Genomic DNA, 99,360 nt, shown 5'->3' on the forward strand with positions numbered 1-99,360 from the left:
ACCTGCACCACATCCACCACGATGCCGGTCTTCTCCAGAAAATGCGGTTCCCGCCACCAATCGAGCACATGCCGGGCGGACCGACGCATCAGCGATCGCGCATCGCCGGCATCGCCAGTGTTCCTCATCATCGCCGCATCCTTCCTTCACCATCGCATCCCATGAATGGACTGTGTTCCGCTAGCAAATCGCGAACGTTATCACTGAGGCATCGCGTCGGATCTCGGCTGTACCGCGGCATCCACGGACCGGGCGGGCACGGCGTTCGGCTGCGATTCGGCCGTTTGCCGCCCGCCATTCCATCGATCGCCGCGCTCATGACGCCGCCCGTCCGGACGGTCGAACCGCACGCCGCGGGGATCGCTGGGCCCGATCATCAGCACGACCGACGCCAGCCCGGACAACAGGTACATGCCGAAGAACGCCAGCATGCCCGCGACCAGGCCCTGCCCGATGGCCGTATCGGAGCCACCGCCGGCCACTCCCGCGGCGATGATCACGACGAACAGCACGAACACCGCGACGACCTGCAGCATCGTGGGCAGCAGCAGCCACCATCCACGGCGGTTCTCGTCGTGCAGGCGGCGGATGGACAGCGAGATGGTCGGCACGAGCATCGCCAGTTGCGCGATTATCGTCGCGTTGCTGATGAAGCCGTCCAACGGCGAGCTGAGCATGAACGAATCTTCGGCACCGCTCAGCCCGATGGCGAGCCCTATGCCGTAGGCCGCAACGCCCAGAACGGCGGACAGCACCAAGGTGAACAGCCAAACCCACCAATATTCGCCGCGTGAGGCGCGGCCATGGTAGATGAACGTCTTGCGGAAGCATCGCGTGACGGCCCGCCAGAAGCCAATGCCGTACCACGGAGCCCACAACGGCGGTTCGTCTCGCAACCGCCATTGTTTGCCGTGCTGTGATGGCTGCGGCGGCAGTTGCGGCGACGACTGCAACGGCTGCGGATTCGCCGTCGTGTACGAATTCGGCACCTCATACGGATTCGGTGAGGCACCCGGAGCTTCATATGCCTGACGCCACGCCTGAGCGGCTTGTGAATTCGGTTCGGGATTGCCCATCATGCTTCCTTCCCTGTGATGACTCCACTCAACCGCATCAGGACCGGTTCGTCCAGCCGGCAGCCGTGCCCGTCAACATCTGTGTACCGCTCCCCGCAGAGCATAATCGCGTCGGATACAGTGGGAGTTACGGATTGACAGCAGCAGCCCAGGGGAGCCAAGAATAAAGGCTGTCGGCCTTGGAATACCGGAGCATTGGCGAAGACTCTGTTAAACCAAGATTGACATGAGCCCATGTCTGACTACCCCTCAGTCGGCTCCGCCGACAGCTCGTCCTGCAATTGAGGACGAACTTCGTTCGCAGTCTGTTGGCTCGACTGTCGTCTCGCACATCGCCTACAAACAGCTCCGCTGTTTGCTTCACGGCGATGTCCTGACAAGGGGAGCCAAGAATAAAGGACCCATGTCAATCTTGGTCGGACAGAGCATTGGCGAAAGGGGACAGCGATGGGCACACAACAGGAATCCGGCTGGCGGCCGTTACCGCCGCGCGTACGCACGGTGTGGCTCATCAACGAGGCGATCCAATGTGTCATCTGGTTGGCGGTCTGTGCCGTGGTCGCAATCGTATGCATGACGAATGGCTGGTGGGGATTCTGGCAGCGGCTCATCGTGGCGCTGGCCGTGGCCTATGCGGTGCTGGACCTCGCCACCCAACCGCTGCAGACCAAGTATCTGTATGCCTTTACGCGGTTCCGCATCGGCGAGCGAGACCTCGCCACCCGCAAAGGCTGGCTGTTCCGCCGCTCCACCACCACGCCATACACGCGCGTGCAGCACGTGGACACCAAGCAGAACCCGGTGCAGCGGCATTTCGGCCTGACCACGGTGGTGGTGCACACGGCCGCCGACGAGCATGAGATCGCCGCACTGGACACCGACGAGGCGGAGCGCATGGTGGCGCTCATCACCGAGCGTGTGGCCGAAGCGAAGGATGACCTGTGATGGCGGACGGCGGATACGGCGCTCCTTCGCACGCGGGAGATCCCGTCATTGCGGGCGATACCATCGAGACTAATGACGATGCACACGGCACCGTGGATCATACCGTAGATACCACGGATAACGCCACGGGTAGTGCCGGCGCCAGCACAATCGATACCAACACCAACACCAACACCAACACCAACACCAACACCAGTCTCCCCCGCAATCGGTCCCACGGCAACAATCGGCCCAGCAACGACCGCTCTGGCGACGACTGGCGCATGCTGCACCCGGCCGGACTCATCGTGGCGACGGTCTCCTCGGTGCGCGGCATCATCGGTCTGTTCATCACGTTCCTGGTGATCTTGCGACGTCATCTGAGCGTCCCGATGATCGCGCTGGCCCTGGCGTCAGCCATCGTGGTCGCGCTCATCCCGCCCGTCATCGAATGGCTGACCACCCGCTACCGTCTGGGTGACGACGGGCTGTCCTTCAAGTCGGGCCTGTTCTTCCGCAAGCACCGGACCATCAGTTACGGCTCGATTCATGCCATCAACAGTTCGTCGCCGGTGTATCTGCAGCCGTTCGGCGTGGTACGGCTCACCGTTTCGGCGGCCGGCGCGGCGGATACGGATATCCGATTGGACGCGGTGCCGGCGACGCTGCAACTGGAGTTGGAGAGCCGACGCGCGCAGGCCCGCACAGGACGGGCGGCGAACGTTGACCGTCTTCAAATTCCGCACGACGCTCACCAAGCCGTCAATATCGCCACCGCCGACACCACCGTCAACGGCACCACCGACGGTTCCTCGAACCTGCCTATACCCGGCACTCCCGGAGACAACGTTCGCACGGAGGCGCTCCCACCAAACCACGGCACCGGATACGACCCGACCTACACGGCCAGCCCCATCGCGTGCATGGGCAAGCCCGCGGCACCTGCGGACCTACGCAGCCAAGCTCCGGTATTCCGCGCCTCGGTGAAGGACATCCTGCTGTTCGCCGTCACCGACATCGGATTCCTGGCCGCCGCGTTCGTGGTGTACGGCTTCGTGCAACAGGTGCAGGAAATCGTGCCGCAAAGCTGGGTGCGCGATGCCGAACGGTCGGTGAGCGCTATGGCGGCCAGCGGTCTGCTTTCGATTGCGCTGGCGGTGCTGGCCTGCATGATGCTGCTCATGCTGGTGAGCATCGTGACTTCGTTGCTGCGATTCTATGGTTTCGAGGTGTGGCGTCGCGGCGACGATCTGGTGGTGGTGCGCGGCCTGTTCACGCGCCGCACGTCCACGATTCCGGTGAGCCGTATCCAGACGGTGATGGTCCGGCAGTCGCTGTTGCGTCGGCCATTCGGCCTGTGTTCGGTGGGGTTGGGGCTGAGTTCCTCGGCCACCGGCGGGAATGAGGAAGGCGCCATTTCGGCGTCGCGTATCCTGCCGGTGATCGGCACGCGCCGGGTCTATGACGCGCTGCACGCGATGCTGCCGGAGTGGGACATGCGCGAACCGGTCATGCGGGCCGGAACATACGGTTCGGTTGTACAGACCGCCGGCGCATCCGTCGGCCCGGACGGCGGTGTTCACACATCGCGGGCCGCGCGGCGGCCGAAGCCGGAGTCTGCGACAGGTCCGGTCATCCGGTACACCGGCCGCGGGTTGCTCCGGTATTACCTCACGATGCCGGTGATGATTACGTTGGCGGCGACGGCGCTGGTCTGGCTTGGCTCGGATGCCGACGCGGCGATGGCTTTCCGCGCGGCGGCCGCGATTCCGGGATTGGGATGGCCGTGGTGGCTCATAATCGCGCCTATTGCCATCGGCTTGTGGTGGGCCGGCGGACGATGGCTGAAGTCACGCGAGGAAGGGTATGTACTGCTACCGGATGCGGCGTACGGCAATAACGATGGCATCCATGCCAGCGACGGTGGTGGTGCCTCAAACAGCGCTGATGACCGCGCTGTACAAGGGCCCGCGCCCCATGACCATGGCCCGTATGTTCCCTCATGTGGTTGCGGAACGGACGGCCAGATGGTCACGCCGAAAAACCGGATCGTGGTGACCGGCGCGACCCGGCTCGCACGGTATACGGCTATAACCACGAGGTCGCGCGTGCAGTCGATTACGCGCTCAACCACGTTGTGGCGGGAACCGCGCGGCATCGAGCGGGTCCAGATGTCCCTGTTCGTGATGAACGGCATCGATTCGCTGCGGTTCATGTTCCTGCGGCGTGCCGATGCCGAAGCGCTGGAGCGGTGGATGGAGGGATAGGCCCTGTCCGCAGCGCAAGACCGACAGGTTTCGGGCGCAGATTGCCCTCTCAGCGGCCGTTTCCTGCTAGGAGTGCCGCTCTCCTAGCACATTCCGGACGCAAATCGTCTGTTCAGCGTCAGTTTCCTGTTAGAAGCGACGGGGTTCTAGCAGGAAACGGACTCGAATCGGACTTCTGGCGTCCGGAATGTGTTAGAGGTTGCGCCGTTCTGGCGGGTTTCGGACGCTGCGGGAGGTATTTGGGGAGAGTGAGTGCGAAAAGGCTCCATTCATCACGATTGCATGCTTTTTCTTGGCGTCCCTAGGCAAAGGGGCTGCCGGCGAAACCGGCTGAGGGGCGGTCAGCAGGATGCCGTGTCAATCACGATGAGAAAGAGGATACGAAAAGGCTCTGTTACACCAAGATTGACATGAATTCCCCCGGACCACCCCAGTCGTCTGCGACGACAGCTCGTCCTGCAATTAAGGACGGACTTCGTTCGCAGTCTGTTGGCTCGACTGTCGTCTCGCATATCGCCCACAAACAGCTCCGCTGTTTGCTTCACGGCAATGTCCTGACAAGGGAGACAAGATGACGGGGCATGTCAATCTTGGTTTAACAGAGCCTACGAAAAAGCCTTCACCGACCGGGAAAACCCGGAGGGTGAAGGCCCCTATGCGTATTGGCCAACGGCCCCGGTCCTGCAATTATGGACTCGCTCTTCGAGCGAGGCTCAGTGTTGGCCTCGCCGGCTGTCGCGGCTCGGCGCAGGGCCTGTGGGAAGTCCACCGGACTTCCCACAGGCTGATCGAGGCTAAATAATGCCTCGATCAGCCAACGGCCCCGCCCAATTACCCTCCTCCGGCTCACGGGCGGACTGGATGGGCTCTTCGGCCCAGTGCTTGGCAGGGATGGTCTTGGGCTTGAAGGGGAACTTCTCGGCGCGCATCTTCTCGTAGGCGGCGATATCGTCCTCGTGCTGAAGCGTCAAGTCAATGTCGTCGTAGCCGTTCATGAGGCGCCAGCGGGTGTAGTCGTTCACTTCGAACGGCAGGGTCACGTCGCCGCAGGTGACGGTGCGGGTCTCCAGCGAGACGGTCATCTCGCGGCCCGGCTCCTCCTCCAGCAGCTTCCACAGCAGTTCGACGGATTCCTGCGGCATGATGGCGGCCAGCACGCCGTTCTTGGCGGTGTTGCCGTAGAAGATGTCGGCGAAGCTCGGCGCGATGACCACGCGGAAACCGTAGTCATGCAGCGCCCACACGGCATGCTCGCGGGAGGAACCGATGCCGAATTCGGGACCGGCCACCAGAATCTGGCCCTTGCCTGCATATTCCGGCTGGTTGAGCACGAAGTTCGGATCGCGGCGCCAAGCGTAAAACAGGGCGTCATCGAAGCCGGTCTTGGTCACGCGCTTCAGGAACACGGCCGGGATGATCTGGTCGGTGTCCACGTTGGAGCGACGCAGCGGCACGCCCACGCCGGTCAGGGTAGTGAGTTTTTCCATAATCAAAGTCCTTACATATCTGGAATATCCGGCTCCCCTTCCAAGGGGAGCTGTCGTCGCGGACGACTGAGAGGGAGCGACCTCGCGGAACCGACCGAGACTCCCCCAGTCCGCCCCGCGGCCGGCTCCCCTCAAAAGAAGGGAGCCACAAGAAGCAGTTACAGATCGGCGGGAGAGGAGATCGTGCCGCGGATGGCGGTGGCGGCAGCCACGGCCGGAGAGGCCAGATGCGTGCGCGAACCCTTGCCCTGACGGCCCTCGAAGTTGCGGTTCGAGGTCGAGATGGAGCGCTCGTTCGGCACGAGCTTGTCCGGGTTCATGCCCAGGCACATCGAGCAGCCGGCGTTGCGCCACTCGGCACCGAAGTCCTTGAACACCTTGTCAAGACCTTCCTTCTCCGCCTCCAGACGCACGCGGGAGGAGGCCGGCACCACGAGCACGCGGTGGATGGAATCGGCCTTGTGATGGCCCTTCATGATCGCCGCTGCCTGACGCAGGTCGTCGATGCGGCCGTTGGTGCAGGAGCCGATGAACACGGTGTCCACGGCGATGTCCTTGATGGGCATGCCGGGCTTGAGGCCCATGTACTTGATGGCGCGCTCGGCGGCGGAACGCTCGGTCGCGTCGGCGATCGTGGCGGGATCCGGCACGTCAGCGGTGATCGGCAGACCCTGGCCGGGGTTGGTGCCCCAGGTCACGTAGGGCCCAAGCTTGGTGGCGTCGATGTCCACCACCTTGTCGAACACGGCGTCGTCATCGGTCTTGAGCGTCTTCCAGTACGCCACGGCCTTGTCCCACATCTCGCCCTCCGGCGCGTGCGGACGGCCCTTGAGGTACTCGAACGTGGTCTCGTCCGGCGCGATCATGCCGGCGCGGGCGCCCGCCTCGATGGACATGTTGCACACGGTCATGCGCTCGTCCATGGTGAGGTTGCGGATGGCCTCGCCGCGGTACTCGATGACGTAGCCCTGGCCGCCGCCGGTGCCGATCTTGGCGATGATGGCCAGGATGATGTCCTTGGCCGTGGCGTCCGCCGGCAGCTTGCCGTTGACGTTGATGGCCATGGTCTTGAACGGCTTCAAGGACAGGGTCTGCGTGGCCATCACGTGTTCGACCTCGGAGGTGCCGATGCCGAACGCCAGCGCGCCGAACGCGCCGTGCGTGGAGGTGTGCGAGTCGCCGCACACGATGGTCATGCCCGGCTGGGTGAGGCCCAGGATCGGGGCGAAGGCATGCACGATGCCCTGATCGGCGTCGCCCAGCGGATGCAGGCGCACGCCGAATTCCTTGCAGTTCTTCTCCAGCGTGCTCAGCTGCAGCGCGCTGGTCTTGTCCGGATTCGGACGATCGATGTCAACGGTCGGGGTGTTGTGGTCCTCGGTGGCGATGAGCTGATCGACGTGGCGCGGCTTGCGGCCAGCCAGGCGCAGGCCCTCGAATGCCTGCGGGCTGGTGACCTCGTGCATGAGCATCAGGTCGATGTACAGCAGATCGGGCGCGCCGTCGCTGCCCTTGCGCACCAGATGATCGGCCCAGACCTTCTCGGCCAGTGTCGTTCCCATAGCGTTTCCTCCAAAAAATTCCGCGCGAGGTATTGTGTTCGCGCCTTGTTCGTGGTAATAGCCTAAGGGGAGATTTTTGGGGCAGCCACAAGCAGGCCGGATATTGAGATACGGCCCATAACGGCTTTCGGGGCGCATACGATTCGTCTCGTTTCCGGTGGTCACTTTGTGAGACTCTTCCCCGATTTGCTATTTCACTATGTGAGATGGCATAATCGCCATTATTATGACTGATTCCCTAGAAGAACCGCTCGACCACAGCCTGACCGAATCTGAGCCGATTGAAGAGGCCACCCCGAAGGATGACGGGGAGATTCATTCCGGTGTTGGCGTACTTGATAAAACCGTAAAGATTCTCGATGCCCTTGAGTCCGGCCCCTCCACGCTGGGCCAGCTCGTGGCGGCCACCGGCCTGGCCCGCCCGACCGCACATCGTCTGGCGATCGCGCTGGAGCGCCACCGTTTCGTACTGCGCGACCAGCACGGCCGCTTCGTACTGGGCTCCCGTTTCGCCGAGCTGGCCGCGGCCGCCGGCGAGGACCGACTGCTCACCGCCGCCGGCCCGATTCTGCGCACCCTGCTCGACCGCACCGGCGAGTCCGCGCAGATCTACCGCCGTCAGGGCGACCAGCGCGTGTGCATCGCGGCCGTGGAACGCGCCTCCGGCCTGCGTGATTCCATCCCGGTGGGTGCCATGCTCTCCATGGAGGCCGGTTCCGCCGCCCAGATTCTGCTGGCCTGGGAGGATTCCGACCGTCTGCACCAGGGTCTGCGCCACGCCAAGTTCACCGCCACCAAGCTGGCCGCCGTGCGCAAGCGCGGTTGGGCCGAGTCCGTGAACGAGCGCGAGGACGGCGTGTGCTCCATCTCCGCGCCGATTCGTAATGCCTCCGGCCAGGTCATCGCCGCGATCTCCATCTCCGGCCCGACCGGCCGTATGGGCGCCGCCCCCGGCCGCCGCTACGCGCCGCTGGTCATGGCCGCCGGCAAGTACTTGACCGAGGCCCTCGTCAAGGCCGTGCGCTGAGGCGATGTACATATAGATACATAAGGAATCGACCTTCGGCCGATGCTGGATTCCCGCAGCTGACGCTGCTCCTCTTCTCTCCCTCACCCGCTTCGCGACAGCTCCCTCGTCAGAGGGAGCCGAGACCTATATATGTAGACTTGGCTCCCTCTGATGAGGGAGCTGTCGAACGAAGTGAGACTGAGGGAGAGAAGGCGAGCAGGCGCAAAGCCTGCGGGAAATACCGCATCGGCCGAAGGCCGATTCCTTTTACTTAAATAATCCCGTCAGCTGGCTCCACAGTGACGGCTTGCGCAGCAGATCGTCGCCCTCGCCCTCGCCGGGGGTCTGCTGGTTCACCGCATAGGTGTACGCCCGCTTGGAACTGGGCTTGCCGACCAGCTCGCCGAATTCCAGCAGCTGCGTGCGCGGCTCGTACGGGTGACGGATGTCGAATTCGATGAGTCGCGTGGCACGCTTGGCCGGCGCCGGACCATACGTGTTGAAACCGCAGGTGGGCGTGGCGATGAGCAGCAGGCCCTCGGTTTCGCCCACGAATCCGTTGCGATGATCATGCCCGGCCACGACGCCGATGTATCCTTCGCTGTCACGCAACACCGCAAACTCCCCCGAATGATCCGGGCAGGAGATGCCCTCTCCCAGATAGCCGCCGAGCTGGGTCTTGTCCTCATCCAGCACGTAATAGGTGTTGGCGTGCTCGCGGTAGCCCTGCATGGCGAAGGCCGCGGTGGCAGATACCGGGCGCAGCACCTGGTAGTACTCCGGCAGCGGCATGTGCTGGAACACCATCGACTTGGCCCCGATATGTTCCGGCAGCGCGCGCAGGAAAGCCATCGCCGCATCGGACGGCGTGCCGAAGCCGCCGCCGTGCGCGTAGTCGCCGGAGTTGACCAGCACCAGACCCAGCACGTCGCGCGTACGATCCACGTCCATCACCGGCAGCGCGAACGTGCCCGGCTCGCAAGGCACGGCATTCGGCACCACGCCGTCAGCGGCCGGGGCCGGAGCCCCATCATCGACAGTCCCCGGCCCACCGATGACGCCGACGGTGCCATCGGGACCACAGGTATATATGGTCTGCTTCGGCAGCAGCACGTTCGCCGGCGCGGCCGGAATCGCCGCATCACCGGACTCCCGCATCGTCATGTCACCGTCGCCGTCGTACTCATCGGACGTCCCCGCGGACGCCCCCGGATTCACGCATCCGGGGAACTCGCGGTAGATGGCGTCCAGTTCGGCATCGCTCAGGCCGCATTGGAAATCATGATTGCCGTACGTCACCGCCCATGGAATACCGCGCTTGACCAGCGGCTCAACGCTATGCCAGACGGCCTTGCGCACCAGCTGGCGCGTATCCTCCAGGGCAGTAGCACGGGCGGGCTCGCTGTCGTCGGCCGCCGAGCCTTCGCCTTCCACACGCCACCGGCGCTTGCGGAACGTGGCCGCGAATGCCGGATCATAGCCGGCGATCTGATTGCCGGAGAAAATCACCAGATCCGGGCGCGTGGCGTCAAGACTGGCCTCGATGAGCGCCATCGTGTCCTTGGCGATCTTCGGCCCGTCCTGGATATCCGCGATCTGCAGCACGCGGAACTTGCCGGAATGGTGGAATTGCAGGCGCCCGAGGCGCGCGGAGATAGAAACCGGACGGTCGTCTTCGGCGTCGGCCGGCTTGATGCGGGGCTTCGTCATGCCCTCAGGCGCACGCTGTGTTTCCGTCATGCCCTCCACTGTACAGTTTCCGCAGGCAACAAACGAAAAGGCCCGCCGGAGCGGGCCTTTTCTTCTCAAGAGCAACTACTGGAGCAGAATCTCTGCACAACACCATCGTTGTAACGGTAAGTCTTTCCAATGCCCGTCCAACGTAACAGTCCTCGTGACCATACACTACTTGTGGGCTCTGCTCTGTTCAGTTGTTCTTGTACCTCATAATCTATTCACCCCTCCCGTCTCTCGCAACCTGCATACGCCGGTTGTGCGGTTTTTATCGCAAATGTGCAATCGGACACGACTTCCCACGGCAATCGAGCTGAACCGTTCATATCGAACCCGACCGATGTTCGTTTCTGTGCGTTTCACCGCTCCCAACGGCGTGTCGCACACCGCACGCACCGGACCCCTCGTGGACCCCGCACGGACCCCGACACCAATATGAACGGCCGTTGAATTCTGGCGCGTTAGCCCGTTCACCGACCACGCCAAAGCATACGATATAAGCTATGGCACAGATATTTGACGCACCATCGAAGGCAATTCTGCGAAGCCAAATCGCAGAGCACATTGCCGAAACAGACAAGAACGACCGCCGCGTCGATCAGGAGGGCGAGGCCCCGCTGCCGCAGGACCGCTTCTTCGACCGCGAGCTGAGCTGGCTCAAGTTCAACCAGCGCGTGCTGGAGTGCGCGGAGAACGAGGATACGCCGCTGCTGGAGCGCGCCAACTTCGCCGCGATCTTCGCCTCGAACCTTGACGAGTTCTTCATGGTCCGCGTCGCCGGCCTGAAGCGCCGCATCGATTCCGGCATCGCCGTGCCGTCCGCCGCCGGCCTGAGCCCGCGCCAGCAGCTGCGCGCCATCAGCGAGACCGCGCACCGCCTGCAGGACGAGCACGCCCACTACGTGATCAACACGATCCTGCCGGAGCTGGAGAAGGAGCACATCGTCCTGCTGCCGTGGGACAAGCTCACCTCCGCCGAGCAGGAGCGACTCTCCCGCTACTACCGCCAGCAGGTCTTCCCGGTCCTGACCCCGCTCGCCGTGGATCCGGCCCACCCGTTCCCCTACATCTCCGGCGGCTCCATCAACCTGGCCGTCATCGTGGAGAACCCGTCCTCCGGCAAGTCCCACTTCGCCCGCGTCAAGATCCCGGGCAACCTGCCGCGACTGGTGCCCGTGGACGACATGACCGACGAGGAGTCCAAGGACGAGCGTTACGGCTTCATCACCATGGAGAAGCTCATCGCCGCGCACCTCGAATCCCTGTTCCCGGGCATGATCATCAAGGAGGCCCGCTCCTTCCGCGTGACCCGTAACGAGGACATCGACGTGGAAGAGGATGACGCCGAGAACCTGCTCAACGCCATGGAGAAGGAGCTCCTGCGCCGTCGCTTCGGACCGCCGATCCGCTTGGAGATCACCGATTCCACCAGCCCGTTCCTCTCCCAGCTGCTCGCCGACCAGCTCGGCGTGAGCCAGGACGAGGTCTACCGTCTGCCGAGCCCGCTGGACATGACCGTGCTCTTCGAGCTGGGCGGCGTGGATCGCCCGGACCTGAAGTTCCGCCCGTTCGTGCCCACCACGAACCGCCAGATCGCCGAGGTCGAGTCCTCCCGCGCACAGGACATCTTCGCCGCCATCCGCGAGCGCGACATCCTGCTGCACCACCCCTACGACTCGTTCTCCACGTCCGTGCAGGCCTTTCTGGCGCAGGCTGCTGCGGATCCTAAGGTCCTGGCTATCAAGCAGACGCTCTACCGAACCAGCTCCAACTCCCCGATCATCGACGCGCTGATCGACGCCGCGCATGCAGGCAAGCAGGTGCTGGCCCTGGTGGAGATCAAGGCCCGCTTCGATGAGGACGCCAACATCGCCTGGGCCCGCAAGCTCGAACGCGCCGGCGTGCACGTGGTGTACGGCATCGTGGGCCTCAAGACCCACTGCAAGCTCATCGAGGTGGTGCGTCAGGAGGCCGACGGCCTGCGTCGCTACTGCCACGTGGGCACCGGTAACTACAACCCGAAGACCGCTCGTCTGTACACCGATCTGGGCCTGCTGACCTGCGATCCGGTGGTGGGCCAGGATCTCACCCGTCTGTTCAACCAGCTCTCCGGCTACGCGCCGAAGTCCAGCTTCCACCGCCTGCTGGTGGCCCCGCGTACCGTGCGTTCCGGCATCATCCAGCGCATCCGTCGTGAGGAGGACGCCGCCCGCGCCGGCAAGGAGGCCTGGATCAAGATCAAGGTCAACTCCATCGTGGACGAGAAGACCATCGACGCCCTGTACCGCGCCTCGCAGGCCGGCGTGAAGATCGACATCGTCGAGCGCGGCATCTGCGCCCTGAAGCCGGGCGTTCCGGGCCTCTCGGAGAACATCCGCGTGCGTTCCATCCTCGGCCGCTTCCTGGAGCACTCCCGCATCTACGCCTTCTGCAACGCGGACGGCCCGCAGATCGGCGAGGGCCCGGCCTCCGGCCCCGAGGTGTACATCGGTTCCGCCGACCTGATGCACCGCAACCTCGACCGTCGTGTGGAGGCCCTGGTGCGCGTGACCGCGCCGGAGCAGGTGGATGAGCTCATCAAGTACGTGGACCTGCAGATGGCCGACTCCACCGTGAGCTGGCACATGCAGCCCGACGGCACCTATGTGCTGCACACCAAGGACGACGAGGGCCGTCCGCTGGTGGACAGCCAGGAGTACCTGATCCGCAAGCACACCCGTCGCCGCGCCGCGCACAACTGAGCGGTGCCGATCGATTCTGATTGGTCCGCCCGCGTGAGCGTTCACGAAAAACGCTGCTAGAGTGGTTCGTGGACAGAACGTAACGTTGCCCGGTTTCCCGCACTTCCGCGGGGACCGGGCTTCGTCGTTTTATAACGGAAAACTACGTAGCGGCAGTGGGTTTTGCCCTACAATGACCAGTGATGGGTACCAGCAAAATGAGACATATCGTGGAAGCCGCCGGCGGCATTCTGTACCGGTGGAAGGCCGGTTGCGGCCCGGCTTCGGAAACCATCGACTTCATCGACCATCAGCCCCCGGCCGACTCCGGCTCGCCCCTTGACCCGAGCGCGCCGACGACCCACGCGAACCATACGGACGGCACCGAAGCCGCCTCTTCGCCGGCCGACGCGACATCCCCGAACGACGCGATTTCGGGGGGCAAGGACGGTCTCTCCCCCGATGGCAACGTACTGGACCGCATCGAGCTGTGCATCGTGCACCGGCCGAAGTACGACGACTGGAGCTGGCCGAAAGGCAAGCTCGACCCGAACGAATCGCCGCGCCACGCCGCCGTGCGCGAGATCGGCGAGGAAACCGGACTGCCGGTGGCGCTCGGCCCGTATCTGGGCGACGTCTCCTACCCGATGTCCGAGGAGGGCAGCAAGCACCGTCACACCAAGGACCTGTCCTCGGACACCAAGCATGTGCAGTTCTGGATGGTCTCGGCCATCAGCCCCATCGACAATCTCAAGCGCACCAAGTCGTTTGGGCCGGTGCACCGCGCGGATGTGGGCGAAATCGACGAAATGGTCTGGCTCACGCCCATGGAGGCACGCAAGAAGCTCACCCATTCCACGGACAAGGACATGCTGGCCCTGTTCGTCGACCGCGTGCAGGAGGGGGCGCTGGAGGCGTTGCCGTTCCTCATCGTGCGGCACGGCAAGGCCGAGGCGCGCAAGCTGTGGAAGGGCACGGACGCCAACCGTCCCATCACGCCGCGCGGCGCTGCGGCCGCCTACGCGCTCAACTACGAACTCGCCTGCTTCAATCCCGTGCGACTGGCCACCTCACCGTGGATCCGCTGCATGGAGACGCTGCAGACGTTCTCATGGCAGACCGGCCGGCCCATGGTCACGCTCGACGCGCTCACCGAGGACGCCTACGCGCAGGATCCGGGCGCCGCGTGGGACTGCCTGCTCAGCGAAATCGAATACATGCTCGCCCGCCGCGAACCCACCGCCATCTGCATGCATCGGCCGGTGATCGGTGGTATGTTCGAGCATCTGCGCGGACTGTGCGCCTCGCCCTCGCTGGGCAAGCGCCTGATCGCCAAAACCCCGTACATGCCGACCGGCACGGCGATGGCCCTGTTCGTCATTCCCGGCCCGGACGGCCCGAAGATCATCGACATCCAGAAGGTTCACCCACTTGTCTACTAGACCCGCGTTCCCCGACTCCTCCAACTCCTCGGCCGCCGCTGCCGCCGCCCATGCCGCGCACGGCAGCGGGCTCGGACCAGGCTTCGGCTCCCTGCGTTCGGCGGGCGCGGCGTTCAGCCCCGCGCGCATGGGTTCGATGCGTCCCTCGCGTCCGGCCCAGCTCGACCCGAACGTGGCCGACGGGTTGGCCGGCGGCATGGACCCGCAGGCCATCAGCGAGATGAGTCACCTTTCCGCGGCGGCGCTGCTCGACCGTGTGCGACACAGCGAGGATCCGGAAGTGGTGCGTCGCGTACTCACCTTGGTGGAGACCGTGGGCGTGGATGAGATCGCGGAACTGTGGAGCGAGGCCGAGCCGGATTCGTTGCCCGGCGTGCTGTGGCGACTGTACATGCTGCGTACGTGGATGCGCACGCACCGCGACTCCATCGCCCGGCTGTGGCGCGTGGGCGAGCCGGTGGCCACCACGGCCTCCGCCATCGCCGGCGTGGACCAGGCACCCACCGAGGACGACATCGCGCGTCTGGCCGATTCGATCCTCTCCGGCGCGTTCGTGGGCGATTTCGCCGTGGCGCTGGAGCGTGCGGCGGCGTTCACCGACGTGGTGGCGTTGGGATTGCGCGTGGAGGCCAAGCGGATGGTGGAGCGCGCCACCGCCAATGGCGGCATGTCCTCCGCTGACGAGGAGAAGGCCGTGCGTGCGAAGGCGGCCAAACTGCTGCATACCGGGGCCAATCTCATGGCGACCGCGCGCGATTTCGCGCATGGCGCGAATCTGTGGCGCCGCGGACGGTTGGAGTAGCTCGCAAGCGGCCATTTCTTCTCTTGGACCGGCTACCGGTACCGGAAAGCCGCTATGCCGCCGGCGAGCCTCCCACCGACGGCACGCTATACTGGTGAGTCGCGTCGGACCGTGCTTAAGCCCCGGGCTCCATTTATTGCCGCTGCGAGCGGCCCTTGCGCCGACAGGCGCTTTCGCGGTTCGGCGCTTTCCCATACTTTCAGGCAACATGCCAACCGTTTGCCGAGCAATCCGCTGCGAGCCCCTTCGGTCCTGCAATTATCGACTTCACTGCGCGAAGACCAGCATCACCTTCGCTTGCCTATCGGCTCGCTCAGGCCAAACCTACGGGAAGTCCACCGGACTTCCCGCTTTACGGTTTGGCCCACACCGACAGGTGCTTTCGCGGTTCGGCGCTTTCCCATGTATTTTGATTCGGGCGGCAGGATTCAGCTCAATCCTGCCGCAGAAGACTGTATGTTCGCGGCTCAACGAGGTAGTCGCGAACATACAGTCCTTACAGACATCCAAAGAGACTGTATGTTCGCGTGACGCACGTTGGGACGCGAACATACAGTCTCTTTTTTTCAATCCGATACGGCCGGCACCCTCATCCGCCCGGAGTCGTCCGGTGGTATTAGTCCCGCTCGATACGCAGACCCTGCGCGAGCGGCGAATCGGCCGGAGTGGTGGTACCGGCCGGGGCCCCCGGCTCAAGGCCGAGCAACAGAGACAGGACGGAGACGGACGAGGCGGCGGACCAGGCCTGCGGATGGCAGGCGGCCGGGTAGGGTGCCGGGCCGTTCTCACCCGCGTCTCCGGAATACAACTCGGGAATCTGGAAGTCGAACGCGGCAGCGGCGCGCACCAATCCCTCGGCCACCTGCAGCGCCTCGGCGGTGTACCCCTCCGCGCGCAGGCCGTTCATCACGATGGCGCTGTCGTGCGCCCAGACCGAGCCGCAGTGATAGCTTTCAGGCCAGTAACCGCCGGCGAGCGTGCTCATCGTGCGCACGCCGTATCCGGAGAGCATGTCATCGCCGACCAGTCGCTTGACCACCGCGGCCACGCCGTCCTCGTCCAGGATGCCGGTACCGAGCAGGTGGCCGATGTTGCTGGTGAGCGAGTCAACTGGTCGCTTGTCCTTATCCAGCGCGATGGCCGGGTATCGGCCGCGACCGTCGTCCACCCAGAACTGTTCGTTGAAGCGGGTCTTGAGCTGCGCTGCCCACGCACGCCATTCGTCGGCGCCGGGCCGGCCGAAGCGCTCCAGCACGTCCGCGCCCAGCATGGCGGCCTGGTAGGCGTATCCCTGCACCTCGCACAGGGCGATGGGACCGTCCGCGATGCGGCCGTCGTTCCAGCGCACGGAGTCGCCGGAATCCTTCCAGCCCTGGTTGCTCAGGCCGTGGCCGGTGCGGTCGATGTACTCCAGGAAGCCGTCGCCGTCGCAATCACCCCAGTCGCGCAGCCAGGCGAGTGCGGCTTCGAGGTTGGGCAGCAGCGCACGCACCTCGTCCTCGGGCGCACCCCAGCGCAACGCCTCGCCGAGCAGGATGATCCACAGCGGGGTGGCGTCGATGGTGCCGTAGTAGAGCGGGGGCAGGCGCATGCCGTCGTCGAACGCACCGGTCTGCACCAGCGTTTCCGCGCGCAGTTCGTGCATGATCTTGCCGGGGTCGGCGTTGGTCTCCGCATTCGATTCGGTGGCCTGGAAGTGTGCGAGCGTTCGCAGGGTGCCCATGGCGGTGCGGGTGGTCAGCGGCAGCATGAATCGGGCGGCCCACAAGGAGTCGCGGCCGAAGAGCGTGAAGAACCAGGGCGCTCCGGCGGCCAGGAACTCGTCGTCCGGCAGGGCTGGGATGGCCATGCGCAGGCCAGCGAGGTCGCGCAGGGAGGTGTTGGCCCAGTCGGCCACGCGGCTGTCCGCGGCATGGACGGTGATGTCGGCCCACGGGCTTGCGGAGGCGGCGACCGTCACGGCGTTGGCCTTGGCATCCACGGCGATGGTGAGTCCCACGCTTACGCTGCCGCGTGCGGGTACGGTCAGGTGCCAGGCGAACGTGCAGTTGAGCCCGTCCACGGTGATGGTCGGGACCGGGGTGTCGGTTTCGCTGGCAACGTTCGCAGCGTCCGGCGTCACGTCGACGGCGATGCTGCCGTACGTCACGTGGGCCGCGGGTTCCTTGCCGTCGTGCGGCACGGCGATGACGACCTGCCCGCTTGCGGCCGCGGCGGATGGCGTGCCGCCCTTGATCTCCTGCATCGTGGCCATGTCGAAGCGCAGGGTCACGGCGAGGTCCAGTTCGACCGGTTCGGTGAGCACGCCGGCGACTTCGAACCGTTCGGCGAGTGTGGCGGGCGTGAGTTCGCGGGTTTCGGTGACGCGCACGGACGGGTCCACGGTCGGACCGTCGATGTTGCGGGCCACGAGCGAGGTGACGCTACGTCCGGTGGCGGCGGAACGCCAAGAGATCGGGGTAGGGGCCTCGCCGTTGACGTGGGCGACGATGCGCGAGAGGATGCGGGTGTCACCTACGTAATAGCCGGCGAGATTGGCTGCGCCCGCGTGCGGAGCGGAGGCATCGACCGTGCCGTCCGATTCGGCCCACAGCTGGGCGGGGGCCGTGAGGATCGGACGCATGTCGTGCATCCACGGCTGTCGGATCTGCTGGGATGTGGTCATAGTTGGTTCTCCAGGGATTGAAAAGTGTTACGAATATTGGCGGCCCTCTCTCTGAGGGTGTTGCTGAAAACGACTGAAGGAGATCGGCGAGGGATCTAGTACATGGCTCCCCTCAGTCAGCTTCGCTGACAGCTCGCCGCAATCAGGGACGAGCTTCGCCCGCGTTTATCAGGCTCGCCCGTCGGCTCGCACATCGCCTGCAACCAGTCCACTGGACTGGTTGCTTTACGGCGATGTCCTCAAAGAGGGGAGCCATAAGCCCATGCCGGCCCGCCGCTACTCCTTGACGGAGCCTTCGGAGCTGTTCATGATCTGCTTCTGGAAGACGAAGAACAGCACGGCCACGGGGATGGTCATGACCACGGCCGCCGCGAGCTTGACCGGGTACTGGTTGCCCTGCGAAAGCTGGCCGCTGGCGAGCGAGGCCACGCCCTTGGTCAGGGTGGTCAGCGACGAGGACTGCGTGGAGACGATGAAGTGCGAGAGCTCGTTCCACGATCCCTGGAAGGACAGGATCGAGATGGTCACGAGCGCCGGTCGGGCCATCGGCAGCACGATCGACCAGAAGATGCGGAAGGTGCCCGCGCGGTCGATCATCGCCTGCTCCTCCACGGAACGCGGGATGGATTCGAAGAAGTTCTTCATGATGAACACACCGGCGGCGTCGATGAGCAGCGGCAGGATCATGCCCGCGTAGCTGTCGTAGATGCCCAGGGACTTGATGATGAGGAACTTGGGGATGAGCAGCACCACCATCGGCACGCTCATCACCGCCAGCAGCAGGTTGAAGATGAGGTTGCGTCCGCGGAAATCGATGCGGGCGAGCGCGTAGCCGGCCAGCGAGTCAAAGAAGACGCGGCCGAGGGTCACCACGATCGTCACGATGAACGAGTTCTTGAACCAGACCGGGAAGTCGGAGTTGAGGAACAGCTTCTGGTAGGCGGCGGTCGTCCAGATCTCGGGGACCAGCGCCACCGGGTTGGCGGTGGCGTCCGCGTCGGTCTTGAAGGAGGTGGCGACCTGCGTGATGAACGGCATGATGTAGATCAGCGCCAGCACGATCAGGATGAGGTACAGGATGACGCCGCTGTCGCGGAATCGTTTGAACCAGGAGACGTTGGTGGTCTTGTTCATTGCCGTCACTCCTTTCCTGCGACTGTTGCGGTGGCGGTCGCGGTCGCCGCGTGCTTGCCCGCACGGCCCGCACCCAGCGACATGACCTCGGCCTTGGTCATGGACCGGGCCTCGGCCTTCATGGCCTCGTAGTCGGCGCGCTTGCGGCGGGACATCTTCTTGTCCTTCATGACCCAACGCTGGATCCAGGTCATCACGATGATGATGACGAACAGGATGAAGGAGATCGCGGCACCTCGACCCCACTCCTGGCTGTTGAACGCGGCGCTGTAGGAGAGGTACGCGGTGGTGAGGGTGGTCTTGGCCGGACCGCCCTGCGTGCCGGTGTAGATCTGGTCGAACACCTGCCAGGTGCCGATGATGCCGAGCGTCACGACGGTGAAGATCGTGGGCTTGAGCTGCGGGACGGTGACCTTCCACATGCGCTGCCACGGGGTGGCGCCGTCCATGATGGCGGCCTCCTCGGTGGCCTCGCCGATGCTCTGCAGCGCGGCGATGAACATGAGCATGTACGTGCCGGAGGTGGTGAAGATCACCATGAGGATGATGGCGAACATGGCCACGGACGGACCGGCCAGCCAATCCCAGGCGCTCACGCCGAGGAAGCTGTGCTCGGTGAGCGCGGCCGGACCTTTCTTGACGCCGAGCGCGCCGAGGAGGATGTGGATGATGCCCTGCGGGTCGTTGAACCAATTCGGGCCGTTGACGCCGAACCACTTGAGCATGGCGTTGATCGGGCCGGCCGCGTTGAACAGGAACAGCCACAGCACGGTGATGGCCACGGAGCTGGTAACCGAGGGGAAGTAGAAGGCGGTGCGGAAGAAGCCGCGGGCCTTCAGGATCTTGCGGTTGAGCATCACCGCGAGCGCCAGGGAGAGGAGCGTCTGCAGCGGAACCACGATGAGCGTGTACCAGGCGTTGTTGCGCAGGGCCGTGCCGAAGTCGCTCTGGGCGAGTCCCGGCTTGGCGAGGACGTCGGTGTAGTTCTCGGCGCCCACGAAGCTCACGTTGCCGCCGAACGGGGTGCCGCGTCCGGTCCAGTCGGACACGCTCACCCACAGGGCCATGAGGATGGGGACGAACATGAACACGCCGAGGATCACGATCATCGGCAGGCAGAACAGCCAGCCGGAGATCTCCTGGCCCGTGCGGTCGATGTGCTGGCGTGGGACCTTCCGAGCCCGCCCCTTGCGCGGGGTTGCCGCCTGTGATGCAGACATGCTTCAACTCCTTTGTTGATGGGGTTTCCGTATTTTGGCTCCACTCTCTGAGGGGAGCTGTCAGCGAAGCTGACTGAGGGGAGTTCGCGGGTGACGGCAGTCACTCCCCTCAGTCTCGCTTCGCGAGCCAGCTCCCCTCTCTCCGAGGGGAGCCAATACTAGGCGGAAACTACTGCAGGATGGCTTCGAGGTTGGTCTGGGTCTTGTCCAGGATCGTCTTGGGGTCGCCGGTCTTCAGGCCCTCGAGCTGGGCGTTGAAATCGGTGACCACGTCGGCGGCGCCCTTGGCGGTCGGCACGGTCACGGAGTACTCGAGGCCGTCCATGAAGGCGGAGAGATCCGGGAACTCGCCCTTCCAGGTGTCGGCGAGGGTCTTGGTGGCGGGCATGATGCCGAACGCCTTGGCGAAGCCCATCACCACGTCGTCGCTGGTGAGGTACTCGACGAGGTCGATGGCGCCCTGCTGGTTCTTGCTGTCGGCCACGATGCCCCAGCCGTTGGTGAAGTGCATGGTGCCCTTGCCGGCCGGGCCCTCGGGCAGGGCCACCACCTTGTACTTGACGTCCGGGTAGTCGGCGGACAGGCCACCGGTGATCCAGTTGCCCTCGATGGTCATGGCGGCCTTCTTGGAGCCGAAGGCCTCGCCGCCCCAGCCGGTGCCGAGGTCGGAGGCGTACTTCACGGTGCCGGTGTCGAGCAGGTCCTTGACTTCCGTCAGGCCCTTGAGGGATTCGTCCGTGTTGGCGATGGCCTTGGAGCCGTCGTCGCTGACCAGGCCGCCGCCGGCCTGCTTGAGGAACACGCCGATGCGGGCGTACTCGCCGTTGAAGGCCAGGCCCACGTGGTCGTCATTGGTGAGCTTCTTGGCCACGTCGGCCAGCTCGTCCCAGGTGGTCGGGTAATCGGCGTCGGTCAGACCGGCCTCGGACCACATGTCGGTGTTGATGACCAGCTGCAGGGTGGAGACGTCCTTCGGGGCCGCGTAGAGCTTGCCGTCATAGGTGAAGGTCTGCAGGAGGTTGTCGTAGAAGTCGCCCTTGTTCTTGAGCTGGTCGCCGTAGGCCAGGAGGGAGCCGTTGGAGGCGTAACCGGCGAGCTGCTCGGGGGCCAGGTAGAACACGTCGGCCGGGTCGCCGCCGGCGAAGCCCTGGGAGAGCTGCTGGGCCAAGTCGTTGGCCACCTGCACGGTGGCCTTGGTGCCGGACTTCTTGGACCAGGCGGCCACGGCGTCCTTGACGGCCTTGGTCTCGGTGTCGCCGGAGGAGCCGATCAGAACGGTGAGCTCCTGCGAGCTGTCGCTGGTGGGCTTGTCCGAGCTCGCTTTGTCATCGAAGCCGCTGCCGCCGCAGCCGGCCAGCAGGGTCAGCACGGCAACCGAGGCCGCGGTGATCATCGTGAGCTTGTTCCTGTTCCTCATCTTGGGGTCCTTTCCTTCCGAGCGTCGCGCCCGTCCATGTCTTCATCGCCATTGTTCGGTTGTAGCGCCCATTAGAACGTTCAAAATCTATTCCATAGCTTCACCGCGGACCTTTCGGCCCATACGCGGCTACACTCGGGAGCTCCGACGATTGACATCAACGTTGCACGTCACTCGCTGGAATTTTTACGTTCTAATAAGTGGTTATATAATAAACACCAACACCGAAATCTGTCAAATCCGGTACGCTTGTTGGAACGAACCAACGGCGAAACCGCACGGCAGGCACCGACGCCCCCGGCTTGCAACCGAGCCGATCTCATGAAGGGACACACCATGGTCAGCATCAAGGACGTTGCCAAGGACGCCGGCGTTTCGCCGCAGACCGTATCCAACTGCATCAACAACCCCTCCATCGTCAAACCGGCCACGCGCAAACTGGTCGAAGCCTCCATCGAACGGCTCAACTACACGCCCAACGCCTCGGCCCGGCGCCTGCGCACCCAACGCAGCAACACCATCGGCATCGGCATCGCGCCGGTCAGCTACTCGCAGGTCTACGACCGGTTCCTGCACGCGCTCGTCACCGAGGCCGACGCCAACGACATCCGCGTGATCCTGTACAAGACCGATTCCCAGCAGGACGAGATCCGCCAGTTCGACGCCCTGCGCGCCCGCGGCGACGTGGACTCCTTCGTGCTCACGGATACCACGCACGACGATCCACGACTCGCCTGGCTGCACGAGCATCATCAACCCTTCGTGCTGTTCGGCCGGCCGTGGGGCGCCGACGATATGAACGACCCGGCCACGCCGTGGGTGGATGTGGACGGCCATTACGGCATCGCGGAGATGACCCAGCACCTCATTCTGCACGGGCGCAAGCACATCGGATTCATCGGCTGGCCGGGCGTGTCCGGCACCGGCATGGACCGATACGCCGGCTGGAGGGACGCCATGCTGGGCGCGCGCATGGCCGGACCGGACGAGCTCGGGCAACTTTACGAGGAGGCCAAAAACGACATCCTCTCCGGACAGACCGCCTGCATCGCGCTGCTGGACCGGCGGCCGGACCTGGATGCCATCGTCTGCGTGAGCGATACGCTTGCCATCGGCGCGGCCACCGTGCTGCCGAGCGACACGGACATCATCATCACCGGTTTCGACGACACGGTTTCCGCGCGTTCGATGGGACTGTCCAGCATCGCGCAGCCGCTCATCGAAAGCGCGCGGCACATCGTGCGCATCACGCAGGAGCAGTTCGTCGCGCCGGCGGCCGGGCATTCGGGCCACGACGCCGCCGACGGTCGGGATCGGCGAATCGACGCCGTGGCCTCCGCGTCGCCGACCGACGACCGGCACGTGTTGCTCAGGCCCACCCTGGTCATCCGCTGATCGTTCGGCGGTTCGGGATTCATGGACTACGCTTAGGAGCTATGGAACTTCACGTTTTGAACCACCCGCTGGTCGAGCACAAGCTCACCGTGCTGCGCGACAAGAACACCCACTCCTCCACCTTCCGCGAGCTCATTTCCGAGCTGGTGATGCTGGAGGCCTACGAGGCCACCCGCGACCTGTCGGTCGTGTCCACGCCCATCGAAACCCCGGTCGCCCCGATGACCGGCAAGAAGCTGGCCGAGCCGCGCCCGATCATCGTGCCGGTGCTGCGTGCCGGACTGGGCATGCTCGACGGCATGACCCGCCTGCTGCCGACCGCCGAGGTCGGCTTCCTCGGCATGAAGCGCGACGAGGAGCACCCCACCCAGCAGATCACGTACGCGAACCGTCTGCCCGATGACCTCACCGGCCGTCAGTGCTTCCTCATCGACCCGATGCTCGCCACCGGCGGCACGCTGGTCGCCGCCACGCATTACCTGGCCGAGCGCGGCGCCAAGGACGTGACCGCCATCAACATCATCGCCGCCCCCGAAGGCATCAAGTACGTCGAGGAGCACATCGACCCGTCCATCGACTTCAAGGTCGTGGTCTGCGCGGTCGATGAGAAGCTCAACGAGAAGTGCTACATCGTGCCGGGACTTGGCGACGCCGGCGACCGCCTCTACGGCGTCATTGATTAACGGAGCGTCCTCGGCGTTGCTCCTCAGTCGCGGTACCTTGGTACCGCTTCCTTCGGTGCGCCTTGAGGCCGCACACGTTAATCAATGCCGCACGATTATCGGCTGACACCTTTTGGCCCCCCCTCGCTGAGGGGAGCTGTCCGTGAAACGGACTGAGGAAAGGCCGCACGAGACGCGCTCCCCTCAGTCACCTACGGTGACAGCTCCCCTCAGAGAGGGGAGCCAATATGACGGAAACACCATATGCAGATTGACATCATTGCGCCGGGGCGCGTGAAGGAGCGTTACCTGCGCGACGCCATCGACGAGTATTCCAAGCGGCTTTCGCGCTACTGCAAGCTCAACATCATCGAGGTGGCGGACGAGAAGACGCCCGAGCACGCCTCCGAGGGCGTTGAGCGCCAAATCAAGGCCAAGGAAGGCGAGCGCATCGCCAAGCACCTGCGCGACAACGCCTTCGTCATCGCACTGGCCATCGACGGCAAGCAGCTGTCCAGCGAGGAGCTGGCGGCGAAGATTAACGATCTGGGCTTGCGCGGCGTCAGCCACATCCAGCTGGTGATTGGCGGATCCATCGGTCTGGACGACGCGATACTGCGCCGGGCCGACTTCAAGCTGAGCTTCTCGAAGATGACGTTCCCGCACCAGCTCATGCGCGTGATTCTGCTCGAACAGGTCTACCGCGCCTACAAGATCAACGCCGGCGAGCCGTACCACAAGTAGCGGATACACATCAGTGGGTCAGCCATCACATGGCTGGCACTGTTAATTAAATCAAGGGCGGTATGAGTTCGGCTGGACTACCCCTCAGTCAGCTTCGCTGACAGCTCCCCTGACAAGGGGAGCCGAAAATGAGGGCGGCCCATGGTGTAGGAAAAGTCCTCTACACCATGGGAATGCGCATCACTGCGCGTCGGGCACGAACGCCTCGAAGATGTGGCGGTCGAAGTACCGGTCGCACTTGGCGAGCTCGTCGGAGCTGCGCACGGTCCACGAGACCGCGGTGGCACCCATCGAACGGGCCAGACGGACCTGCGGCGAGGCGCCGCCCGTCCAGTCGTAGGCCACGAAATCGGGGCGGGACAGCCAATCGAACGCCAGCAGACCGGCGGCCCATTCGGCGGGACCGTTCTCCTGCAGCTTGGCCGGCCAGCTCAGCTGACCGCGGCACACCTCGGGGTGATGTTCCTTGTACCAGTTCACCGCGCCCGGGTGGAAGGATTCGATGACGTACGGGCCGTCATAATCGGCGAGCAGCGCATGGCCCTTCTCCATCAGTTCCTCGGTGCGCGCGTTCCATGCGGCGTTGTCGCTGAACTTGTACTCCACGATGAGCGGCGCGCGGCCGGCCACCACGGCCAGCACGTCGGAGAACAGCGGCACGTGCTGGTAGTAGCCTTCGGGCGCGGCGGACGGCGTGACCACCAGCGGCGGGTTCTGTTCGGCACCCGGCAGCGGCGCGGCCTTGAGGTCGCCGGGCCTGCCGTTCGGAAAGAGCGGGATGCGGGTCAGCTCGTCGTAGGTCAGGTCCTCGATGCGGCGCGGATCGCCGGCCACGCGCATCAGGTCGGCGTCATGGACCACGACCACCTGGCCATCGAGCGTGAGCTGCAAATCGAGTTCAATGCCGTAGCCGGCCTCGCAGGCGGCGGCGAAGGCGGCCAGCGAGTTCTCGGGGGCGAGCGGGCCGGTCACGTCGGCCGAACCGTAGCCGGCCTTGAGCGCCATCTCGCGGGCGAGCGCCACGTATTCCTTGTTCTCGGCCATGGAGAGGGCGGTGGAGTCGGCCTGCGCGCTGACCGGGTTGTCGCCGCCATACGACTCCAGATCATCGGCGCTGACCAGACCGGAACCGGCGTCGTGCAGGCCACGGTGCGCGTACCAGACGTCCGGGATGGAGGGCACGAAGTTGCGACGCTTGTCATTGAACGTGCGCGGGGCGAGGGCCCACACGGCGGCACCTGCGGCGGCGACGCCGGCCAGAGCCGCATTCCTCAAGAATTTCGACATTACGATCCTTCCGTTGCGGTGGTATCAGATTACCGCCGCTCCCCTATTCACCGGCATGCGACGTCCATGAACGTTCGATGAATTCGGACGCCGATCAGGGAGACGATGACCGCAATTCCGTTGGCCTTCATCGGCATCGCATATCCGGTGCGCCGGACGCGACCCAACTGCGTCACAACGCGGATGCCAGCCAGTCCGGAGTGGTGGGAGCTGCCGGGTCGAGCGCGCGGTCGGGGTGGTCGGCGCGTAGCGGCGCCCAGCTGAACCCGCCCAGCAGTTCGTCGGCCCGGCATGGTTCGGGCGTGGTTTGCGCACGCAACAGCCAGGCGCAGTAGCCGATGATCTGTTCGGGGGTGACGCCGCGGGCGCGCAGGGCGCCCAGGTCCAGCGAACGTTCGCGTTTGGCGAGGCGACGGCCGGCCGCGTTGTCGATGAGCGGCAGATGCGCGTAGGTGGGGTTGACTAGGGACTGTTGGCGGGATGGCGCGTCACCGCATTCCGGCTCGAAGCCGCCGGCAAGCAGACACCGGCGAATCCACATCTGCAGGGCGGTGGATCGCAGCAGGTCACGTCCGCGAACGATGTCATCGACGCCCATGTCCAGATCGTCCACCACCACGACCAACTGGTAGCCGAACAGCCCGTCGGCCCGGCGAATCACCGAATCGCCCACCTCGCGCGGCAGGTCGTAGCGTTGCGGGCCGCAGACGCAATCATCGAATCGGGCGACGGATTCCGCATCCGCCTGCTCCCCCGCCTCGGGCATGGCGATGCGCAGGGAGTGCTGGTCGCCGCGGGACAGTCGCTCGCGGACCTCGTCGGGGTGGTCACGCAGCAAGCGGCGGCAGGTGCCGGGATAGACCATGAAACCGTCGCCCTCGTTGGGGGCGGATGCGGCGCGGATGTCCGCGCGCGAGCAGAAACACGGGTAAACCACGCCGGCCGAACGCAGGCATTCGAGCGCGTACTCGTAGCGCTCGGTACGGCGGGATTGGAACATGGGCTCGGCGTTGTCCCAGTCGAGGCCGAGCCAGTGCAGGTCGTCCATCATGAGCTGGTCGGCACCGGCGATGACGCGGGGCTTGTCCACGTCCTCGATGCGCAACAGCATACGTTCGCCGCGCGCACGGGCGGACAGCCAGGCGCCCAGCATGGCGTACACGTTGCCGATGTGCATGCGCCCCGACGGCGTGGGCGCGAATCGTCCGGTCATGGCTTTCCCTTTCGTGTGTAACGTTCGCAGCTTCCTGACACAGTATTCACCGACATGTACCGCGCGGAAAGCCTAGGCCCTGTCCAATCAAGATTGACATGGCCCTTGTGTTCTTGGCCAATAAAAAATGGTGGCTGCGGGAATCCGCAACCACCATTTTCGGGGTTCATACCGGCATCGACGTCAATCGAGCCGGCGCAATCACCGTCACTTGTCGGCGGTGACGTCGTCCACGTTCACGTCCGGGTCGTCGCCGACGATCTGGTCGCTCGCCCAGGCGGAGAGCTCCAGATGCTCGCCGCCGGTCTGGTCGACCAGCACGGTGTCGCCGTCGTGGACCTTGCCGGCCAGCAGCATGCGGGCCAGCTGGTCGCCCACCTCGGTCTGCACCAGGCGACGCAGCGGACGGGCGCCGTAGGCCGGATCGTAGCCGGTGTTGGCCAGCCACTCGCGGGCGGAGTCGGTCACGTCGAGCGTGATGCGGCGGTCGGTCAGGCGCTGGGCCACGGCCTTGACCTGGATGTCCACGATGCCGCCAAGCTCCTCGCGGGTGAGCGGGTGGAACATGACGATGTCATCCAGACGGTTCAGGAACTCCGGCTTGAAGTTCATGTGGACCGCGTCCATCACGGCCTTCTTCTTGGCGTCCGGATCCATGTCCTCGTTCACCAGGAACTGCGAGCCGAGGTTGGAGGTCATAATCAGAATCGTGTTCTTGAAGTCCACGGTCCTGCCCTGGCCATCGGTCAGACGGCCGTCATCGAGCACCTGCAGCAGCACGTCGAAGATCTCGGGGTTGGCCTTCTCGACCTCGTCGAACAGCACCACGGAATACGGACGACGACGCACGGCCTCGGTCAGCTGGCCGCCCTGCTCGTAGCCCACGTAGCCGGGGGCCGCGCCGATCAGGCGGGACACGGACGCCTTCTCCATGTACTCGGACATGTCGATGCGCACCATGGCCTTCTCGTCGTCGAACAGGAAGTCCGCGAGCGCCTTGGCGAGCTCGGTCTTGCCCACGCCGGTGGGGCCGAGGAACAGGAACGAGCCGGTCGGGCGGTTCGGGTCGGAGATGCCGGCACGCGAGCGGCGCACGGCGTCGGACACGGCCTGGATGGCCTCCGTCTGACCGATCACGCGCTTGCCGAGGTAGTCCTCCATGTGCAGGAGCTTCTCGTTCTCGCCCTGCATCAGGCGGCCGACGGGGATGCCGGTCCAGTCGGAGACGATCTCGGCCACGGAGTCGGCGTCCACGCGGTCCGGGACCATCGGCTCGTTGGCCGGGTCGCTGGAGCCGGTGTCCTTGGACTCGGCATCCGCGTTCTCGGCGGCGGAGAGTTCCTTCTGAATCGACGGAATCTCGCCGTAGAGGATCTTCGAAGCTTCGGCCAGGTTGCCCTCGCGGGTGAACTTGTCCGCCTGCACTCGCAGGTCATCGAGCTTGGCGCGCAGCTCGCCCACCTTGTTATGGCCGGCCTGCTCCGTATCCCAACGCGCCTTGAGGCCGCTGAGCTTCTCACGGGTGTCCGCGAGTTCAGCCTGCAGCTTGCCCAAGCGCTCCTTGGATGCCGGATCCTCGGCCTTCTTGAGCTGCATCTCCTCCATCTCGAGACGAGTCACCTTACGCTGCAGCTCATCGATCTCCTCCGGGGAGGAATCGAGCTCCATACGCAGGTGCGCGGCGGCCTCGTCGACCAGGTCGATGGCCTTGTCAGGCAGCTGACGGCCGGAGATGTACCGGTTGGACAGGGTGGCGGCGGCCACCAGCGCGTCGTCGCCGATCGTGACCTTGTGGTGCGCCTCGTAACGCTGCTTCAGGCCACGCAGGATGGCGATGGTGTCCTCCACGGACGGCTCGCCCACGTACACCTGCTGGAAACGACGCTCCAGTGCCGGATCCTTCTCGATGTTCTCGCGGTACTCGTCCAGGGTGGTGGCGCCGATCAGGCGCAGCTCGCCACGGGCCAGCATGGGCTTGAGCATGTTGCCGGCGTCCATGGAGCCTTCGGCTGCACCCGCGCCCACGATGGTGTGGATCTCATCGATGAACGTGATGATCTGGCCGTTGGCGTTCTTGATCTCGTTCAAGACGGCCTTCAGGCGCTCCTCGAACTCGCCACGGTACTTCGAGCCGGCCACCATGGAGCCCAAGTCAAGGCTGATGAGCTTCTTGCCCTGCAGGGTGGTGGGCACGTCGCCCGCCACGATACGCTGGGCCAGGCCCTCCACGACAGCGGTCTTGCCCACGCCGGGCTCGCCGATCAGCACCGGGTTGTTCTTGGTACGACGGGACAGGATCTGGATCACACGGCGAATCTCCTGGTCACGGCCGATCACCGGGTCAAGCTTGCCTTCCTTGGCGGCGGCCGTCAGGTCGGTGGAGTACTTCTCCAGGGCCTTGTACGAGCCTTCCGCGTCCGGGCTGGTCACCTTGGCACCGCCGCGCACACTCGGCACGGCCTTGCGCAGGGCCGCCGCGGTGACGCCGTTCTTCTCCAGAATCTCGGCCGACTGGTTCGGCTTGCTGGCCGCGATGCCGATGAGCAGGTGCTCGGTGGAGACGTATTCGTCGCCCATGGCCTGCATTTCCTTCTCGGCCTGCGCGATGGCGGCGGTCAGCTGACGGCTGGCCTGCGGCTGCGAGGTGGTGGAGCCGGAGGCGCTGGGCAGCGCGACCAAGGCGTTGCGCACGGCGGCGCCGATGGCCTGCGCGTTGCCGCCCGCGGCCTCGATGAGCGAGCGCACCACGCCGTTCTCCTGGCGCAGCAGCGCATCCATCACATGCAGGGTCTCGACCTGCGCGTTTCCTGCGGCGGACGCACTCTGAATGGCGTCGCCGACGGCCTCTTGGGCCATGGTGGTGAACTTCTGTTCCATGATGTGTTCCTCCAAAGTCTTCTTGTATGCCCGTTCGCGGGGCCGTGCGGCCGGATTGCCGAACCTTGCGGCCCGGCCGAACCCGACCGCACGTCCTTCATGGGCATTCGTGTCATGTTCTGACACTCTCAACCCGTCCGCCGCCCATTCTATTCCCAAAAGTTGAGCGAAGGTGACTCAAGTTTTACATCGCGGCTGTAGCGGCGGCCCCGAGTCCCATCGTCGCCGCCATTCCGAGCAGCCACCACGTGAGCGTGACGGGCGCATCATGCACACCCGCTCCTAGACTGTGCAACCAGCGGCCTTCGCCGACGGGCGAGACAGAGAGAAGCACATCATGATTTTCCAATCCGGCGCGCTGCTGCTCGCCATCATCGTCCCCTACCTACTCAAGCACCTGCATATCTTCGGCGAGCGCGACTACAAGGTGGCGCAGGGACTGGTGTTCAACCTCACGCTGCCGTGCGCGATCATCCTCTCGTTCGCCACCAACAAGCACGACATGCGCATGCTGTGGATCGTGCTGTTCGGCTTCTTCGCGTGCGCGATCCCGCTGTTCATCGTCTATCTCGGCTCGCGCGGCGACGAGAAGAACTACCGCGCCTTCCAGATGCTCAACGCCTCAGGCCTGAACCTGGGCGCATTCTGCCTGCCGGTGGTGCAGACGTTCATGGGCGCCTCGGCCGGCCTGCCCATCATCATGCTGGATATCGGCAACGCCACCGTGGCCACGGCCGGTTCCCTGACCATCACCCGCACGCTGCTGAAGATGGACGAGAACTTCAAGTCGCTGCCGTTGAGCCTGCGCCTGCGCAACATCGCGCGTGATTTCCTGGGCTCGATTTCGTTCGACATCTACATGCTGATGCTGGTGTTCATGTTCCTGCACATCACGATCCCGCAGCCCATCGTGACGCTCATCACCCCGTTCGCCAACGCGAATGCCTTCTGTGCGATGGCCATGATCGGACTCATGATGGAGATTCCGGATAATCGCAAGGACCGCATGGAACTGCTCAAGGTAATCGGCTGGCGCGCGGTGTTCGGCGTGATCATCGCGGTGGCCGCGTGGTTCCTGCTGCCGTTCAGCATGCGCATCAGGGAGATCATCGTGCTGGGTGCCTTCGCCCCGATCACGATATTCTCCACCAAGTTCACCGACTCGCTCACCGGCAACGCCAAGCTCGCCGGTTTCTCCCTGACCGTGACGGCAATTATCAGCCTCGTGGTGATGACCGCGCTGCACGCCGTGCTGCCGAGCTGATTCTGGCTCCCCTCTTTGAGGGGAGCTGTCGAACGAAGTGAGACTGAGGGGAGTCGCAGGCGTTACTCACGCGGCACGCGGTCGGCGTGCGGCGGCAGCGCCGGCGGGGTCGGGATGCCCTCGTGCACGAGGTTCCACGGCGAGGGGAAGTTCGCCACCGGCACCTCAATCAACGTGGGCGTGCGGCTGGCGAGCGCCTTCTCCAATTCACGGCCCAGCTCCTCCGGGTCGAAGGCGCGCGCGTGGGCGATGCCGAACGCCTCGGCGAGCTTCATGTAGTCCGGGTCGGTGAGGTCGGAGGAGAACACGCGGCCACCGTAGTTGCCGTTCTGGATGCGGCGCACGTTGCCGTAGTAGCCGTCGTTGAACACCACGGTCGCCACGGCCAGGCCGAAGCGGCGCATGGTGGACAGTTCCTGCATGGTCCAGGAGAAGCCGCCGTCGCCGTTCACGGAGACCACGCGGCGGTCCGGGGCCGCGGCCTGCACGCCGAGCGAGGTGGCGAATCCGAAGCCGAGCGTGCCTTCGTAGCCGGGGCCGATGTAGGTCTCGGGACTGTGACGCGGCATGCAGATGGCGGCCGCATAGCCGATTTGCGTGTATTCGCTGACGAACACGCCGTCCTTGCCGAGCACGCGGCCGATGACGTCGAGGTATTCGCGCTGCGGGTCGAGCTGGGCGAGGGTCTTGTCGCTCCAGTCGCGCGCGGCGGCGATTTCCGCGGTCCGGTCGCCCGGCTGGTAGTCGAGGCCGTCCGAGCCAAGCAGGGCGACGAGCCCCGCCAGCGCCGGCTTGGCATCCGCGTACACGGCGATTTCGGGATGACGCGGCCCGCTCAGGTCCGCCTCATCCGCGTTGATGCAGATGTACGGCACGCCGTTCACGTTGAGTTCGCCGCCGAAGCTGCCCACGAAGCGCGAACCGACCGCGATGATAAGGTCAGCGGTCTCGCGCAGCTTGCGGAAGACCACCTGGTCGAAGGCCAGCGGGTCGTCGGCGTCGATGTCGCCGCGGCCGTTTTCGGTGACCACCACAGGGGCTCCCAGCAGGTGGGCCAGCGCGGTCAGCTCCTCGGAGGCACCGGCCGCGCGCACGCCGCCGCCCGCGTAGATCAGCGGACGCTCGGCCTTGGCGATACGCTCCGCGGCCTGCTTGAGCACGTCCGCATCCGGCTGCACCGGCGTGGGCTCGACGTACGCGGGAATCGCGAGGTCGGCCGGAATCGGCGCGGCGAGCACGTCCGGCGGAATCTCGAGCACCACCGGGCGCGGACGGCCGCTACGCAACTGGCGGAACGCCTCGGCGACCAGTCCGGGAATGTCCTCGGCGTTCTCGGCCAGCGCATGCCACTTGCACAGGCGGGCGATGATGCCGGTCTGGTCGGGCAGCTCGTGGAGCACGCCGTCGCCCTTGCCGATCTGGCACTTGTCCACCTGGCCGCAGATGAGCAGCACGCGCGAGTTGGTGGAGTATGCGGTGGCCAGGCCGGCAAGCGCGTTGAGCACGCCCGGTCCGGGCACCACCATGCCCACGCCCTCGCGGCCGGAGCTGCGGGCGTAGCCGTCCGCCATGTAGGTCACGGCCTGCTCGTTGCGGGCGCAGATGTAGTGGATCTGGCTCTTGCGGTAGTAGAGCGCGTCGCACGCGGCGTCCAGCTGCACGCCGGGGATGCCGAAGATGGTGTCCACGCCTTGGGCGATCAGGGATTCGGCGAGGGCGTCGCCGCCGGTGGTGAATCTGGTCATCGATCCTCCTCAATCAAGTGTTTTTCGGACGATGCGATCGTCCGGTAACATACACCGAGTAACTATAATAATGATTATTACGAATAAGGTTACGGGCCGGTCGGGCCATCCAGCATGTGACGCGCACGCGCGGAAGACGGTACGCTGGGAAGGCCGTCATGTCATCGACGCCCGGTCAAGGAGGGGAACAATGACCGTCACGCAATCGGTATCCGGCACCGTGGCCGACGCCATCGAGGAGGACATCCGCGCGCGGCACCTGCCGGCGGGCCGCCGCATCGGCACCAAGACCGAGCTGCTGCAGCAGTTCAACGTGGCCCCCGCCACCCTGAACGAAGCGCTGCGCATCCTGCGCGAACGGCGGATCGTCATCGTCAAGCCCGGCCCCAAGGGCGGCATCTTCGTGGCCGACCAGCCGCCGCTGTCCCGTCTCGCCATGGAGATCGTGGACCTGAAATCGCAGCGCAAGATCGACGTGAACAATGCGGTGGAGGTGCTGGACGGACTGGATACGCAGGTCATGCACGACGCGGTCCGCTGCCGCACCGAACAGGACGTGGCCGACTTGAACGCCATGCGCGAACCGCTTATCGCCCAATGGCATACGCCGGCCAGCGAGGAGCTGAACTGGCAGCTGCACCGGCGCATCGCGGACATCACGCCGAACCTCATGCTGCGCAGCTTCTATCAGAACCTCGTGGATTACATTTTGGCCGAAGGCGCGGATCCCACGCTGGGCGTCACCGGCTTCGTGCCGGACAGCGATGACCGTCTGAAGATCCATCTGGCGCTCATCGACGTCATCGCCGACCGTGCGGATGACCGTGTGGACGCCGTCCTGCACGATCACCGCATGGTCAAGGCGTGACGGTCCGTTAGCCCGCTAGAACCGCCCGTCGCGGTAGAAGGCGGTCAGGTCGGCGTCCATCGCGGCGAGCGCGGCGGCGTCCACGTAGGCCATGTGGCCGGTGGCGTATAGGCCATAGGAGATGTTCGCCTTGAGCCTCGGGGCCAGGAACAGGTGCGCGATGTCGTTGCGGGCGGACAGGTACGGGCAGGCGAGGTCATACTTGCCGCCCATCACCGCCACCTTGAGCAACGGGTTACGCCGCATGGCCGCGGAGAGGTCCAGGGCCGTGTTCGGGCAATTCATCGGCTCGTCCACCGCGGGAGCCCGATGCACCCAGTTCCAGTTCGGCTCCACCTGCATGTTGTTGAGCACCAGATACGGGCGGTTCCACTCGTATCCGATCTCGCGCACGGCGGCGCGGAAGGCGCAGGTCTCCGCGGAGTTCACGCCGGCGGTGGCAGCGTCGTTGGTGGCCGGGTCGGCGCCGCCGGAGCCCACCACGTAGTCGTTGTCCGCCACGAACCGGGCGTCGAAACGGCCGATCATCTTGCCTTCGTCCGCACGCAGCGCGGCGCGGAAGTCCTCCATGTCAAGCCGCAGGTGACGGCGCAGCAGTACGCCGGCGTCCACGCCGATCAGAGCGGACAGACGTTCGGCCACCTCGCGTTCGCGGTCGGCCGGTAGACGGTCGCCCTGAACCAGCGCGGCGGCGTAGTCGCCCAGCGCGAAGTCCTCGGCACGCTGCATCAGGTCGTCGGTCACGGCGGCGTTGGCCTCCGCCGCGTCCGCACCGCCCGCGAGCGCCTTGTGGTAGGCCGCGGCGGCCGCGTACGAGGGGATGAGGTTGATGTATCCGGCGTCCGAACCGGCCTGGTCGCCCGCCCAGTCGAGCAGGTTGGAGAGCATGACCACGCCGTTCAGGTCGATGCAGCGGTTCTGGATCATGTTGGCCATGACCGCCACGCGGGTGGTGGCATAGGATTCGCCGAACAGGTACTTCGGCGCGTTCCACCGGCCGTTCGCAGCGATCCAGTCCACCACGGCGCGGCAGAACACGTCCGCGTCCTGGTCCACGCCCCACGCGCGGGAGGTGGGCACGCCGGGAGCCATGGCCGACCAGCCGGTCTCCGGGGCGTCGATGAACACCAGGTCGGAGCGACGCAGCAGCGTGTACGGGTTGTCCTCGATGGGGTACGGCGCGGCGCCGGAGGGCAGCGGGGCCATCGACGGGGCCTTCTTCGGGCCGAAGCCGCCGGTGTTGAGCCACACGCTGGAGGAGCCGGGGCCGCCGTTGAACAGGAACGTCACCGGGCGGTCCGGTCCGGCCGGGGCCGCGTCGCCGGAGACGGCGTCGGCCACGTACGAGATGACGAACAGCGAGGCGATCGGGCTGCCATCGTTCTCACGGATGTCGAGGTGGCCGGCGGTGGCGGTGTAGTCGATGGTCGACCGGCCGTCCGTCCAGGTGAGGGCGCGCGAGGCCGGGGCCGGGTGGGCGACGAAGCCTTCTGGGGCGGCGTTGGCCGCGACGTTGGCAGTAACGCTCGGCGTCGAACCGGCGCAGGCGGGCGCTTGCGTCACGGGAGCGACGGCTGCAGTCGACTCACTCGTACAGCCCTTATCACAGGCGCACCCGCAGGTTCCGCGGGATTCCTCCCCCGCCCCGCTCACTGGGCACCCCACTGTTCCGCGGCGGCCGGCAGCTCCTTGATAACGTTCGCGCAGGTCTCGATGACCAGATCGTTGGCCTCGTGCGTGCCGATGGAGATGCGGATGCCGCAGCCGGAGAACACGCGGGCGATGACGCCGGCCTCGGTGAGCTTTTCGGCCACGGCGTCGGTGAGGTCGCCCAGTTGCAGCCAGAAGTAGTTCGCGCCCGAGGGCGGCACGTGCCAGCCCTGCGCCTCAAGCGCCTCGATGATGCGGGAACGCTCGGCGATGAGGTCCTTGACGCGCACGTCAAGCTCGTCCTGGGCGTCCAGGGAAGCAATCGCGGCGGTCTGGGCCACGTCGGAGACGGCGAACGGCAGGGCCACCTTGCTCATCTCGTTGATGACCGGCACCGGGCCGATGCCGAAGCCGATGCGCAAGCCCGCCAGACCGTACGCCTTGGAGAAGGTGTGGGCCACCACCACGTTCGGGTACTTGCGGAAGAGGTCCATGGCCACTTCGGTATCCGGGTCGGTGTTGAACTGGTAGTAGGCCTCGTCGAAGAGCACCACCACGTCCTTCGGCACGGCCTCCATGAGCTGTTCGGCCTCCTCGCGCGAGACCGTGGTGCTGGTGGGGTTGTTCGGGTTGTTCACGATGATCAGGCGCGTACGGTCGGTCACGGCGGCGATCATCGCGGGGATGTCGTGGCGCAGGTCGGCGGTCAGCGGCACCTCGACCGGAGTGGCGCCGGCGCCGCGCACGATGATCGGATACGCCTCGAAGCTGCGCCACGGGTAGATGACCTCGGTGCCGGGGCCGGTCAGGGCGTCCACGAGCTCGGTGATGATCTCGGAGGAGCCGGCGCCCAGGATGATGGAGGCCGGGTCGACGTCGTAGCGCTTGGCGAGGCGCTCGACCACCTTCCAGCCGTGCATGTCCGGGTAGCGGTTCATCGAGGTCAGGGCGGACTTATCGATCGCCTCGATCACGGACGGCAGCGGACCGTACGGGTTCTCGTTGCTGGAGAGCTTGAACGCGCGACGGTCGGTCGGCGCGGGCTTGCCCTGACGGTAGACCGGGATGGACGCGAGGTCCTCCCTGTGGCGGAAAGCGGCGATGCCTTCGGTGTTGGTCATGATGATTCCTTTCTATTCAGCGAGGGGAGCCAGAAGAGGCGACGAACGCGGCGAGATCGTGGTTCAGCGCCACGCCGGATTCGCGGTCGGTGTACGTCATGTGGCCGGCCGGGTAGATGCGCTGCGTCACGCTGCCTTCCGGAGCGTCCATCGAGGCGATGAGCGCGTCCGAGGCACCGACCGTGGTGATGGTGTCGTAGCAGCCGTTGGCCACCATGAGACGGAACCCGGCGACCTGCTGCAGGCAGTATTCCAGCGCGCCCGCATAGTCGAACTCGTCGAACGGCGACTTCTTGGCACCTTCCGGCACCGAGTCGGAGGGGCCGCCCACGCTCCAGTCCCAGGAGGACCAGACGTCGCCGGGGGCCTCCACGCGCGTGAGCGCACGGTCCACGCCGAGCAGGTCGTTGTAGAAGCGGTGCGCGCAGACGGCCAGCACCGGGCCCACGCGGCTGTCGGACGGGTCGACCTGGTAGATCGGCGAGGCGGGCGCGGCGTACCGGGCGTCGTACACGCCCACGACCTTGCCCTCGTCCTCCAGCAACATCGAGCGGAAGCGGTCCTTGGAGATGTTGAGACGGTTCTTGAGCCATGCGGCGGCCTTGACGCCGGTGAAGCGTTCGAGTTCGGCGGCCACGGCCTCGCGCCGGGCCTGCGGCAGTCGGGAGCCGGCGTACAGGGCGCTCAGGTACGGCCCGTAGGCGTATTCGCGCGCCTTGTCCACCGCCTCGCGCCAGTCCTTGGCGTCCAGCGAGCCGCGCTTGTGATACCAGGCGACCGCGGCCATCAGCGGCAGCGAGCTGGCCGGGGCCACCACCGAACGCAGGCGGTCGTGAACCTCCTGGATGTTCGTGGTGGTGCCCATGAGCACCACGCCGGCGGGCGCGATCTGCGTGTCCGCGAGCTCCAGCATGGCCTTGGCCATGAGCGGGGCGCGCACGGTGCCGTAGCTTTCGCCGAGGATGTACAGCGGCGAGGCCTCACGGCCCTCCAGCACCATCCAGCGGGCGGCCGCCTCGGCGAACTGGCGCGCGTCCTCGCGGGCCGTGTACTTGGATTCCACGTCCACGTCCGCCTCGTAGCGGCCGTAGCCGCAGCCGATGGCGTCCATGACAATGAGGTCGCAGTCCGTCAGCAGCGAGGACGGGCTGTCCACGAGGTGATAGGAGTCGCGCAGCGGCGCGTCGAGGTCGTCGCTGAACGCGGCGCGCTTCGGGCCGATGCCGGACAGCAGCAGCGCGGTGCTGGCCACGATCGGGCCGCCGTTGAACAGCGCCATCACCGGGCGCGCGGGGTCGGGCGAGCCGTCGAACAGTCGCACGAACGACGTGACGGACATGCGGCCCACCGGCCTGCGGTCCTCGTCCGAACGCGGCACGTCGATCAGGCGCACGCGGGCCTCGTAGTCCACCTGTTCGCCGGCTTCGTTGGTGAATGCCAACGTTTTCGCTTGGTCCACGTCGGGCATGGCCGGGCCCGGCTGGTGGCGGGAATCGTCGCTCATCGTTACCTCATTTCCGTTGATTCCGTTGTTCGTTTCGTTTGCTGCCGCGCGTCGTGCGTATTACGCTTCATCGCGCCTCGCTGCATGGCGACGGGTTTGTCCGACGACGTTCACTTCCGCAATCGTACGCGGCTTCCCGTTCGTCGGACGGCCGCCGCGCCTACTCCAGCATGCCGTCCAGTCGCGTGAGGGCAAGCAGGTAGAGCTTGGCGGCGGTGAGCAGGTTGGCGATGTTCACGCATTCGTCCGCGCTGTGGGCGCCGCCTTCATCCTCGCCCATGCCGGCCGGTTTGGCGGGATGTCCGGCCTTGCGGGCGATGTCCTCCATGTACCAGAAGTCGGCGCCGAAAGTGACCGACCTCGGCAGCAGGCGCGAGTGCGTGCCGCCGCCCATCGTGAAGGGTTGCTTGTCCGCGTCGAAGAAGTCGTTGAACGCGCGGGTCAGGGTCCGGCATTCCACGCCGTCCGGGTCGATGCGGTAGGCCGGTTCGTCGTGGACCGATTCCACCCGCACGCCCCAGTCGGCGGGCATGGCCGCGACGGTCGCGCGCAGTGTGCGTTCGATGTCCGGCCCATTGCCGGAGACCGGGTATCGGCTGTCGCACTGGAGGTGCAAACGTTCGCCTGACGCTTCGGCATTGGCGGCATCACCGGACACCTCGGATGCCTCCGCTTCGACGGTGGTACCTGGCGCACCGAATTCCGCCGAGTTCGGCGAATCCGTGTTCCCGCCGGTTTCCGATGCGCCCTCCGTATCCGGCATGACTCGGCCGAGGTTGAAGCTCAGCGGCCCGGATTCGTCCGCGCAGGCGATGCCGAGGCCCTTGCCGTCCTTCGACTGGGCGATGGCGAACAGCGCACGGGCCGTGGCCAGTTCGTCGACATGGTCGGGGCCGGCGAGCAGTCCGGATTCGCTGAGGAACCCGGTCAGCAGCATGATGGCGCTCACCGTGCCGTCCTGGAAGGCCGCGTGGCCGGCGATGCCTTGGGCGTACAGCGTCCGCGTGGCGGCGTCCCATCGAATCACGCCGCGATACCGCTCGGGCGCGCCGGCGATGGCGGCTTCCACGTCGGCGCTGGTGATGCCGATGCTGCCAGACAGTTCGATTGCGGCCTCGCCGGGCACGGCGTTCGCAGCCGAGCCGGCGGCGAAATGCCGCCAAATGCCGGGCGCGGGCACGCTCATCGTGATCTGCAGGATACCCTTTTGCCCGTAGTTCACGGGGAACGGGCCGTCCGTGACCAAGCTGAAGCCTGCCGCCTGTTCGCGGGCCAGATAGCCGCGCAGGTCATTCATCCGGGTCTCCTCGCCGCCGCCCATGAGCGCGCGCACGCGGTGGCGCATCGGCACGCCGAGGTCACGGATCATGCACAGCACGAACAGGTTGACCAGCGAGGGGCCCTTGCAGTCGTGCACGCCGCGGCCGAACGCGAACTCGCCTTCGCGGGTCAGCGCGAACGGCGGGCGCGTCCAGCCGTCGCCGGCCGGCACCACATCCAAGTGACCGACCAGGGCAATCTCGTCCGCGCCGCCGACCTCCAGATCGGACCGGGAATCACCGGCCTCCACCGCGGCGGACAGCGCGTAACCGCCGTGATTACAGGGCGCAAGACCCATCGCTCGCATGTCTTCGGACGCCACGTCGAACATGTCCGCCACGGCCGGGCCGAGCGGGGTCGGACGGCCATCGTTCGCAGCCTCTCCCCCGGCATATTCGTCGTCGCAGATCGACGGCACCGCGACCCATCGTGCCAACGTTCGCTCGAATTCGTCGGCGTGTGCGGCCAGCCAGCGGTCGGCGCGGGCCATCAACGCGCGTTCGGCATCGGTCAGTCGGCTCACATCCATAGCGGCCGGACCGATGGCTTCAACAGGCCCGGCAACTCCATCAACTCCGGCACCGCCACGGCCAACGCCGTCAGACGGACAATCCTCCACGGCAGTCTCCGCCAACGTATCCTTGGCGACGGCCTCCATCACCCCGGCATCGCTCATCGGGCGGCCCCGGCGAGGCTTGAATCGAGGCTCGGATCCAGCAGCACATCACGGCCGGCGTCCTCCAGCGAGGGAATCGCGCCGACCAGCGAGCGCGTGTACAGGTCGGTCGGCGCCTTGACGATCTGCTCGGCGGGCCCGCATTCCACGATGCGTCCGTGATGCATCACGGCGATGTCGTCGCAGATGTATCGCACGGCGGCCAGGTTGTGGCTGATGAACAGCATTGACAGGCCCAGCTGCTCGTGCAGCGAGCGGATGAGGTTCAACACCACGGCCTGCACGGACACGTCGAGGGCGCTGGTGATCTCGTCGGCCACGATGAGCTTCGGGCGCACGGCCAGGCACTTGGCCACGGCGACGCGCTGGCGCATGCCGCCGGAGAGCTGGTCGGGCATCTTGGGTGCCACATCGGCCGGCAGGTGTACGAGTCGCAGCAGTTCGGCCACGGATTCCTCGCGTTCGGCGGCGCCCAGATGCTCGTAGGTGTCGAGCACCTCGCCGATCGCCTCGCCCACGCTCATGCGCGGGTTGAGCGAGGAGTACGGGTCCTGGAAGACCATCTGCACGATTTCGGCCTTGGCGTGGCCCTTGAGCTTGGCGCGGTCGTGCTGGCTCAGACCGTCGATAAGGATCTGGCCGGAGTCGAGCGGCTGCATGCCCACGATGGCCTTGGCGAGCGTGGACTTGCCGGAGCCGGATTCGCCCACGAGACCCAGCATGGCGCCGCGCTTCATGGTCAGCGAGATGTGGTCCACGGCGTGCACCACGGAATCGCGCTTTTCGAAGGTCACGCAAGCGTCGCGGACCTCAAGAATTGTATCGTCGCTCATCGTTCCTCCTTCGTGCCCTGCAGCTCCGCCGCATCCTCCGCAGCTTCGGCCTTGACGACATCGTCCGCGGCGATATCGGCCGTCTCGGAAGCATCCCCGTCGATCACAGTGTCTGCCTCCGCGCGTTCGGCGGCCTCACGACCGGCGAGGTCGGCGGACTGGTGCGAGACCAGCTCGTCGTCGATGGTAACCAGCGGGCGGCTCTTGTCCGTGGCGAGGGTCGGGATGGAGCTGACCAGCGCGCGGGTGTACGGGTGCTTGAGTTTCTCGGGAGTGCGCAGCAGCGCGGTGTCGAAGATCTCCACGATCGCGCCGTGGTACATGACCATGATCCGGCTGCAGATCTCGCCGAGCACGGCGATGTCGTGGGAGACGATGACGGCGGCCTGCTTGTTGCGGGCGCATTCGTTGCGCAGCAGCGCGAGCACCTGCTTCTGGACCGTGACGTCCAGTGCGGTGGTCGGTTCGTCCGCGATGATGAGCTTGGGATGGTTGATCTCGGCCATGGCGATCATCGCGCGCTGGCGCATGCCGCCGGACAGCTCGTGCGGGAACTTGCGTTCCGCGTGCTGGGCCGGGTCGATGCCCACGTGTTCCAGCATCTCGACGGCCTGCTTCATGGCCTCCTCGTGCGGGGTGCCGTTCTGGCATTCGAGCACTTCGGCCAGCTGCTTGCCCACGCGCATGGCGGGGTTCAGGGCGGTCAGCGAGTCCTGGAAGACCACGCCGATGCCGGAGAGCAGCTTGCGCTTGTCCTTGGGCAGCATGCCCACGATGTCGGTGCCGTCGAAGCGGATGGAGTCGGCGGCCACGTACGAGCCGGGCGCGGCCAGGTCGGCCACGGACATCATCGTGAGGGACTTGCCAGAGCCGGATTCGCCCACGAGGCCCACGATCTCGCCGGCCTCGACGTCGAAGCTGATGCCCTTGACCGGCGTGTTCCAGCGCTTGCCTTCGGGGAAGGAGACGGTCAGGCCGCGCACGGAAAGCACGGGCGCAGGGCGCGGCACGGAGACCACGGCGGCCTCCGGATCCTTGGCGCGCAGGGCCTCGACCTTCTCGCGGTGCTGCGCGGTCTGCTCGGCGGCGGTCTCCACCACGAGCTCCATATTGGTCTTGTCCAGCATCTTCGGAGGGTTGTCGAGCTCGCGCTTGGACAGGGCGGAGGGCAGCGGCTTGTAGGCGCGACGGATCTGGTTGGAGATGCCCTCGCCGAACAGGTTGAACGCCAGGCCGGCGAACACGATGGCGATGCCGGGGCCCACGGCGGCCATCGGCGAGACGTACACCTGGGCGAAGCCCTCGTTGATCAGGCGGCCCCAATCGTAGACGGGCGGCTGCACGCCCAGGCCCAGGAAGCTCAGCGAGCTCATGGCCAGAATCGCGCCGCCGATGGACTGCGTGACGTTCGCCACGAACGGCTCGGCCACTTCGGGCAGGATGTAGTAGAAGACCTGACGGCTGCCGGAGACGCCGAACATGCGGGCGGCGGCCATGTAGTCCGCGCCGGCCACCGTGGCGGACAGCGTCTGCGCGAGGCGGGCGAAGGTCGGGGTCATGGTGATGGTCAGGGCGATGGTGGTGGCCGTGGCGCCGGTGCCGAGCGCGATGACGGTCAGCATGGCGAGCAGGATCACCGGGAAGGCGAGCCAGACGTTGATGATGGACGAGGTCCAGCGCTGGGCGCGCTTGCCGAACACCACCGGCACCGCGCCGACGATGATGCCGAGCACCGCGGAGATGGCGGTGCAGATCAGGGCGGTGACCAGCGACAGGCGGGTGGCGACCATCGTGCGCGCGAAGATGTCGCGGCCGAGCTGGTCGGTGCCGAACCAGTGCTCGCCGGACGGCTTGTGCAGCAGAATCGCCGGGTTTTCGGTGTTGGCGGCCGCGCCCCAGACGGCCGGCGCGATGACGGCCAGCACGACGAGCACGACGATCATCACGCCGGAGACCACCACCAGCGGTGAGGACAGGAACTGCTTGGTACGTTTCATTTCTCGCTCCCTATTCCTTGCTCCGTTAACCCCAAACCAGTCGACCGCGCCCTTATCTCGGCTCCCCTTGAGGGGTAGTTCCGGGAAATCAGGTCAATCCGGATTAACAGAGCCATTCCTTTCCTTAGCTCAGGCCGTCTCCAGCATGGTCGAGCGACGTTCGAGCAGCGCCACCACCACATCCACCAGGAAGGTGATGAGCAGCACCAGGAAGCCATAGACGAGGGCCAGGCCCTGCACGATGCCGTAGTCGCGGGAGGTGATGGCGGTGGTGAACGCGGTGCCCATGCCCGGCCAGTTGAACACCTGCTCGATAAGCACCGTGCCGGTCATGATCTGGGCCAGCGTGTTGCCGGCGAGCACCATGATGGTGGAGACCATGTTCGGCATGACGTGACGCCAGTAGATGCGCATGGGGCTCAGTCGCTTGCCGCGGGCCGTACGCACGTAATCGTCGTTCAAGGTATGGAAGGTCTGGATGCGGGCGATGCGCGAGAGCATGCAGATCGAGGAAATCGACAGTGCGGTGACCGGCAGCACGAACGACGCCGCGCTGTTCGCCCCGGCCACGGGGAAGAGCTTCAGGTTGACGGCAAGCACGCTCACCAGAATCACGGCCACCAGGTAGTCCGGGATATTGCCGAAGAAACCGGTGATGCCGGTGAACACCAGTTCGCTGCCGCGGTGACGGTCGCCCTGGGTGTGCACGGCCATGGCCATGCCGATCGGGATGGAGAAGACCAGGATCACCACGAAGGCGGCCAGGGCGAGCGCCACGGTCCACGGCAGTCGCGTGGCCACGATCTCGGAGACCGAGCGGCCGGAGATGATGGAGATGCCGAGGTCGCCGTGGAATAGGCCGGCGATGTACTGCGCGTACTGCACCGGCAGCGGCTTGTTGAGGCCGAGCGTGGCGCGGCGTTGCGCCACCAGTTCGGGGGACGCGGTGGCGCCGAGCGCGTTACGCACCGGATCGCCGCCGGAGAAGCGCAGCACCACGAACGCCACAGTGACGATGACCCACAGGGCCACGACCGTGCGCACCAGTCGCCTTCCGATGAAACTCACCCACGGATTCATGCGACGGTGCGTGCGCTGCTGCGGTGCGGCCGCGGTCGCGGTGGTTGCCGTCGCGTCCACACTCGCACCCGCGTTCGCCGCGTTCGCGTTGCTGCTCTCGCTCACGATGTGCTCCTTATTTATTATGCGTGTTATCGGAATTAGGTTCGGCTTCTTCGCCATCTCGGCTTCGGTGAGGGGAGGAGGTTCTCCTCAGCTCCCCTTGAAGGACGATGCCGTGAAGCGGCCCCCTTTCTTGGCTCCCCTTGTCAGGGGAGCTGGCGGCGAAGCCGACTGAGGGGTAGTCCAACGGTGAAGGCCAAAGACCGCATTCACATCAACGGGCATACCTCCCAACCGGCTTCCCCCACAGAAAGCCAGTCAGGAGGTTCCCGCTACTTGTTATCGTCAGTCCCTACTCAGGCCGCCTTGAAGGTGGTCGGCAGGAAGTTGCCGGTCGGATCGGTGCCCACGGTGAAGCCCTTGGAGTAGTACATGTCCCAGGACTGGGCGAGCGGCAGGACGGTCACGTTCTTCATGAGCTGGTCCTCGGCCTTCTGCCAGGCGGGGCAGGAATCCTCGCCGGCCTGGGAAGCGGCCTCATCCGCGAGACGGAAGTAGGTCTTGTCCGCGTTGTAGGTCCAGTTGCCGCCGTCCGGCACCACGTCGCCGGAGAAGATGCCGTACCATTCGGCCGGGGTGGTGGCGGAGATGCCGCTGATGAGCAGATCCCAGTCGCCGCCGGAGAAGATCACGTTGGTGTACTGGTCGGACGGGGTGATCTGCGCGTCGAAGCCGACGGCCTTGAGTTCCTTCTGCACCAGTTCCACGCCCGCGGCCACGGCCGAACCGGCGGTGGAGTTGTACAGGATCTTGACGGTGAGCTTCTGGCCGTCCTTGCTGCGCACGCCGTCGGAACCGGCCTTCCAACCGGCCGCGTCGAGCAGCTTCTTGGCGTCCTTGACGTTGGTCTTGGCCATGGAGGCGGAGGAATCGGAGTCGGAGCAGATCGAGGAGCCGGCGGGCATGATGGACTTCATCAGCTCACCCTTGCCGGACGTGATGGCCGGGCCGACCTTGCTGCGGTCGATGGTCTCGGCGATGGCCTGGCGCACCTCAAGCGTGCCGGTCGGACGCGCGACGTTCTGGTTGAAGAACAGGGACATCGGCATCGAACCGCCCTTGGTGCCCTTGTAGGAGGTAGTGTCGATGCGGTCCTGGTCGGAGCCGCTCAGCTTGACCAGGTTGAGGTCGCCGGAGCCCAGCATGTTGGTCTGGGTGGACTGGTCGGTCACCACGGTGGCCACGATGGTCTTGGGCAGGTCCGTGATCTTGGTGCCGTCGGGCAGGCCGGACTTGTAGGAATCGTTGCGCACGTACGTGTACTTCTGGCCGGCGGAGGCGCTTTCGAGCTTGTACGGGCCGGTGCCGAAGGTCTTGGAATCCATGGCCGACGGGTCCTTCAGGCCTGCCGGGCAGACGATGGGCAGCTGGCCGACCTCCTCGGCGAGGAAGCTCTGCGGGGTGGAGGTCTTGAAGGTCACGGTGTTGGCGGAGTCGTCCGCGGTGATCTCCACGCCTTCCGGCACGTAGACGCCGTTGTACTGGGAGTCGGAGGCATCCTTGATCACGTAGTCGAACGTGGCCTTGACGTCGCTGGCCTTGAGGGCGGTGCCGTCGGAGCAGACCACGTTGTCCTTCAGGGTGAACGTGGCCTCGGTGGTGGTGGCCTTCCATTCCTTGGCGATGTTGCCGGTCGGCTCGGAGCCGGCGGGCATGCTCAGCAGCGATTCGTAAGCAAGCGTGGACAGCTGCACGCCGTCGCCGGTGGCGTTGGTGATCGGGTTCAGCTTGCCCGGATCGGACTGGATCGCGTAGTTCACGGTTTCGGGGACGCCGGTTGCCGTGGCGTCGCCTCCCTGACCGCCGCCGCAGCCCGCCAGGGCCATCGCCATTGCACAGATACCGGCCGTCGCCGCGGTCGCAGTAACCATCTTGCGTTGCATGTCGTACCTTCCTCTCGGTCCGTTTCCATTGACCGTCCGCTCGGACTGCCGCCGACGTATTCAATAGAATGAATATAATGTTATGAATCAATGTGGCGGCTATGTTTCTGCCGTGCAACAAAGACGAAACAGAGGCTCGGGCGCGAGGATGCGACGGGTGCCGATCGGCGGAATGACGCCGTTTTTGGCAGGTTTTCACTTATCAATAAGAACTGTCCCACTATGTGAGACCGGCGGCAGGTGCGCGATATGGACGACCCCCTTCATTCCCATATCCACGCCATATCCGTCCCATACCCGCATCATCGCGGGTTGCGATTGTGACGGAAAACGGCCACATCTGCGCATGCCAACGGGGAAGGCACGCAGTTACCGCCGGTTTTTTTGCGCTGCAGACAGGCCGAGACTACGCGCCACCTTCGTTCGGACGCGCGGATATACCGTCACTCCGCGGCCATAGCAGACAAAACCGTCACTATGTATGCGGATGAACGAAGGACCCGCATACATAGTGACGGTTCGGGGTGCAAAATCCTCACTATGTATGCGCCATGCTGGTTCGGCCGCATACTTAGTGAGGGTTGAAAGAGCAGAAAAGGCGCCATGCCATGCAACCCTTTCGTTGAGCTGCATACACAACGCCTTTGAAAGTCTCTACGCAGAACCGCAGTGCAGTTCGCGGGCTCACGCGCGCACGATCACGTTGCGCAGTGAGCCGATGCCCTCCACATGCACGATGGCCTCGTCGCCGGGGTCGAGATGACCGGAGGCGTTCGGCGTGCCGGTCATGATCACGTCGCCGGGCAGCAGTGTGGAGAAGCTGGAGATGGCGGCAATCTGCTCCGGGATGCCGTGGATGAGGTTGGCGGTGGTGCCGGATGCCATCGGCACGTCCTCGCCGTTGAGCGTGAAGGAGATCTTGGCGTCGCGCCAGTTGAGGTCGTCGCGCATCACGATCCACGGGCCGAGCGGGCAGGAGGTGTCGAAGCCCTTGGCACGGGTCCACGTGGGGTCGAGGCCCTGCAGGTCGCGCAGGGTCACGTCGTTGACGCAGGTGAAGCCAAGCACGTAGTCCATCGCGTTCTCGACGGACACGTTCTTGGCGATGCGGCCCATCACCACGGCCACCTCCGGCTCGAAGTTCATGTCCTTGGAGCAGGCGGGGTACACGATCGGGTCATCCGGGCCGATCACCGAGGTGGACGGCTTGGTGAAGATGACCATGTTCTCCGGCGCGTGGGCGATCTCGGAGTGGCCGGCCTCGTGCATGAACTGGGCGTGGGCCTCGTAGTTCTTGGCCAGGCCGTAGACCTTGGAGGGGATGACCGGGGAGAGCAGGCGGATACCGTCGGCGTCCAGCGGGTATCGGTTGCCGGTGGGCGTGACCTGGCCACCGGACAGCGGGTGGCCGTCGAGTTCGACGAGGTAGTCCTTGCCATCGGCCTCGTCGGTCTGGACGAAGGCGTAGCGCGGCGAATCATTGAGCGAAAAACGTGCAAGTCTCATGGTGCCTAGCGTACACCGTCAGGCATGGCTTGTTCGTCCCTTTCGCTCACGCCTGGAAGTCAGAGAATCGGCTCCCCTCTCTGAGGACGATGATGTTAAACGGACAGTCCAGTGGACTGTCCGTAGCCATCGTGCGAGACGCAGTCGAGCCGATAGACGCGGGCATCGCCCGCCCGCAATTGCTGCGAGCTGTCGTCGGAGACGACTGGGGGCGAGCCGCTGGGACAGCCCGTGAGCTACTGCTCCGTCCATGTCTGGTCGAAGAGCGACTGGCCGCTGGCGGTGTGCATGTACACGCGCAGCGACGCCTTGCCGCTCTGCGTCTTGCACATGGTGCCCAGGATGTTCGCGGTGGACTGGTACGTGTCGCCCATTGCGGAGACGGAGGACGCGATGGCGTCGCCCGCCGCGGCGTAGTCGTCGCTCACCGTGTACTCGTAGACGAGCGTGTCGCCCTCGACGTGGTAGCTGAAGTCGATGCCGGAGCCGGACAGCGAGTCGGCCTCGGACTGGATGGACTGCTGGAATTCGGAGGAGTCCACGAACGCCTGCACGGAGTCGTAGACGCCGGCGTCGCCCTTCGAGAGGTCGTCGAAGGTGTCGTTGAGCGTATCGTCCAAGGTGTCGTCGAGGTTGTCGAGATTCTCGCCATTGGCGGAATCGCTGGAGTCGCCGGGGTCGCTGTACGAGTAGTCCGACTTCGCATCGTTCAGCTCGTCCTGCAGTTCGTTCTTCGCGTACGACCAGCCGCCAGCGATGACGGCGATGACCAGGATGACCCCCAATACCATGCTCGCGGCGCTGATGACGATACCGGCGATGGCGAAGCCCTTGCCCTTGCCGCCCTGCTTCTTGATCTGGTTCAGACCGATGATGCTCAGAATCAGGCCGACAAGCGAGACGAAGAACGAGCAGACGAAGCCCGCAATGGCCATGCCGTTGTAACGCTGACTCGCGGCCGGCGGGATTGGGGCGCCGTAGTTGTACTGACCGTAAGGGCCGGGCTGGCCGTATGGATTCGGCTGGTCATACGGGTTCGATTGGCCTTGGCCGGGCTGGGTGTATGGGTTATTGGATTGGCCGGGCTGCCCCGGTTGGACAGGCTGGGAGTATTGCGGGGCTCCCTGCGGCGGGACCGTTCCATACGGTGGGACTCCCTGCGGAGGCACTTCACCATATGCCGCACTTTGCGGAGCACCATTCTGCAACGTACCTGCCTGTGCGGGAACATCACCGTACGGAAGCTCCCCTTGCGGCAACCCGCCACCGTACGACGGAATGTTTTGCGGAGGCACGCTCTGTGACGGGCCTTGCAGTGGTACGTCGTTGTACTGCGGAACGCCATTCTGAACCGGATTCTGCGACATTCCACCCGCACTTTCCGGCACGGCATTATTCACAAAAGGCGTATCCGACGGCGCACCGGACTGAAGCGGCGCCCCGTTCTGCAACGGTTGGGCAGTCGGAGGCAGCGCCTCCGTGGGTTGGCTGGAGCCGTACGAACCGATTTCCGGCAAGGTCTGCGTGGCTTGCAATGGCTGATTCATTGACAGCAACGCCTCGGTCGACTGTCCTGCCCCGCCCAGAGTCGGCAACGCCTCGGTCGACTGGCTGGAGCCATACGAACCGGTTTCCGGCAATACCTGCGTAGGCTGTTGCGGGGTCGGACCCGTTTCATTCAGCGCGGCAGAAGGCAACGTCTGCGTCTGCTGCAACGGCTGTTCGAACGACGGCAACGCCTGCGTGGGCTGTTCCGTCGCCCCTGCAGCCGGCAAGGTCTGCGTAGGCTGTTCCGCATTCGATGCGACCGGCATCGCTCCAGTCGCGGCCTCCCCCGGCTTCGAACCTACTCCCGCGGCCGGATCCGAAGCCGGCTCGCCCCAAGGCACCCGCCCATTCTGTTCATCGTTCAGATCACTCATCACGACCCCTTCTCATCGCATGCCCTCAGGTAGGGCATCCCCCAACGCGCGCAACGCTGTGCGTCAATTCCAAGCGTACTCGCGTCAATCATCGCTTGCCAAGCAGTTATGAATACAACTACTCAACAGTCTTTCTCAGAAAAGCATCGAGGCCATTCGACATGAGAAAACTATCTTCCGCATGCGCACCAATCTGTTCCACCACGAAATGCCATGTTGCATCCATACACGCTCACATATCATCACAATGACCGACAAGGAAGACCAGCGAACCCATCACCCGAAAGTTCAGCATACGGACGGGTGCCTGAACATTTTTCTGGAGTCGCGAAAGGTCCTCTACCAACAGGGCTGGCCCGAACCCCATACGACTAATAGCATTCCCCCGTTCACCTATTCGTAACATAACAGGGCTGTAGCGAGAGGAACATCGTCAATACATTTCATTCGATAAGGAGAGTCGATCATGTCTACCACACAAACCCAATCGACAGGTATCGGCACCAATGACGCCACATCCACCGCCTCTGCAGCGTCGGTGGAACAGTCCGTGCAGGACAATGACTACACGCTTTCTCGTGTTCCGGCCAACGCCAAACAACCGTTCTGGAAGATTCTGGTGATTCGCATCGGCAGCATCTGCTGTGTCTCCCAGCTGGTACTCGGCGCATCCCTTGGCTATGGCATGAGCTTCTGGGGCGCATTCTGGGCGACCATGCTCGGCTCCGTCCTGCTTCAGGTCATCAGCTGGGCCCTCGGCACGGCGGCCGCGCGTGAAGGACTTTCCACCAGTTTGCTTTCTCGCTGGACCGGTTTCGGCAAGATGGGATCCGCCATCTTCGGCGGCGTGATGGCCATCTCCATGGTCGGTTGGTTCGGCGTGCAGAACTCCGTGTTCGGCGAAGGTATGGCCAATATCCTGTCTTTCACGGATTTCCTCGGTAAGCTCGAGACCCCTGTCTGGTCTATCATCACCGGCATCGCTATCACCGTACTCGTGGTGTTCGGCGTCAAGGCCATCGCCAACTTCGCCACTGTGTTCGTCCCGCTGTTCATCCTCGTGGTGCTCTATGCATCCTTCGTGATGTTCCAGTCCAATCCGCTCTCCTCACTGTTCAATACGCCAGCACCCGGCCCTGCCATGTCTTTGGGAGCTGCGACCACCATGGTGGCCGGAGGCTTCATCGCCGGTGCCATCTGCACTCCTGATTACGGACGTTTCCTGCGCAATGGCACCGAAGTGTTCTGGATGACCCTCATCGGCACGTTCGTCGGCGAGCTCGGCATGAACCTGCTGGCCGTTCTTCTGGCTCATGCCACCGGCACGAACAACGTGGTCGACATGATGATGGCCACCTCCGGCGTAATCGGCGTACTCATCGTGGTCGCGTCCACCGTCAAACTCAACGACATCAATCTGTATTCCTCCTCGCTCGGCCTGTCGACGATGGTCAATGCGCTGTTCAATCGCAAGCTCAACCGCAACGCATTGGTGTGGGGACTCGGCATCGTCGGCACGTTCCTGTCCGTTATCGGCATCATCAACTATTTCACCGGTTTCCTGACGCTGCTTGGCGTGGCCATTCCCCCGGTAGCAGGCGTGATGGTCATCGACTACTACATCCTTCGCCGCAGCCGCAAGGATCTCGAAGCCACCCGAGATGCTGGAACCCTGCCGGAAAGCGTTGAGAAGTGGAACCCCGTGGCTCTGATTGTGTGGGTCATCGGCTTTGCCGTGGGCGAGGTGACCAGCATCTACTCCATCGGCATCCCCGGCTTGAATTCGCTGATCATCGCCGGTCTGCTGTACTGGGCGATCATGGTCGCCTACGCCAAGGCCAAGGGCGTGGAAACCGTTGAATTCGCCCGTACCGAGCAGGTGTTGTAAAGGACACCCGCATGACGAAGCAGACGGCGCGTATCGTACTGGCGCAGTTCGACAGCGAATTATGCGATCCTCAAGCCAACATCGCCAAGGCCCTGCCGATGATTCGGCAGGCCGGCGATGCCGGGGCCGACATGATCGTTTTCCCGGAGTTGTTCACCACCGGCTATGAGCTGAGTATCGTAGGACCGCACATCACCGAGCTCGCGGAGTCGATTGACGGTCCTACAATCACGGCCTTACGCGCCGCTGCAAGGGATTCGAACCTCTACGTGGTTGCGCCCATCGCCTTGTACCACGAAGATTTGCCTGGAGTGCCGTTCAACAGCGCCGTGCTCATCGACCGCACAGGCGAAATCGCCGGTGTCTACGACAAGCAGCATCTGTGGGCATTGGAGCGCTTCTACTTCCGCGGAGGCAACGGGTCTCCTGTATTCAAGACGGATTTCGGTACCGTCGGCATCATGATTTGCTACGACATGGGATATCCGGAGGTCGCACGCATGCTGACGCTCAAGGGAGCCCAAATCATACTGTGCCCGTCGGCATGGTGCGAGCCCGATCATGACGTGTGGGATATCAACGTACCCGCACGCGCCCTTGAGAACACGGTTTTCCTCTGCGCAGTCAACCGGTACGGCCTGGAGAAAGACCTGTATATGGGCGGGCATACCAAGGTCTGTAATCCTCGAGGCCGGGTCATCGCCGAGTTGCCTGATGAGGCCGAGGGAACACTCACCATTGATTTGAACCTCGATGAGATTATCGCCCACCGCCAGACCAGCCCGTATCTGCGGGACCGACGGCCGGAACTGTATTCGGACATGCTCCTGCCCTGAGCAGCGTCACGCGCGATAATTGACCGGCGGAGTCGGCAACGACAAGCCCAAAAGCACAAGCATGTAAGTGCACAAAGAGAGAAAGACAAGGAGTGTCATCCCCTATGCCACAAACGGAAGCGGCAGTTACGTCTCAGGAGCCGAGCTTCGAATCGGACAGCCTCTATATCCCCGAATCCGACCGCCGTGGATGGTGGTCCATCGCCTGCATCTGGATCGGCAACTCCATCAACGTCTCCACGCTGATGACCGGAGCCATCCTTGGTGCCGGGTTGACCCTTTGGGATGCGTTCTGGGCCGCGTTCATCGGCTTCGGCATCATCCTGGCCTACATGTGCTTCGTGGCCATGGAAGCCACCGACACCGGCCTGCCCACATCGGCCATGTCCACCGCCGCATTGGGCCGTAAAGGCGGCCGCTACATCATCTCCATCATCTTGGGCATCTCGCTCATCGGATGGTTCGGAGTCCAGGCGGCCGTCTGCGGAGCATCGTTCTCCCTCATGGTCGGCAAACTCGGACTGAGCGTCTCCCCGCAAATCGCCTCGATCGTTCTGGGCGCTCTCATGTTGGTCACCGCCATCCTCGGCTTCGACGGAGTCAAGTGGGTGAACTACATCGCGGCACCACTACTGTTCATTATCTGCGCATATGGCCTGTTCTCCTCCCTGTCGGGCACCGGCTTGGGAACCCTGACCGCCTATGTACCCAAGGAGAGCATGGGACTGGTCGCAGGCATCAACATCGCCGTCGGTTTCTTCGCCGTCGGCGGCGCCACGGTGGGCGACTTCACCCGTTACGCGCGCGATCGCAAGGGCGCCGTGCTTTCCAGCATCATCGGCATCTGGCCCCCGATGGTCATCCTGCTCATGATGGGCGCGATGCTGTCCATCGTCAAGCCCGAGTCCAGCGGCGACATCTCCCAGATCATGGCTTCCATGGGTCTTGCAGGCGTGGCGCTGATCGCCCTGGTGCTTTCCACCTGGTCCGTGAACGTCGGCAACGCCTACTCCGCAGGTCTGGCTTTCGCCGTCATCGCCGATAAGGGCGACAAGGGCTACCGCGTGTCCACCGCCATTGCCGGTGTTCTTGGCATCGCACTGGCCGCGGCGGGCATCATGGATTACTTCCAGATGTTCCTCACCGTACTTTCCGCGATGATTCCTGCCCTTGCCGGATCGATGATCGCCGACTACTGGCTGGTGCGTAAAGCCCGCCCCGAGAACTTCCGTCCGCTTGACGGTTTCTCCGTGCCAGGCCTGGTCTCGTTCATCGTCGGTTCGGTTATCGCTCTCATCACCGGCGGCACCTTCTCCTCCGTACCTGCCCTCGCCTTCCTCGACCATCCGTTCTTCCTGGGGCCGGTCAATGGCATCGTCGTGTCCATCGTGCTTTACGTGATTACTTACCGCCTGATGAAGCTGCCCAGTTTCGATGGTTCCATCCTGCTGACCCGAAAGGAGCGCTGACATGCGTCATCTGGTTTCTTCGGACATCCCCGATATCGCGCTCGGCTCCTCACTGCTCGGCGCGGGCGGTGGTGGTGACCCCTATGTGGGCAGTCTCATCGCCCGCCAGGCATTGGACAAGGCCGGAAGCATCGAACTGTACGACGCTGACGAGGTCCCGGACGAATGGCTGGTCGCCACCATCGGAGGCGTAGGTGCGCCGAGCGTGCTCGCCGAAAAGGGCATCAACGGCTGCGAGATCACCAACCTGCTCGCAGCGCAGGAGGAACAGCTTGGACGCAAACTGGACGCATTCGTGCTCTCGGAAATCGGCGGCATGAACTCGGTCATTCCGGTCGCGGCTTCAGCCATCGCGGGCATTCCCCTGGTCAACGTCGACGGCATGGGTCGCGCCTTCCCCGGACTACAGCAGGACTCCTACAACATCGCCGGCGTGCATACGTGGCCGATGGCCTTCGCCGATGAAAAAGGCAACGTGGCCATGTTGACCACTGTCGACAACGATTGGATGGAGAATCTCGGCCGCGCTACCGTGGATGCAATGGGAGGCCAGGGCATCGCGCTCGGCCAGTTCATGTCCGGCAAGACCATGAAGCACGCCGCCGTTCGCGATTCGCTGACCAAGGCCAAATTCATCGGAGAAACGATTCGCCATATCAAGGACATCGCCGCCACCGAAGGCTATCCAACTCCCCGCGCCGCCCTGTTCGACAAGATCGGGGCGATCGGTCTGATCGAAGCGAAAATCACCGACGTGACACGTGAGACCCGTGGCGGTTTCAACTTCGGCCGCGCCGAACTGGAAGGTATCCGCGGTTCCAAGACGCATACCGGTACCATCGAATTCCAGAACGAGAACCTCATCGCATATCTCGACGGCAAGCCCGTGGCCACCACCCCTGATCTCATTTGCCTGGTGGATTGCGACACCTTCATCCCCGTGACCACGGAAACCCTCAAATATGGCAAGCGCGTCATCATGTTGGTCCTGCCCTGCGCCCCGGTATGGCGCACGCCAGCAGGCATCGATTTGGCGGGGCCACGCTGGTTTGGCTACGACCTCGATTACATCCCGTTCGAGAACATCGAAACCGTGCTGTGACATGACTTGGCAGGAGCAGCCCGCCAAGGGAACCATCAATGAAAGGACACGCGATGAGATCCATCGGCGTTGACGAAATCAACGACATCGCTTTAGGTGCCGCATTATTGGGCGCAGGCGGTGGCGGCGACCCCTATATCGGCCGGCTCATAGCCATACAAGCCGTCAGGGAATGCGGCCCGGTTACGCTTATCGAGCCCGACGAGCTTCCCGATGACGCATTCATCGCTCCCTGCGCGATGATGGGCGCTCCGACCGTGATGACAGAGAAAGGCAGCGGCCGCAACGATTTCGACCGTCTGTTCGACTTGGTCGAACAGTATTCTGACAAAAAAATCTATGCCACCATGCCGATGGAGGCGGGCGGTGTCAATTCGATGCTGCCTATCGCCGCTGCTGCCCGTCGAGGCATTCCACTAGTCGATGTGGATGGTATGGGCCGCGCCTTCCCTGAACTGCAAATGGTCACCTTCACTATCGGCGGCGCCTCCGCCACGCCTCTTGCCTATAGCGACGAGAAAGGCAACGCCGGCGTCATGAGCAACGTCTCGAACAAGTGGACCGAGGACATCGCCCGTTCGATCACCAACGTGGTCGGAGGACAGCTCATGATCTGCCTGTACACGATGAGTGCTCAGATGTGCCGCGAATGGGGCGTCAAGGGCATCGTATCCAAGTGCGAGCAATACGGTAAGGCCATCCGTTCCATCAAGGAGGGACTGGCCGATACGACTACCGAACAGCGATTCCTTGAATTGACCGATGGCTACCGCCTGTTCAGCGGCAAGGTCGTGGATGTGCTGCGTGAGACGCGCGGCGCATTCAACTTCGGCAAGGTCATCCTCGAAGGCATCGGCGGCGACAAAGGACACAAGGCCTCAGTCGAATACCAGAACGAGAACCTTCGCTGCGAAGTAGATGGGGAAACGCTTGCCACCGCCCCTGATCTTATCTGCCTCGTCGATCAAGACACATACACACCGGTACCGAACGAGGCCGTGAAATATGGCAAGCGCGTGCTCATCGTCGGTCTGCCCTGTGCCCCGCAATGGCGCACCGAAGAAGGCATCAAACTTGTCGGCCCACGGTACTTCGGCATCGACACCGACTACATTCCCGTTGAAGAACGTTCGAAGCGCAAAGGAGAGTGACCATGTATAAACTGGGAATCGACGTGGGCGGCACCAATACCGATGCCGTCATCATCGATGAGGATATGAATGTGGTGGCCGCCGTCAAGCGGCACACCAGCCAGGATGTGTACGGCGGCATCATGGATGCCGTGGACGCCGTTCTGGAAGAGTCGGGCGTGGATGCCGCACTCATCAACCAGGCCATGCTGGGCACCACGCAGTGCACGAACGCCATTGTGGAGCGCAGGGGATTGTCTCCCATCGCCATCCTGCGTATCGGTGCACCGGCCAGTGAAGGCATCCCGCCGATGGTGGACTGGGATGATTCCATCCGCGCCGTGTGCGTCGATTGGACGATCATCGGAGGAGGATTCGAGTTCAACGGCAAGCGACTCAATGAATTCGACGAAGAAGCTTGCCGCGCTTTCCTGAACAAGGTCAAGGGCAAAATCAAGGCATTGGCCATTTCCTGCGTATTCTCTACCATGCGCAATGATGACGAGATCCACGCCGCACAGATTGCCCATGAGATTCTGGGCGACGATTTCCCCGTGTCCATTTCCAGCGAAATCGGCTCAATGGGCCTGATTGAGCGCGAAAATGCCACCATCCTCAATGCCGCCCTGACCGAAGTGGCGGAACGCTTCACCGATGGTTTTGCACAGAGCCTCAAGGACAAGGGCATCGTCAACGCGGAGGTTTACCTTTCCCAGAACGACGGCACCCTCATGACCATTGAAAATGCCCGTCGTTACCCGATTCTGACCATTGCCTGCGGTCCAACCAACTCCATTCGCGGCGCAAGCTATCTGACCAGGCTCAACGACGCCATCGTCATCGATGTCGGCGGCACCACGTCCGACTTCGGCGTGCTCTCCCACGGATTCCCGCGCGAAAGCGGCGTCGCGGTTGATATCGGCGGCGTGCGCACGAACTTCCGCATGCCCGACGTCATCTCCATCGGCCTGGGCGGAGGCTCCATCGTGCGCACGCACGATGACGGGACCGTGACAGTCGGCCCCGATTCGGTCGGCTACCAGATCACCGAGAAGGCGCTGTGCTTCGGCGGCGACGTCATCACCGCCACCGATATCGCGGATCGCCTGGGCAAGGCCACGATTGGCGACCCGACGCTTACCGAAAGCATCGATCTGGAAGTTGCCAAGAAGGCGTACACGGTCATGCGCGAAATGGTTGAGGACGCCATCGACTCCATGAAGATCTCCAGCGAACCCATCGATGCCATCCTGGTCGGCGGCGGCTCCGTGCTGCTCCCCCACGATCTGGCCGGCACCAAGTCCGTGGCCTGCCCGGAGTTCGCAGGATGCGCCAACGCCATCGGTTCCGCTATCTCCAAGGTCTCCGGCATGTTCGAAAAGCTTGTCGACTACGAGGAGATCGGCCGTGAGGAAGCCCTCGAACACGCTCGTCAGGAAGCAATCGCAGCCGCCGTCCGCGCCGGCGCCGATGAGGCGACCGTCGAGATCATCGACTCCGAGGACGTACCGCTGGCCTATTACCCTGGCAAGACCAGCCGAATCCGTATCAAGGCCGCCGGCGACCTTCGCCTGGTGACCAAGTAGGAGGAGGATTCATGCTGTTGCGTCAGATGCTGGAGATATACGACCTGTTGGATACGCCGCAGGCCAACGGCGACGCCGTGGCCTCGCTGCTGCGTGAACGCGGTGCTGATGATGTGACCTTGCACACCATCAGCACGGATCGCGGTTCCACTGATTGCATCAAAATCATCATTCCCGGTCGCACGGGCAAGACCGTTGGCGGGGGCTCCCCCACGCTCGGTATCGTCGGCAGGCTGGGCGGCATCGGCGCACGGCCTGGTCTCATCGGACAGGTTTCCGACGGAGACGGAGCGCTTGCTGCGCTGACCGTCGCGCTCAAACTCGCCGAGATGCACCGTAACGGCGACGTGCTCGACGGCGACGTCATCATCGGCACGCACGTGTGCCCCGACGCGCCTACGATTCCCCATGAGCCGGTGCCGTTCATGGACTCCCCCATCGACATGGCCACCATGAACGAGCAGGAAGTCGACGAACGCATGGATGCCGTGCTCTCCATCGACACCACCAAAGGCAACCGCATCATCAATGTCAACGGATTCGCCATTTCACCGACCGTGCTCAAAGGCGCTATCCTGCCGGTCAGCAATGACGTGCTGGACATCATGACCCGCACCACTGGACACATGCCACAGGTATTCGCATTGAGTCAGCAGGACATCACCCCATACGGCAATGACCTGTACCATCTCAACAGCATCCTGCAGCCGGCAACCGCGACTCCTGCCCCGGTAATCGGCGTCGCCATCACCGTCGAGCAGGTAGTGGCTGGCTGCGCCACCGGTGCCACACATGGCATGGATGTGGAGGAAACCGCCCGATTTGCCGTCGAGGTGGCGAAATCCTTCACCGCTGGCCACTGCTCGTTCTACGACGAGGATGAATACCAGCGTCTGATTTCGCTGTATGGCGGATTCGAGCGATTCCAGACGCCCGGGAATGCTGATTAAATTCAAGAATCGGTCTCAGTACTAGTTAAGGCTGTGGGTTCCTTCTCAACGAGAAGGAACCCACAGCCTTAACTATCGGAAGAGGGAGGAGGAAACACGAATTAGAGCAGGCCAATCAGGCCGTGGTCACGACCGTCACGGGCGAATGCCGGTACCGTATCCAGTGCCGCGGCGGCTGAAATGGTCTGGCCGCCCGAGTATACGGAACCATCGCGCAGATCGGTCCATGTGGTCGATGCATCGCCGGGCAGGTAGACATCGCGTGAATCCGCACCGGCCTCCACCACGGGGGCCACGAGGATATCCGGGCCGAACAGGTATTCGTCGGCGATATCCGCCACGTGCTCATCATGCGGGAACTCGTAGAACAGGCCACGCACCAGGGGCTGACCCTGCTCATGTGCCGCGGCGAACAGTTCACGGGTGTACGGGCGCATGGCCTCGCGCACGGCGATGTACTTGCGGAACACTGCTTCGATTTCCGGTCCGTAGCTCCACGGCTCGTTGTCCGCGCCGGAGGGGGAACGATGTTCGCCGGCGGCGTTGGTCACCGTTTCCTTGCCGGTCGGGGTACCCAGGCTACGGTCGCCGTGATTACGCATCACCGGCAGGAAGGTGGAGAATGCGCACCAGCGAGCCAACAGTTCCTTGAAATCGTCGGAATCGATCACACCATCATGGAAACCGCCCATGTCCGTGGTGAACCACGGGATACCGGCCATGCCCATATGGATGGCGCAGGTGATCTGCGAACGCAGGTCCGCGAATGTCGATCCGACGTCGCCGGACCAGACCAACGAACCATAGCGCTGGGAGCCGGCCCACGCGCAACGGGTCAGGTTGACGATCTCGCCTTCCATGCCGGCTTCGATCTGGCCCTCATAGAAGCCGCGGTTATAGGCCTGCGGGTAGATGTTGCCCACATTGAGATCACTGCCCATGTGGTAGCGGTAGTTGCGGAAATCGTAGACACCGTATTCGGGTTCGGCCTCGTCGAGCCAGAACGCGCGCACGCCCTTGTCCCAGTAGTTGGCCTTGCACTTGTTCCACACGAACTTGCGAGCGCCGGGATTGGTGGGATCGTAGTTGACGCACGGTTCCTCGAACATCATGTCGAGGTTGAGGCCGGCCTCCGCGCTCACCAGATAGTTGTTGCGCTTCATTTCCACGAAGTTCTCCGAAGCCACCGAAACCTGAGGCCAGACGGATACCATGAGCTTGACTCCCATGGAATTGAGCTCGGCCACCATGCCTTCGGGGTCCGGCCAGAATTCGTTCTCGAACTTGTAATCACCCAAGTGGGGCCAGTGGAAGAAGTCGATGACGATCAGATCGAGCGGGATGTTGCGGCTCTTGAAGCCACGGGCCACATCAAGCAACTGCTCCTGGTTCCAGTAGCGCAGCTTGCACTGCCAGAAGCCCATGCCCCATTCGGGCATCTGCGGCGCATGACCGGTGGCATCGGCATACTGTGATTCGATCTGCGCGTAGGAATCGCCGGCCGTGACCCAGTAGTCGATCTGATCGGTGGATTGTGCCGCCCATTCGGTGCGGTTGCGGCCGAACGTGGCACGGCCGATGGCCGGATTGTGCCACAGGAAGCCATACCCCTTGGAGGACACGACGAACGGCACCGACGCCTGGGAATTGCGGTGTGCGAGCTCAAAGGTGGAACCCTTGAGATCAAGCACGTCCTGCTGGTACTCGCCCATGCCGTACAGGCGTTCCTTGGGGTCGGCGCTGAACGCGGCGGTCGCCTTGAAGCTTTCTCCGGAGACGGGCGCATAGTCGCGCGCCTTGAGCAGGAGGGAACCTCCTTGCGGATATTCACGAAACAGGAGCTCGCCCTTGTTGTTCCAGAAGCTCAAGTCGCAGCGGAAGGTCTCGTATCCGGCGGAGAGCAACGGGGCGTGCGTGGCGTCGGCCTTGACGATGATATCGCCGTTGGTCAACGTGGCATGCTCACCGTCCTCGCTGACGACGATACTGGCAGATCCGTCGTTCTGCGGCTCAAGCAGTGCCCAATCGACCGGGTCGAAGCTTCGGTTGCGGGTGGCGCGCACGCGCACGCTGTTCTTGCCCCAGGCTTCGACACGAAGGGTCTCGCCGTCGCCGGTCCAGATCAAGGCGTTGGGTTCAATGATGAATGATGTGGTCATGATGATGTCCTTGTGGGATTCGTGGCTTGTGTTTCGTCTCAGATCGCAGGTTTCGGCGGATCAGTCCTTGACCGCACCTGCGGTCACGCCTGCGGCGACGTACTTCTGGGCGAACACGAGCAGAATGGTGGCGGGGATGGATGCAAGCACTGCCGTGGCCATCATCGGACCCCATTCCTGGGTCTGTGCACCGATGTAATTGTACAGGCCCATGGTAATCGGCCTCATCTTGCCGCCGCCGGAGTCAAGCGTGGAGGCGAACAGGAAGTCGCTCCAGGACCACAGGAACGCAAACAGGGAGACCGTCACGATCGAGTTGCGCGAGAGCGGGATGACGATGGAGAAGAAGCGACGGGTGCGGGTGGCACCGTCCACTTCAGCCGCCTCAAGCAGCGACTTCGGGATGCCGGCCATGAAGGAGGTCAGCAGCATGACGGCGAAGGGAACGGCGATGGTCGAGTCCGCGAGAACCAATCCGGGCAGGGTGTCCAGCAATCCGAGGTTGTTGTAGATTTCGTAGAAGCCCAGAGACATGACGACCGCGGGGATCATCTGCGCCACGATGAGCAGGAAGCTCAGCACGCCGCTGCCGGGGCAGCGCAGCAGCGCCAATGCGTATGCGGCGGGCAGGGCGATGGCCAGGGTCAGGATCACGCAGCAGAAAGCCACGAGGATTGATGTGCCTAGGTAGGGCAGCTGGTCGCCCAGCACACGAACGTAGTTGTCGATGGTGAAGTCCTTGGGCCACAGGTCGCCGGAACGGATGGAGGCCTTTCCCGTGAACGAGATGTTGATCATCCAGTAGACGGGGAACATCATGATAAGCGTCAGTACGATGCCGAGTACGGTTTTCCACCAAGTGCTGCGATGCGTCATTGCGGTCACTCCCCTCAGTAGGTTTCCTGGGTCTTCTGGACCCGGAGGTAGATCAGGCCGAAGATCAGCGCCACGATGATGAGGATCGTGCCGAGGACCGAGGCCTCCGAATATTTGATGGTCATGGACGTGCCCTTGCCGAAGGCCATGGCGTATGCCCAGGTGGCAAGGGTTCGCGAGGTGCCGGTGCCTTGGGACATCATCCAGATCACGTCGACGACCTTCAGCGTGTAGACGAAGCCGAGCAGCAGGGTGATTGAGGTGACGGGCTTGAGCAGCGGGAAGGTGATCTTCCAGAAGCGCTGCCATGCGTTGCAACCGTCGAGGGATGCGGCCTCATAGAGGTCGCCGCTGATGTTCTGCAGACCGGAGTACAGAATCACCAGATTGAACGGGATGCCAAGCCAGATGTTGGCGATGATGACGGCCCACAGGGAGTTATCCGCCTGCAGCCACCAGATGGGTTCGATGCCGAACAGGCCGAGGAACATGTTGAGGATGCCGGAATCCGGATCCATCATCCACTGCCAGACCGTTCCGGAAACGATCAATGGCAACAGCCAGGGAATGAGCATGACGCCGCGCAGCACGCCGGAAAGTTTGAAGTTGTCGTTGAAGAACACGGCGAGCGCGAGGCCGATCACATACTGGAAGATCAGCGAGACCACAACGAACACGAAGGTCTGTCCGACGACCGGCCAAAATTCCGCCGACGTGACGACTTCCTTATAGATATCGAAGCCGACGAAGGGTGCGTCACCGGTGACGAAGGTGCGGCGCGTGTAACGGTGAAGGCTCATGGAGATGTTCTGAATGAGCGGGAAGGCGTAGAAAATCACCAGATAGACAACCAGCGGGGCGATGAATCCGGCGATGGCCAGCTTTGCCCGAACCGGGCTGCCGACCTGTCCGGCCCGCTTGCGACGCGGACGATTGACTGTTGCAGCTGTCATGTTTCCTCCTGTATGAGACGGGCGGACCGAAGCCCGCCCGTTAAACGCATTCTTTATTTGCCGAATGCCGTATTACGGATGTCAGGCCGCGTTCAGTGCCGCCAGCAGGGACTCGGACAGGTTGGCGGAAGCCTCCTCGTACTTGAGACCGAGGTCGGAGGTACGGCCCTTGGCGTTCTCAATGGATTCCTTCCACTGGGCGAGGCCCTCGTTGGCGGCGAGCTGCTCGTCACGCACGGCCTTCTTGGCTGCGAGGTTGCTCAGCGCGTTGCTCACCTTGAGCAGGGTCTCGTTTTCGGAGAGGCATTCGATGACCTGGTTGGCGAGCTTGTAGTGGGATTCGGCGTTCTTCTTGTGATAGGCCACCATGGCGAACTCACCGCCCGTGGGCACCTTGGCGACGCCGCCGTCCTTGGCCGGAATCGGGATGAGCTTGGCACCGGCCTTATCGGCCTCGGCCTGCATCCAGGTGCCGATTTCGGCGAAGCCGTAATCGCCGGCCAGGAAGAGGTCCCAGGACGCGGACTGGGTGTTGGTGGTTGCGGACTTGGGAGCCCAGCCCTTCTTAATCCAGCCGGAGAGCAGAGCTTCCGCGTCCTTCTGGGCGGTGGAGTCCAGCTTGGACAGGTCGCCGCCGGCACCCCAGAACCACGGCAGGAACTGGAACACGCCTTCCTCGCCGGAGATGCCGGAGAAGGTGATGCCCTTGTAACCGGCGTTGACCACCTTTTCGATGGCGGCGTTCAGCGAATCCCAGTCGGTGATGGTGCTCACGTCCACGCCGGCGGCCTCGATGACCTTGGGGTTGTACATGAGACCCAGCGTGTTGGAGCCGCCCAGCGGAACGCCGTAAGCCTGGCCGTCCACCACGCCCGGCGCCTCAAGGTTCTCGTCCCAGGCGGAGACGTCGAGGCCGGTCTCATCGGAACCGGCGACCAGTCCGGCATCGACCGCGGAAGGAATCATCGGGTTGTCGATCACGGCCACGTCCGGGCCGTTGTCTTCCTTGATGGCGGTGGTGAGGTTGTTCAGCAGGTCGGAGGTGGCGATGGCCTGACGCTCGATGGTGTACCCTTCGGGGGCGCATGCCTTGACCAGCTTGTCGAATTCGGAGCCGTCCTCATGGCGGGTCCAGTCGTCCCACCATTCGATGACCTTGTCATCGGCGGCATCGTTGCTGCTTCCGCAGGCGCTTACTCCAAAAAGCATGGCGCAGGAGCACAAAGCGGCGGTTGCCTTCAGCACGGTATTGGACTTCATATCTCCTCCTTGAGAGACCGTTCCCTTGGCCTTCTTCTGGCCTTGTGGCTAACCCTCCTTCGGGTCTCCACACCGGTATGCAAACCGGTTTACATCAAGTAGTGTAAATCAAATCATCGAAATATGCAAACCGGTTTGCATTGCGACACGCCGATGCTCTCAAAGAAGGAAGATTCGCATGAAATCAGCGCCCAAACCGGTTAGCTTCAGCGGCATGAAACCGCTAGTATACGGAAACAGACAAGTTGTAATCGAACGGCACCCACAACGCAGCGGGCGGCGAACGAGGACGGGACGGACAGGGCTCAAAGGAGGCACACCATGGTGACCATCAAAGATGTGGCGCGAGAGGCCGGCGTCTCCAAAACCACGGTCTCGTTCGTACTTTCCGGCTCCCGCCCGGTCGCCGCCGCCACGGAGCAACGCATCCGGGAAGCCATGGACCGGCTCGGATACACGGTCAATCATGCCGCGCGAAGCCTGTCCACAGCCCGGACCACCACTATTGCGGTGGTGACCAGCAACCGGCAAGGAGCCTATTTCGACATCGCCCGTGGCACCTATATCAATGGACTTTCGCGCGCAGCCGCTGAAACCGGCTACGACATGCTCATCACCAATGATCCGGACGGTTCAGCCACGGAGAACGTCTGCCGTTCCCGTAAAGCCGATGGCATCATCTTCCTGGACGTTCGGCAAAACGACCCACGTATCCCAATCGTCGTGCAATCCGGGCTGCCCGCGGTTTCCCTGGGAGTGCCGCTCGACCCGCAGACCCTTGATGTGGTGGATACCGATTTCACCGATATGGCGGCCTCGACCATGCAGACCCTGCACAACGCCGGTCACCGGGAGGTGAGCGTCATCACACTCAGCAGTCGCGTGATTGCCGAACAGCTCAACGACACCGCACGTTTCCTGCAGGAAATCCAGCAATCAGGTGAACACCTCGGCATGCACGCCACCATCCGGCATTGTTCGACCCGACCAGGGCTTATCGACGAGGACATCAACCGAATCATTGACGAACGCGGAGCGGACACGGCCTTCGTCATCCATAACGAATCCGCTGTGTTGGTATTCAGACGGGCCGTGGAACGCCGCGGTCTGCATATTCCCGATGATCTTTCCGTCATCGCCATCAACGAAAAGCAGATGTCGGACGCGCTGTACCTGCCGTACTCCGCCTATGAGAACGACGTGGAACTGGTCACCCGCACGGCGGTCACTAAGTTGGTGGATCGAATCGAGCATCCGGGGAATCAGCCGACGAAGACCCTGATCAAGGCTTCCTACATCGACCGTGGGTCCGTCGCCGCGGTACAGTTTGACATCCTTAAGTAGAAGTTATCATCATTTTTTGCCGAAAACACATCTAGAATATTACAGCATCTCATCAATATATGTACCGTAAAAGTATATCTCCCTCATGAACGAGAGCAACAATAATTTACAAAAGAATTTATCCAGCTATTTATTTTTAGAAAAATAATCTTAAAAAATTCTAAAGCCTGTTCCAGTAGCAAAACACCTATTAACACATCAGAAAGAATCATTTTCCACACTTTTTCAGCATCACTTTCTGATATCGATTTAGAAACTATCGGCAGCCGAACTTCAACCGGTTCAATCGCTCGATCAACAATTGACATCAGAATAGGTAAAAGCATCCATACTACCGAATAAAATGCCATACCCTTGACCCAGGCAGCTTTACCATCGGTGATAATAAGTGTTATAACGGAACAGAAGGCCAGTAAGCATTGCACACCCCCTGCAATTCTCCCCAATACCGCATTATTTTCATATATATACGGATAATATTTTAATAAATACATTCCAATATTAAATTGAACAAGAAATAAAAATGGAATTACGAAATCATAATCATATATTTTATACATTAACTCCAACACTATAATTAATATTATAAGAAGTAAATCGACTATTTTAAAGACAGCAACACTGGTCGAGGCAATAAAATTTGAATACTTGATATATAGCAAATAGACTACAATAAAGTAAGATAATATAATTATTAAATATATTCGATAAAGTCGTAGATTTCTCTTCTCCGTATCGATAGTCATTACACCTCATTTGACATTTTTAAACATGGCCACAGCATTTACGATAACTACAACAATTAATTATTCGTCCACTTGAAAATAATGATGGTTTTAAAACTTCCGCAATGCACCTACCATATTGCAACGTCTCTATTCAAATAATGGCGCATATATATTCACTGTTTCCCCTGCAACCTGCGCGCCACGACCTTCATTAGCTCGCGCTGCTTGGAACCGCTCGGTGCCACCACATCCACATACTTGCGGATCGGACTGTCCTCTGCAATCGCGCGCTCATGATGCCTCACCGGCTCCGGACGCTTCACACCGGCCAACAACGCCATCATCTGCAGCGCGAACGGCGTCTCCTGCGCGTAATCCCAGTACAACGGCCCGAAATCGCACCACGGGTTCTTCCATGGCTTATCGAAACCGGCGTAATGCACAATCTTCGGCACCTTTCGCGAAGCCATATACCCGTGGAATACCTCGACGGGCGCATAGGCAAACACGCCCTGCACTCGGCCGGCGCAGTCGTGCATCACGTTCCATTCATACGGCAGGTACGTCACCTTGCCTTCGCATTCCATGTTAAGGATGTCCTGGTCGTTGTAGATGAAGCCTGGTTGCGAGGCGATTTCCAACCATTCATCCACCGTATGAAGAGCGCGCATGCGATCCAGGTTCATCACCAGTACACCAGCCTGGAAATACCCGTACGGGTTGGTCATGCCAAGCTGCCTGTTCGTATACTCCCGGCGCTTACCGTCCTTCATGTTGAGATTGCCCAGATAGTCCAAATCACGCACCGCGCCGATGGCAGCATCGCCCAACGACGTGTCGAACAGCTCGGCCACATCGTCATTGATCACCAGATCCGAATCGAGATACAGGATCTTGGAGTAGAACGGCAGCGCATCCTGGATGATGAACCGGTAATACGTTTCGACGCTGATATGCGCATTGTTCGTCGTGAGTGCGTATCCGGCCATCGCACGGCTCACATCGTAGAACCGCACGGTGGCGTGCGGGAATTGACTGAGGAACGTCGCGATGTTCTGCTTGTTGGCAGCGGAAATATCCCGCTCCAGCACAATCACATCGTAGATGCAGTCGGGATTGGCGTTCTTCAGCATCGAGTACATCGCCGTGGTCAGCATCGGAACATAGGCATCGTCGGCGGCGAAAACCACCGGCACCACGTTCTGCGGGTTCTCATCCAGCGGATCGAGCGTGGCCACAGGTTCGGGATTGGTGAAATGCACGCACTGCAGCTGCTTGGTCTTCCATCCGGCACCCGTACGCTGATGATGTGCGATGTAGATGTTGAGCAGTCGCTCAGCCAGATGACCGGGCGTACGCAACGTTTGTTCGTCGGCGATGCTGTGGTCCCACTCACCCACGAACTCCTCCAGCAGAGGGAACAGCCAAGCGCAGTAGTCGAAGAAGATCTCCTTGCGCATGATGAACATGTTGCAGAAGCAGGCCTTACGCCCGTCCAGCACGGCGTCGGCATCCTCGCGGTATTCAGGGTGCTTGCGACACAGGATGTCATACATATGATGCAGGTCCGTGATGCGCAGGTGGCTGTCTGCGTTCCAATGATCCTTCAGCGATGTGAATCCGCCGAACGAGCGGACGTCGTTGATTGGTGAGGTGACGACGTCGTAACCGGACACTGCAGCCGCGATGGAATTGTCGTCCAGACCATACTTGCCGATTGATTCGGCATCGATGAACGTGTCGATGATCTCGCCGTAATCATTCTGCGCGTAGGTCGACGGCGAGAAGTTAAAGTACCGGCGATAATGGCAGAACCCGTAGTAATCGGCATCCGCGTTTTTCCAAGCCCAGTACTGGGCGGTCAGCTCGCAATACATGGGGTTCAGCTCGGAAATGGAGTCGCCGTCATTATCGTGCAGTGTATTCTCGAACGGCATCTTGGCGTTCGCTGTGCCTACCTGAATCGGCAGCACGCTTGCGCAATTAGGGAATTCGGCGGGTTTATGTGCGGAAACGAAAATCCTGATACGGTCGTGCTGATGGTGCTGGTCATGCGCCGTGAGAGCCATGCGTGTTCTTCCATTCTAGCTAGCTGTCAAATCGTCCTATTCACACCAGAATACTAGAAAATGATATCAATCATCACTGGTGGTGACTAAAATCCGTAAACACATATAGAAAGACAATTATTCAGGCAACTGTCTTTGCATCAGCACTGCGGAAAATATTTTTCAACTGCTCAATTGAAAAAATATTCAAAACAAACAGTAACAATATATATATAATATATATAAACACATATATTACTACTATCGTCAATAGATTAATATAATCTATATGCCCAAAACAACAATGAACAACTAGCCACAAACCGATATTAACGCTAAAAACAATGCAAATTCTTACTGATATAATATTACCAATTCTATGTATCACATAAACAAACGAAGCCAACATCGTAAATCCCGTACAACTTACGCTTGCCACAGCGATACCCGTAATACCATATCGCATTGCCGAAATAATAAATAAGGGTATAGTGACTATCAGAGAAATAATAGAAAGGATGTCCGAAAATTTAGTAGATTCACTTGAATTGATTACCATATTAAGAATCACGGTAATCCCCACAAAAAAACTCGAGAACGATAAGCACGAAAGTGCCGGAGAAGCCACAGCAAATGATTGTCCATAAAAAACCGACAGTAATGTACTGCTACTCGCAGATATAATTACAGATATGGGAAGAATAAAAGAAAAAGCTATCAACAATAATTCGCTCGTACTTCCAATAGCTTTATCTATTCTATTCTGCCCTATTTGCTTTGCTACAACAGGAAGTATAACCGCAGAAAAAGCCTGCAAAAGATAATAGGATATTTTACCAAAGTTCATAGCACCCGTGTAATATCCAGCCATAGAAGCAGGGGTCACCACTGCCTTAACAATAAGCGTATCCATGCTTAACACAAGCGACACTACAATAAAGAAGAAAGAAAAACTTAAAACATGATGCGCTACATAGATTAGAGATATTTTCTCCCCATTACTCCGCGGTAACGTAGAACGGCGATGAAAAAGAATTACACAACCGAGCATAATTGTGATAAACACCGCTAAAATAAAACCAATTTCAACACCAATTACGGGATTATCACGGAAGAAGAAAATAATAAGAGGTATTACACCCAACTTGGCTATAGGATAAAATGTATTCAGCAATGCACTGGTTCCAAAATGCTGTAAACCATCATTTATCCCCAATAAAACCGACTGAACCCCTACAACGACTACTAGAAAAGCAGCGATTTTAAAATATACACCCATTGAATCATCGTTGAATATAATTCCAAACAGCGAGGATCCAAAATAATTTACGCAGAAAAATAAAACAATAACACCTAATTGAAATATGGATGTTTTATATACGATATCCCAAAAATCATAATTCTTTTGCGATATTTCTTTTGCAACCGATTGCCTGGCCCCATTATTCACGAACATGTATTCAAAATCCAATACCGTAATTATGGTACCAACAACACCATAGCTAGCCGGAGGCATTGTATTACCAAGAAAGTAATGCATGACATAGCCAGAGACAAAGAATACAATATTGCTAATAATATTTAGGAGCAACCCACGCTTCATACTTATATCCTGACTGCATTTAGCTTCGCTAGCTATGCTTAAAAACAAGATAAAATTAATCACAACGGAACAAATCCCGCGTGAAAACCTTACCGCTTATATCACCGAGATCATCGTTCCATCGATTGGCTACGACAATATCTGATTCGCGTTTAAACTGTGTCAAATCACGAATCACTTTAGAACCGAAGAAGTCCGGCGTATTCAATGTTGGCTCGTAGACAATAACGGTCAACCCCTTTGCCTTGATACGCTTCATGACGCCTTGAATGGCAGATTGACGGAAATTGTCGGATCCAGACTTCATCGTGAGTCGGTAAATACCAATCACTGGATTCTTGATATCGGCCACTCGATCGATGATTTCGTCCGCGATGAAGTCTTTGCGTGTACGATTCGCCTCAACAATGGCTCCGATAAGGTTCTGCGGTACCTTATCGTAATTGGCAAGCAGTTGCTTGGTGTCCTTAGGCAGGCAGTAGCCACCGTAGCCGAAGCTCGGGTTGTTGTAGTCGCTGCGGATGCGTGGATCGAGACATACACCATTGATGATCGACTGGGTATCCAGACAGCGGGATTCCGCATACGTGTCTAGTTCGTTGAAGTAGGCCACTCGTAGCGCAAGATATGTATTGGCGAATAACTTGATGGCCTCAGCTTCCGTCAGCCCTACCACGAGTTCCGGAATTCCGGTGGTTCCATCAGGATTGACGCGCCGCATTTCTTGAGGATCTGCGCCTTGGACAAGCAGTTCGGCAAAGGTATGTGCTGCGGCAACGGCCTGCTCATCATCTTGAGGAGCGCCAACCACAATGCGGCTGGGGTGAAGATTGTCGAATAAGGCATGCCCTTCACGCAGAAATTCAGGAGAAAAGAGAATGCGACTATCACGCAACCGTTCTTGTAGTTGCTGCGTATAACCCACCGGAATGGTGGATTTAATCACGATCCAGGCTTCGGGCGCATAACGGCGCACAGCCTCGATGGCGGCTTCCACACTGGAGGTATCAAAGTAGTTTTTCTTCGGGTCATAGTTCGTCGGAGTGGCGATTATTGCATATTCGGCACCGGTGTAGGCCTGAGCAGGATCCAATGTGGGCTGGAAGTTCAATGGGCGATCGCCAGAAACATTCGCTTGCAAAAAATCGGAGATTTCCTTATCCACGATTGGACTGATGGCTTTGCCCAACATGGACACCTTCTCCGGAACAATATCTAGTGCGTGCACTTCGTTGTGTTGCGCCAGCAGCAAGGCCACAGACAAGCCTACATATCCGGTGCCCGCAACTGCAATCTTCATATTTGACCCTGCCTCCCTATGGCTTGTCATCTTTGTCGCCTGTTTGTCTTGACAACTCTTCATATAGTAGTGGCTTATTGATTCAGGGACTACTTGATGAAGCAGCTGTGACGCTCTCATAGTCGGAATCGATTAATGTCGCCCGACATTGGTTAACGTCTAGTGAATTCGTCCTGAACTTGTTATTACAATGAAGCGCAACGTTGCCGTATATGGATGGATGTAATGACAAAGCAGGAAACCGAGACTCAGGTCACTCATGTCTCCGAACAGGAAACACGCGATAACAAACGCAGCGTGTCAGCCAATGAAGATATGCGACTCCCATCGGAAGAAGCTACGGCTCCCACGCGCGAGTCATGGATAAAAGGTAAAACTCACCGTTTTCACGAGCGCCTGGCGGATTTGTGGGAACCTGTAGCGAACACCGCAATCGGGCAATGGGTAATTCAGATTTGCAAAGTCATCTCCGCACTTTGGCAAAAGCGCCTGCGATTCTCCTATGCGTTCTATTTCATCGTGTTCGCCATCACCAATGCATCTGCCGTGACGTTCCTTCAGTGGAGCATGTACTACGAGCCGACCTATGCCGATCCTGATGCCGTGGACCAGACCACCAAGCTACTCAACAGCGTCAAAGGCCAGCTCACCAAATTCGTCAGTCAGATGTGGATGGAGCAGAAGTTCAACTGGCTGCTGAACTTCCTGGTAATGGGCCTTATCTATCTGGTTCTGGTGTTCCTGATTAACCGGTTCTGGATAGCCACTGCCGTATTTTCCGCCGTCATGATCACCTTCACTGTGGCGAACCGCATCAAATCAGGGCTCCGTGGCGAACCGATTCTGCCGTCCGATCTGAACTTCATCACCGGCGGCAACGGCGGAGAGATCAGTTCCTTCATTCCGAAGGACAGCATGCCATTCGTCCAGCATGCCATTCAATTACTCATTGCGATAGCGGTAGCATGCGTCGTCCTTCAGATTCTCGATCGTCGTAACTGCTTTATTCCCTTCCACTGGAAGCACCCGTTCCGTAACGCCAAGACCATCATCGGCAATTGCTCTCGCGTGCTTGCGTTGCTGCTGAGCGTTGTCACTCTCGTATCCTTCACTTGGAATCTCAGCGTTCCGGGATCGTGGTCGTACATGTGGGCGGCGCGTCTCGGCGATTCGCCACAGCTATGGAACGCCATGGGCGACGCTGCCAACAACGGCCCGATGATGAACTTCCTTCGTCTGGCGCACGTCAAAACCATGACCAAGCCAGACGATTACAGCCAGCAGACCATGGAGGATTTGGTCGCTAAATACACCAAGAACGCGAAGTCGACCAATCAGACCCGTGCCGCCAACCTCACCGATAGCACGGTCATCATGATCCTTTCGGAATCGTTCTCCGACCCCACTCGCGTTCCCGGCGTGAGCTTCTCCGAAGACCCGATGCCGAACCTTCGCAACCTCAAGCAGACAACGACTGCCGGCCTCATGCTCTCCACTGGTTATGGCGGCGGCACCGCCAATATCGAATACCAGTCGCTTACCGGCCTGAGCATGGCCATGTTCGATGACTCGATGCAGTCCATGTATCAGGAGCTCGTGCCGCATGAAAAGCAGGCATACACGTTCAATCAAATCTGGAATGAGCAGTATGGCGAAAACGGTTCGATTGCATTCCACCCGTATTACAAGGGCATGTATCTGAGGGACAGCAACTATAAGAAATTCGGATTCAGCAAGTTCCTCACGCTTGACAGCGATCCGGAAATCACCCATCAGGACCGTATTGACAATTCAGTCTACGTCAGCGATGCGGCCGCATACCAGAACGTGCTTGATGCTCTGGCGGATGGCACGAACCACTCGCGGTTCATGCAGCTGGTCACCATCCAGAATCACATGCCATACAGCAATTGGTATAACGACAATCAGTTCGTGGAAGGAGACACGTCGACGCTCAGCGGCGATGAACGTCAGAGTGTGGAAACGTATGCCAAGGGCGTGAACATTACCGATCAGGCGACCACTGATTTCCTGAACCAGCTGGACACCATCGATAAGCCCATTACCGTCATTTTCTATGGCGACCATCTGCCGGGCATCTACAACACTGCCGTGAACGGGACCTCCATGACCGACACGAAGGGGCGGGCCAATCTTTACGAGACCGATTATTTCATTTGGTCGAATCAGGCGTCCTCATCGGCGGGAGCAAAACTGAGCGAACAGTCTTCAAGCTATACGTCGTCCAACTTCTTCATGTCGCTTGCCGCGGAACACATGAACGCCAAGGTATCGGCGTATCTTGAGTTGCTCAGTGAGCTGCATCAGCAGATTCCGGCAATGAGCCGCCCGGTTGCCACGAGCGATTCCAAAGACGATGACAACAATACGTATCTTTCGGATGACGGCAATGTGGTGCCGTACGATTCGTTGTCCGCAAAGGCCAAGAAGCTGCTGCAGGATTATGAGCTAGTGCAGTATGACTTGACCGCCGGCAAGGGGTATCTGAACGATACTGACTTCTTTAAAGTGAAGTGACAGTGTTCTGGCTCCCCTCTCTGAGGGGAGCTGGCGCCGCAGGCGACTGAGGGGAGTATTGCAGCTAGTCCGTCACTCCCCTCAGTCAGCTTCGCTGACAGCTCCCCTCAGAGAGGGGAGCCAGAAACACGTAGTGCTTACTTAACCAGCAACGGCGCGACCTGCTCCTCGTAGGCGGTGAGGGCGGTGTCGATCACGTTGTGCATGTCGTAGTACTTGTACGTGCCGAGACGGCCGCCGAACACGACCTTCGGCTCGGCTGCGGCCTTGGCCTCGTACTGGGCGTACAGGGCCTTGTCGGCGTCGGTGTTGACCGGGTAGTACGGCTCGTCGCCGCGCTCGGCGAAGCGGGAGTACTCCTCCCAGACCACGGTCTTGTCCGGGTTCTGTTGGTCGGCGCGCTCCGGGTTGAAGTTCTTGAACTCGATGGCGCGGGTGTACGGCACGTCGGCGTCGGAGAAGTTCATCACCGGGCAGCCGAAGTGGTCGCCCTCGTCGTAACGGACCTCTTTGAAGTCCACCGTGCGCCACTTAAGGTCGCCGAGCTCGTAGTCGAAGTAGCGGTCGACCGGACCGGTGTACACCACGGGCACGCCGGCGGCGAGCAGGGCCTTCTTGTTGTACGGCTGGGACTCGTCGAAGAAGTCGGTCTTGAGGGAGACGGTGATGCGCGGGTCGTCGATCATGCGCTCCATCCACTTGGTGTAGCCGTCCGTGGGCAGACCTTCCCAAGTGTCCTTGAAGTAGCGGTTGTCGTAGTTGAAGCGCACGGGCAGACGCTTGATGATGGCGGCCGGCAGCTCGGAGGGGTCGGTCTGCCACTGCTTGCCGGTGTAGTTCTTGATGAACGCCTCGTACAGCGGGCGGCCGATGAGCTGGATGCCCTTGTCGTTGAGGTTCTGCGGGTCGGTGCCGGCCAGTTCGCCGGCCTGCTCCTCGATAAGAGCCTTGGCCTGGGCGGGCGTGTAGTGCGCGTGGAAGAACTGGTTGATGGTGCCGAGGTTGATCGGCAGCGGGTAGACCTCGCCGTCGTGCGTGGCGTAGACGCGATGCACGTAGTTGGTGAAGGTGGTGAAACGGTTGACGTAGTCCCACACGCGCTTGTTGGAGGTGTGGAACAGGTGGGCGCCATACTTGTGGATCTCGGCGCCGGTCTCCTCGTCGATGTAGGAGTAGGCGTTGCCGCCAATGTGGTCGCGCACGTCGATGATGTGCACGCGGGCGCCGGCGTGCTCCACCGCCTGCTGGGCGATGGTCAGGCCGAACAGGCCCGCACCGACGATTACCAGGTCCGGATATTCAACAGCATCTGCCATGTGCAGTAAACCTTTCAATCCCTGTGTTCGATTCGGGTCTATTCTAGCGGTACGGCGGTTCAGGGGCGTAATTCCGCTGTTTTCAGTACCATAGGAACCATGGCTGAAGAAGTTTTCACTCCTCATAACATCATCGTGACTGGTGGTTGTGGTTTCATCGGTTCGAATTTCGTGCACTATGTGTATAACAATCATCCGGATGTGCATGTCACGGTGTTGGATGCGTTGACGTACGCGGGCAACCTGGAGAACATCCGTTCGATTCTGGGTGATCGTGTGGAGTTCGTGCATGGCAACATCTGCGATGCAGAGCTGCTCGACAGGATCGTTCCCGGCCACGATGCAATCGTGCATTACGCGGCCGAGTCGCACAACGACAACAGCATCGCGAATCCGGAGCCGTTCCTCAAGACGAACGTGGAGGGCACGTTCCGCCTGCTGGAGGCGTGCCGCAGGTACGACGTCAGGTACCATCACGTTTCCACGGACGAGGTGTACGGGGATCTGGCGTTGGATGATCCGGCGAAGTTCACGGAGGAGACCCCGTATCATCCCTCCAGCCCGTACTCGTCGACGAAGGCTTCGTCGGATCTGTTGGTGCGTGCGTGGCATCGCACGTTCGGGATCCGCGCGACGATCAGCAACTGCAGCAACAATTACGGCCCGTATCAGCATGTGGAGAAGTTCATCCCGCGTCAGATCACGAACATCCTGGATGGTTTGCGTCCGAAGCTGTATGGTGACGGCCGTAACGTGCGTGACTGGATCCATACGGACGACCATTCCACGGGCGTGTGGACGATCCTGACGAAGGGCCGTATCGGCGAGACGTACCTGATCGGCGCGAACGGGGAGCGTGATAATCTGACCGTGCTGCGTGACATCCTCACCGTCATGGGCAAGTCCCCGGATGATTTCGATTGGGTGAGGGACCGTCCGGGCCATGACCGCCGGTACGCGATCGACTCGACCAAGCTGCAGACCGAGCTCGGCTGGAGGCCGGTGCACACTGATTTCCAGAAGGGCTTGGAGCAGACGATCCGGTGGTATACGGATAACCGCGCGTGGTGGGAGCCGGCCAAGGCCGCCACCGAGGCCAAGTACAAGCAGCAGGGCCAGTGAGGGCCTGAGAGATTCTCGGCTCCCCTTGTCAGGGGAGCTGTCGGCGTGGCCGACTGAGGGGTAGTCCTATACGAAAACAGTTCCTCCCCTCAGTCCACCTTCGGCGGACAGCTCCCCTCACAGAGGGGAGCCAGCGCAATGGGGAGAAATAGATATGACATTCGAATTCGAGAAGGAACTCAAGGTCACGGAGACGAACATTCCGGGTTTGTTGGTGTTTGATCTGCCGGTGCATGGGGATAATCGTGGCTGGTTCAAGGAGAACTGGCAGCGTGCGAAGATGCTCAGGCTGGGTTTGCCGGATTTCGGTCCGGTGCAGAACAACATCAGCTTCAATGCGACCAAGGGCGTGACCAGGGGCATTCACGCTGAGCCGTGGGACAAGTACATCTCGATCGCGGCGGGTGAGATCTTCGGCGCGTGGGTGGACCTGCGTCCGGGCGAGAGTTTCGGTCAGGTTTATACGACCCGTTTGGACCCGTCGAAGGCGATTTACGTGCCGCGTGGCGTGGGCAACAGCTTCCAGGCTTTGCGGGATGGGACGGTGTACACGTATCTGGTGAACGCGCACTGGTCGTTGGAGCAGAAGAAGACGTACACGTTCGTGAACCTCGCGGACCCGGAGCTGGACATCCACTGGCCGATCCCGCTGGAGGAGTCCGAGAGGAGCGAGGCGGACCTGCATCACCCGATGCTCAGGGATGCGAAACCGATGGCGCCGAAGCGCACGTTGGTGACGGGTTGCAACGGCCAGTTGGGCCATGCGATCCGTGCCTACGCGGAGGCGCATGGTTTGGAGGGCTTCGAGTATACGGATATCGACGAGTTCGACTTCTCCGACCCGGCCGCGTATGACCGGTATGACTGGAGCCTGTATGGGACGATCATCAACGCGGGCGCCTACACGGCCGTGGACAGGGCCGAGACCGCGGAGGGCCGTCCCATCGCGTGGAAGGCGAACGCCCAGGGACCGGCGCTGCTCGCCAGGGTCGCCAGGGAGCATCACATCACACTGGTGCATGTGAGTTCGGATTACGTGTTCGACGGCACGTGCGAGGAGCATACGGAGGCTGAGGCGTTCGCCCCGCTGGGCGTGTACGGGCAGTCGAAGGCCGCCGGTGATATCGCGGTGTCGAACGCGCCGGAGCATTACATCCTGCGCTCGAGTTGGGTGATCGGTGAGGGACATAACTTCGTCAAGACCATGATGGCCCTGAGCAACCGTGTCGCGGACCCGGAGGATGGTCTCGACCAGGTGACGGTGGTGGACGACCAGTACGGTCGCCTCACGTTCACGAAGGATATGGCGGAGGCGATCTTCCACCTGCTCGACAGCCACGCCTCGTACGGCACGTACAACCTGACCGGCTCCGGCACCGTCAAGAGCTGGGCGGATATCGCCCGTGAAGTGTTCGACCTGACCAACCACAACGGCGACAAGGTCAAGCCCATCTCGACGGCCGAGTATTTCGCGAACGCGAAGAACCCCGTCAGCCCACGTCCCACGCATTCCGCGCTCGACCTGACCAAGATCAGCCAAACCGGATACACACCCGCCAACTGGGAAGAAACACTCACAACATACGTATACCTAAATCGGTAATAATTAACATGATCATCAGCAAATAGTAGGTCACCTAATTGCATGCAAGCAAACAGTACATATTAGTCAAATAAGGACAACCAAAAGTGAAAAAATTACTAGTAACCGCCTCAACATTCCCACGTTGGGCAAACGATACAGAACCAAGATTTATTTATGATTTATGCATACAGCTTAAAAAATATTATGAAGTCACCGTTTTAGTCCCAGCAGCCCCCCATGCAAAGACCATAGAAAAAATGGAAGGCATAACCGTTAAGCGCTTCCAATATTTTCCAATAGCCTCATTGCAAACACTGGTCTACCCAGGCGCTATCGTTCCAAGAATTAAAGAAAAGAAGATACGAGCATTATTGGTTCCTTTTCTTTTTATTTCACAGTACTTCGCAACGAGGCATGAAATAAAGCAATGCGATGCGGTATTAGTTAACTGGTTTATACCGCAGGGAATCACGCAGTCGTTTCTCCGAAAGAAAAAACCTTATATAATCGTCGGTCATGGCGGAGATGTAACCTCACTGAACATCTTCCCTTTTAAGCAACTCAAACAGCGCGCAATAAATTCAGCCAAAGCAATAATTACTGTCTCGGATGATTTAAGAACAACCCTTCGTTCAAAGTATAAGCATACCGAAAATATACATGTAATTCCAATGGGAGTCAATACAGATTTCTTTAATCCAATTTATCGAGATGAGGCTATAAGACAAAAAACCAAAAAACCAATTATTTTATTCGTCGCACGTTTAGTTGAAAAAAAAGGATGCCGATACCTACTCGCTGCCATGCAGGGATTAGAGGCAAAAGTTCTAATTGCAGGAGACGGACCAGAAAGAGATTATCTCCAAAAACAGGCCCGAAGCATGAATCTTGATTGTGAATTTCTTGGGCCACAAAATAAGTATCAACTTAGAAAGCTGTATGCATCCTGCGACATATTTGTGGCTCCATCGGTGATTGCCTCAGACGGGGATAAAGATGGATTACCAGTTTCAATACTTGAAGCTATGGCATCCGGGGCTCCCATAGTTGCTTCTAACATAGCAGGCATCGCTCAAGCCGTTGTCGATGGGACCAATGGCTACCTCACGCAGCCAAAGGATATCGAAGCAATTCATAACGCTATTAACGACCTCATAAATAATGTCGAAAAAAGAACGTTATACGCAAAAAACTCAATCAAACTTGTTGCCAAATTCGACTTCAAAAAAATCGGAAAAGAATACAGCGATTTAATTAATACACAAATTCAATAATCAAATAATCGACTAGGCGGGCACCGATATTTATCGGTGCCCGCCTAGTCGATTATCCAAGCGCCGCTAATCCAACCGGCTGCAACAGGAACGGTTGCAGCAGTCCATCCCATACAAGTAGCATGGAAAATCCAACACAGAAGAGGGTTCCAAAATACGACATAGTATACTGTTTATTATCTTTAGAAATAATGAACCATCGTTGTAGAACCCAGCAAAGAGAATATATAATAATTAATACTGCGCATAAATAGTATCTGCTTTGCAGACCACCGGTATACCCATTAACATAAAAAGCATTCAACGCCATATTGAATTGATACACCATAGTAATCACTATGGCCACCATTCCCTTAAATAACACGCCAGCAAAAGCATCTCGGCTGGATCGTCTCGTAAACAGAATCGCAAATGGAATAAGCCACAACAACGTAAGCGCTATCGTGCCAACGGTAAAGGACGTCACACCCGTACGAGGAACCTCATCTTGCCAAGGCATACTCCACCAAGTACGAAGAAATTGTGTAATATAATAGTCAAGATATTGCAGAATATTCCAATCATATCGTTCCTCTATTGAGGAATAGAATGTGGAACTAATATATCCCGTTGGATTTAACTTTTGATAACTAGGTTGCACGCTATGGTAGCGAAGAATGATTGTCATATAATAGGCAATCGGCAAAATCAGAATGGATGAGGAAAACCATAATGAGCGTTTACGTAAAACCGCTCTCGCCTGTCGATCCATCACAATAGAAATCAACGTAAATAGACATACCAACGAAACAATCATACCGGCCGTCAATTTAGTGAGTAATGTGCTTGAGATCCCAAACATAATCAACAAGAAAGTACGCCAATCATATTTACGCTCGATAAGGCGCAGGATTCCCCAGATTGTAACCGTCACAGTCAGCAAGCATAATGAATCGTTATTTACACCTGCTGAAACTTGAACCATATTAGGACATGCAACTAATCCCAGAGCAGCAACGAGATGCAAAATCGGAATATGCGGCATACGAGAATACAGCAGATATGCACATAGCATAAGCCCCAAAAGCAGTATGGCCAAACTAGTTAAACGCAACCAGCCTAAATGATAGGTAACCGAGGAGTCTGATACCTGCATACCAGGCACGAGACACATGATCAGGTAGTATAGCGGCGGATGACCAAGTTGATTGAACCCAACCGGAGCATTCAAATCGGCATACCCTTTAAAAACCGTTCCGTATAAACCCATATGTGCAAAATCTGGGACCAATTGTAAATGGATTTTTTCCCATGCCACATATGATAAATGAGCAATTTCATCGGGTGAACTCGACCATTTGAAAATATATAACAAACCTTGGCCCAAGGCGGTAACTAAGGCAGCAACATAATTAAAGACAATGAGAATTGTCCTATGTGAAGATGCACCATCTATTACTACATTTAGACTCGTTAATATTAAGAACGCGAACAGAATTGTTATAATAGATACACGGCTACGCAACGGGGCATTCATTTCCCACACACGCCACGCACCCATACATGTGAGCGCAACGACTATAACTCCACTCAGGAACCATCGTTGTGGAATCGTTGAGAAGACTGACTTTCGTAATACAACGATAGCCACTATCGTCAATTCAAGCATCAGCAAAACCAGACGGAAGGGATTCAGCATCTTCCATCCTCTTACCATGTTTTGCATTTCATGTTGATTCAATACAAAAGAAACAGCATTAGCTTCAACATTGATTTTAATATCATTCGCTAAAATGCGATGAACGGTCCACCAATGTCGTCCCTGAGAATTAACCTCACCATCGACACGGATAATACTTGCGCTGCCGATATCCGAAAAACGGAAACGAATTGTTTCGGCCTTATAGGTAAGAGGATCTGGATGATACGACGCATATCGGGTTGTTATCGTCAATCTTTGCGTTTTAGATTCGATAACACCATCCCTCATCCCAGCAACAACCACACCTGATGCTTCAGAGGATAGATTCCGATCAAAGACAACTGTAATTGTCTGATTCATGGGAGGCAAAGGTATAGCTATGATTGCCAATAATACTGCGATCGCGATAATGATTGTACTAACTATCGGTTTTTTTCTTAAGCTTCTAGATACCTTGACTGTCATCCTCAAACCATCATTTAACGGCAAATTATTCTCTTTAGACATAGAATTCTCTATTCACCTTCATATATGCATGGGAATATTTATAGTCAATATAGAATATGAGCGAAATAGATAGAATAAAACCAAATGCAGGCTTACCTCTATTTATTAAATGAAATCGAGTATCACAAAAAAAATTAATTGCCGTGTCACTTCAATCAAGTTTGACGCGACACGGCAACAGAATAACCTAACGAAAACTATCAGGCAACATGGGCATATGCACGGAAGGCAATACCTTCATCACGCCAGCCATGAGTCATCATGGTTTTCTTTTCTTCGGAATTGGTAACCAGCATATGCTGACCTGCATTCGGATTATAGAGACGGTACACGGATACACTTCCCTTATAAGGCGCTTGGAAGGTGCCCTCTGAAGACCAACCTAAACTCACCAAATACGAAGTTTCAGCTGCGTCGGAAGTGTATAGATAATCATCATTTTTATTATTATGCAAGCGTGTAATAGTCTGCCCATCCGGTATACCTTTAGGTTCAACGGAGAAGGTAGACCCCTCACTTTTCCAACCGGCCCAACTTTGATTCAATACGGAAGCTTCGTTTTTGTTGGTGGTGAAAAGATGTCCGCCATCCTGCGCATTGTACAGACGATATACAGGCATAGATTTGCTTGCTTCTTCTGCATCGACAGAGAACGCCTGGTCAAGAAAATCAAGATACTTTATCTGTGCAATAATATTTTGACAGAAAACATTAAATGAGCTATGCGGTCCATCATCCGGATACCACGAATAGACACTCTTCGCACCAACTTCACGAAGTTTCTGTTCCATGAAAATGGTTTGCTGATATGCTACAATGCGATCATTTTTCCCATGCAACAACAATATGGGAGCGGCATCCGCATTCGCATAAGTAAGGGGACTCGCCTCTTCTGCCTGCTTATATGTATATCCTTTTCCAAGGAGTAGGTTCTTGGCGTATGAGGCATCAGCTGTATCAGCGGCGTATTCGCCCCATTTGCTGACATCCGATATACCGAAATCACTAATCACGGCTTGCACGTTACTGGACACGGAACCATTGCCATCGGACGAATTGACAAATTTATCATCTGTCGTCACATCCATCATCATTGCAAGATGAGCACCGGCAGATTCTCCGAAAACAGCGATTCTCTCTCTGTCAATACCGTACGTATCGGCATTTGCACGTAAGAAGCGAATCGCCGATTTGCAGTCATTTATCTGGGCCGGCCACGCAGCTTCAGTGGTCAGCCTGTAATCTATGGAAGCGACCATATATCCCTGCTGCAGAAAAATGTTCACTAGAGGCATTCTCTCGGCAAGGGATTTGTCCCCATGCACCCACGACCCGCCATGAATGAATACAACTACAGGATGAGTCTCGTTGGTATCCTTGGAGCCCCACCCCCTCAAACTGTATAAGTCTAATTTCTGCGTTTGAGAGGAGGACCAAGGAGCCATATATGGGATATCGGTCTGCACCTGCATTTGCTCTTGAACTTGAATGTCATCGGCATTAGCCACACCAATCGGGCCAAACACCAATGTAATACTCATCGCCATTATCAACACGATAATCAGACTTAACAAACGACGTAATCTCGCTGAGAGAATACCACTCATAGTTCCACCTCTACCTTAAGTCAAAGTCATACAACACTATACGACCCACCGAATACTGTTCAGAACCCAGTGGTCAAGTGCGCCCGTCAAAGGACAACATCCTGTTTCATAAACGGAAAACAATTACGTGGTCTCTCCTCGGTCACCGCCGGCCACGTACGAGACGTCCGACTATTTTCAACATTTCTCGTCGCCGAGAACCGATTGGCATAATGGGATCCACAATCCTACGAATCGGATTACTCGCCCCAACAGCACGTTCGTGAGTCGGTACCTTCTTGCCGTGCTTGGAAGAAGGAGCCACGTTGCCATTCAACTTCGCCAACAACCGCTCATAGAACGGCGTCTTACGCGCGTAACGCCAATAGATGCTGCCGAACTCGCATTCCGGGTCGGTCCACGGCTTGATGAAACCGGCGTAGTGAATGATCTTCGGATGTTCGCGCGACTTGAGATAGGCGTCATACATGGCACTGGGAGCCTGGCTGAAGATGCGCCCCACGCGGTTCTCCAGGTTATGCACCACATTCCATTCCCACGGCAGGTACAACACCTTGCCCTCGCAGCGCATGTTGAGCACGTCCTGGTCGTTGTAGATGAGGTTCGGGTCAGAGGCGTACTGCAGCCACTGCTTGATGGTGTACCGCGCACGCATGGCCTTGGTGTTGAGCACCAGCACGCCGGCTTGGAAGTAGGCGTACGGGTCCTTCATATGCAGCGTGTCCTTCGAGTACTTCATGCGCACACCGTCGGCCATGTTGAGATTGCCCAGGTAATCGATGTCATGCACGGCCGCAAGCAGGTTGTCACCCAAATTGGTGTCGTACAGCTCGGCGATATCGCCGTTAATCACGATGTCCGAATCCAGATACAGTACCTTGTCATAGAAAGGCAGCAGTTCCTGGATAAGGAACCGGTAGTAGGTCTCCACGCTGATGTGCGCGTTGCTGGTGGTCAGGTTGTAACCAGCCACCTCGCGGTCCACGTTCTTGAATCGAAGCGACATGTTCGGGAACCGGCTGGTGAAGAACTGGCGCAGACGTTCCTGACGATCCCATTCGATGTTGCGTTGCAGGACCACCACATCGTAATAGCGTTCCTTGGAAGCATTGGACATCGCCGAATACATGGTGGTCGCCAGCTGGGAAACATAGTTATTGTCTGCGGCGAACACCACCGGCACGGGCTTGGGCAGCACGCCGGTCGGGTTCCACAGCGGCTTGAGCGTGTCCTCCGGCTCCGGGTTGGTGAAGTGCACGCACTGCAGCTCACGGGTCTTCCAGTTGGCACCGATGCGCTTGTGGTGCATCAGATAGATGTTGAGCAGCCGCTCGGACAGATGCCCCGGCGTGCGCACGGCTTCCTTGCTGTAATGCGTCATATCGGTCTGGCGCTCAAACTCTTCCAGAATCGGGAACAGCCAAGCACAGTAATCGAAGAACACCTGCTTCTTCATGATGAACATGTTGCAGAAGCAGGAACGATTGCCGTTAAGGAACGTATCCGCGTCTTCCTTATAGTCGGGATGCATACGGCACAGGATCTGATAGCAACGTTTCAGGTCATCGTCGATGAGCGACGGAGCGGCATGCCACAGAGCTTTTGGCGTACCGAGGCCATCAATCACCTTGCGTAGGTCCTGCCAACGGGTGGTGATGACGTCGTATCCCTTGACGGTGCGAGCGATGGTCCTGTCATCCAGCCCGTATTCCTTCACGGCTTGGGCGTCGATGTAATCGTCCATGACTTCGCCGTACGGATTCTCCTTATGCTCGGTTGCGGAGAAATCGAAGTACCGGCGGTAATGACAGAAGCCATAGTACTCCGCATCCACGTTCTTCCACGCCCAGTACTGCGTGGTCAGTTCGCAATACATGGGGTTCTTGGCGGAGATATTCTCGCCCTCGTCATCCTGGAAAGCCCACGGGAAACGGTAGGAGCCCGGCTTGAGACCGACCTGTACCGGTTGCAGGATGGTGCTCTTGGGCTTGTCCACATCCTTATGCGTGGTCACGAAAATGCGGATGGGCTGGTCCTCGTATTGCTGCTTCTCCTTGGCCCTGTCCAGGTCGGAGAGCAGTTCCTCGGCTCGGGTGCGCACCAAGGCGTAACGGTAGATGTCGGAATGATTGCCGTCCTCCGGCGTCAACGATTCGGCGATGGTCTTCCAGTGAGTAAGATGCTCCGCATTCTGCTTGCTGTCGCCCTTCTTGGAAGTGCTGAGCGTCCACGTCAGATCGCGCACATGACGCCAGATCTCACGAGCCGCGACGGCATTGCCGAACACCCGAGCCATGGCCTGGGCCGCATCGGCCTTATCGTCCTCCGAGACGCGCACACGCCAATCGTTGGACAGCAGTTCCGCGGCCTTGAATTCGAAACCTTGCAGGCAGTCGGTGAGTTTCAGTTCCGGATGCACGGCCACGAACTCTTCGGTAGCGGTAAAGCATGCCTTGAATTGCTCACAGAATCGCGCGAACTTTTCGACAGTAATGGCGTTGGTTCCGGTCACGCCACGGCCATAGTGGTAACGGTATCCCCGGCATTGCTTGGCGCTGCGATACGAGGAGGCCAGAGCTGAAATCACGAAGCATTCATAACCATCCTCCGCCCGCTCCAACCGGGTGCTGGTCATCTGGTCGAATGCGCGCTTGAGCAAAGCGGTTCGGTATACACGCTGGGTAACGCGCCAGTCGACCTGGTATCCGCGGGTTTCGCTGTAAATATTCTGGATAATGTTGCCATATTGGCTATCCGTGGTTGGGGCATTGTTGAACCGCTCGAAGGCTTGGCACTCGTCATCAAGAATACCATTTTCTCCGATAACAGTCAGCCCGAAATGAAGAATGTCGGTGGAATCAGCGGCGAGATTAGCGTACAGCTCCTCGCACATAGTGGGTTCCAGATCGTCATCACCGTCCAGGAAGAACGCATAATCACCCTGCGCCGCGGCGACCCCGGTTTTACGGGCCAAGTGCAGTCCGCTATTTTCCTGATGCGTGATAATGCGGATTCGGCTATCCTTCTTGGCGGCTTGGGCTAGGATTGCCGGCGTCCCATCGGTGCTGGCATCATCCACCACCACGATGTCGATGTCCTGAAGGGTCTGGGCCCGCACACTGTCAAGACAGGACTGGATATACGGTTCCACGTTATAAGCCGCGATGATGACTGAGATCTTAGGCATGATTCCTCAATTCCTGGGTAGTTGCGGACAGTGTATCGAAAGCGCCGGAAAGCCTTGTGTTTCCGGAACGGTGCGTATCGGTGTGGCGATATTTATTGCACGAGGGCATGTAACCGAGACAGAATGCGCCGACCAAGAGAACGTTTGACGGTATCTTCCGGATGCGTGATTAGGCCTGAATCCAGGAGATGCTGCCATGCTATCGATTTCAAGCCGAGATAATGGGCGTTATCGGCAGAGCCTTTATCCTGCTGCTCGATAGATTCTGCCCATGCAAGGTATCGTAGGGCTTGTTGCTCGTCCCACTGCGCCTTAGCGCCAGTTCTGTCCTCTGAAACCAGAAATGCATATGCGTAATCTCGCACGTACCGATACAGCTCGCCGCATATCGTATCCGCCGACCAGTATTGCAGAGCTTTCCTCAGACCCTCATCTTTAGCGAGCTCAGGAAGGTTATCCTGCCATTCGTTCATCGTATGCTCAATAAGACGGTCCCTTACGTCGCTGATTCGTGCACTCCAGTCATCACGGGAAATCGTTGCACGATGAGCGTCTACGAAATCCTTGATAAGACCAAGCGCTTTGGCATCACGTTCGGCGAGTACGGAAAACGCATCAAGCGTAAGCTGTGTTCCTAGAGTCTCGCCACGCCCCAGATGGTAGATATACCAAGGCGAATCAGGGATTGCCTCGTATGTCTGGGCCAGCGAATCGAGAATGAAGCACATGTACAGATCGTCAGAAAGCAGCAGTCGGGTATCCGCTGCCATAGCGTAGGCACGTCGCGCCAGTTCGCCTCGGAACATCTTATGGTGCACATGCCAATCGAAGCCATGCTCTTGGACGAATTGCGTAGCGAGAATCGAATCACCATGCAACGCACGAGGCGTGGGTGTCAGAAAGCCGGTCATGCCGCGAGCCGCTTCCCGAGCGGCATCGGTGGCGGCAGCCACGCGAACGCCGTAATGATAGATGTCAGCCGGATGGCCCGTTGCGTAATCGTATAGACGCCGGAGGGTATCGGGGGCCAGTTCGTCATCCTGATCGACCAAGAGTACATAGTCGCCACGTGAAGCTTCCACGCCGGTACGGCGAGCAGCCAGTGTGCCGGAGTTGCGGTCGTGCCGCAGCGCAATGACGCGAGGATCCTCTTCGGCCAATTTCTGCATGGTGGCATACGTATCGTCGGTGCTGGCGTCATCGACGATGATGACTTCCAAATCCGTGAATGACTGTGCGGTGATGCTGCGCACGCACTCAGGCAGATACCTGCTGTTGTTGTATGCGGGGATTATGGCGGAAAAGACGGGCATGCATCCTCTTTGCTTGGCGCGGCTTGTACTATTGCCTATTAGTTTAGACATTGGCATGCTCTCAGGCAGGAAGGAACGCATGAAAGGCATTATCCTAGCCGGTGGGTCGGGAACGAGATTGTATCCGCTGACTTCCGTGACGTCCAAGCAGCTGCTTCCCGTGTACGACAAACCGATGATTTATTACCCGCTGTCCACACTGATGTTGGCCGGTATCCGTGACATTCTTATCATCTCCACGCCCCATGATCTGCCGAACTTCGAGCGCCTTCTTGGCGATGGGTCGCGGTTCGGTCTGAATCTGAGCTATAAGGTGCAACCTTCCCCGGATGGCTTGGCCCAGGCATTCCTATTGGGTGAGGAATTCATCGTTGGCGACTCCTGCGCGCTGGTTTTGGGCGACAACATCTTTTATGGCAATGGCTTATCCAAACAGCTCAAGGAAGCCGTACGGTTCGCAGAACAAGGTGAATCCAGCGTGTTTGGCTACTATGTAGATGATCCTGAACGATTCGGCGTCATCGAATTCGATGAACAGGGCAGGGCGGTCTCCATCGAGGAGAAACCCGCGCAGCCCAAGACGAATTATGCGGTCACCGGCCTGTATTTCTACGACAATCGCGTGGTCGACTTCGCTAAGCAGGTTCGCCCGTCCGCGCGAGGCGAACTGGAAATCACCGATTTGAACCGCATGTATCTCGAAGATGGCACACTGCGGGTCACCACGCTGGGCCGTGGATACGCCTGGCTGGATACAGGGACCATGGAGTCGTTGTATGAAGCGGCCGAGTTCGTCCGTTCAGTCGAGCGCTCGCAGAGTCTGCCGATTTCAGTTCCTGAGGAAATCGCCTACGAACATGGATGGATTGACAAGGTTGCTTTGCTCGAAGCGGCGAAGGCCTATGGAAAGTCCAATTATGGCAGGCATCTGCAACAAGTCGCAGATGAGAAGATTCTGCTGAATAGGAGAAGTCGTTGATCACGGTACACCCCATTCGATTTTGTCGCGGCGATGGCAGCGGCTATCTAGAACTGGCAGTCAGTGGCGTTCCTTTCGGCGAGGAAGGACTGTACCAAGCATTCGCCAGTATTCCTGCAAACGACGGAATAATCCCGTGCTCATTGTATTGGCCGGATGCGGTGGAAGGCATGTGGAGCGAAGCCCCAGAACGGCGGGCCGTGTTAGTGTTCCCGCTGTTGGATAAGACACATCTCACATTGCATATTGCCACGTCCCAACAGCCAGAGCATGCTCTGTACTCCTATACAATGAGTGCTCTGTCATCTAAAGTTCGGTCGCGTTTGGCCTATCACATGCATGCAAACGATGCATACCGCATTCGCGATATCGATAAGCGACTGCGTTCCGCCAACGGCCGTGCCGAAGTAACAGGTATCTATGCTGATGGCAAAGGTGGACGCATTGTGCGACTGGGCATTTCGCTGCCTTATCGCCCGAATGTACGATATCAGGTTGTCGCCATCGATGATGCAGGAAACCGATTGGACTGCAATCCGCTGGTGCTTGAGGATGCTGCCATCCCATCTTCTAAGGATCGACAAGTCACAGTACGTCGCCTGACTTTTTCCGTGCCAATCGGAGCCTATCGGGGAACCGTCTGTCTGTATGCGCAGGCATCCGACAATAAGTATGATGGCGCTTTTGTCTGTCTGCTGCCCCCGATGTCTGATCGGATTTTCAATGATTGTGGCACCGAACTTTGCCATGCATCCCTGGATTCAGGCTATGACGCATGGTTCCGTCAGCAACGGGCTACTTCGCTCGATGTGTGCGATCAACGCACTGTCATCAATCAATGGGAGGACACCCCTCTCATCAGTATCGTGTGCGTGGTGTTCCGCACGCCGGCGCAATATCTGCAGGAGCTACTTCACTCAATTTTGTCGCAATCTTATGAGCACTTCGAACTTATTCTGGTGAACGTAAGTGGAACATATCCAGAAGTTGATTCCATCCTTGACGGCATCGCTGACCCCCGCATTACCGTCATCGCGGCGCCTAACAAGAGCATTCCGGAAAATACCAATCTCGGCATCGCACACAGTCACGGAGACTATATCGCTTTTGTGGATCACGATGATGTCATCGAGCCGGACACGTTATACCGATACGTTTCCGAAATCCGCAATCATCCAGATGCGGACATGCTGTATTGCGACGAGGACAAGATCAACGAAAACGGCCGTTATGAATGGCCTGTCTTCAAGCCGGCGTTCAATCGCGATCTGCTGTATTCGTACAATTACATCACCCATATGCTAATGATCAGTCGCACCGTACTCGACCAGGTCGAATTGTCTCCCTCAGATGTATCCGGCGCACAGGATTACGACCTGACTTTAAAATGCTCCGAGCATGCGCGCGCCATTCATAATGTGCCGCATATGCTATATCACTGGCGTGAGCATGAAGGATCTACCAGTAAAAATGCCGGTAGTAAACCTTATGCCGTCGAAGCTGGGCGTATTGCATTGCAACAGCATTTTAATCGAATGGCGATTCCGGCCAAGGTTGAGATTCTGGAGTATATGTTCCGCTATCGTCCACAATATGCATTTGAGAAAACCCCCAAGGTCAGTATCATTATTCCCACTAAGGATCATATTGACCTGTTGTCCGTCTGTCTGCAATCGGTGTTCGAAAAAACCGAATACGGTAATTACGAGATAATCATTGCAGAGAACAACAGTACGGAACCTGAAACTTTCGCGTACTACGATAATTTGGAACAGTCCCACGACAATCTCCATGTGGTACGTTGGCCAGGAGTAGGTTTCAACTATTCGGCGATATGCAATTACGGTGCTCAGCATGCATCGGGAGATATTCTGTTGTTCCTGAATAACGATACCGAAGTCATCGCACCTCACTGGCTGAATTCGATGGTGGGGTTTTTCGTGCGTCCTGAGGTGGGAATCGTAGGCGCAAAGCTGCTCTATAAAGATGGCTTGGTGCAGCATGGCGGTGTCTGGGTATCTCCAGGCGGTTGCGATTACATCAATCAACGTTGTGCCGCTGATGAGCTCGGTTATATGGAGACGCTGCAGCATCCGTTTGATTGCGCGGCCATTACCGGCGCTTGCCAAATGATTCGTCGGTCTGTGTTCGATCTTATTCATGGCTTTGATGAAAGCCTTGACGTAGTGCTTAACGACGTTGATCTCTGCCTGAAGAATAACGAAGCGGGATATCTCACAGTATTTAATCCTGATGCACTGCTGTATCACAATGAATACAGTAGCCGCGGCCATGATGAGCAAAATCCTGATAAAGCCGCGCGAGCCATCGATGAGCAGATGAGATTTTATGCCCGATGGAGCAAAAAGCTATTGCTTGACCGAGGACGATATCTTAATAGGAATCTTGATCAATACAATGGCCACTTCAAAATTGCTCATGTATAAGTGCTGAGATGCCGAGGGGGATAAGAATTTAAATTCTTATCCCCCTCGGCATCTCAGCACTTACTGGTCATTTATTCAATGACATTCCAAGCGGTTCCTTCGTCACGCCATCCGGCCTTGACATCATTATCCGCCTCTTGCTTATCAGTGGTGTAGAAGTGCTCACCGCTGTGCGGATTGTACAAACGGTACAGCAGAACCTTGGCATCATTGGAAGCGTAGAAGCCAATACCTTCGTCATGCCAGCCATCATTCACGGCATTATTGAATTCATCCTTGTCCAGGGTGTAGAAATGAGAGCCATCGTGCGGGTTATAGGCACGATAAACAGGTTCGCCCTTCGAAGTAGTCACAAAGGCCTTGCCTTCATCGCGCCAACCTGCAGCTATGAGGTTCTGACGCTCTTGCTCACTGGCCGTGTAATGGTGGGATCCGGCACGTCGTTCATACGGATTGAACAAGCGATACACAGTCACGTACTTCACCAGCTTCTCGTGCGCGTTGTGCAGTTCGTTGTACAGGTCGTTGAGGTTCTCCTGCTTGGCGAGCAACGCGACGCCCGCGGCCTTGTCCGTGGAGTTCAGGGCGTCCTTCTGCACACCACTGACCTTCTTGGCGAACGCGGCGAACGCGGTCTTGTATGCCTTGAGGGAGTCCTCGGTGTAGCTCTTCGGGTCGGTCAGTTCGCCGCGGCCTGCTTGCAGGGTCGTGTCCACGATCGGATCACCCCATTCGTCGTACAGCTTCTCGGCGGTCTGCTCGGCCGGGCTGGCCTCGCCCACGGTCACGGGTGTCCACCCCTGCAGCTTGCCCTCACTATCGGTCAGTGCGATCTTGTGATCGCCGTTGGCCACGGTCTTGGGGATGTAGACGTCGACGTAGTACTGCTTGGCCGAATCAGTGGCCTTCTCATCCTTCAGGACCTCAAGGTATGGAGCGCCGGACGGATCAATCAATGCGGTGGGCGTGGAATAGATGTAGCCATACCAGATGCACGGATCAGATGCGTTCGCGTCAAGCTGCGCCTTGCAGACCTCGGACAAGTTCTTGACGTACAGGCGGTATACGGAATCCTGCTTCGCGTTACCGGACTGTGGGGTCACGTCGTTCTTTGAGGAACCAAGCACGTCCACCTCGCCCGGAGCCTTCGGCTCAGCCGTGGTCGTGAAGCCGGGAATCTCCACAGCGATTGAGCCCGGACCCACATTGCCGTAGTCCCGCATGGAATCGACGTTATTCGTGCCGTCCGTATACTCCACATAGGCGCCGACGGTCAATCCGTGCATATCAACGGCGGTCGTCTTCCCGGATTGACCTGGATTGTCATAAGCCCAATCAACAAGGTTATCCACTGCTTCACTGGTGGGATGCTGGATATTGCGATTACCATAGAAATGATTGGGTTCGAGTCCCAGCAGCGTCATGCTGAACGTTCCGCTGGTAGGACGCTTCTCAGTGTCCCAGGCATCAGGATAGAAACGGGTCCAGCTATGACCGGTGACATCGAAACTGACCCCATCGACTCCATTATCGAGCGGAATGTTGGTGGTATGTTCGCCGAACAGACGCTCATAGTCGGCCTGTGTAACATCCGGGTCGCTGATGCCTTCGCACTTGCCGGACCATCCGAATCCCGAGGAGGCACCATTGAAAGGCACGTTCTTGGGGTTGTTCCATGTGATGGAGCTATAGTCCCATAGATATGCAATGGGGCAGATTGACTTGATCTGATCCTTGTATGACGGATCAACGGTGTAACCGACTTTCAGACCCGCCGAATGCGCGCCTACGTCTTCGATCTTCACATCGGTGATTTTCACCGCAGTGAACCGCTTGATATCAGCTTCGGCAGCAACGCTAGGCGAAGCCTGCGTCGCGTCCTGCGGCATGCTTATGTCGCCTTCATCTGCGTTGGCAACAGCTCCGCCGGTAAACAGCATGCCGACCGCCGCCAGCAGTGTAGCGATTTTGCCTAATCTTCTCATCCAAGAACTCCCTTCGTTCTCGATTTGGACGGTATCCGGCAGCCATCCAGTAATTACTAAGATTACCTTCAGATGGTGATTAATCATTAATGACATCCACGTTGAGATGTCTCGTAAACATGAATTTTTGGTTTCTCGACTATGAGCAATCTCTAACTTGAGCCCTGTGACGGTGTCAGTCGCCTACAACTGGGAACTGCCGGTATGCCGATGACGTCTTCGGACGTCATCGGCATATGCATTTCGAGAGGCCATGCGAAAGTCTGTGGTAGATGTCCGACACACGGCTTCCCAGGAACCTTTCCATAGGGGAACGGGAGGAAACATGAAGAATACGATGAAGTCCAAGCTGTTCATGGGAACAGCCGCGAGCATCGCCACTCTGGCAATGCTCGCCACCGGCGGCATGACCGCGAACGCCGCCGAAACCTATCCGTCGGACGCCACCCAGCCCGATTTGGTCAATCTGCTTGCCGACTATGACAACTACTACCAGCCGTCCAACTCGTTCGACAAGAACGACCCCAGCACGTTCGGCAAGGGCGTGGTGAAGAACGCCAGCGTTCTGAAGAACGATGACGCGATGACCCAGAACATCAACAACACGGCCGCCAAGGCCGACGATCAGGGTGATGGCACCACCACGCCGGCCAAGCAACAGCAGCGCGCGCTCATCGATTCCGATTACCGGATGGACGAAACCCTGCCGGACTCCCTTGGCCCGGTGCTCGGCCAATACTTCACCGAGGGCCTGAACGACGGTTCCCTGCCGCTGACCAAGTCGCTGCTCGTCGTCGATCACGTCAACCCTGCAAGCGGCTACAACGTGTCCCTGATGTCCGACTACCTCGACACCAGCGTCGCCAAGGTCACGTTCAACCATCCGCGTCCGTTCGTGGATCGCACGAACGCCGGCTACGTGGCCGCTGGCCTTGACAAGTCCGTGAACATCGTGCGCGTCCCCGTCTGGACCAGCGCCGACGGCACCAAACACGATGCCGGTTACGATGGCTTCCTGACCTCCGGTTCCTTCCCGTCCGGCCACACCACCTACGCCTACTCCGGCGGCATCGCGCTGGCCACCCTCGTTCCCCAACTCGGACCTGAAATCGTGACCCGCGCCTCCGAGGCCGGCAACAACCGCATCGTGCTGGGCGTGCATTACCCGCTCGACATCATGGGCGGCCGTATCGACGGCGAAGCCAGCAACACCGCCCGTTGGTCCGACGCCCAGTTCCGCTCCTCGAAGCTGATTCCGGCCTACAACGAGCTGCAGAACTACCTCGCCGCCAAGTGCGTTGCCGACAAGCACGCCAGCGAGCACGCCAACAACTACGACACCGTGCAGGAGTGCGTGGACAACCTCGGCGCCAATGCCGACAAGGGCTACACCAACAACTTCGTCGACGCGGTCTCCAAGAAGCCGGTCAGCGACCGTCAGTCCGCCATCGACGTGTACACCAACCGCCTGACCTACAACTTCACCCAGACCGGCAAGGCCGGACAGGACCCGGTCGTGCCGGAAGGCGCCGAGAACCTGCTGTACACCACCTTCCCGACCCTGACCGCCGACCAGCGTCGTCAGGTGCTCGCCGCTTCCGAAATCGACTCCGGCTACCCGCTGGATGCCTCCTCCGAAGGCTACCAGCGTCTGAACCTCGCCAAGGCCTACAGCGCCAAGGTGACCGTGGCCGCCGATGGCAAGCTCACCAACATCGAGTTCGGCCAGCCCGAGGCTTCCGTCGTGTCCGATCCGAACAGCAAGACCGTGCCGGTTTACCGTGCGTACAACCCGAACTCCGGCCTGCACCACTACACCACCAGCGCCGATGAGATCGCCTCTCTGGTGCGTCAGGGTTGGAACTATGAAGGCGTTGCCTTCCAGTCCGCCAAGGCCGATGCCAAGAACCCGGACATCAAGCCCGTCTACCGTGAGTACAACCCGAACAACGGCACCCACAACTGGACCGTGAGCAAGAAGGAACACAATGACCTGGTCAAGGCCGGCTGGAAGGACGAATCCGCCAAGGATCCGGCCTGGTACGCCGACTCCAAGGGCACCGTGGACGTCTACCGTCTGTACAACCCGAACTCCGGCGAGCACGTGTACACCACCAGCAAGGACGAGTACAACAACGTCGGCAAGGCCGGCTGGCATCAGGAGAACATCGCTTGGCAGGGTTCCGCCGCCGAGTGATTCATCAAATGATTTAAGTTAGAGTTTTTAATTAGCTCTGTTAAACCAAAATTGACATGAATCCCACCAGACTACCCCTCAGTCGGCTTCGCCGACAGCTCCCCTGACAAGGGGAGCCAAGAATAAGGGGCATGCCAATCCTGGTTTAACAGAGTTTTTAATTTCTCTTTCATATGGATGGAGGGTCTATGCCGCAATGGCATAGACCCTCCATCCATATGAAACATGCTCGGCCGGTACGCCAATCGACTCAACCGATACAAGTGTCCTTAAACAACTTGTTGCCTGTACGAGACCCCACTTACCAGTACACATATAGGTCAATCACGATGTATAAGGTTTTCGGGATAAATAATCACGAATAAACCAGTTTATAATGTCCATCCAATGGGTCGAGATTTCGGTTTATGTATTTTCCGGATTTGATGTTGTGGTTCCATTTCAGGAAGAAACGGGAATACTCCTCAATTGAACGCCGCGCCTTCACCGGATCCAACTCATCACGGCCACGGCTTGCGTGTTCATTGTGATGGAGCATCGCCTGCGGGTTGAAAACAGTCAAATATCCAGCCTGTCCTGCCTTCAAGCACAAATCGACATCGTTGAGCGTCACCTCGAGGGATTCGTCGAATCCGCCGATTTGGTCGAATACCGATCTACGAATCATCTGGCAGGCTCCCGTGACTGCGGCACAATCCATCGGGTAACGCAAGGTTTCCAGATAGCCGCCGTCATTCATGGACAGCATATTGCCTACATATCCGACGTGATCGCGGGCGACCCACACACCGCCATGCTGTACCAGCCCGTCACTGTATACCATCTTCGCTCCAACGATACCGACCTCGGGACGTGCGAAGAAACCGCTCATGGAACGCAGCCAATCGTCGTTCATCACTTGGGTGTCGTTGTTGAGGAACAATATCAAATCGCCGTCGCTGTGCGATGCCCCATAGTTGCAGATGGCGGAGTAATTGAACCCCTGTCCCGGCCACGTGACGACGTGGACTTGCTCATGCTCACGTTGAATCCGTTCGTAAAAGTCGAAGGTTCGACGCTCGGTGCTGTTGTTCTCAACCAGCGTCACATCGTAGGTCAATGACGTATCATCGTTTGCGTCCAAGGATGCGAACACGGACTCCAGGCAACGGCCCAGCAAGTCGGTGTGGTCCTTGGTCGGAATGACGATGCTTACCTTGACTGGTTTGTCATGGACGTACTCGGTGCGGTACCGGAACGGCAATTCCGACTCGTGGACCTTAGCGGTGATTCCCGTACGACGGAAATGCCGGTCCAGTGCCCGCAGTCCAGCCCCCTCCGCATAGGGTTTGCTGCCCGGATTGACGCTGGTCGAGTTCTGATGGACCCTCCAGTGATACAGCACATATGGAATCGCGTGGATGGACCGTGCGACTTCAGCCACTTTCAAAGTCAGATCGTAATCCTGGGCGCCGGAAACATCCGCAGGCGAAAGTTCCACTTGTCGAAGCGCATGACGACTCACCATCAGCATATGGCAGATGTAGTTCGAGGACAGCAGCATATCGGCGTTGTACTGCGGCTTGAACACGGGATTACGGTATTCGCCATCGATAAGCTGATCCTCATCGCAGTACATCAGATCGGTCTGCGGATCGGCGTTAATCTGCGCAACATATCGGTATAATGCATCAGGCTCGATGACGTCGTCATGATCCACGAACGCGACGTAATCGCCTGACGCGACATCCAGACCGGCATTGGTGTTTTCAGCGATGCTCCTGTTGACCACCGCGATGCTTTTGATACGTGCATCATCATACTTGCTCAGCACGGACTTGATGGAGCCCGTGGAATCCCCGGCGTTGACCAGAATGAGCTCGAAATGCGGATATGACTGTGCAAGGACAGAATCCAACAGTGCATGCAGATACTCCTCAGGAGTCTCGTACAACACCACAAGGATGCTGATCAAAGGGCGTAATTCCCAACCGGAGCACAATGCACGCTGTCGTTTGACGTCCGCATCGGTCGATCGGTGATAATCCAGCCAGGATCCGTATCCTTGGTCATGCATGACGTTCTTCGTTTCGTCCAGAGCATGATTCACCAACTGATGGTATCTGAACGGCAGCACCTCATCGAAGTTACCTTCACGATAGTCGGCAGCATCGCCTTCACAGACAGACTGTTCAGCCCATATGCAGAGCATATCGATGGCGGCATCCATGATGACCGCGTAGGTAATATCGTGCAGAAGGCTGTTGCTATCCCTGCGATCAGGGATCACGCAGTCCTCAAGGACCATTGGCTCCAGCGGAATGTGGTTTCCCGAGGCATCGCATGCCTTGAGCGAATACGGTCGTTCGTCCTCTTCATAGGGGAACGAGACATGGATACGCCATGACACCTTTTCAGGCGTGACTGGATAGATACCGGTCACGTTTACGGTAGGTCGTCCGGAGGAATGACGGTGCTCGATGTCCCTGATTCTGTAAGCATCCTGGTCATGGAAACGGTATGTCAGCCGGGAACGTATCTTCGTCTCTAATGGTTTGAACGTGAAGGAGAATGCCGCCTTCCCGGTGCCGATGTCGTATACATTGACGAACAAATCGGCGCCGTCAAGCAGCGGAAGCACGACTACGAAAACGTACGGTAATTCATCGGCTGCAGGATCCCCTCCGTTGGCACGTACGGCCGCCGCATAATCCTCGCCCGGCATTGACAGCGGGTACAGCTGGCAGGGCACTGTAACCCGTCCCTCAGCCTCTGCCGAAGCGCGAAGCGATACAGCCGGGACAGCACTCCGAATCAGTACATATCCCTTGCCGTCGCCGCGGCACAGCGTTTTAATCACGAAATCAGCATTCATAACGTATCCGCCCATTTCGGCTTATGCCTGTGAATCGTCCTTGTGGAATCGGGAGACGGCTTTAGCGCCTTCGATGGGCATGAAGGCCATGGAGTAGTTGTTGATGAGCGCGAAGTTATCGGCACCCTTCGGGTCGTTGACCACGAAATCACAGGAATTGTCGTCGTTGCTGAACCCAATCATCTCCACCCGCTCAGGATGTGCTTTTTCATAGGTATGCAACGAAGCGATGATGCGGAACTGCCCATTATCGAACAGATGCATGGGCACAGCAAAGCGCACCTTATGACGTCCGTACTCAAACAGGTCGAAGTTCTCGGCAAAGGAGACACCGCCGCGTCTGGTGTCATGCATGGAGACCGCCATGTAGAACGGCGTGCCGGGCTCGTCGAACTCGTATTCGACATCGAAGAGGAAGTCATCGTCGATTTTGCTGGTGGGATCGCCCACGGGACGCACGTTCAGCACGGGGACACGTGCGCTCAATCCGGTAGGATACTCGGACACCGGCTCGTCCTTCTTGACCTCCACCACCTTCTTGGCCTTGAGGTTCTCCAGCGTGTATCGGTCCGCCACATCGTTCTTGTTGCCGCTGACGATGATTTCGCCGTCCTTGACGAGAATCGCCTTGTTGCAGTACTTCTTCACCGCGTCCATCGAGTGCGTCACCAGGATGACCGTTTTGGTCGGGTCCTTCTTGATGTCGGCGAAGAAGTTGTCGCATTTGCGCTGGAACGCCTCGTCGCCGACGGCGAGCACCTCATCGAGCACCAGAATATCGCCCTGCGCCTTGATTGCGACCGAGAACGCGAGACGCACCTGCATACCGGACGAGTAGTTCTTGAGCTTCTGATCCATGAAGTCGCCGAGCTCCGCGAAGTCGACAATGTCGTCGTACATCGCGTCGATTTCCTCACGACTGAAACCGAGCAGCGCGCCGTTCAGGTACACGTTCTCACGACCGGTCAACTCCGGGTTGAATCCCACACCGAGCTCGATGAACGGCACCAGCTTGCCTTTGACGGTCACGCGGCCCTTCTCGGGCACGTAGATCTGCGAGATGATCTTGAGCAACGTGGATTTGCCGGATCCGTTGCGTCCGACGATGCCGAAGAAGTCGCCCTGACGAACCTCGAAATTGATGTCGCGCAGCACCTTTTGCTCGGTGTAGCCCTTGATGCCGCGTGTCCAGTTGAGGAACGCCATTTTGAGTCCCGTGGCCTGTTCGGTGGGCAGACGGAACGACTTGGCGACGTGCTCGACCTTGAGCACGACCGGACGGGCGTCATTCGTCTTGTCGACTTCGGTCATATTGGTGTCGGTCACGTTCGCCTCACTTTTCGCACTCATCATGGAACCACCCATATCACAGCACCTCCGCGAACTTCGCGCTGTACTTGCGGAACACGTGGATACCAAGCCACAGCACGATCACAGACAGCACATACGGCAGCAGGCACAGCAGCGGATTATCGACCATCGACCAGACCGTTGGCACGTACTCGGGCGAGAGCAGGTTGTGACGGATGTCCATGATGGTCTGTGTGGTCGGGACCAGCATGAGGATGTTGGCCGCCCAACCATAGCCCTTGTCGGCGACCATCGAGATCGGATAGATGATAGGCGTCGCATAGAACATCGCCTGCAGCAGCACTTCCCAGATATGCCCGATGTCGCGGAAGTACACGTAGAGCGACCCGAGCAGCAGCGCCACGCCGAGCGAGATCGCGTACAGCTGGACGATGCTCGGGATGACCAGCAGCACGCGCCAGGTGTAGTGGGCGTGCGCGAACGTGCCGAACAGAATCACCACGCACAGGTTGATTGCCAGCGAAATCATCGAGCCCATCGTGGTGGACGCAACGATGATGTAGTTCGGGAAGTGAATCTTGCGCAGCAAATCACCGCGATCGACGATAGCCCGCATGCCCATGCTCGTCGACTCGGAGAAGAACTGCCACAGGCAGGTACCGCACAACAGGGAAATCGGGAACGTCGGCGTGCCATCGGAGAACTTCAGGAACTTCACGAACACCACGTACATGACGGCGAACAACATCAGCGGCTGCAGCACCGACCACAGCACGCCAAGGAAGGAGCCTTGGTAGCGCAGCTGGAAGTTGGTCTTCACCAGCTCCCGGAACACGATCAGTGCGTAGCGGTACCTCTCCTGGAGGCTCTTGACTAGGTTCTTCACAAACGTTCCATTCTATCCTATGCGAAGCATGTAGGGGCGACCCCGCTGCCATTCCTTCAGCATTCTCATATTCTAAAACCTCTAATGTATTTGTCGAGTCAGTACGACGTGCCTCACGTTTTTTGAGCGCGAAATGGGTAGTGGTGCCTCACCTGGAGTGAGCGCGAAACCGGGTTGGTCTGTTTGGCTTGTCGTATGGAAGACAGGATCAGCATGGCGACGAAGCGGCAG

Annotated in this window: 66 protein-coding genes (1 of these 66 cut by a window edge); 26 read left to right on the plus strand and 40 right to left on the minus strand. The window is 59.8% G+C overall.

Features of this window, described 5'->3' with window-relative positions; translation table 11 throughout:
- Positions 1-131, minus strand: the 5' end (the start) of a protein-coding gene (locus tag JS536_RS05165) for a histidine kinase (protein ID WP_214356048.1). Its footprint begins 1,291 nt before the window's first position; only the first 131 of its 1,422 coding nucleotides appear in the window; the start codon lies at positions 129-131; its stop codon lies beyond the left edge, outside the window.
- 69 nt (positions 132-200) lie between these two features.
- Positions 201-1,079 carry a DUF805 domain-containing protein gene (locus JS536_RS05170; RefSeq protein ID WP_214356049.1) on the minus strand — a complete coding sequence of 293 codons (879 nt, stop codon included), beginning with the start codon at positions 1,077-1,079 and terminating at the stop codon, positions 201-203.
- Positions 1,080-1,523: 444 nt separating this feature from the next.
- Here JS536_RS05170 and JS536_RS05175 point away from each other — a divergent pair, with 444 nt between their 5' ends.
- Together JS536_RS05175 and JS536_RS05180 are read left to right on the plus strand one after the other, a co-directional pair.
- On the plus strand, positions 1,524-2,021 hold the full coding sequence (locus JS536_RS05175) for a PH domain-containing protein (protein WP_214356050.1): 498 nt from the start codon (positions 1,524-1,526) through the stop codon (positions 2,019-2,021).
- The gene (locus JS536_RS05180; RefSeq protein ID WP_214356051.1) at positions 2,021-4,267 is read left to right on the plus strand and encodes a PH domain-containing protein; all 2,247 of its coding nucleotides are present in this window, start codon (positions 2,021-2,023) and stop codon (positions 4,265-4,267) included. Before JS536_RS05175 ends, JS536_RS05180 begins: the two co-directional genes overlap by 1 nt.
- A gap of 794 nt (positions 4,268-5,061) precedes the next feature.
- Here JS536_RS05180 and leuD read toward each other — a convergent pair.
- Both leuD and leuC read right to left on the minus strand, forming a co-directional pair.
- Positions 5,062-5,754 (minus strand): 3-isopropylmalate dehydratase small subunit, encoded by a 693-nt coding sequence (leuD, locus tag JS536_RS05185; RefSeq protein ID WP_214304782.1) that lies wholly within the window; start codon positions 5,752-5,754, stop codon positions 5,062-5,064.
- A gap of 158 nt (positions 5,755-5,912) precedes the next feature.
- Positions 5,913-7,316, minus strand: coding sequence for a 3-isopropylmalate dehydratase large subunit (gene leuC / locus JS536_RS05190; protein WP_109056771.1), 1,404 nt, complete (start codon positions 7,314-7,316; stop codon positions 5,913-5,915).
- A 226-nt stretch (positions 7,317-7,542) separates the two neighbouring features.
- On the opposite strand from leuC, the gene JS536_RS05195 reads away from it, so the two are divergent.
- Complete coding sequence (locus tag JS536_RS05195; RefSeq protein ID WP_214304780.1) at positions 7,543-8,343, plus strand: IclR family transcriptional regulator; 801 nt, start codon at positions 7,543-7,545, stop codon at positions 8,341-8,343.
- 249 nt (positions 8,344-8,592) lie between these two features.
- Here JS536_RS05195 and JS536_RS05200 read toward each other — a convergent pair whose 3' ends face one another.
- Positions 8,593-10,065 (minus strand): metallophosphoesterase, encoded by a 1,473-nt coding sequence (locus JS536_RS05200; protein ID WP_214356052.1) that lies wholly within the window; start codon positions 10,063-10,065, stop codon positions 8,593-8,595.
- A 497-nt stretch (positions 10,066-10,562) separates the two neighbouring features.
- Here JS536_RS05200 and JS536_RS05205 point away from each other — a divergent pair, with 497 nt between their 5' ends.
- The 3 genes from JS536_RS05205 (at position 10,563) to JS536_RS05215 (ending at position 15,023) form a co-directional block, all read left to right on the plus strand.
- The gene (locus tag JS536_RS05205) at positions 10,563-12,800 is read left to right on the plus strand and encodes an RNA degradosome polyphosphate kinase (RefSeq protein ID WP_214304778.1); all 2,238 of its coding nucleotides are present in this window, start codon (positions 10,563-10,565) and stop codon (positions 12,798-12,800) included.
- A gap of 197 nt (positions 12,801-12,997) precedes the next feature.
- A complete protein-coding gene (locus JS536_RS05210; protein ID WP_214356106.1) occupies positions 12,998-14,221 on the plus strand; it encodes an NUDIX hydrolase in 1,224 nt (407 codons plus the stop codon).
- Positions 14,211-15,023: a hypothetical protein gene (locus tag JS536_RS05215; RefSeq protein ID WP_214356053.1), complete on the plus strand. Its 813-nt coding sequence runs from the start codon at positions 14,211-14,213 to the stop codon at positions 15,021-15,023. The genes JS536_RS05210 and JS536_RS05215 overlap by 11 nt, the downstream gene beginning before the upstream one ends.
- Before the next feature lie 616 nt (positions 15,024-15,639).
- Here JS536_RS05215 and JS536_RS05220 read toward each other — a convergent pair.
- The 4 genes from JS536_RS05220 to JS536_RS05235 form a co-directional block, all read right to left on the minus strand.
- A complete protein-coding gene (locus JS536_RS05220; RefSeq protein WP_214356054.1) occupies positions 15,640-17,688 on the minus strand; it encodes a glycogen debranching N-terminal domain-containing protein in 2,049 nt (682 codons plus the stop codon).
- A 276-nt stretch (positions 17,689-17,964) separates the two neighbouring features.
- The gene (locus JS536_RS05225) at positions 17,965-18,822 is read right to left on the minus strand and encodes a carbohydrate ABC transporter permease (RefSeq protein ID WP_214356055.1); all 858 of its coding nucleotides are present in this window, start codon (positions 18,820-18,822) and stop codon (positions 17,965-17,967) included.
- A 5-nt stretch (positions 18,823-18,827) separates the two neighbouring features.
- On the minus strand, positions 18,828-20,042 hold the full coding sequence (locus JS536_RS05230) for a sugar ABC transporter permease (protein WP_214356056.1): 1,215 nt from the start codon (positions 20,040-20,042) through the stop codon (positions 18,828-18,830).
- 169 nt (positions 20,043-20,211) lie between these two features.
- Positions 20,212-21,459 (minus strand): ABC transporter substrate-binding protein, encoded by a 1,248-nt coding sequence (locus JS536_RS05235; RefSeq protein ID WP_214356057.1) that lies wholly within the window; start codon positions 21,457-21,459, stop codon positions 20,212-20,214.
- A 336-nt stretch (positions 21,460-21,795) separates the two neighbouring features.
- Between JS536_RS05235 and JS536_RS05240 the strand changes: the two genes are divergently transcribed.
- The 3 genes from JS536_RS05240 to rlmH all read left to right on the plus strand — a co-directional run bounded on the left by JS536_RS05240 (position 21,796) and on the right by rlmH (position 24,260).
- Complete coding sequence (locus JS536_RS05240; RefSeq protein WP_214356058.1) at positions 21,796-22,854, plus strand: LacI family DNA-binding transcriptional regulator; 1,059 nt, start codon at positions 21,796-21,798, stop codon at positions 22,852-22,854.
- A 41-nt stretch (positions 22,855-22,895) separates the two neighbouring features.
- Positions 22,896-23,537, plus strand: a complete 642-nt coding sequence (gene upp / locus JS536_RS05245) for a uracil phosphoribosyltransferase (RefSeq protein WP_214356059.1) — start codon at positions 22,896-22,898, stop codon at positions 23,535-23,537.
- A 243-nt stretch (positions 23,538-23,780) separates the two neighbouring features.
- Complete coding sequence (gene rlmH, locus JS536_RS05250) at positions 23,781-24,260, plus strand: 23S rRNA (pseudouridine(1915)-N(3))-methyltransferase RlmH (RefSeq protein ID WP_214356060.1); 480 nt, start codon at positions 23,781-23,783, stop codon at positions 24,258-24,260.
- A 180-nt stretch (positions 24,261-24,440) separates the two neighbouring features.
- On the opposite strand, the gene JS536_RS05255 is transcribed toward rlmH, so the two are convergent.
- The 3 genes from JS536_RS05255 to clpB form a co-directional block, all read right to left on the minus strand.
- Positions 24,441-25,547, minus strand: coding sequence for a glycerophosphodiester phosphodiesterase family protein (locus JS536_RS05255; protein WP_214356061.1), 1,107 nt, complete (start codon positions 25,545-25,547; stop codon positions 24,441-24,443).
- A 172-nt stretch (positions 25,548-25,719) separates the two neighbouring features.
- Positions 25,720-26,760, minus strand: a complete 1,041-nt coding sequence (gene gluQRS, locus JS536_RS05260; protein WP_214356062.1) for a tRNA glutamyl-Q(34) synthetase GluQRS — start codon at positions 26,758-26,760, stop codon at positions 25,720-25,722.
- A 207-nt stretch (positions 26,761-26,967) separates the two neighbouring features.
- Entirely contained in the window at positions 26,968-29,637 is a 2,670-nt protein-coding gene (gene clpB, locus JS536_RS05265; RefSeq protein ID WP_214356063.1) for an ATP-dependent chaperone ClpB, read from the minus strand.
- Positions 29,638-29,974: 337 nt separating this feature from the next.
- On the opposite strand from clpB, the gene JS536_RS05270 reads away from it, so the two are divergent.
- Complete coding sequence (locus tag JS536_RS05270) at positions 29,975-30,901, plus strand: AEC family transporter (protein WP_214304768.1); 927 nt, start codon at positions 29,975-29,977, stop codon at positions 30,899-30,901.
- 62 nt (positions 30,902-30,963) lie between these two features.
- On the opposite strand, the gene JS536_RS05275 is transcribed toward JS536_RS05270, so the two are convergent.
- The gene (locus JS536_RS05275) at positions 30,964-32,646 is read right to left on the minus strand and encodes a thiamine pyrophosphate-dependent enzyme (RefSeq protein WP_214356064.1); all 1,683 of its coding nucleotides are present in this window, start codon (positions 32,644-32,646) and stop codon (positions 30,964-30,966) included.
- Positions 32,647-32,836: 190 nt separating this feature from the next.
- Between JS536_RS05275 and JS536_RS05280 the strand changes: the two genes are divergently transcribed.
- A complete protein-coding gene (locus JS536_RS05280; protein WP_214356065.1) occupies positions 32,837-33,514 on the plus strand; it encodes a GntR family transcriptional regulator in 678 nt (225 codons plus the stop codon).
- Between the two features lie 15 nt (positions 33,515-33,529).
- Here JS536_RS05280 and JS536_RS05285 read toward each other — a convergent pair whose 3' ends face one another.
- From JS536_RS05285 to JS536_RS05330, 10 genes are all read right to left on the minus strand, one after another.
- On the minus strand, positions 33,530-35,077 hold the full coding sequence (locus JS536_RS05285; protein WP_214356066.1) for a hypothetical protein: 1,548 nt from the start codon (positions 35,075-35,077) through the stop codon (positions 33,530-33,532).
- Between the two features lie 86 nt (positions 35,078-35,163).
- Positions 35,164-36,285, minus strand: a complete 1,122-nt coding sequence (gene hisC / locus JS536_RS05290; RefSeq protein ID WP_214356067.1) for a histidinol-phosphate transaminase — start codon at positions 36,283-36,285, stop codon at positions 35,164-35,166.
- Between the two features lie 16 nt (positions 36,286-36,301).
- Positions 36,302-37,789, minus strand: coding sequence for a hypothetical protein (locus JS536_RS05295; protein ID WP_214356068.1), 1,488 nt, complete (start codon positions 37,787-37,789; stop codon positions 36,302-36,304).
- A gap of 160 nt (positions 37,790-37,949) precedes the next feature.
- Positions 37,950-39,785 (minus strand): M20/M25/M40 family metallo-hydrolase, encoded by a 1,836-nt coding sequence (locus tag JS536_RS05300; RefSeq protein ID WP_214356069.1) that lies wholly within the window; start codon positions 39,783-39,785, stop codon positions 37,950-37,952.
- A complete protein-coding gene (locus tag JS536_RS05305; RefSeq protein ID WP_214356070.1) occupies positions 39,782-40,618 on the minus strand; it encodes an ABC transporter ATP-binding protein in 837 nt (278 codons plus the stop codon). Before JS536_RS05305 ends, JS536_RS05300 begins: the two co-directional genes overlap by 4 nt.
- The gene (locus JS536_RS05310) at positions 40,615-42,615 is read right to left on the minus strand and encodes a dipeptide/oligopeptide/nickel ABC transporter permease/ATP-binding protein (RefSeq protein ID WP_214356071.1); all 2,001 of its coding nucleotides are present in this window, start codon (positions 42,613-42,615) and stop codon (positions 40,615-40,617) included. The genes JS536_RS05305 and JS536_RS05310 overlap by 4 nt, the downstream gene beginning before the upstream one ends.
- 129 nt (positions 42,616-42,744) lie before the next feature.
- Positions 42,745-43,800, minus strand: a complete 1,056-nt coding sequence (locus JS536_RS05315) for an ABC transporter permease (RefSeq protein WP_214356072.1) — start codon at positions 43,798-43,800, stop codon at positions 42,745-42,747.
- A 293-nt stretch (positions 43,801-44,093) separates the two neighbouring features.
- On the minus strand, positions 44,094-45,680 hold the full coding sequence (locus JS536_RS05320) for an ABC transporter substrate-binding protein (RefSeq protein ID WP_214356073.1): 1,587 nt from the start codon (positions 45,678-45,680) through the stop codon (positions 44,094-44,096).
- Positions 45,681-46,364: 684 nt separating this feature from the next.
- Positions 46,365-47,186, minus strand: coding sequence for a fumarylacetoacetate hydrolase family protein (locus tag JS536_RS05325; protein ID WP_109056744.1), 822 nt, complete (start codon positions 47,184-47,186; stop codon positions 46,365-46,367).
- Positions 47,187-47,422: 236 nt separating this feature from the next.
- Entirely contained in the window at positions 47,423-48,121 is a 699-nt protein-coding gene (locus tag JS536_RS05330; protein WP_214356074.1) for a DUF4854 domain-containing protein, read from the minus strand.
- 1,453 nt (positions 48,122-49,574) lie between these two features.
- Here JS536_RS05330 and JS536_RS05335 point away from each other — a divergent pair.
- From JS536_RS05335 to JS536_RS05365, 7 genes are all read left to right on the plus strand, one after another.
- Positions 49,575-50,996 (plus strand): cytosine permease, encoded by a 1,422-nt coding sequence (locus JS536_RS05335; RefSeq protein WP_214356075.1) that lies wholly within the window; start codon positions 49,575-49,577, stop codon positions 50,994-50,996.
- 11 nt (positions 50,997-51,007) lie between these two features.
- A complete protein-coding gene (locus JS536_RS05340) occupies positions 51,008-51,832 on the plus strand; it encodes a nitrilase-related carbon-nitrogen hydrolase (protein ID WP_214356076.1) in 825 nt (274 codons plus the stop codon).
- A 104-nt stretch (positions 51,833-51,936) separates the two neighbouring features.
- Positions 51,937-53,301 (plus strand): cytosine permease, encoded by a 1,365-nt coding sequence (locus tag JS536_RS05345; protein WP_214356077.1) that lies wholly within the window; start codon positions 51,937-51,939, stop codon positions 53,299-53,301.
- Position 53,302: 1 nt separating this feature from the next.
- Positions 53,303-54,403, plus strand: a complete 1,101-nt coding sequence (locus tag JS536_RS05350) for a DUF917 domain-containing protein (protein ID WP_214356078.1) — start codon at positions 53,303-53,305, stop codon at positions 54,401-54,403.
- 38 nt (positions 54,404-54,441) lie between these two features.
- Positions 54,442-55,554 (plus strand): DUF917 domain-containing protein, encoded by a 1,113-nt coding sequence (locus tag JS536_RS05355; protein WP_240544265.1) that lies wholly within the window; start codon positions 54,442-54,444, stop codon positions 55,552-55,554.
- A 2-nt stretch (positions 55,555-55,556) separates the two neighbouring features.
- The gene (locus tag JS536_RS05360; protein ID WP_214356079.1) at positions 55,557-57,119 is read left to right on the plus strand and encodes a hydantoinase/oxoprolinase family protein; all 1,563 of its coding nucleotides are present in this window, start codon (positions 55,557-55,559) and stop codon (positions 57,117-57,119) included.
- An 11-nt stretch (positions 57,120-57,130) separates the two neighbouring features.
- Positions 57,131-58,069: a DUF1177 domain-containing protein gene (locus tag JS536_RS05365; RefSeq protein ID WP_214356080.1), complete on the plus strand. Its 939-nt coding sequence runs from the start codon at positions 57,131-57,133 to the stop codon at positions 58,067-58,069.
- 101 nt (positions 58,070-58,170) lie between these two features.
- Here the strand turns inward: JS536_RS05365 and JS536_RS05370 are convergent, their stop codons facing one another.
- From JS536_RS05370 to JS536_RS05385, 4 genes are all read right to left on the minus strand, one after another.
- Positions 58,171-60,228: a TIM-barrel domain-containing protein gene (locus tag JS536_RS05370; RefSeq protein WP_214356081.1), complete on the minus strand. Its 2,058-nt coding sequence runs from the start codon at positions 60,226-60,228 to the stop codon at positions 58,171-58,173.
- Positions 60,229-60,288: 60 nt separating this feature from the next.
- A complete protein-coding gene (locus tag JS536_RS05375) occupies positions 60,289-61,104 on the minus strand; it encodes a carbohydrate ABC transporter permease (RefSeq protein ID WP_214356082.1) in 816 nt (271 codons plus the stop codon).
- Between the two features lie 14 nt (positions 61,105-61,118).
- Positions 61,119-62,057: a sugar ABC transporter permease gene (locus JS536_RS05380; protein WP_214356083.1), complete on the minus strand. Its 939-nt coding sequence runs from the start codon at positions 62,055-62,057 to the stop codon at positions 61,119-61,121.
- A gap of 81 nt (positions 62,058-62,138) precedes the next feature.
- Positions 62,139-63,317, minus strand: coding sequence for an extracellular solute-binding protein (locus JS536_RS05385; protein ID WP_214356084.1), 1,179 nt, complete (start codon positions 63,315-63,317; stop codon positions 62,139-62,141).
- Positions 63,318-63,638: 321 nt separating this feature from the next.
- On the opposite strand from JS536_RS05385, the gene JS536_RS05390 reads away from it, so the two are divergent.
- The gene (locus JS536_RS05390) at positions 63,639-64,661 is read left to right on the plus strand and encodes a LacI family DNA-binding transcriptional regulator (RefSeq protein WP_214356085.1); all 1,023 of its coding nucleotides are present in this window, start codon (positions 63,639-63,641) and stop codon (positions 64,659-64,661) included.
- A gap of 83 nt (positions 64,662-64,744) precedes the next feature.
- Here the strand turns inward: JS536_RS05390 and JS536_RS05395 are convergent, their stop codons facing one another.
- From JS536_RS05395 to JS536_RS05410, 4 genes are all read right to left on the minus strand, one after another.
- On the minus strand, positions 64,745-65,407 hold the full coding sequence (locus JS536_RS05395) for a hypothetical protein (protein WP_214356086.1): 663 nt from the start codon (positions 65,405-65,407) through the stop codon (positions 64,745-64,747).
- A gap of 155 nt (positions 65,408-65,562) precedes the next feature.
- Positions 65,563-67,458: a DUF4422 domain-containing protein gene (locus tag JS536_RS05400; RefSeq protein WP_214356087.1), complete on the minus strand. Its 1,896-nt coding sequence runs from the start codon at positions 67,456-67,458 to the stop codon at positions 65,563-65,565.
- 121 nt (positions 67,459-67,579) lie between these two features.
- Positions 67,580-69,040: an oligosaccharide flippase family protein gene (locus JS536_RS05405; RefSeq protein ID WP_214356088.1), complete on the minus strand. Its 1,461-nt coding sequence runs from the start codon at positions 69,038-69,040 to the stop codon at positions 67,580-67,582.
- A gap of 55 nt (positions 69,041-69,095) precedes the next feature.
- Entirely contained in the window at positions 69,096-70,340 is a 1,245-nt protein-coding gene (locus tag JS536_RS05410; RefSeq protein WP_214356089.1) for a nucleotide sugar dehydrogenase, read from the minus strand.
- Positions 70,341-70,565: 225 nt separating this feature from the next.
- Between JS536_RS05410 and JS536_RS05415 the strand changes: the two genes are divergently transcribed.
- A complete protein-coding gene (locus JS536_RS05415; protein ID WP_240544266.1) occupies positions 70,566-72,878 on the plus strand; it encodes an LTA synthase family protein in 2,313 nt (770 codons plus the stop codon).
- Positions 72,879-73,015: 137 nt separating this feature from the next.
- Here JS536_RS05415 and glf read toward each other — a convergent pair whose 3' ends face one another.
- Positions 73,016-74,194: a UDP-galactopyranose mutase gene (gene glf, locus JS536_RS05420; protein ID WP_214356090.1), complete on the minus strand. Its 1,179-nt coding sequence runs from the start codon at positions 74,192-74,194 to the stop codon at positions 73,016-73,018.
- Positions 74,195-74,293: 99 nt separating this feature from the next.
- Here glf and rfbB point away from each other — a divergent pair, with 99 nt between their 5' ends.
- From rfbB to JS536_RS12025, 3 genes are all read left to right on the plus strand, one after another.
- The gene (gene rfbB / locus JS536_RS05425) at positions 74,294-75,316 is read left to right on the plus strand and encodes a dTDP-glucose 4,6-dehydratase (protein WP_214356091.1); all 1,023 of its coding nucleotides are present in this window, start codon (positions 74,294-74,296) and stop codon (positions 75,314-75,316) included.
- A 154-nt stretch (positions 75,317-75,470) separates the two neighbouring features.
- Positions 75,471-76,919 (plus strand): sugar nucleotide-binding protein, encoded by a 1,449-nt coding sequence (locus JS536_RS05430; RefSeq protein ID WP_214356092.1) that lies wholly within the window; start codon positions 75,471-75,473, stop codon positions 76,917-76,919.
- Between the two features lie 86 nt (positions 76,920-77,005).
- Complete coding sequence (locus JS536_RS12025) at positions 77,006-78,175, plus strand: glycosyltransferase (RefSeq protein WP_214356093.1); 1,170 nt, start codon at positions 77,006-77,008, stop codon at positions 78,173-78,175.
- A gap of 52 nt (positions 78,176-78,227) precedes the next feature.
- Here JS536_RS12025 and JS536_RS05440 read toward each other — a convergent pair whose 3' ends face one another.
- The 4 genes from JS536_RS05440 to JS536_RS05455 form a co-directional block, all read right to left on the minus strand.
- Complete coding sequence (locus tag JS536_RS05440) at positions 78,228-80,363, minus strand: glycosyltransferase family 39 protein (RefSeq protein ID WP_214356094.1); 2,136 nt, start codon at positions 80,361-80,363, stop codon at positions 78,228-78,230.
- Between the two features lie 200 nt (positions 80,364-80,563).
- Positions 80,564-81,970, minus strand: coding sequence for an alpha/beta hydrolase fold domain-containing protein (locus tag JS536_RS05445; RefSeq protein WP_214356095.1), 1,407 nt, complete (start codon positions 81,968-81,970; stop codon positions 80,564-80,566).
- Between the two features lie 142 nt (positions 81,971-82,112).
- A complete protein-coding gene (locus JS536_RS05450) occupies positions 82,113-85,157 on the minus strand; it encodes a DUF4422 domain-containing protein (RefSeq protein ID WP_214356096.1) in 3,045 nt (1,014 codons plus the stop codon).
- 92 nt (positions 85,158-85,249) lie between these two features.
- The gene (locus JS536_RS05455) at positions 85,250-86,470 is read right to left on the minus strand and encodes a glycosyltransferase family 2 protein (RefSeq protein WP_214356097.1); all 1,221 of its coding nucleotides are present in this window, start codon (positions 86,468-86,470) and stop codon (positions 85,250-85,252) included.
- A 79-nt stretch (positions 86,471-86,549) separates the two neighbouring features.
- Here JS536_RS05455 and rfbA point away from each other — a divergent pair, with 79 nt between their 5' ends.
- Entirely contained in the window at positions 86,550-87,449 is a 900-nt protein-coding gene (rfbA, locus tag JS536_RS05460) for a glucose-1-phosphate thymidylyltransferase RfbA (protein ID WP_214356098.1), read from the plus strand.
- The gene (locus JS536_RS05465; protein WP_214356099.1) at positions 87,446-89,896 is read left to right on the plus strand and encodes a glycosyltransferase; all 2,451 of its coding nucleotides are present in this window, start codon (positions 87,446-87,448) and stop codon (positions 89,894-89,896) included. Before rfbA ends, JS536_RS05465 begins: the two co-directional genes overlap by 4 nt.
- A gap of 71 nt (positions 89,897-89,967) precedes the next feature.
- Here JS536_RS05465 and JS536_RS05470 read toward each other — a convergent pair whose 3' ends face one another.
- Positions 89,968-91,968, minus strand: a complete 2,001-nt coding sequence (locus JS536_RS05470; protein ID WP_214356100.1) for a hypothetical protein — start codon at positions 91,966-91,968, stop codon at positions 89,968-89,970.
- A 238-nt stretch (positions 91,969-92,206) separates the two neighbouring features.
- Between JS536_RS05470 and JS536_RS05475 the strand changes: the two genes are divergently transcribed.
- Entirely contained in the window at positions 92,207-94,078 is a 1,872-nt protein-coding gene (locus JS536_RS05475) for a phosphatase PAP2 family protein (protein ID WP_214356101.1), read from the plus strand.
- A 355-nt stretch (positions 94,079-94,433) separates the two neighbouring features.
- On the opposite strand, the gene JS536_RS05480 is transcribed toward JS536_RS05475, so the two are convergent.
- From JS536_RS05480 to JS536_RS05490, 3 genes are read right to left on the minus strand one after another with little or no spacing between them, the layout of a single operon-like run.
- A complete protein-coding gene (locus tag JS536_RS05480) occupies positions 94,434-96,932 on the minus strand; it encodes a glycosyltransferase family 2 protein (RefSeq protein WP_214356102.1) in 2,499 nt (832 codons plus the stop codon).
- 21 nt (positions 96,933-96,953) lie between these two features.
- On the minus strand, positions 96,954-98,243 hold the full coding sequence (locus tag JS536_RS05485; RefSeq protein WP_240544272.1) for an ABC transporter ATP-binding protein: 1,290 nt from the start codon (positions 98,241-98,243) through the stop codon (positions 96,954-96,956).
- Positions 98,244-98,298: 55 nt separating this feature from the next.
- Positions 98,299-99,129 carry an ABC transporter permease gene (locus JS536_RS05490; RefSeq protein ID WP_214356103.1) on the minus strand — a complete coding sequence of 277 codons (831 nt, stop codon included), beginning with the start codon at positions 99,127-99,129 and terminating at the stop codon, positions 98,299-98,301.
- Positions 99,130-99,360: the final 231 nt, after the last annotated feature.

Origin of the sequence: Bifidobacterium sp. SO4 (assembly GCF_018555355.1) — a bacterium.
Lineage (GTDB): Bacteria > Actinomycetota > Actinomycetes > Actinomycetales > Bifidobacteriaceae > Bifidobacterium > Bifidobacterium miconisargentati.

Bases quoted from the DNA above. Each gene is read 5' to 3' on its own strand.
- JS536_RS05175 (WP_214356050.1), top strand. From the start codon at position 1,524: ATGGGCACACAACAGGAATCCGGCTGGCGGCCGTTACCGCCGCGCGTA.
- JS536_RS05340 (WP_214356076.1), top strand. From the start codon at position 51,008: ATGACGAAGCAGACGGCGCGTATCGTACTGGCGCAGTTCGACAGCGAA.
- JS536_RS05220 (WP_214356054.1), bottom strand. From the start codon at position 17,688: ATGACCACATCCCAGCAGATCCGACAGCCGTGGATGCACGACATGCGT.
- upp (WP_214356059.1), top strand. From the start codon at position 22,896: ATGGAACTTCACGTTTTGAACCACCCGCTGGTCGAGCACAAGCTCACC.
- glf (WP_214356090.1), bottom strand. From the start codon at position 74,194: ATGGCAGATGCTGTTGAATATCCGGACCTGGTAATCGTCGGTGCGGGC.
- JS536_RS05210 (WP_214356106.1), top strand. From the start codon at position 12,998: ATGAGACATATCGTGGAAGCCGCCGGCGGCATTCTGTACCGGTGGAAG.
- JS536_RS05230 (WP_214356056.1), bottom strand. From the start codon at position 20,042: ATGTCTGCATCACAGGCGGCAACCCCGCGCAAGGGGCGGGCTCGGAAG.
- JS536_RS05195 (WP_214304780.1), top strand. From the start codon at position 7,543: ATGACTGATTCCCTAGAAGAACCGCTCGACCACAGCCTGACCGAATCT.
- rlmH (WP_214356060.1), top strand. From the start codon at position 23,781: ATGCAGATTGACATCATTGCGCCGGGGCGCGTGAAGGAGCGTTACCTG.
- JS536_RS05370 (WP_214356081.1), bottom strand. From the start codon at position 60,228: ATGACCACATCATTCATCATTGAACCCAACGCCTTGATCTGGACCGGC.
- JS536_RS05170 (WP_214356049.1), bottom strand. From the start codon at position 1,079: ATGATGGGCAATCCCGAACCGAATTCACAAGCCGCTCAGGCGTGGCGT.
- rfbB (WP_214356091.1), top strand. From the start codon at position 74,294: ATGGCTGAAGAAGTTTTCACTCCTCATAACATCATCGTGACTGGTGGT.
- JS536_RS05470 (WP_214356100.1), bottom strand. From the start codon at position 91,968: ATGATTAATCACCATCTGAAGGTAATCTTAGTAATTACTGGATGGCTG.
- JS536_RS05375 (WP_214356082.1), bottom strand. From the start codon at position 61,104: ATGACGCATCGCAGCACTTGGTGGAAAACCGTACTCGGCATCGTACTG.
- JS536_RS05300 (WP_214356069.1), bottom strand. From the start codon at position 39,785: ATGAGCGATGCCGGGGTGATGGAGGCCGTCGCCAAGGATACGTTGGCG.
- JS536_RS05280 (WP_214356065.1), top strand. From the start codon at position 32,837: ATGACCGTCACGCAATCGGTATCCGGCACCGTGGCCGACGCCATCGAG.
- JS536_RS05330 (WP_214356074.1), bottom strand. From the start codon at position 48,121: ATGGCCATTGCGGGCTTCGTCTGCTCGTTCTTCGTCTCGCTTGTCGGC.
- JS536_RS05345 (WP_214356077.1), top strand. From the start codon at position 51,937: ATGCCACAAACGGAAGCGGCAGTTACGTCTCAGGAGCCGAGCTTCGAA.
- JS536_RS05365 (WP_214356080.1), top strand. From the start codon at position 57,131: ATGCTGTTGCGTCAGATGCTGGAGATATACGACCTGTTGGATACGCCG.
- JS536_RS05225 (WP_214356055.1), bottom strand. From the start codon at position 18,822: ATGAACAAGACCACCAACGTCTCCTGGTTCAAACGATTCCGCGACAGC.
- JS536_RS05455 (WP_214356097.1), bottom strand. From the start codon at position 86,470: ATGCCCGTCTTTTCCGCCATAATCCCCGCATACAACAACAGCAGGTAT.
- JS536_RS05450 (WP_214356096.1), bottom strand. From the start codon at position 85,157: ATGCCTAAGATCTCAGTCATCATCGCGGCTTATAACGTGGAACCGTAT.
- JS536_RS05200 (WP_214356052.1), bottom strand. From the start codon at position 10,065: ATGACGGAAACACAGCGTGCGCCTGAGGGCATGACGAAGCCCCGCATC.
- JS536_RS05325 (WP_109056744.1), bottom strand. From the start codon at position 47,186: ATGAGACTTGCACGTTTTTCGCTCAATGATTCGCCGCGCTACGCCTTC.
- JS536_RS05355 (WP_240544265.1), top strand. From the start codon at position 54,442: ATGAAAGGACACGCGATGAGATCCATCGGCGTTGACGAAATCAACGAC.
- JS536_RS05240 (WP_214356058.1), top strand. From the start codon at position 21,796: ATGGTCAGCATCAAGGACGTTGCCAAGGACGCCGGCGTTTCGCCGCAG.
- JS536_RS05270 (WP_214304768.1), top strand. From the start codon at position 29,975: ATGATTTTCCAATCCGGCGCGCTGCTGCTCGCCATCATCGTCCCCTAC.
- JS536_RS05360 (WP_214356079.1), top strand. From the start codon at position 55,557: ATGTATAAACTGGGAATCGACGTGGGCGGCACCAATACCGATGCCGTC.
- JS536_RS05430 (WP_214356092.1), top strand. From the start codon at position 75,471: ATGACATTCGAATTCGAGAAGGAACTCAAGGTCACGGAGACGAACATT.
- gluQRS (WP_214356062.1), bottom strand. From the start codon at position 26,760: ATGACCGGACGATTCGCGCCCACGCCGTCGGGGCGCATGCACATCGGC.
- JS536_RS05305 (WP_214356070.1), bottom strand. From the start codon at position 40,618: ATGAGCGACGATACAATTCTTGAGGTCCGCGACGCTTGCGTGACCTTC.
- JS536_RS05180 (WP_214356051.1), top strand. From the start codon at position 2,021: ATGGCGGACGGCGGATACGGCGCTCCTTCGCACGCGGGAGATCCCGTC.
- JS536_RS05380 (WP_214356083.1), bottom strand. From the start codon at position 62,057: ATGACAGCTGCAACAGTCAATCGTCCGCGTCGCAAGCGGGCCGGACAG.
- JS536_RS05475 (WP_214356101.1), top strand. From the start codon at position 92,207: ATGAAGAATACGATGAAGTCCAAGCTGTTCATGGGAACAGCCGCGAGC.
- JS536_RS05275 (WP_214356064.1), bottom strand. From the start codon at position 32,646: ATGACCAGATTCACCACCGGCGGCGACGCCCTCGCCGAATCCCTGATC.
- JS536_RS05235 (WP_214356057.1), bottom strand. From the start codon at position 21,459: ATGAGGAACAGGAACAAGCTCACGATGATCACCGCGGCCTCGGTTGCC.
- leuC (WP_109056771.1), bottom strand. From the start codon at position 7,316: ATGGGAACGACACTGGCCGAGAAGGTCTGGGCCGATCATCTGGTGCGC.
- JS536_RS05395 (WP_214356086.1), bottom strand. From the start codon at position 65,407: ATGACTATCGATACGGAGAAGAGAAATCTACGACTTTATCGAATATAT.
- rfbA (WP_214356098.1), top strand. From the start codon at position 86,550: ATGAAAGGCATTATCCTAGCCGGTGGGTCGGGAACGAGATTGTATCCG.
- JS536_RS05310 (WP_214356071.1), bottom strand. From the start codon at position 42,615: ATGAAACGTACCAAGCAGTTCCTGTCCTCACCGCTGGTGGTGGTCTCC.
- hisC (WP_214356067.1), bottom strand. From the start codon at position 36,285: ATGACCAACACCGAAGGCATCGCCGCTTTCCGCCACAGGGAGGACCTC.
- JS536_RS05405 (WP_214356088.1), bottom strand. From the start codon at position 69,040: ATGAAGCGTGGGTTGCTCCTAAATATTATTAGCAATATTGTATTCTTT.
- JS536_RS05255 (WP_214356061.1), bottom strand. From the start codon at position 25,547: ATGTCGAAATTCTTGAGGAATGCGGCTCTGGCCGGCGTCGCCGCCGCA.
- JS536_RS05400 (WP_214356087.1), bottom strand. From the start codon at position 67,458: ATGGCTCTCACGGCGCATGACCAGCACCATCAGCACGACCGTATCAGG.
- JS536_RS05440 (WP_214356094.1), bottom strand. From the start codon at position 80,363: ATGTCTAAAGAGAATAATTTGCCGTTAAATGATGGTTTGAGGATGACA.
- JS536_RS05390 (WP_214356085.1), top strand. From the start codon at position 63,639: ATGGTGACCATCAAAGATGTGGCGCGAGAGGCCGGCGTCTCCAAAACC.
- JS536_RS05485 (WP_240544272.1), bottom strand. From the start codon at position 98,243: ATGACCGAAGTCGACAAGACGAATGACGCCCGTCCGGTCGTGCTCAAG.
- JS536_RS05320 (WP_214356073.1), bottom strand. From the start codon at position 45,680: ATGCAACGCAAGATGGTTACTGCGACCGCGGCGACGGCCGGTATCTGT.
- JS536_RS05410 (WP_214356089.1), bottom strand. From the start codon at position 70,340: ATGAAGATTGCAGTTGCGGGCACCGGATATGTAGGCTTGTCTGTGGCC.
- clpB (WP_214356063.1), bottom strand. From the start codon at position 29,637: ATGGAACAGAAGTTCACCACCATGGCCCAAGAGGCCGTCGGCGACGCC.
- JS536_RS05205 (WP_214304778.1), top strand. From the start codon at position 10,563: ATGGCACAGATATTTGACGCACCATCGAAGGCAATTCTGCGAAGCCAA.
- JS536_RS05445 (WP_214356095.1), bottom strand. From the start codon at position 81,970: ATGAGTGGTATTCTCTCAGCGAGATTACGTCGTTTGTTAAGTCTGATT.
- JS536_RS05335 (WP_214356075.1), top strand. From the start codon at position 49,575: ATGTCTACCACACAAACCCAATCGACAGGTATCGGCACCAATGACGCC.
- JS536_RS05415 (WP_240544266.1), top strand. From the start codon at position 70,566: ATGACAAAGCAGGAAACCGAGACTCAGGTCACTCATGTCTCCGAACAG.
- JS536_RS05350 (WP_214356078.1), top strand. From the start codon at position 53,303: ATGCGTCATCTGGTTTCTTCGGACATCCCCGATATCGCGCTCGGCTCC.
- JS536_RS05480 (WP_214356102.1), bottom strand. From the start codon at position 96,932: ATGAATGCTGATTTCGTGATTAAAACGCTGTGCCGCGGCGACGGCAAG.
- JS536_RS05295 (WP_214356068.1), bottom strand. From the start codon at position 37,789: ATGAGCGACGATTCCCGCCACCAGCCGGGCCCGGCCATGCCCGACGTG.
- JS536_RS05385 (WP_214356084.1), bottom strand. From the start codon at position 63,317: ATGAAGTCCAATACCGTGCTGAAGGCAACCGCCGCTTTGTGCTCCTGC.
- leuD (WP_214304782.1), bottom strand. From the start codon at position 5,754: ATGGAAAAACTCACTACCCTGACCGGCGTGGGCGTGCCGCTGCGTCGC.